Source organism: Cobetia sp. 4B, assembly GCF_018831605.1.
In the GTDB taxonomy this organism is placed as follows: domain Bacteria; phylum Pseudomonadota; class Gammaproteobacteria; order Pseudomonadales; family Halomonadaceae; genus Cobetia; species Cobetia amphilecti.
The window spans coordinates 1,835,825-1,951,167 of the sequence record NZ_CP059843.1 but is presented as its reverse complement, the minus strand read 5'-3'; the positions used below and the strand labels follow the sequence as shown (position 1 = coordinate 1,951,167).

Annotated in this window: 96 protein-coding genes and 1 pseudogene (2 of these 97 running past the window's edge); 42 read left to right on the top strand and 55 right to left on the bottom strand. The window is 61.7% G+C overall.

What is annotated here, in order from left to right:
• Positions 1–208, bottom strand: the 5' portion of a protein-coding gene (locus H2O77_RS08320) for an NADH:flavin oxidoreductase (protein ID WP_215824358.1). The gene continues 1,889 nt to the left of window position 1, outside the view; 208 of the gene's 2,097 nt are visible here — the first part of the coding sequence; the start codon lies at positions 206–208; the stop codon falls past the left edge of the window.
• Positions 209–437: 229 nt separating this feature from the next.
• Between H2O77_RS08320 and H2O77_RS08315 the strand changes: the two genes are divergently transcribed.
• On the top strand, positions 438–1,082 hold the full coding sequence (locus tag H2O77_RS08315) for a TetR/AcrR family transcriptional regulator (protein WP_215824357.1): 645 nt from the start codon (positions 438–440) through the stop codon (positions 1,080–1,082).
• A gap of 136 nt (positions 1,083–1,218) precedes the next feature.
• On the opposite strand, the gene H2O77_RS08310 is transcribed toward H2O77_RS08315, so the two are convergent.
• From H2O77_RS08310 to uraH, 4 genes are all read right to left on the bottom strand, one after another.
• On the bottom strand, positions 1,219–3,336 hold the full coding sequence (locus H2O77_RS08310; RefSeq protein ID WP_215824356.1) for a Cache 3/Cache 2 fusion domain-containing protein: 2,118 nt from the start codon (positions 3,334–3,336) through the stop codon (positions 1,219–1,221).
• Positions 3,337–3,687: 351 nt separating this feature from the next.
• A complete protein-coding gene (locus H2O77_RS08305; RefSeq protein WP_240548796.1) occupies positions 3,688–5,802 on the bottom strand; it encodes a methyl-accepting chemotaxis protein in 2,115 nt (704 codons plus the stop codon).
• A 187-nt stretch (positions 5,803–5,989) separates the two neighbouring features.
• Positions 5,990–7,237 carry a urate hydroxylase PuuD gene (locus H2O77_RS08300; protein ID WP_215824354.1) on the bottom strand — a complete coding sequence of 416 codons (1,248 nt, stop codon included), beginning with the start codon at positions 7,235–7,237 and terminating at the stop codon, positions 5,990–5,992.
• Positions 7,238–7,246: 9 nt separating this feature from the next.
• The gene (gene uraH, locus H2O77_RS08295) at positions 7,247–7,600 is read right to left on the bottom strand and encodes a hydroxyisourate hydrolase (protein WP_215824353.1); all 354 of its coding nucleotides are present in this window, start codon (positions 7,598–7,600) and stop codon (positions 7,247–7,249) included.
• Between the two features lie 396 nt (positions 7,601–7,996).
• On the opposite strand from uraH, the gene uraD reads away from it, so the two are divergent.
• Positions 7,997–8,530 (top strand): 2-oxo-4-hydroxy-4-carboxy-5-ureidoimidazoline decarboxylase, encoded by a 534-nt coding sequence (uraD, locus tag H2O77_RS08290; RefSeq protein ID WP_215824352.1) that lies wholly within the window; start codon positions 7,997–7,999, stop codon positions 8,528–8,530.
• 64 nt (positions 8,531–8,594) lie between these two features.
• Here the strand turns inward: uraD and H2O77_RS08285 are convergent, their stop codons facing one another.
• Both H2O77_RS08285 and H2O77_RS08280 read right to left on the bottom strand, forming a co-directional pair.
• Positions 8,595–9,932 carry an allantoate amidohydrolase gene (locus tag H2O77_RS08285; protein ID WP_215824351.1) on the bottom strand — a complete coding sequence of 446 codons (1,338 nt, stop codon included), beginning with the start codon at positions 9,930–9,932 and terminating at the stop codon, positions 8,595–8,597.
• Complete coding sequence (locus H2O77_RS08280) at positions 9,929–11,212, bottom strand: alanine--glyoxylate aminotransferase family protein (protein ID WP_240548761.1); 1,284 nt, start codon at positions 11,210–11,212, stop codon at positions 9,929–9,931. The genes H2O77_RS08285 and H2O77_RS08280 overlap by 4 nt, the downstream gene beginning before the upstream one ends.
• 472 nt (positions 11,213–11,684) lie before the next feature.
• On the opposite strand from H2O77_RS08280, the gene H2O77_RS08275 reads away from it, so the two are divergent.
• Positions 11,685–12,509, top strand: a complete 825-nt coding sequence (locus H2O77_RS08275; RefSeq protein ID WP_043332713.1) for an inositol monophosphatase family protein — start codon at positions 11,685–11,687, stop codon at positions 12,507–12,509.
• A 187-nt stretch (positions 12,510–12,696) separates the two neighbouring features.
• On the opposite strand, the gene H2O77_RS08270 is transcribed toward H2O77_RS08275, so the two are convergent.
• The 3 genes from H2O77_RS08270 to H2O77_RS08260 all read right to left on the bottom strand — a co-directional run bounded on the left by H2O77_RS08270 (position 12,697) and on the right by H2O77_RS08260 (position 16,314).
• Complete coding sequence (locus H2O77_RS08270) at positions 12,697–13,728, bottom strand: ParA family protein (protein WP_215824350.1); 1,032 nt, start codon at positions 13,726–13,728, stop codon at positions 12,697–12,699.
• A gap of 103 nt (positions 13,729–13,831) precedes the next feature.
• Positions 13,832–14,497 carry a 7-cyano-7-deazaguanine/7-aminomethyl-7-deazaguanine transporter gene (locus tag H2O77_RS08265; protein WP_215824349.1) on the bottom strand — a complete coding sequence of 222 codons (666 nt, stop codon included), beginning with the start codon at positions 14,495–14,497 and terminating at the stop codon, positions 13,832–13,834.
• A 365-nt stretch (positions 14,498–14,862) separates the two neighbouring features.
• Positions 14,863–16,314, bottom strand: coding sequence for a sodium:alanine symporter family protein (locus H2O77_RS08260; RefSeq protein WP_131431976.1), 1,452 nt, complete (start codon positions 16,312–16,314; stop codon positions 14,863–14,865).
• A gap of 507 nt (positions 16,315–16,821) precedes the next feature.
• Here H2O77_RS08260 and H2O77_RS08255 point away from each other — a divergent pair.
• The gene (locus H2O77_RS08255; protein ID WP_192838207.1) at positions 16,822–18,423 is read left to right on the top strand and encodes a Na+/H+ antiporter NhaC family protein; all 1,602 of its coding nucleotides are present in this window, start codon (positions 16,822–16,824) and stop codon (positions 18,421–18,423) included.
• A gap of 129 nt (positions 18,424–18,552) precedes the next feature.
• Here H2O77_RS08255 and H2O77_RS08250 read toward each other — a convergent pair whose 3' ends face one another.
• A complete protein-coding gene (locus tag H2O77_RS08250; protein WP_215824348.1) occupies positions 18,553–20,523 on the bottom strand; it encodes an acetate--CoA ligase in 1,971 nt (656 codons plus the stop codon).
• A gap of 567 nt (positions 20,524–21,090) precedes the next feature.
• Here H2O77_RS08250 and H2O77_RS08245 point away from each other — a divergent pair.
• Positions 21,091–21,405: a metalloregulator ArsR/SmtB family transcription factor gene (locus tag H2O77_RS08245; protein WP_054556050.1), complete on the top strand. Its 315-nt coding sequence runs from the start codon at positions 21,091–21,093 to the stop codon at positions 21,403–21,405.
• A gap of 167 nt (positions 21,406–21,572) precedes the next feature.
• Here the strand turns inward: H2O77_RS08245 and sohB are convergent, their stop codons facing one another.
• Positions 21,573–22,676, bottom strand: coding sequence for a protease SohB (gene sohB, locus H2O77_RS08240; protein WP_054556049.1), 1,104 nt, complete (start codon positions 22,674–22,676; stop codon positions 21,573–21,575).
• Positions 22,677–23,249: 573 nt separating this feature from the next.
• Between sohB and H2O77_RS08235 the strand changes: the two genes are divergently transcribed.
• The gene (locus H2O77_RS08235) at positions 23,250–23,567 is read left to right on the top strand and encodes an SCP2 sterol-binding domain-containing protein (protein WP_043332726.1); all 318 of its coding nucleotides are present in this window, start codon (positions 23,250–23,252) and stop codon (positions 23,565–23,567) included.
• Between the two features lie 123 nt (positions 23,568–23,690).
• Here H2O77_RS08235 and nudC read toward each other — a convergent pair whose 3' ends face one another.
• From nudC to H2O77_RS08215, 4 genes are all read right to left on the bottom strand, one after another.
• On the bottom strand, positions 23,691–24,464 hold the full coding sequence (gene nudC / locus H2O77_RS08230; RefSeq protein WP_215824347.1) for an NAD(+) diphosphatase: 774 nt from the start codon (positions 24,462–24,464) through the stop codon (positions 23,691–23,693).
• Positions 24,464–25,255 (bottom strand): DNA polymerase III subunit epsilon, encoded by a 792-nt coding sequence (gene dnaQ / locus H2O77_RS08225; protein ID WP_215824346.1) that lies wholly within the window; start codon positions 25,253–25,255, stop codon positions 24,464–24,466. Before dnaQ ends, nudC begins: the two co-directional genes overlap by 1 nt.
• A gap of 151 nt (positions 25,256–25,406) precedes the next feature.
• The gene (gene rnhA, locus H2O77_RS08220) at positions 25,407–25,841 is read right to left on the bottom strand and encodes a ribonuclease HI (RefSeq protein ID WP_054556047.1); all 435 of its coding nucleotides are present in this window, start codon (positions 25,839–25,841) and stop codon (positions 25,407–25,409) included.
• A 353-nt stretch (positions 25,842–26,194) separates the two neighbouring features.
• Positions 26,195–27,061 (bottom strand): methyltransferase domain-containing protein, encoded by an 867-nt coding sequence (locus H2O77_RS08215; RefSeq protein WP_215824344.1) that lies wholly within the window; start codon positions 27,059–27,061, stop codon positions 26,195–26,197.
• 748 nt (positions 27,062–27,809) lie between these two features.
• Here H2O77_RS08215 and gloB point away from each other — a divergent pair.
• The 10 genes from gloB to H2O77_RS08165 all read left to right on the top strand — a co-directional run bounded on the left by gloB (position 27,810) and on the right by H2O77_RS08165 (position 42,362).
• The gene (gene gloB, locus H2O77_RS08210; protein WP_215824343.1) at positions 27,810–28,598 is read left to right on the top strand and encodes a hydroxyacylglutathione hydrolase; all 789 of its coding nucleotides are present in this window, start codon (positions 27,810–27,812) and stop codon (positions 28,596–28,598) included.
• Between the two features lie 208 nt (positions 28,599–28,806).
• Complete coding sequence (locus tag H2O77_RS08205; RefSeq protein ID WP_240548760.1) at positions 28,807–30,207, top strand: LysM peptidoglycan-binding domain-containing protein; 1,401 nt, start codon at positions 28,807–28,809, stop codon at positions 30,205–30,207.
• 371 nt (positions 30,208–30,578) lie between these two features.
• The gene (locus H2O77_RS08200) at positions 30,579–32,564 is read left to right on the top strand and encodes an extracellular solute-binding protein (RefSeq protein ID WP_240548759.1); all 1,986 of its coding nucleotides are present in this window, start codon (positions 30,579–30,581) and stop codon (positions 32,562–32,564) included.
• A gap of 198 nt (positions 32,565–32,762) precedes the next feature.
• Complete coding sequence (gene yejB / locus H2O77_RS08195) at positions 32,763–33,851, top strand: microcin C ABC transporter permease YejB (RefSeq protein ID WP_215824342.1); 1,089 nt, start codon at positions 32,763–32,765, stop codon at positions 33,849–33,851.
• Position 33,852: 1 nt separating this feature from the next.
• Positions 33,853–34,977: an ABC transporter permease gene (locus tag H2O77_RS08190; RefSeq protein WP_215824341.1), complete on the top strand. Its 1,125-nt coding sequence runs from the start codon at positions 33,853–33,855 to the stop codon at positions 34,975–34,977.
• Entirely contained in the window at positions 34,974–36,611 is a 1,638-nt protein-coding gene (locus H2O77_RS08185) for a dipeptide ABC transporter ATP-binding protein (RefSeq protein ID WP_215824340.1), read from the top strand. The genes H2O77_RS08190 and H2O77_RS08185 overlap by 4 nt, the downstream gene beginning before the upstream one ends.
• A gap of 317 nt (positions 36,612–36,928) precedes the next feature.
• A complete protein-coding gene (locus H2O77_RS08180) occupies positions 36,929–38,239 on the top strand; it encodes an imelysin family protein (RefSeq protein WP_215824339.1) in 1,311 nt (436 codons plus the stop codon).
• A 202-nt stretch (positions 38,240–38,441) separates the two neighbouring features.
• Entirely contained in the window at positions 38,442–39,944 is a 1,503-nt protein-coding gene (locus H2O77_RS08175) for a di-heme oxidoredictase family protein (RefSeq protein ID WP_240548758.1), read from the top strand.
• Between the two features lie 16 nt (positions 39,945–39,960).
• On the top strand, positions 39,961–41,139 hold the full coding sequence (locus H2O77_RS08170) for an imelysin family protein (RefSeq protein WP_215824338.1): 1,179 nt from the start codon (positions 39,961–39,963) through the stop codon (positions 41,137–41,139).
• 56 nt (positions 41,140–41,195) lie between these two features.
• On the top strand, positions 41,196–42,362 hold the full coding sequence (locus H2O77_RS08165; RefSeq protein WP_215824337.1) for a DUF1513 domain-containing protein: 1,167 nt from the start codon (positions 41,196–41,198) through the stop codon (positions 42,360–42,362).
• 149 nt (positions 42,363–42,511) lie between these two features.
• Here the strand turns inward: H2O77_RS08165 and H2O77_RS08160 are convergent, their stop codons facing one another.
• The 3 genes from H2O77_RS08160 to H2O77_RS08150 all read right to left on the bottom strand — a co-directional run bounded on the left by H2O77_RS08160 (position 42,512) and on the right by H2O77_RS08150 (position 49,458).
• Positions 42,512–44,437: a TonB-dependent siderophore receptor gene (locus H2O77_RS08160; RefSeq protein ID WP_240548795.1), complete on the bottom strand. Its 1,926-nt coding sequence runs from the start codon at positions 44,435–44,437 to the stop codon at positions 42,512–42,514.
• Between the two features lie 581 nt (positions 44,438–45,018).
• Positions 45,019–46,776 carry a multidrug ABC transporter permease/ATP-binding protein gene (locus tag H2O77_RS08155; protein WP_215824335.1) on the bottom strand — a complete coding sequence of 586 codons (1,758 nt, stop codon included), beginning with the start codon at positions 46,774–46,776 and terminating at the stop codon, positions 45,019–45,021.
• 234 nt (positions 46,777–47,010) lie between these two features.
• A complete protein-coding gene (locus H2O77_RS08150) occupies positions 47,011–49,458 on the bottom strand; it encodes a DNA polymerase II (RefSeq protein ID WP_240548757.1) in 2,448 nt (815 codons plus the stop codon).
• 216 nt (positions 49,459–49,674) lie between these two features.
• Between H2O77_RS08150 and H2O77_RS08145 the strand changes: the two genes are divergently transcribed.
• The 3 genes from H2O77_RS08145 to H2O77_RS08135 all read left to right on the top strand — a co-directional run bounded on the left by H2O77_RS08145 (position 49,675) and on the right by H2O77_RS08135 (position 53,722).
• Complete coding sequence (locus H2O77_RS08145; protein ID WP_215824334.1) at positions 49,675–51,066, top strand: sensor domain-containing diguanylate cyclase; 1,392 nt, start codon at positions 49,675–49,677, stop codon at positions 51,064–51,066.
• A 209-nt stretch (positions 51,067–51,275) separates the two neighbouring features.
• Positions 51,276–52,367 (top strand): GlxA family transcriptional regulator, encoded by a 1,092-nt coding sequence (locus tag H2O77_RS08140; RefSeq protein ID WP_240548756.1) that lies wholly within the window; start codon positions 51,276–51,278, stop codon positions 52,365–52,367.
• Between the two features lie 128 nt (positions 52,368–52,495).
• Positions 52,496–53,722, top strand: a complete 1,227-nt coding sequence (locus H2O77_RS08135; RefSeq protein ID WP_043332742.1) for a TauD/TfdA family dioxygenase — start codon at positions 52,496–52,498, stop codon at positions 53,720–53,722.
• A gap of 87 nt (positions 53,723–53,809) precedes the next feature.
• Here the strand turns inward: H2O77_RS08135 and H2O77_RS08130 are convergent, their stop codons facing one another.
• The 7 genes from H2O77_RS08130 to H2O77_RS08100 form a co-directional block, all read right to left on the bottom strand.
• A complete protein-coding gene (locus H2O77_RS08130) occupies positions 53,810–54,538 on the bottom strand; it encodes a hypothetical protein (RefSeq protein ID WP_043332745.1) in 729 nt (242 codons plus the stop codon).
• Between the two features lie 115 nt (positions 54,539–54,653).
• Positions 54,654–55,502: a cytochrome c gene (locus H2O77_RS08125; protein ID WP_052384429.1), complete on the bottom strand. Its 849-nt coding sequence runs from the start codon at positions 55,500–55,502 to the stop codon at positions 54,654–54,656.
• Between the two features lie 121 nt (positions 55,503–55,623).
• Positions 55,624–56,034, bottom strand: a complete 411-nt coding sequence (locus tag H2O77_RS08120) for a hypothetical protein (RefSeq protein WP_153635667.1) — start codon at positions 56,032–56,034, stop codon at positions 55,624–55,626.
• A gap of 208 nt (positions 56,035–56,242) precedes the next feature.
• Complete coding sequence (locus tag H2O77_RS08115; RefSeq protein WP_084589316.1) at positions 56,243–57,025, bottom strand: copper resistance protein B; 783 nt, start codon at positions 57,023–57,025, stop codon at positions 56,243–56,245.
• Positions 57,026–57,034: 9 nt separating this feature from the next.
• Complete coding sequence (locus H2O77_RS08110; RefSeq protein WP_043332748.1) at positions 57,035–59,011, bottom strand: copper resistance system multicopper oxidase; 1,977 nt, start codon at positions 59,009–59,011, stop codon at positions 57,035–57,037.
• 84 nt (positions 59,012–59,095) lie between these two features.
• Positions 59,096–60,430, bottom strand: a complete 1,335-nt coding sequence (locus H2O77_RS08105) for an ATP-binding protein (RefSeq protein WP_043332750.1) — start codon at positions 60,428–60,430, stop codon at positions 59,096–59,098.
• The gene (locus H2O77_RS08100; protein ID WP_043332752.1) at positions 60,408–61,082 is read right to left on the bottom strand and encodes a response regulator transcription factor; all 675 of its coding nucleotides are present in this window, start codon (positions 61,080–61,082) and stop codon (positions 60,408–60,410) included. The genes H2O77_RS08105 and H2O77_RS08100 overlap by 23 nt, the downstream gene beginning before the upstream one ends.
• 307 nt (positions 61,083–61,389) lie before the next feature.
• On the opposite strand from H2O77_RS08100, the gene H2O77_RS08095 reads away from it, so the two are divergent.
• Both H2O77_RS08095 and H2O77_RS08090 read left to right on the top strand, forming a co-directional pair.
• A complete protein-coding gene (locus H2O77_RS08095; protein ID WP_052384430.1) occupies positions 61,390–62,196 on the top strand; it encodes a sulfite exporter TauE/SafE family protein in 807 nt (268 codons plus the stop codon).
• A 290-nt stretch (positions 62,197–62,486) separates the two neighbouring features.
• On the top strand, positions 62,487–62,642 hold the full coding sequence (locus H2O77_RS08090) for a hypothetical protein (protein WP_156961872.1): 156 nt from the start codon (positions 62,487–62,489) through the stop codon (positions 62,640–62,642).
• A 59-nt stretch (positions 62,643–62,701) separates the two neighbouring features.
• On the opposite strand, the gene H2O77_RS08085 is transcribed toward H2O77_RS08090, so the two are convergent.
• The 3 genes from H2O77_RS08085 to H2O77_RS08075 all read right to left on the bottom strand — a co-directional run bounded on the left by H2O77_RS08085 (position 62,702) and on the right by H2O77_RS08075 (position 65,610).
• Positions 62,702–63,439 carry a hypothetical protein gene (locus H2O77_RS08085; protein WP_156961873.1) on the bottom strand — a complete coding sequence of 246 codons (738 nt, stop codon included), beginning with the start codon at positions 63,437–63,439 and terminating at the stop codon, positions 62,702–62,704.
• A 100-nt stretch (positions 63,440–63,539) separates the two neighbouring features.
• A complete protein-coding gene (locus H2O77_RS08080) occupies positions 63,540–63,854 on the bottom strand; it encodes a hypothetical protein (protein ID WP_052384431.1) in 315 nt (104 codons plus the stop codon).
• Positions 63,855–64,143: 289 nt separating this feature from the next.
• The gene (locus tag H2O77_RS08075) at positions 64,144–65,610 is read right to left on the bottom strand and encodes an aldehyde dehydrogenase family protein (RefSeq protein WP_215824333.1); all 1,467 of its coding nucleotides are present in this window, start codon (positions 65,608–65,610) and stop codon (positions 64,144–64,146) included.
• Between the two features lie 135 nt (positions 65,611–65,745).
• Between H2O77_RS08075 and H2O77_RS08070 the strand changes: the two genes are divergently transcribed.
• A complete protein-coding gene (locus H2O77_RS08070; protein WP_052384432.1) occupies positions 65,746–65,958 on the top strand; it encodes a DUF3820 family protein in 213 nt (70 codons plus the stop codon).
• 78 nt (positions 65,959–66,036) lie between these two features.
• Here H2O77_RS08070 and H2O77_RS08065 read toward each other — a convergent pair whose 3' ends face one another.
• From H2O77_RS08065 to H2O77_RS08050, 4 genes are all read right to left on the bottom strand, one after another.
• Entirely contained in the window at positions 66,037–67,125 is a 1,089-nt protein-coding gene (locus tag H2O77_RS08065; protein ID WP_052384433.1) for an NAD-dependent epimerase/dehydratase family protein, read from the bottom strand.
• Positions 67,126–67,186: 61 nt separating this feature from the next.
• Positions 67,187–67,570 carry a hypothetical protein gene (locus H2O77_RS08060; protein WP_043332759.1) on the bottom strand — a complete coding sequence of 128 codons (384 nt, stop codon included), beginning with the start codon at positions 67,568–67,570 and terminating at the stop codon, positions 67,187–67,189.
• Between the two features lie 83 nt (positions 67,571–67,653).
• Entirely contained in the window at positions 67,654–69,285 is a 1,632-nt protein-coding gene (locus H2O77_RS08055; protein WP_215824332.1) for a BCCT family transporter, read from the bottom strand.
• 279 nt (positions 69,286–69,564) lie between these two features.
• Positions 69,565–70,821 (bottom strand): Xaa-Pro peptidase family protein, encoded by a 1,257-nt coding sequence (locus H2O77_RS08050; protein WP_043332761.1) that lies wholly within the window; start codon positions 70,819–70,821, stop codon positions 69,565–69,567.
• Positions 70,822–71,022: 201 nt separating this feature from the next.
• Here H2O77_RS08050 and H2O77_RS08045 point away from each other — a divergent pair, with 201 nt between their 5' ends.
• The 5 genes and pseudogenes from H2O77_RS08045 (at position 71,023) to H2O77_RS08025 (ending at position 75,087) form a co-directional block, all read left to right on the top strand.
• Positions 71,023–71,937 carry a LysR substrate-binding domain-containing protein gene (locus tag H2O77_RS08045; RefSeq protein WP_043332762.1) on the top strand — a complete coding sequence of 305 codons (915 nt, stop codon included), beginning with the start codon at positions 71,023–71,025 and terminating at the stop codon, positions 71,935–71,937.
• A 159-nt stretch (positions 71,938–72,096) separates the two neighbouring features.
• The gene (locus H2O77_RS08040) at positions 72,097–72,501 is read left to right on the top strand and encodes a helix-turn-helix transcriptional regulator (RefSeq protein WP_052384434.1); all 405 of its coding nucleotides are present in this window, start codon (positions 72,097–72,099) and stop codon (positions 72,499–72,501) included.
• Positions 72,494–72,926 (top strand): annotated as a pseudogene (gene arsC, locus H2O77_RS08035) (arsenate reductase (glutaredoxin)). The gene H2O77_RS08040 and the pseudogene arsC overlap by 8 nt, the downstream one beginning before the upstream one ends.
• A 51-nt stretch (positions 72,927–72,977) precedes the next feature.
• Entirely contained in the window at positions 72,978–73,712 is a 735-nt protein-coding gene (gene arsH / locus H2O77_RS08030; RefSeq protein WP_043332880.1) for an arsenical resistance protein ArsH, read from the top strand.
• Between the two features lie 61 nt (positions 73,713–73,773).
• Positions 73,774–75,087 (top strand): arsenic transporter, encoded by a 1,314-nt coding sequence (locus H2O77_RS08025; protein ID WP_043332764.1) that lies wholly within the window; start codon positions 73,774–73,776, stop codon positions 75,085–75,087.
• A 155-nt stretch (positions 75,088–75,242) separates the two neighbouring features.
• On the opposite strand, the gene H2O77_RS08020 is transcribed toward H2O77_RS08025, so the two are convergent.
• Positions 75,243–76,175, bottom strand: coding sequence for a LysR substrate-binding domain-containing protein (locus tag H2O77_RS08020; RefSeq protein ID WP_043332766.1), 933 nt, complete (start codon positions 76,173–76,175; stop codon positions 75,243–75,245).
• 335 nt (positions 76,176–76,510) lie between these two features.
• On the opposite strand from H2O77_RS08020, the gene H2O77_RS18060 reads away from it, so the two are divergent.
• The 3 genes from H2O77_RS18060 (at position 76,511) to H2O77_RS08010 (ending at position 79,027) form a co-directional block, all read left to right on the top strand.
• Positions 76,511–77,191 carry a hypothetical protein gene (locus H2O77_RS18060; RefSeq protein WP_276315234.1) on the top strand — a complete coding sequence of 227 codons (681 nt, stop codon included), beginning with the start codon at positions 76,511–76,513 and terminating at the stop codon, positions 77,189–77,191.
• Positions 77,191–77,994, top strand: coding sequence for a hypothetical protein (locus H2O77_RS18055; protein WP_276315233.1), 804 nt, complete (start codon positions 77,191–77,193; stop codon positions 77,992–77,994). The genes H2O77_RS18060 and H2O77_RS18055 overlap by 1 nt, the downstream gene beginning before the upstream one ends.
• 163 nt (positions 77,995–78,157) lie before the next feature.
• The gene (locus H2O77_RS08010; RefSeq protein ID WP_215824331.1) at positions 78,158–79,027 is read left to right on the top strand and encodes a DUF1989 domain-containing protein; all 870 of its coding nucleotides are present in this window, start codon (positions 78,158–78,160) and stop codon (positions 79,025–79,027) included.
• 106 nt (positions 79,028–79,133) lie between these two features.
• On the opposite strand, the gene H2O77_RS08005 is transcribed toward H2O77_RS08010, so the two are convergent.
• The 3 genes from H2O77_RS08005 to H2O77_RS07995 all read right to left on the bottom strand — a co-directional run bounded on the left by H2O77_RS08005 (position 79,134) and on the right by H2O77_RS07995 (position 83,642).
• On the bottom strand, positions 79,134–79,835 hold the full coding sequence (locus tag H2O77_RS08005; RefSeq protein WP_215824330.1) for an HD domain-containing phosphohydrolase: 702 nt from the start codon (positions 79,833–79,835) through the stop codon (positions 79,134–79,136).
• A 380-nt stretch (positions 79,836–80,215) separates the two neighbouring features.
• Entirely contained in the window at positions 80,216–81,109 is an 894-nt protein-coding gene (locus H2O77_RS08000; RefSeq protein ID WP_215824329.1) for a LysR family transcriptional regulator, read from the bottom strand.
• Positions 81,110–81,491: 382 nt separating this feature from the next.
• Positions 81,492–83,642 (bottom strand): TonB-dependent siderophore receptor, encoded by a 2,151-nt coding sequence (locus tag H2O77_RS07995; RefSeq protein WP_240548754.1) that lies wholly within the window; start codon positions 83,640–83,642, stop codon positions 81,492–81,494.
• A 384-nt stretch (positions 83,643–84,026) separates the two neighbouring features.
• On the opposite strand from H2O77_RS07995, the gene H2O77_RS07990 reads away from it, so the two are divergent.
• Positions 84,027–84,548 carry a TetR/AcrR family transcriptional regulator gene (locus tag H2O77_RS07990; RefSeq protein WP_215824328.1) on the top strand — a complete coding sequence of 174 codons (522 nt, stop codon included), beginning with the start codon at positions 84,027–84,029 and terminating at the stop codon, positions 84,546–84,548.
• On the top strand, positions 84,545–85,609 hold the full coding sequence (locus tag H2O77_RS07985) for an alcohol dehydrogenase family protein (protein WP_215824327.1): 1,065 nt from the start codon (positions 84,545–84,547) through the stop codon (positions 85,607–85,609). The genes H2O77_RS07990 and H2O77_RS07985 overlap by 4 nt, the downstream gene beginning before the upstream one ends.
• Before the next feature lie 146 nt (positions 85,610–85,755).
• On the opposite strand, the gene yghU is transcribed toward H2O77_RS07985, so the two are convergent.
• Complete coding sequence (yghU, locus tag H2O77_RS07980; protein WP_131431944.1) at positions 85,756–86,619, bottom strand: glutathione-dependent disulfide-bond oxidoreductase; 864 nt, start codon at positions 86,617–86,619, stop codon at positions 85,756–85,758.
• A gap of 384 nt (positions 86,620–87,003) precedes the next feature.
• Here yghU and H2O77_RS07975 point away from each other — a divergent pair, with 384 nt between their 5' ends.
• The 3 genes from H2O77_RS07975 to H2O77_RS07965 all read left to right on the top strand — a co-directional run bounded on the left by H2O77_RS07975 (position 87,004) and on the right by H2O77_RS07965 (position 89,186).
• Positions 87,004–87,573: a manganese efflux pump MntP family protein gene (locus tag H2O77_RS07975; protein WP_215824326.1), complete on the top strand. Its 570-nt coding sequence runs from the start codon at positions 87,004–87,006 to the stop codon at positions 87,571–87,573.
• A gap of 264 nt (positions 87,574–87,837) precedes the next feature.
• Positions 87,838–88,377: a redoxin domain-containing protein gene (locus H2O77_RS07970; protein WP_213114137.1), complete on the top strand. Its 540-nt coding sequence runs from the start codon at positions 87,838–87,840 to the stop codon at positions 88,375–88,377.
• A 293-nt stretch (positions 88,378–88,670) separates the two neighbouring features.
• On the top strand, positions 88,671–89,186 hold the full coding sequence (locus H2O77_RS07965) for a DUF3455 domain-containing protein (RefSeq protein WP_043332782.1): 516 nt from the start codon (positions 88,671–88,673) through the stop codon (positions 89,184–89,186).
• A gap of 308 nt (positions 89,187–89,494) precedes the next feature.
• On the opposite strand, the gene H2O77_RS07960 is transcribed toward H2O77_RS07965, so the two are convergent.
• The gene (locus H2O77_RS07960; protein WP_215824325.1) at positions 89,495–90,529 is read right to left on the bottom strand and encodes a hypothetical protein; all 1,035 of its coding nucleotides are present in this window, start codon (positions 90,527–90,529) and stop codon (positions 89,495–89,497) included.
• Positions 90,530–90,625: 96 nt separating this feature from the next.
• Entirely contained in the window at positions 90,626–91,234 is a 609-nt protein-coding gene (locus H2O77_RS07955) for an XRE family transcriptional regulator (protein ID WP_240548753.1), read from the bottom strand.
• A gap of 111 nt (positions 91,235–91,345) precedes the next feature.
• On the opposite strand from H2O77_RS07955, the gene rhtA reads away from it, so the two are divergent.
• Both rhtA and H2O77_RS07945 read left to right on the top strand, forming a co-directional pair.
• Entirely contained in the window at positions 91,346–92,239 is an 894-nt protein-coding gene (rhtA, locus tag H2O77_RS07950; protein ID WP_054556012.1) for a threonine/homoserine exporter RhtA, read from the top strand.
• A gap of 181 nt (positions 92,240–92,420) precedes the next feature.
• A complete protein-coding gene (locus H2O77_RS07945; protein ID WP_240548752.1) occupies positions 92,421–92,960 on the top strand; it encodes a TspO/MBR family protein in 540 nt (179 codons plus the stop codon).
• Between the two features lie 217 nt (positions 92,961–93,177).
• Here H2O77_RS07945 and H2O77_RS07940 read toward each other — a convergent pair whose 3' ends face one another.
• The 4 genes from H2O77_RS07940 to H2O77_RS07925 are packed head-to-tail and all read right to left on the bottom strand — an operon-like array spanning position 93,178 to position 98,151.
• The gene (locus tag H2O77_RS07940) at positions 93,178–94,695 is read right to left on the bottom strand and encodes an ATP-binding cassette domain-containing protein (protein WP_240548751.1); all 1,518 of its coding nucleotides are present in this window, start codon (positions 94,693–94,695) and stop codon (positions 93,178–93,180) included.
• A complete protein-coding gene (locus tag H2O77_RS07935; RefSeq protein ID WP_197738734.1) occupies positions 94,692–95,609 on the bottom strand; it encodes an ABC transporter permease subunit in 918 nt (305 codons plus the stop codon). Before H2O77_RS07935 ends, H2O77_RS07940 begins: the two co-directional genes overlap by 4 nt.
• Positions 95,606–96,532: an ABC transporter permease gene (locus H2O77_RS07930; protein ID WP_043332786.1), complete on the bottom strand. Its 927-nt coding sequence runs from the start codon at positions 96,530–96,532 to the stop codon at positions 95,606–95,608. Before H2O77_RS07930 ends, H2O77_RS07935 begins: the two co-directional genes overlap by 4 nt.
• Positions 96,529–98,151: an ABC transporter substrate-binding protein gene (locus tag H2O77_RS07925; protein WP_064503250.1), complete on the bottom strand. Its 1,623-nt coding sequence runs from the start codon at positions 98,149–98,151 to the stop codon at positions 96,529–96,531. Before H2O77_RS07925 ends, H2O77_RS07930 begins: the two co-directional genes overlap by 4 nt.
• 350 nt (positions 98,152–98,501) lie before the next feature.
• Here H2O77_RS07925 and H2O77_RS07920 point away from each other — a divergent pair, with 350 nt between their 5' ends.
• Complete coding sequence (locus H2O77_RS07920; RefSeq protein WP_052384438.1) at positions 98,502–99,200, top strand: GNAT family N-acetyltransferase; 699 nt, start codon at positions 98,502–98,504, stop codon at positions 99,198–99,200.
• 127 nt (positions 99,201–99,327) lie between these two features.
• Here H2O77_RS07920 and H2O77_RS07915 read toward each other — a convergent pair whose 3' ends face one another.
• The gene (locus tag H2O77_RS07915) at positions 99,328–100,170 is read right to left on the bottom strand and encodes an alpha/beta hydrolase (protein ID WP_225996418.1); all 843 of its coding nucleotides are present in this window, start codon (positions 100,168–100,170) and stop codon (positions 99,328–99,330) included.
• A 177-nt stretch (positions 100,171–100,347) separates the two neighbouring features.
• Between H2O77_RS07915 and H2O77_RS07910 the strand changes: the two genes are divergently transcribed.
• On the top strand, positions 100,348–100,653 hold the full coding sequence (locus H2O77_RS07910) for a hypothetical protein (RefSeq protein ID WP_043332791.1): 306 nt from the start codon (positions 100,348–100,350) through the stop codon (positions 100,651–100,653).
• 165 nt (positions 100,654–100,818) lie between these two features.
• Here the strand turns inward: H2O77_RS07910 and H2O77_RS07905 are convergent, their stop codons facing one another.
• Together H2O77_RS07905 and H2O77_RS07900 are read right to left on the bottom strand one after the other, a co-directional pair.
• A complete protein-coding gene (locus tag H2O77_RS07905; protein WP_052384439.1) occupies positions 100,819–102,729 on the bottom strand; it encodes a bifunctional 2',3'-cyclic-nucleotide 2'-phosphodiesterase/3'-nucleotidase in 1,911 nt (636 codons plus the stop codon).
• Positions 102,730–102,920: 191 nt separating this feature from the next.
• Positions 102,921–104,153, bottom strand: a complete 1,233-nt coding sequence (locus H2O77_RS07900; protein WP_215824324.1) for an MFS transporter — start codon at positions 104,151–104,153, stop codon at positions 102,921–102,923.
• Between the two features lie 156 nt (positions 104,154–104,309).
• Between H2O77_RS07900 and H2O77_RS07895 the strand changes: the two genes are divergently transcribed.
• A complete protein-coding gene (locus tag H2O77_RS07895; RefSeq protein ID WP_215824323.1) occupies positions 104,310–105,188 on the top strand; it encodes a helix-turn-helix transcriptional regulator in 879 nt (292 codons plus the stop codon).
• Positions 105,189–105,197: 9 nt separating this feature from the next.
• On the opposite strand, the gene H2O77_RS07890 is transcribed toward H2O77_RS07895, so the two are convergent.
• From H2O77_RS07890 to H2O77_RS07860, 7 genes are all read right to left on the bottom strand, one after another.
• Entirely contained in the window at positions 105,198–105,917 is a 720-nt protein-coding gene (locus H2O77_RS07890) for an amino acid racemase (RefSeq protein WP_052384440.1), read from the bottom strand.
• A 172-nt stretch (positions 105,918–106,089) separates the two neighbouring features.
• Positions 106,090–107,370, bottom strand: a complete 1,281-nt coding sequence (locus H2O77_RS07885; RefSeq protein ID WP_043332797.1) for a TRAP transporter large permease — start codon at positions 107,368–107,370, stop codon at positions 106,090–106,092.
• A 4-nt stretch (positions 107,371–107,374) separates the two neighbouring features.
• A complete protein-coding gene (locus H2O77_RS07880; protein WP_043332799.1) occupies positions 107,375–107,932 on the bottom strand; it encodes a TRAP transporter small permease in 558 nt (185 codons plus the stop codon).
• A gap of 135 nt (positions 107,933–108,067) precedes the next feature.
• Positions 108,068–109,006 carry a TRAP transporter substrate-binding protein gene (locus tag H2O77_RS07875; protein ID WP_215824322.1) on the bottom strand — a complete coding sequence of 313 codons (939 nt, stop codon included), beginning with the start codon at positions 109,004–109,006 and terminating at the stop codon, positions 108,068–108,070.
• A gap of 168 nt (positions 109,007–109,174) precedes the next feature.
• Complete coding sequence (locus H2O77_RS07870) at positions 109,175–110,383, bottom strand: aminotransferase class I/II-fold pyridoxal phosphate-dependent enzyme (protein ID WP_043332802.1); 1,209 nt, start codon at positions 110,381–110,383, stop codon at positions 109,175–109,177.
• Positions 110,384–110,392: 9 nt separating this feature from the next.
• Positions 110,393–111,709: a histidinol dehydrogenase gene (gene hisD / locus H2O77_RS07865; RefSeq protein ID WP_064503251.1), complete on the bottom strand. Its 1,317-nt coding sequence runs from the start codon at positions 111,707–111,709 to the stop codon at positions 110,393–110,395.
• A 128-nt stretch (positions 111,710–111,837) separates the two neighbouring features.
• Entirely contained in the window at positions 111,838–112,851 is a 1,014-nt protein-coding gene (locus tag H2O77_RS07860; protein ID WP_043332804.1) for a D-cysteine desulfhydrase, read from the bottom strand.
• A gap of 407 nt (positions 112,852–113,258) precedes the next feature.
• On the opposite strand from H2O77_RS07860, the gene H2O77_RS07855 reads away from it, so the two are divergent.
• Positions 113,259–114,164 (top strand): LysR family transcriptional regulator, encoded by a 906-nt coding sequence (locus tag H2O77_RS07855; RefSeq protein WP_043332806.1) that lies wholly within the window; start codon positions 113,259–113,261, stop codon positions 114,162–114,164.
• 108 nt (positions 114,165–114,272) lie between these two features.
• Positions 114,273–114,491: a TIGR02450 family Trp-rich protein gene (locus H2O77_RS07850; RefSeq protein WP_043332808.1), complete on the top strand. Its 219-nt coding sequence runs from the start codon at positions 114,273–114,275 to the stop codon at positions 114,489–114,491.
• 168 nt (positions 114,492–114,659) lie between these two features.
• On the opposite strand, the gene H2O77_RS07845 is transcribed toward H2O77_RS07850, so the two are convergent.
• A protein-coding gene (locus tag H2O77_RS07845) for a pyridoxal phosphate-dependent aminotransferase (protein WP_215824321.1) crosses the window boundary here: on the bottom strand, positions 114,660–115,343 show its 3' portion. 501 nt of this gene lie beyond the right edge of the window; the window shows 684 of its 1,185 coding nt (coding positions 502–1,185); the start codon falls outside the window, past its right edge; it ends in the stop codon at positions 114,660–114,662.

The window sequence follows — 115,343 nt, the reverse complement described above, 5'->3', positions numbered from 1 at the left end:
CCGGCGGGCTGTCCTTCGCCACCGAGGCAGAGCCCGCCGTCATGGTCAGCGCGATGCCGGCACGCGCGCGCTCCTCGTGATAGGCGCGGTAACGCGCCTTGGGCATGCCATCTTCCGGATAGGCAGGCTCGTGGGAGGTCATCATCAAGCGATTCTTGAGGGTCAGATGCTTGAGCGTGAACGGCGTGAGCAGCGGGTCCTGAGCCATGTGGCCTCCTGATGAGCAGACAGCGAGAACAGGGGTGTCTTTATTGAGTACACCTGTGTACATACGCTGACTATAGTCCTAGGCTTCAGACCATGCGTCGCCGGACACGCCGTTCTCGCCCGCCTGACGCAGCCAGACTCGTCGCTGTCGCAAACAGCATGCTCATGCTGTCATCGCGCGATCGACCTCACATGAGCCCCACCAACCCCCGCCTTTCAGGAGACCGTCCATGCCAGAGTCCCCAAGCGTCCCCCCGGCAAGTGACGGCGCCCAGGCTGCCGGGCGCGGCAAGGCCGAGGACTGGCTGGAAGCCGCCTATCAGCAGCTGTTGCTGGGCGGCGTGGATTCGGTGCGCGTCCTGACACTGGCCAAGACGCTGGGCCTGTCACGCACCAGCTTCTACTGGAGCTTCAGGGACCGCGACGCCCTGCTCACCGCGCTACTCGCGCGCTGGGATGCACACAATACCGCCGGCCTGATCGGTCGCTGCGAGCAATACGCCGCCACGGTGGTGGAAGCCATGCTCAATGTCTTCGACTGCTGGCTGGATGCGTCACTGTTCGATTCACGCTTCGAGCTGGCGATCCGCAACTGGGCCTCTCAGAACGCGGAGGTCGCCGCTGCCGTCGCCCGCGCCGATCAGGCACGCATTCAAGCGCTGACCAGCATGCTGATGCGCTACGGCCAGCCCGAGCAACTCGCCAACGTGCGGGCACGCACCACCTACCTGACCCAGATCGGCTATCTGTCGATGCGCACTCAGGAAAGCGTCAGCGAGCGCATCAGCCGCGTCGCCGAGTATGTCGAGGTCTTCGTCGGCGAGCGCTGCGAGCCTCAGGAGCTGGAACGCTTCGCGGCGCGACACCCGGCCTGAAAGGACAAAGCCCTTACCGACGGCAGTCGGCAAGGGCTTGGCAGAAACATCAACGGCTAGCTGTCACATTCAATGGCGCTCGATCAAGCTCTTGGCGCAGGGGCTAGCTCAGGGTTCAGCTTGGAGCAGAGCGCGCTCAGAAGGCTTCCCACTCCTCCTCTTCACGACGCTGGGAGCCGCGCGAGGCGGTTGCCGGCGGCGTGAAGGCAGACTGCTCGCCATCCCCCATCGGCTGAGTGTTCATGTGCGACATGGACTGATGCGACACGGATTGGCGCGACATTGACGATGTTGCCATGTCTTGAGCGCCTGCCACCTTGAAGCCTGCCATCAGCTGCTCCAGTGCCTGGGCCTGGGCGCTCATGCTGCGCGCCGCGCCACTGACCTGATTGACCAGGGTGGTGTTCTGCTGCGTCATCGCATCCAGCTCGCTCACCGCCGTATTCACCTGGCCGACGCCGGCACTCTGTTCTCTCGCCCCGGCACTGATCTCGGCGATCATGTCGTTGACACGCTCGACACTGGAGAGAATCTCGGCCATCGCCTGACTGGCATCCTTCACCTGCGCCACGCCCTGCTGCGTGTGCGAGATCGATTCGTCGATCAGGCCGCGAATCTCGCGGGATGCATCACTTGAGCGCGTCGCCAGGGTGCGCACTTCCTGCGCGACCACCGCAAAGCCACGCCCGTGCTCACCGGCCCGCGCCGCTTCCACCGAGGCGTTCAGCGCCAGAATATTGGTCTGGAAGGCGATGCCGTCGATCAGACTGATGATCTCGCTGATGCGCTCGGCGGAACGGTTGATGTCTTCCATGCTCGCCTGCGCCTTGCGCATGTCGTCATTGCCGCGGCGCGCCTGCTCGGAGGTCGAATTGACCAGCTGACTGGCCTGCTGGGCGGAATCGGCACTGTGCTGCACGGTAGTGGTGATCTCCTCCATCGAGGCCGAGGTTTCCTGCAGACTGGAAGCGGACTGCTCGGTGCGTGCCGAAAGCTCCTCGTTGCCCTGGGCAATCTCGCCGGCGGCCTGATTGACGGCGCCCGTGGTGCCCCGCACCTGACCGACCACTCGACTCAGGTCCTCGCCGACGCTGTTCATGGCCGCGGTCAGCTTGCCGATCTCATCCTGACGCTGACTGGTGATGCGCTGGGACAGATCGCCCCGCGCCAATGCCTGAGCCAGTGACACCAGCGCATCCAGCGGACGACTGATCAAGCGACGCTCCAACCAGTACAACAGGCCCGCCACCGCCAATGCCAACAGCAACGACAGGCCGAGCACCAGGTTGCGCAGATGGATGATATCGGCGGTGATGGCCTGCTTGTCGACCGTGGTCGCCACCACCCAGTCCCACGCCGGGTATTGTTCGAAGCGCGTGACCTTGGTGCCCGTCTCTCCGGGCAGGCGATATTCCATCTGGCCCTGGGGCTGGTCGAGCAACTTCGCGAAGATCTGACGCCCCTGGTCATCACGGACATCAAGCAATGAAGTCCCCTGCCACTGGTCGCCAGCCAGTACCCGGCCAGGGCTCGCGGCGGCAGTGCTTGCCAGCAGACTGAAATCTCCCTCATGCCATTTCACGTTGGTGATCGTGGTGTAGAGCTCCTGGATCTGAGCGCCGATATCCACCCCGATGAAGGAGGCACCCACGATGTTTCCCGCCTCGTCCTCGATGGGCTGATAACGCGTCATGTAATGCTTGTCTGCCAGGTTCAGCAAGCCGCTGTAGGACTGACCATTGCGCAGCGCAGCCAGTACCTTGCCCTCCAGTGCGAAGCCGAGCATGCGTGAACCATCGGTATTCTGCAACGAGGTGGAAATGCCGATGAAGTCATCGCCATCGCGCACGAACAGACTGACAGGGGCGCCGGTCCTCTGGGTGAAATTGTCCAGATACAGTGGCTGGCTGTTCTGCATGATGCCGGCATTGCGCAGCACCGGTACCAGACGCTCACCAGCTTTCAGTCTGCGACTGTCATCGAGACTGAAACTGTCGGGAATCGTGGCCAGGAATGCGCTCAGCATGCGTGTGACACTCGCCTGCATCGAGGTATCGAACAAGGTGAGCATCTGGGTGACCTGACGCTGTTGCTGCTTGAGGGCAATCTCCATGTCTCCTTCAACCTGGCGTGCGCTGGCGCTCGAGAACACCAGTCCCAGCGTCAGAAACGCTGCCATCATGAGGATCAGGATCAATAGCGCCAACTTGCTGCCGACGCTGGCATGCGCCAGACGCTGTCTGAGTGAAGTCATACCGCGGGTACCCGGTGTGGTGGAAGTTCACCGACTATCGACCAACGTTGACTTAACTGAAGGGCCAGAAAAAAGAATTCATCATTTTTCAGAAGACAGCAAAAAACACCACCAATTGTCATCAAGATGACACTTTCATATGGTGCGGATATCAGTGGCGGGCGTTGGCCACATGAGCGTTGATCACATGAACGTGGATCACATGAGCCCTGGCCACGAAAAAGCCCTCACCGACGGCAGTCGGCAAGGGCTTGGCGGAAACATCAACGGCTAGCTGTCACATTCAATGGCGCTCGATCAAGCTCTTGGCGCAGGATCGAGCTCAGGGGTCAGCTTGGAGCAGAGCGCGGCTCAGAAGGCTTCCCACTCCTCCTCTTCACGACGCTGGGAGCCGCGCGAGGCGGTTGCCGGCGGCGTGAAGGCAGACTGCTCGCCATCCGCCATCGGCTGACTGTTCATAGGCGACATGGACTGGTGCGACATGGACTGATGCGACATGGCGTGTGTGGTCATGGTCTGTCCACCCGCCACCATGAAGCCTGCCATCAGCTGCTCCAGTGCCTGAGCCTGTGCGCTCATGCTGCGCGCCGCGCCACTGACCTGATTGACCAGGGTGGTGTTCTGCTGCGTCATCGCATCCAGCTCGCTCACCGCGGTATTCACCTGGCCCACGCCGGCACTCTGCTCACGCGCGCCGGCACTGATCTCGGCGATCATGTCGTTGACGCGCTCGACACTGGAAAGAATCTCGGCCATCGCCTGACTGGCGTCCTTCACCTGCGCCACGCCCTGCTGCGTGTGCGAGATCGATTCGTCGATCAGGCCGCGAATCTCGCGGGATGCATCGCTTGAGCGCGTCGCCAGGGTGCGCACTTCCTGCGCGACCACCGCAAAGCCACGCCCATGCTCACCGGCCCGCGCCGCTTCCACCGAGGCATTCAGCGCCAGGATGTTGGTCTGGAAGGCGATGCCATCGATCAGACTGATGATCTCGCTGATACGCTCGGCGGAGCGGTTGATGTCTTCCATGCTCGCCTGCGCCTTGCGCATGTCATCATTGCCGCGGCGCGCCTGCTCGGAGGTCGAATTGACCAGCTGGCTGGCCTGCTGGGCGGAATCGGCACTGTGCTGCACGGTGGTGGTGATCTCCTCCATCGAGGCCGAGGTTTCCTGCAGGCTGGAGGCGGACTGCTCGGTGCGTGCCGAAAGCTCCTCGTTGCCCTGGGCAATCTCGCCGGCGGCCTGATTGACGGCGCCCGTGGTGCCCCGCACCTGACCGACCACTCGGCTCAGGTCCTCGCCGACGCTGTTCATGGCCGCGGTCAGCTTGCCGATCTCATCCTGACGCTGACTGGTGATGCGCTGGGACAGATCGCCCCGCGCCAATGCCTGAGCCAGTGACACCAGCGCATCCAGCGGACGACTGATCAGGCGACGCTCGAGGAAGTAGAGAATGCCGGCCACGGCCAGCGCCAACAGCAGTGCCAGCCCGAAGACCTGATTGCGGACCTGCGTGATGCCCGCCGTCACTTCCTGCTTGTCGATCGTGGTCGCCACGACCCAGTCCCAGGCGGGATAGTGCTGGAAGCTGGTGATACGGTCACTGTCTTCACCCGCCAGGCGGTAATCGATCTGACCGCTGTCGGCGGCGAAGAGCGGCGCGAAGGCCGGCTCGCCCTGCGCATTCTTGAAGTCCATCAGCGAGCGGCCCTGCCACTGCCCCGTCGTCAGCACCTTGCCCTGCTGGCCCGGCGCCGTGCTCGCCACCAGACTGAAGTCCTTCTCATGCAACTGGATATTGGTGATGGTGGCATACAGCTCATCGATCTGCTCGCCGACATCCACCCCAATGAACGAGGCACCGATGAGGTTGTCATTGAAGTCGGTGATCGGACGATAGCGCGTCATGTAGTGACGGCCCGCCAGATAGAGCATGCCGGTATAGGGCTGGCCGGCATTCAGCGCGTCCTTGACCCCACCACTCAGCGTCAGCCCGAGCAGGCTTGAGCCATCTTCGGTCTTGAGGGTGGTGGCAATGCGCACGAAATCCTCACCATCGCGCACGAAGAAGCTGACCGGCGCACCGGTGCGATTGGCGAAATCGGCCAGATAACCGGATTGATTGTTGAGCATGAAGCCGGCATTGAGCAGCGCCGGCGCATCGCGCTCGCCGATCGGCAGACGTCGGTCCTCGATCAGCGTGAAGTTGTCAGGAATGGTCGCCAGGAAGGCATTGAGCATGCGCGTCACGCTGGACTGCATGGTGGTGTCGAACAGCTCGATGGTGTTGGTGATCTGTTGCTGCTGCTGAGTGAGAGCGCGTTCGGTGCCCTCTTCTACCTGCACCTTGCTGGCCGTCGAGAACACCAGGCCCAGCGCCGTGAAGGCCGCCATCATCAACAGCAATACCAGCAAGGCGAGCTTGCTGCCGACACTGGCGCGGGCCAGACGCTTTTTTATTGTCATCACTACGCGATACCCCGATCGATCCATGAGAGAAGTATCACGTCTATCGGCCACCGGACTCAGAACTGTAGCGTTGCTGCTGACGAGTGGGTGCTGACGAGTTCTTGCGAGTTGATTCTGACCAGCGGCGACTTGGAGCGCCGCTGGTCAGTACGCCCCCATTCATGACTCTCTCGGCCATTGCCCCTCAGCGTGTCGCCTGCCACCAGTCATCCAGCAGCTGACGTTCGGCATCGGTCATCTGGGTCATGTTGGCCAGCGGCATGCTCTTGTCGACCACCGTGCGCTGATGGATACGCATGGCCTGACGCTGGATGTCATCCCAGCCATTGAAGGCCACGCCTGCTGCCGGAGCCGTCAAACCGATCAAGTTCGGCGTATCACTGTGACAGCCGGCGCAGCGTTGCTCGACGATATGGCTGACCTTGTCTCGCAAGGCCTGATTCTCCCCCGGGGCCTCATTGTCAGCGGCGCTGCTGGCCGCGACAGATGCTGAAGGCGCGCTTGTCTCGACAGTCGCGGGCGCCGTCTGTGAGCGCGGCGCGCAGAGCAGGATCACGCCGATCAGCGCCAACACTGCCCCCGCGGGCACCCACAGGCGCTTGACTCCCTTGTGGTGATCCACCGTGGCGATCCGGATCAGACCGCCCGTCACCAACAACAGCAGGATGACGCCGAGACGATAGTCATTGGCATACAGCAGCGGATAGTGGTTGCTGATCATCATCAGCACCGCAGGCAGCGTGATGAAGGTGTTGTGCACCGAGCGCTGCTTTGCGCGCTGGCCGTGGATCGGGTCCGGCGTTTCCCCACGCTGCGCAGCGGCCAGCAGGGCCTTCTGACCCGGGATGATCACATTGAAGACGTTGCCCGCCATGATGCTGCCCATCAGCGCGCCCATCAGCAGGAAGGCGGCACGCCCCGAGAACAGTTCGGTCGCGACCCACGCCGCCAGCGTCAGCCACACACCGACCGCGACGAACAGCGCCCCGGCATGGCGCTTGAAGGGGCTGCGACAAAGCGCCTCGTAGCCCAGCCAGCCGCCGACGAGCACGCCCAGAGCGCTGCACACGGCCAGGGTGCCGCTCATCTCGAACACGCGCGGGTCGATCAGGTAGGCGTGCGGCTGCAGCAGGTAGATCAGCGTGAACAGCCCCATCCCGGAAAGCCAGGTGACATAGGCCTCCCACTTGAACCAGTGGATCTCGCTGGGCAGCGTTTCACTGACCCCATCGTGGCGAAACAGATGATAGAGACCGCCACCATGCACCGCCCACAGCTCGCCGCCGGGGCGGCCATCTACCGCATGAGTGGCAGGCTTTCGCCGATTGTCGAGCCAGATGAAGAAGAACGATGCGCCGATCCAGGCGATCCCCGCCATGACATGCAGCCAGCGGGTCAGCAGCATCGCCCAATCGAGAAGATATGCGCTCATGCCGGCTCCTTAGCTGCCGCGGTAGACACTGTAGGCCCACGGAGTGACCAGCAGCGGAATGTGATAATGGCCACTGGCCTCGAGGGTGAACTCGACCGGCACGCGGCCGAGCATGCCCTTGCCCACCGCGCGGCTGGCAAAGTAATCCCCGACCTGAAACATCAGACGATAGACGCCGGAGAGATCAGCGGAAGCGTCGGTTTCCTCTAGCAGCGGCGCATCGAGACGCCCATCGGCATTGGTCGTGACCTGCGCGATCTCGTGAAAGTGACCCTGTGCATCCTGGCGCTCCAGGGTGATATGCACACCGCTGGCAGCGATGCCTTCGGCCTGATTGAGCACATGCGTCGTCAGTCTGGGCATGGCGATTTCCTGTTCTTGTGTGGATGTGGCGGGTACGGCTGGGCCCTGTAAGACGAGGGCCTGTACAAATGAAGCTGTGCGAAAGACGGCCGTGTTTCGTATTTCTGGCCTGTCCTGCTCTGGCCTGCCGTCAGCGGTTGGTGGTATTGCACCCGATGAGTGCATTGCTGCATTCTGACCGATCGGTCAAGGTGCAGGCCGTATCGCCCCATGACAGGCGCCGCTCGTCGCCGTCAGGCAAGCCGGTGGCGATACAGCCTTGTCGTCAACCGCTGGCATGACGATGCAGCGTGTGACACAGCGTTGGTCAGACGCGTTGCCAGCGACGGCATGCGCCTTGCAAGCTGATGATTCCGTGAGCTTTTCAAACCTATCCCCCTCTCTGGAGCAAGGCGCATGCCAATCGAGACCCCGATGCACTATCTGGTGATGCTGGACACGCTCAACGCCCTGCCACCCGAGGCGCTGGCACGACGCTTGAGTGGTCTCTATGAGCACTCGGACTGGGTGGTGGAACGCGCCGCGGCAGAGCGTCCGTTCGCGAGCATGGAAGTCCTGCTGACGGCGTGTGCCAATGCGGTACGCCAGGCCAGTGATGTCGAGCGCCACCAATTGATTCTGGCCCATCCTGAGCTGGCTGCCGGCAAGCTGGAGACCCTGACGCCCGCCTCGCAGGGCGAGCAGCGTGGCGCAGGGCTCGATCAGCTCGATGACGCCACCCGTGAGCGCTTCCTGACGGCCAATGCCGACTACCAGGCGCGCCACGGCATTCCGTTCATCATCTGCGTCAAGGGCCACAGCGCCAGCAGCATTCTCGAGGAACTGGAGCGCCGCCTGCCGCAATCCACCGAGGCGGAATACCAGGAGGCTTTGGCCCAGATAAATGCGATCGCCGCAGTGCGCCTGCCGGGGCTGCTCGAGGCCAGTTAGACACGAGCGCCTCGGCGGCCGCCAATGGGTGCTGTCTTACGCGTTCTGTCTTACGCGTGCTGTCCTACACGTACCTGACGGCCACGGCCTCGATACTGGCGATCAGTGCCGCCAGGGCCTTGGCGACATCGTCTTCGGTCACCGCCTCCAGCGGGTGGTGGCTGATACCGCGCTCACAGCGCAGGAACAGCATGCCCACCGGACACAGATGACTGACCGCCATGGCGTCATGCCCGGCACCACTCGGCAGCCGGAATGGCGCCTGACCGGTAGCCGCGATACCGGCATCGACGGCCTGCATCAATCCCTCGTCACAGGCCACGGCATCGGCCGCATGCGTCTGCTCGCAGTGGAAGGTGAGGCCCCGTCGCGCCGCGATTCGATGTGCCTCGTTCAAGAGTTCATCCAGCGCACGATCCCGCTGCGCATCGTCCAGCGCGCGGATATCCAGACTCAGTGCCGCCCCCCCGGGGATGACATTCACCGCCCCAGGACGCAGCTCGCAACAACCCACGGTCGCGACCAGCGAGTGGTCCGCCATGTCAGCGCGCTTGCCCGCCTGGACATCACGCGCCAGCGATTCCACCGCCAGTGTCCACTCCGCCGCCGCACACAGCGCATCCTGACGCAGCGCCATCGGCGTGGTGCCGGCATGTCCCGCCTGGCCGACGAAGTTGACCGCGAAGCGTCGCGCGCCGGCGATGCCCGTCACGGTGCCCAGCGCCAGATTCTCGGCTTCCAGCACCGGGCCCTGTTCGATGTGTACTTCCAGATAACCCAGCGGCGGATTCGCCTGCAGGCTGGCCCTGGCGGCCGTCTGCCCGGAAAGCCCGAAGCGTTCGAGCGCGTCGCCAAGCGGGATGCCGTCCTCATCCTCTACCCGCTCCCAGTCCGACTGCCAGCGTCCGGCGATGGCATGGCTGCCGAGCAGGGTCGCACCGAAGCGGGTGCCCTCTTCATCACCGAAACCGACCACTTCCAGCGCGAAGGGCAAGCTCTGCTCGCCGGCATCGGCGCGCTGCCTGAAATGTGTCAAGGCGGCCACCCCGAGCAGGACACCAAGAATGCCGTCATAACGGCCAGCGTCCGGCACACTGTCCAGATGCGAGCCGATCACCAGTCGCGGCACGCCGGCTTCGCTGTCAGCAGCAGCGGTGAGAGCGGGTGGACACCAGCGGCCCCAGAGATTGCCGGCGCCATCCTGCCAGCTGCGCAGACCGGCAGCCTTGAGCCAGCCAGCCGTGGTGGCATTGGCGGCAGCGTGTTCCGGCGTCAGATAGCGGCGGTCGATCCCGCTATCGCTGCGTGAGATCGCCGCCAGGGTGTCGCAGGCGGCCAGCACATCGGCGGCCGTTTCCAGCGGCGCGATGGCGCCCGGGGGTATGGATTCGGCATCACTCATGACTGGCCTCCCGTGCTGGGATTGGCACGGCCATTGGCCGCCTGACCCTGATGCTCCTGATAGAAGTCCAGCGCGGCGCCGACGCCACCGCCGGCCACAGTCTTGACGCCACCCCGGCGCAGGGTCTGCTCCAGCGCCGCCAACGTGGTCAGCACGGTATCGCGACGCGCGTTGTAGCCCATCACGCCGAGACGCCAGACCTTGCCATGCAGCGGGCCGAAGCTGGTGCCGATCTCGATGCCGAAGTCCTCCAGCATGCTGCGGCGCAGGCCATCGCCATCCAGGCCGTCGGGAATCATCACCGCACTGACGTTGTTCATGCGGTGGGCCTGGTCGCCGAACAGCGCGAGCCTCAGCCCCTTCAAGCCCTCGACCATCGCCTGGCCATGCAACGCATGGCGCGCGATGGCGTTGTCCATGCCCTCATTGACCAGCAGGCGCGCACACTCACGTGCGCCATACAGCATGCTGGTGGCTTCGGTGTGGTGATTGAGGCGCAGCTCTCCCCAGTAATCGAGCACCATGGAGAGATCGAAATAGTTGGAGCGGATGCGCGCGCCCGGCTCCGCCAGACGATCACTGCCGCTGCTGATGCCCGCCTCGACATGCCGCCGGGCATGCACCACCTCCACCGCACGCGGCGACAGCGTCAACGGCGAGCTACCTGACGGCCCCGCCAGACACTTCTGCAAGCCTGCGGTGACGGCGTCCAGCCCCCACTCATCGGTCTTGAGCGGATTGCCCGCCAGCGAGGCCGTGGCATCGCTGTAGAACAGCACGCCTTCGCGGCGACAGATGGCGCCGATGTCTTCCAGCGGCTGGCACATGGTGGTCGAGGTATCGCCCTGCACCAGCGCCAGCACACTGGGCTTGACCTCGCGAATGGCGGCTTCGATCTGCTCCGGGCGGAACACCTGGCCCCACTCGCATTCCAGCGTATGCACCTCGGCACCGCAGCGCTCGGCGATCTCGCGCAGCAGATGACCGAAGCGGCCGAAGATCGGCACCAGCACACGATCCCCCGGCTGGATCAGCGAGACCAGCACCGCCTCGATACCGGCGCGCGAGGTACCATCGATCAACAGGGTGGCATCATTGGTGGTCTCGAAGACGCCGCGATAGAGCTGCATCGTCTCGTTCATGTAGTGCGTCATTGCCGGGTCGTACTGGCCGATCAAGGAAGCGGAAAGCGCTCGCAATACACGCGGGTCCGCATTGATCGGACCGGGGCCCATCAGCAGGCGCTGGGGAGGATGAATCTGGTCAAAGGTCGGGCTCACGGTCGCTCCTCGTGCAGCAGGGCATGGAATGCGGGAAGACTCGCCAACTCGCCGAGCCTCATGCCCAGACTACTGCAACAAGTGCGCCAGAATTTCAGAAATGAAACAAATGTTGAATTGCTGATGTGTTCGACGGGAGCCACCACCCTGCCATGGCGTGGGCATCGAGTGGCAAAAGGCCCTCTGATAACCGAGTGACAGAAAGCCAGCCCGGTAAAAGACGGCACGGCTTGCAAGATAACGCTATAACTCTGGTAACCACACTGACCGGTGTCGCTTTGACAGTGCATGCCTTGCCTGCCAGGCACCATGACGGGGCATGAATGAGCTGAATCGACGCTTTCATTACCTGTTTCATGCGCCGGCGCTCACTGCCCGAGGCTGAACTCGCCACATGAGTCTGTTATACAAGGAGGCATCGGATGAGTGAGGGTTGCCTCATCCGACCTGATCATCGCTGCCGGAGAGCCACATGACGCTGGAACAACGCCTGGAACGAGCAACGGAACTGGCCAGACAGGCTGGTGAACGCATGGTGCAAGCGCGCGAGGAACAAGGTTTCGCGCACCATTACAAGAAAGGCGATGAGCTGGTCACCGACATCGACGTGGCGATCGATACCTTCCTGGCGGAAGCGCTCGAAGCCGAATTTCCCGAGGATGCGCGCCTTACCGAAGAGCTGTCACCTGAGCGGGATGTGATCGGTACCAAGGGCGGCCTGTGGGTGATCGACCCCATCGACGGTACCGTCAATTTTGCCCATGGCCTGCGCCATGTCGCCGTGTCCATCGCCTGGTGCGAGCGCGGCAAGATCCAGATGGGGGTCGTGCATGCGCCCTTCCTCGGCGAGACCTTCACCGCCATCCGCGGCAAGGGGGCCTGGCTCAACGGCGAGAGCATCTCGGTCAGCGAGACCGATGAGATGAGCCGCGCGCTGGTCGCGACCGGCTTCCCCTACAACCGTGACAGCCGTCCGCCGCTGCTCAAGCGCCTTTCGGCCATGCTGCTGGTCTGTCAGGATGTACGCCGCAACGGCAGTGCCGCGCTGGATCTCTGTGATGTGGCGTGCGGACGTCTGGATGCCTATTACGAAAGCGTTTCCCCCTGGGACTTTGCCGCGGGCCTTCTGATCGCGCGTGAAGCCGGCGCACGCACGGGGCACCTGTATCGCTGCCCGGACGGCATTCCCGATGAGCTTTATGGCGAGAATATCGTGGTGGCCTCACCTGCCTTGCATGCCCCGCTCAAGCGCCTGCTGGAAGAAGCCGATGCCAGTTCAGGGCTGCCGGGGCTGTAGTGAAGAACTCAGATACAGGACTGTAGTGACGCGGCTGTAATGGCATGACTTTCATGCCGTGGTTGTCATGTCTGAGCAGCCCTGAGACTCCAGTGACAGAATTGCCATGGACAGAGCTGCCACTCAAATACGCAAGAGCCCCGCCAATTGGCGGGGCTCTGTATTTCTGGCTGGCTGACACTCGGCATCAATCGCCCAGGTTGCCGCCCTTCTTCTTGCCCTTGGCGGCCGACTTGCTGGTCGCCTTGCTGCTGTCTTTACTGGCAACTTTGCTGGCAGAATCCTTGCTCGCCGGCTTCTTGTCAGTGCTGGGTACTTTCTTGCTTGAAGCTTCCTTGCTGGCGGGCTTGGCCGCGGACTTGCTGGCCGCCTCCCCTTTGGCGCTGGCCTTGCCGGTGGCAGCACCTTGAGGCGCGGTGGCGGTTGATTCAGCCTCAGAAGTCTTGGCGGCGGCTGGCGCTGGCGCCACCGTCGGCTCCTTGAGCAGGCTCAGGCGTTGGCCGATTTCCTGCCACAGGCTGCGATAGCTGACCGCCGGTGAGCTGTTGCGCGAGAAAGTCCCGATGGGCTTGCGCTCGATCCCCATGCGCTCGACCACGCTGGAATACGGGATAAAGCCACTGAGCTGCAGCGGATAATCCTGCTTGAGCGATTCCATCACATCCTTGTGCAATGTCTTGCGGCGATCCACCAGAGTGAAGAACGGCCAGACGGGCACATCGAGATCGATCTCGGCCAGATAGGCGTTCAATTGCTCCAGGGTACGCAGCGACAGAACCGTGGGAATGATCGGCACCAGCAGGGTATCGGCAGAGGCGAAGACCTGCTCGGAAAGACTGGAAATGCTCGGCGGACAATCGAGGATGACGAGGTCGTAGTCATCGCGCACCGGCTTGAGGACCTTGCGCAGTCGGGTGCGCTTCTCTTCCTCGAGAATGTGGTCGAGATTGCGGTAGGAGAATTCCGCCGGCAGGACATCCAGGTTCTGATAATCCGTGGAACGGATCACGCGGGACATGTCCTGCTTGCCGCTGATCAGTTTCTCGACCCCGCCCTTCAGCTTGGGCTTGGTACGCACGTAGAAGGTCGCAGCGGCCTGCGGATCAAGATCCCACAGCAACACACGCAGGCCACTGTTGGCGGCACAATGCGCCAGATTGATGGCAGAAGCAGTCTTGCCCACGCCCCCTTTGATGCTGTACACCGCAGCGATTTTCATGGCTCCCTCCCGTCATTCCAGTTTGTGCAACGTTAGCACAATCCGGCGCTATATCCCTGACTGACAACGGCGAAACGGGAGAAAATGATATGACAGTTTTATGTCACACAGGCTCTCGCTCATCGACCAGGCCGCGCTTGAGCAACTGATTCGTGAGGCGATTGAGCAACAATCCGTACATCGGCAGGAACAGCAATATCGAGATGGCCAGCTTGATCGCGTAATCCACCCAGGCGATCTCGATCCAGTGAGCCGCCATGAAAGCATCGGGCCCATTGCGGAACGCCACCGAGAAGAAGGCAAAGGTGTCAGCGAGATTGCCGAACAATGTCGATGCCAACGGCGCGATCCACCAGTGGGCATTGCGACGCAGACGATCGAACACCTGAATGTCGAGCAACTGACCGATCACGTAGGCAATGAAGCTTGCCAGCGCGATACGGGCCACGAACAGGTTGAAGTCAGCCAGTGCCTCTACCCCGGCAAAGCTGCCCGCCTGAAACATCACCGACACCATGTAGCTGACCAACAGCGCCGGCAGCATGACCAGCGCAATGATGCGCCGCGCCTGATACTTGCCGAACAGACGCACGGTCAGATCCGTTGCCAGGAAGATGAACGGGAAACTGAAGGCGCCCCAGGTGGTATGGAAGCCGAACAGGGTCATCGGCAACTGCACCAGGTAATTGCTGGCGGTGATGATGAGGATGTGAAACAGGGCCAGGGCGACGAGTGCGCGCTGCGTCTGGGCAGACGAGAGGAGTAGCATTGCAGGTCCTTTTTGGATCAAAGCCGTCGTCCAGGGGTGAGGGAACCCTGTCACGAGCGTGTTGAGGTTTGTGTCGTCGATGCTGACATCAGCTGCCATGGCCTGACATCGGCCTTGACGCCTTGTCGCAGCGATTGAGCGTTGCAGGCATGCGTCAGCCGACATGCTTCACTGACAACCGCCGCAAGGCTTGCACGTTGCCAGAACGCAAAATGGCCGCGCATCGTATCACGATGCGCGGCCCTTGACAGGTGCCTGCGGGGAAAATCTGGCCAGATGGTCAGGCCGTCAGTCTCCCCCGGCGCCCCTTATGTTGCAAAGACAGCGATGCAATGAAATCCATGCAATGAAAGCGAGTGTCAGAGTCACTTCTTCCAGATGCTGGCATCGACCTTGCCCTTGAGCTCCGGGAACTGCTCCGGATCAAAGGTCGGCTCCTTGCCGGCCTTATGCTGACGGTCGTAATCCTTGAAGATACGGAAGGCCAACGGCGACAGCAGCAGGATGGCGATCAGGTTGATCAAGGCCATCGCGCCCATCGACAGATCAGCGAAGTTCCAGATGTTCTTCAGGCTGGCGACAGCACCGAGCATGACCATGCCGAGCACGGCGAAGCGATAGACCATGATGACGGCCTTGGCGTTCTTCTTGCCGGCGATGTACTCGATGTTGGACTCGCCATAGGAGTAGTTCGCCACCAGCGAGGTGAAGGCGAACAGCAGAATGGCGATGGCCACGAAGCCGCCACCCCAGCTACCGACCTGTGAGGACAGCGCTGCCTGGGTGATCTGGATGCCGTCATTGCCGCCATCGTTGCCCAGGGTGCCGCTCATGATGATGATGGCCGCGGTCGCGGTGCAGATGACCAGGGTGTCGATGAACACGCCCAGCATCTGAACGAAGCCCTGGGACGCCGGGTGCTTGGTGGTCGCCATCGCGGCGGCGTTCGGGGCGGAACCCATACCCGCTTCGTTGGAGAACAGACCCCGCTTGATGCCGTTCATCATCGCCTGGGCGATGGTGTAACCCAGCGCGCCACCTGCGGCCTGTTCAAGGCCGAAGGCACTGCGGAAGATGGTGCCCAGCGCCGCCGGCAGCTCGGTGATGTTGATGGCCACGACGAAGATGGCCAGCAGCAGATAGAGAAGCGCCATGAGCGGCACGATCAGCTCAGCGGTACGCGTGATGCGCTTCATGCCGCCGAAGATGATCGGCACCATGACCACGACCAGCACCATGCCCATGATCCAGGGCGGCACGCTGAAGGCCTGCTCCATGGCCAGTGCGATGGAGTTGGACTGCACTGAGTTGAAGGCCAGACCGAAGGCGATGATCAGACACACGGAGAACAGGATCGCCATCCAGCGCTGACCGAGGCCCTTCTCGATGTAATAGGCCGGGCCACCACGGAAGGTGTTGTCATCGTGGGAGACCTTGTAGGCCTGCGCCAGGGTGGACTCGATGAAGCTGGTGGACATGCCGACCAGCGCCGTCATCCACATCCAGAAGATGGCGCCCGGGCCACCCAGGGAAATCGCCACGGCAACACCGGCAAGGTTACCGGTACCGACGCGCGCCGCCAGAGAGGTCGCCAGTGCCTGGAAGGAAGAGATGCCGCCTTCGCTGCCCTGACGAGACGTGGCCAGCAGCTTCCACATATGTCCGAAATAACGGAACTGGATACCCTTGGTCATGACCGTGAAGAAGAGACCCGCTCCGATGAGCAGGTAAATCAATACACTGCCCCACAGCAGGCCATTGCCTGCATCGATCAACGCCAGAATCGGCGCTGGAATGATGGACGTTGTTTCCGACATGTCGGTCTCGCTTTGGCGGGTTTTTGGTCTTGTCGACGCTGCCAGGGCAACGGAAAGCCCATGGCTTTCCTGCGACTGACAGCGAGCAACCACTACGATCGGGCTGCTCGACATGCTTTGGTGAGCGCCATTCTTCATATCCCACGGGGATAAGCAAGAAGAGCCCACTGTAAAGCGGACTTCTACGCCCGAATTCTAGGGGGAAAATAGCGCAACGGCGGTGTTTTTCACTGCCACCTAGACTTTAGATGAACACGGTAATGTTTCACGTCTTGTTTGGCTCGGGCATAATGCGCCCCCTTCCGGAAGTCGCCGCCTGCCAGTGGCGGCCCAGGACTTGTCGGGCGCAGGCTCGCGACTCATCGATTGCCGTTGCGCAACGGCGATCCCGCGAGTGTGCGCTGCGATCAGGCGGTGCAACTCCCTGACACCCACGCACCATAACCGCCATAACGGCACCCGGTAGCGCGCTTTGTCCCGGCGCCTGCCTTTGATTACAGGTGATACATGGAACTGACCAGCTACGCGGCGTCCCCGCTTTCGCTGCTCGCCCCGATCATAGCCATCGGTCTCGCAATACTGACACGTCGTGTCATGCTCTCCCTCGGGCTGGGTATCGTGTCAGGCGCCCTGCTGCTGAATGATTTCTCGCCGCTCGTCACGCTGCACTATCTCTGGCAGCAGCTGGTTGCCGTCTTCATCGAGATGCCGGACAGCGGTCAGCTTGCCGAGGCCAGCCTCAACAGCTGGAATGTCTATATCCTGCTGTTCCTGCTGGCACTGGGTGCCATGGTCGGCGTGATCACGCTGGCAGGTGGCACCCGTGCCTTTGGCAACTGGGCGCGGGCGCGAGTCACTACCCGCCGTGGCTCGCAGCTGATGACCGTGCTGCTGGGGGTATTCATCTTCATCGATGATTATTTCAATAGCCTGGCCGTGGGCAACATCTGTCGTCCGCTGACCGATCGTCAGGGGCTGTCGCGCGCGCGCCTGGCCTATCTGATCGACTCCACCGCCGCGCCCGTCTGCGTGCTGACGCCGATCTCGAGCTGGGGTGCCTACATCATCAGCCTGATCGCCGGTATCCTGGCGACCCACCACATCACGGATGTCAGCCCGTTCGGTGCCTTCCTTGAGCTCTCCGCCCTCAATTACTACGCGATTGCGGCGCTGGTACTGGTGATCGCCTCGGCGTGGTTCGACATCAACTTCGGTGCCATGCGCCGTCATGCCATCGCGGCGCGCGACGGTGAGCTTTTCGATGCCAAGCGCGGCAATCCGCCGGGCAACACCCACGTGGAAGAGTCCGAGCGTGGCCGCCCCATGGACCTGCTGATCCCGATCATCGTGCTGGTCATCGCGACCTTCTTCATGATCGTGCAGACCGGCGCCAGCGCACTGGCCGCCGAGGGTGAGGCCTTCGGCCTGATTCGCGCCTTCGAGCTGACGGATGTCGCCAAGTCGCTGATCATCGGCGGCGCCATCGGCCTGCTGGCCGCGGTAGTGATGCTGCTGCGTCATCGCATGGGCGCTGGTCGCAGCCTGAGTGCCATCGCCCAGGGCGCCAGCTCCATGCTGCCGGCCGTCTACATCCTCGTCTTCGCCTGGTTGCTGACCGGCATCATCGGCTCTCTGGGGACCGGACAGTACCTGGCCACGCTGGTCGAGGGCGTCGTGTCTCCGACCTGGCTGCCGATGCTGCTGTTCGTGCTCTCCGGCCTGATGGCCTTTGCCACCGGCACCAGCTGGGGCACCTTCGGCATCATGCTGCCCATCGCCGGTGACATGGCGGCCGCCACCGAGCTCGCCATGATGTTGCCGATGATGGGCGCGGTGCTGGCCGGCTCCGTGTTCGGGGATCACTGCTCGCCGATTTCCGACACCACCATCCTGTCCTCGACGGGTGCCAGCTGCCATCACATCGATCACGTGATGACCCAGCTGCCCTACGCCCTGCTGGGTGCCGCGATCTCGCTGATCGCCTACCTGGTGATGGGCCTGACCGACAGCACCCTGTTCGGCTGGTTGAGCCTGGCGGGTCTGCTGGTCATCAGCATTGCCTGGCTTGCACGCCGCGAGATGGCCAATCCGGTCGTGGCACGCACCTGATGCAATAAATGCTGCCTTGCTGAAAAAAAGCCCCCGCCATGTCTCATGGCGGGGGCTTTTTCATTATTGGAGCAGCGCGAGCCGCGTCATGCATCCGCGATATCACTGCATCGGTTCATGCTCTTCGGTTCATGCGCTACGTGCCTCACTCGCCTGACCGACGCCGGCCTCGCTCAGCGCCTCACGCACATCTTCCAGGCTTGAGGGGTCATCTATCGTCGAGGGCACCTGGTATTGCTCACCGGCGGCGATCTGACGGATCATCTTGCGCAGTATCTTGCCGGAGCGCGTCTTGGGTAGTCGCTCGACGATTAGCACCTCCTTGAGCGAGGCAAAGGCCCCGATTTCCTGGCGTATCCGCTGGGCAAGCTCGGCGCACAGGCTGGCTTCATCCCCTTGCCAGCCATCCTTGAGAATTACCAGCCCCAACGGCATCTCGCCCTTGAGCGAATCCTCGATGCCGATCACCGCGCATTCCGCGATCGCGGCGTGTGCACCGAGCACCTGCTCCATCTCACCCGTCGACAGGCGATGCCCCGCCACGTTGATGACATCATCAATGCGTCCCATCACGAACAGATAGCCCTGCTCATCGAAGTAGCCGCCATCACCGGACAGGTAATAGCCGGGGTAGGCAGCAAGATAGGCAGAATGGAAACGTCCGGGGTCCTGATAGAGTCCGGTCAGGCAGCCCGGCGGCAGCGGTTGGCGCAACACGACATTGCCCTGCTCTCCCGTGGGTACCTCATCCCCCATGCCATCGAGAATCTGTACATTGAAGCCCGGCAACGGCCAGGTGGCGCTACCGGCACGCGCCTCGACCGGTGCCTTCACCTCGCGGCTGCCTTCGGTGAACATGTCGAGGCCCAGCAGGTTGCCGGCGATGGGCCAGCCGGTTTCGGTCTGCCACCAGTGATCGACGACCGGCACCGGCAGGAGATCGGCGAGCCAGTGATAGGTCGGCGGGTCCAGTCGCTCTCCGGCCAGGAACAGACTGCGCAGGCTGGAAAGGTCGTAATTGGCCATATGACTGGCTTCCGGGTCTTCCTTCTTCATGGCGCGAAACGCCGTCGGCGCAGTGAAGAAGCAGTTGATGCGGTATTCCTCGATCAAGCGCCAGAAGGCTCCGGCATCCGGGGTCTTGACCGGCTTGCCCTCATACATGACGGTGCTGGCCCCCATCAGCAGCGGGCCATAGACGATATAGGAGTGGCCGACGACCCAGCCGATGTCCGAGGCCGCCATGAAGGTATCCCCGGGGCGGGTCGCATAGAGAAGCTCCATTGAATAATGCAGCGCCACGGCGTAACCGGCGTGATCACGCACCACTCCCTTGGGCTTGCCGGTGGTGCCGGAGGTATAGAGGACATAGAGAGGTTCGCTGCCCAGCATGCTGACCGCTTCGGTGGCCTGGGCGCTGGCCAGACATTCATGCCAATCATGATCACGCGGCCCGAGTGTCGCCCGCTGCTGTTCACGCTGCAGGATCAGACAGGCTTGCGGGGTATGCTCGGCAAGCTCGATGGCTTCATCCAGCCAGGGCTTGTAGGGAATGATGCGATCGACTTCCACCCCGCAGGACGCCGCCATGATCACCTTGGGCGCGGCGTCATCGATGCGTACCGCCAGCTCCTTGGGGGAAAAGCCGCCGAAGACCACTGAATGCACCGCCCCGAGGCGTGCACAGGCCAGCATCGCCATCATGGCCTCGGCGACCATCGGCATGTAGAGCACGACACGGTCGCCCTTCTCCACCCCGAGATTGCGCAATGCCCCCGCCAGCAGGGCCACCTCATCACGCAGCTCACGAAACGTGTACTGCCGCTTGCTCTGCGTGACCGGCGAATCCCAGTACAACGCGACCTGATCCGCGCGCCCATTGGCGACGTGATGATCCAGCGCGGCATGGCAGATGTTCATCTCGCCATCGATGAACCAGCGCGCATGCTGTTGCTCATCCCAGGCCAGAATGGTCTGCGGCGGGCGAAACCAGGCGATGCGTTGCGCCTGCTCAGCCCAGAAGTCTTCTGGCGTCTCGTTGGCTCTCGCCGTCAGAGCTAGATAACGCTCACGTGCACAGGAGTGATTGGCGTCGGGCATGGCGTACCTCGTGATCCACGAATGGCTTTGTGGGCATCTCTTGCCTGTCCTGACGCAAGGCCTTGTCTCCGGGGCCCGTTGACCGGACCTCTTTTCATGTCGTCATTGATGTCGCTCGCCAACGGCGATGCGACAGACGACGATGGAGGAAGGACAGGCAGGACAGAGATGCCTGAACCGATAGTTACGTTGAAACCTTAGGCCAAAAATCGCCCTTCAAACCTGCTCGGCTCACCGTTTTCAGCGTCTGATGGTCTTATACTCAATCCTTGGTCGCAGACGAGCTGACAGCGTGAAAGGCGTCATTCACGCAATAAAACATACGCTTGAACGCGGTCTCACAGCAGATGCGACAAAAAGTCAAAGCCTGAGAACGACAAAGTCGATGATTTATCGTTTAAGATTGTCTTGGACGTAGCACGCGGAGTTATTGATCATTCACTAAAACAAGGTTAGGTCATAACAACATGCCAATGGCCCATTGCGTCCCTCGGGATGCACCAAGATAGACCGACCGGGAGAGACCGCATGAACGCAACACTTTCTACAGCTGCAAGGAATAACCCCATGCCAGTGTCCAGCGATGCCATCACCCTGCACCAGGCCGGTGACCGCGTCATCGAAGAAGCCACTGCCCTGCTCAAGGCGATGGGCAACGAGAATCGTCTGCGCATCCTGTGCCTGCTCAGCGACAGCGAAATGTCGGTGAGCGAGCTCAACTCGCGCCTGGAACTGTCGCAGTCCGCGTTGTCGCAGCATCTGGCGATTCTGCGTCGTGAAGGCATGGTGCGGACGCGCCGCGCCTCGCAGACCATCTACTATTCGCTGCAAGGCCCCAACGCCGCAGGTGTCATTCGTGCCCTGCAGGATCTCTATAACTGAAAAAGGGCGCCAGCCGGTGACTGACGCCCTTTGAGGGGAATGTCGCTGAGTCACGCTGATCGTGACCCGCTAGACATCTGTATCACTCGCCGACTCCAACAAGATCGGGCAGGCCACGGAATGGCCTTCCAAGCCTCTTCTCTTCGCCCGCGACGGCAATCTGTCGCTTATTGCTGATGCCAGCGCGACTCCGCATTGCGCTCCAGCACGCGGTCCAGCACACGATCCAGACTCGATGTCACGCCCTTGCCGAAACGGTCCATCACGCGGCGCGGCTTCTCGAGACTCACCTCGAAGATCTTGACCTCTTCCTTCAGATAGCGTGCCAGCAACGCCTGACTGGTACCGACCTCGTCGATCAGACCGATATCGATGGCTTCACTGCCATACCAGATATCACCCTGGGACACTGCCTCGACGTCCAATTGCGGACGACGGCTGCCGACATGCTGTTTGAACAGCTCATGGGTGCGCGCCAGGTCGGACAGGAACTTCTCACGCCCTTCTTCACTGTTCTCGCCGAGCATGGTCAAGGTGCGCTTGTAACGCCCCGCCGTCAGAATCTCGACATCCACATCATGCTTCTTGAGCAGACGGTGCACATTGGGCACCTGAGCCACGACACCGATCGAGCCGATGACCGCAAAGGGTGCTGCCACCACGTGGTCCGCTGCACAGGCCATCATGTAGCCGCCACTGGCCGCGACCTTGTCGACCGTGATCGTCAGGCGCGCGCCACTGGCACGCAGACGGTCCAGCTGTGCCGCGGCCAGGCCATAGGCATGCACCAGGCCACCACCGGACTCCAGTCGCAGCACGACCTCATCCTGCTCACCCAGCACGCCTTCCAGCGCCGTGATCTGCTCCGCCAGGCTTTCCACACCGCTGGCCTTGATGTCGCCGACGAAGTCGAGCACGAAGACCCGACGCCCACGCGTACTGGCCGGCGCATCGTCCTTGTCCGCATTGCCGCCCTTGTTGGCTTTCGCCTTGGCCTTGAGCGATTTCTTGAGCGCCTTGGCTTCCTGCTTGTGCTTCTTGGCCCGCGCCTTTTCCTTGGCGGCGTACTCGGCCTCTTCAAGGCCGGCGTGGCTCAATTCGCGTTGATAGCCCTTGATGCGCTCATGCCAGGGGCGAATCTTCAGCTTGGCCTGGCGCTCTCCCGCTTCCCCCTGTCGTGCACGTGCAATGATGAGCACGATGGCCGCGATCGCGACCACCACGGTGATCGCCTGGGCCAGAAAGAGGCCGTACTGTGAAATCCATTGCATGCACTTGCTCCTGAAACATTGAAGAAGGTGTCTGATCTCTCGCCAGCACGTGAGCGACGAACGCTCGCTCTCGAGTGCATGGCTGTCAGGCAGAAGGTCAAGGCATCTGCCACACGACCAGGACCTCATAACGAAATCACCGGCTAAAGGGCCGGTGCGGGATGGTACTCGATATGGGGGCAAGCTTGCCCACCTGCAAGGCTGGCAGGCACCTGGGCAGATTTCACACTGCTCGTATTGTCATGGGACTGGCGAGCCGCCTGTACGGGTTCTCCAGGTGGCCTGGACGCGATCTGTACGTTATCCCTGTATGTTACTTCTGCACATTATCTCTGCACGCTATCTCTAAAGGGTTCAGAGCTGAGCGCTGAAGCGCGGAACACGCCAGATCGATCACACGTCTTGATTGGAACGCTCGTTTGAAATAGTCTGATGTCAGTCTTGAAGGTCAGCAGCGTGATCACTTCATGGTGAGCAAGGTGATGAACGACACCTTCCCCCTTGCCATGTACGTCATCTTTCCCCGTGATCATTGGCCTTTCTCCACCGCTAGCACTGACAAGGAATATCACCATGGCCGACGCCAACGCCGTCATCGATATGCTCAAGAGCCGTTTCAACCCCGAAGCCGCCAAGGGCATGGATGAGGTCTTTCAATTCAACATCACCGACAGCGATGACTACTACATGGTCGTCAAGGACGGCACTCTGGACGTCGGCGAAGGTGAGCACGATGATCCGTCCGTGACCCTGAGCACCGACAGCGACACCCTCAAGGGCGTGATGAAGGGCGAAGTCGACGGCATGCAGGCCTTCATGACAGGCCGCCTGAAAGCCACCGGCAACATCATGCTGGCCACCAAGCTGACGTCTCTGTTCCCGAACAAGTAAGCGTCTGCTTGAGCAGGTGCATCGCTGCGAACAAGCACGATGGTAAGGTTCGCTTGATGCACCAGCCAAAGAAAACGCCCCGGCCAATGGTCGGGGCGTTTTCTTTGGGGAGAGCCTGCAATATCAGCGGCCCGTCGCGACCGAGCGCAGGAAGTTGTCGATCAAGGCATGCGAGATCGAGAACTTCGGTGGCAGCCCCGGCAAGTCTTCCGGCGTGAACCACTGGGCATCCTCGATCTCGACACCATCGATGGTGATGTCGCCACCGGCATATTCCGCGTAGTAGCCCAGCATGAACGAGTGCGGGAACGGCCACGACTGACTCTGGAAATAGCTGACTCGCCCGACCTCGACACCGACTTCCTCGTGCACCTCACGCCGCACGGCTTCCTCGGCACTTTCACCGGCTTCGATGAAGCCCGCCAGGGTCGAATACATGCCCGGCCCGAAGCGCGGACTGCGCGCCAGCAACATCTCGCGGCCCCGGGTGATCAGCGTGATGATGCACGGCGAGATACGCGGATAGCTGCGATGCTGACAGCCGGTGCAGTGCATGGCGAATTCATGATCCAGACGCTTCATGCGCTTGCCACAACGGCCACAGAATCGATGGTCGCGCAGCCACTTGAGCACCTGCAAGGCACTGGAAAGCAGCGGAAACTGATCACGTGGCAGCGTATGCAGCCACTGACGCGCGGCGGGCCAATCGGCACTGCCATTCTCACCGAACACCGCAATCGGCGCGCCCTGCCATTCCCCGAGGGCCACGGCACCGCTGGGCCAGTCCGCGATGGGCTGGATGATGCCGCCCTCCGGCGCAGGCGCCACGCCATCACGCCCCACGCGAATCAGATAACCATGGCGCTGGGTCACACGCGAGAGATCACGAATCAACATCAGGCGTCGTCTCCGCGGTTGCCTCGGCTGTCCAGACTGGCACTATCAAGACTGCCCAGTGCATCGATCGAGAGGCGATCGAACAGGCACTCATCCGCCTTGCCGCGAATCTCTTCACACCAGGCCGAGTGACGCTCAAGTTCCAGCGCGGAAAGCCCGGGCGTGGCCAGGCGTGGGCGATCGGCACGCAGGCGACGAACCCCGACGATACCGCCCTCCTCGCCATCGCCTTCCTCTATCACGTCCAGGCCCAGCGCCGTCTGGCCACCGGTCATCGCCAGATAGACGTCGCCGAGAATCTCGGCATCCAGCAAGGCGCCGTGCAGCACGCGATGCCCGTTGTCGATATCGTAGCGCTTGCACAGCGCATCCAGGTTGTTGCGCTGTCCGGGGTGCTTCTCTCGGGCCAGCTTCAGGGTATCGAGAATGGCGCAGTGATCGGCGACCGGGCCCAGCGGGTTGGCGCGCCCGGGGTTGATCAGCCCGAATTCGTGATCGATGAAGCCCACATCGAAGGGCGCATTGTGGATGACCAGCTGGGCACCCTTGATGAAGTCCCAGAAGGCATCGGCAATCTCGGCGAAGACCGGCTCGTTGGCGACTCGCTCATCGGTGATGCCGTGTACCCCGATCGCCTCTGCATCGATCAAGCGCTCAGGATTGACGTACTGATGGTAGGTGCGTCCGGTCAGGCGGCGGTTGATCATCTCCACCGCGCCGATCTCGATCAGGCGATGGCCTTCCTTCGGATCGATACCTGTCGTTTCGGTATCGAGAATAATCTGACGCATCTCAGACCTCTTGGTAAACAGTGACAGCTCCCTGACCGGCATCCGCCTCAAGCTTCGGGCCGCGCATCAGGGTGCCTCAATATCGGATCCTGCATGTCCGTGCTCAAACACGGCTGGCCACCACGCTCGGTGTACCTGCCAGCCGAGGCACTCAGCGGCGGCGCTGCATCTCGTCGATGGCCTCGTTGGCCAGCGCATCGGCGCGCTCGTTACCCTCATCGCCGCTATGACCCTTGACCCAGCGCCACTCGATATCATGACGCTCACTCTGGGCCAGCAGTGCCTTCCACAGATCTTCATTCTTGACCGGCTGCTTGGCTGCCGTCTTCCAACCGCGCTTGACCCAGCCATGCACCCACTTGGTGATGCCGTTCTTGACGTATTCGGAGTCGGTCCACAGCACCACCTGACAGCGCTTGGTAAGCGCCGTGAGCGCCTCGACCGCCGCCATCATCTCCATCCGATTGTTGGTCGTCTGGGCCTCGCTGCCATTGAGTTCCTTGCGATGCTTGCCACTGACCAGAATCGCGCCCCAGCCACCCGGGCCCGGGTTGCCACGACAGGCACCATCGGTGTGGATGACCACGCGAGTCGGCGTAGCCTTGGATTCGGACGTCGCAGCGGCGGAGGGATTCTGGGGTTCGGACGTGGATGCACTCTGGCTCACAAACGGCACTCTCGACAAAGGAAACGAAGACGGGCAAGTGCGACGGCGCTGGCTGTCACGACAGGGGCAAGCCTGGCCCGCAGAGGCGGGGCTTGGAAACCGCCCCCTGACAATCACTCTCCGGCAACCCTCCCGCGGCAACAGCAGGCCTCGCCACAATGAGCGTCATTCTACCCACTCGCATGCAGCATGGCCAAAGTCCCTGTGTTTTTTTACAGCTTCCGCCAGACTGAAGCCTTGAAGAAAAGGGAGCCCTGCAGCGAGCCGCCGAGCTAGCCGCGCTCGGACAGATCTCTGCGCGACTCACGCTTCACATGCCCCTCCCGGGAATGCACCCGCGTGGCCTGGCCGATGGAGACACCGGGGATGGCGACTCGCGGTCGCTTGGCATTCAAGGGTTGCACGTACCCGACATTGCGCCGCGCCCGTATCAACATCAGGCTGCCCAGCGGCAGGTTGTAGCGGCGCCCCATGCGTTCAAGCCAACCGTGTCGCAGGCGTAACCCCGGCAGATGGAAGCCGGCATAGTCGATACGCTCGATCTCGAAATCCACGAAGGCCAGCCAATCGCGCAGGGCCGCCGGCGTTCGCCAGCTTCCCTCCCAGGGAGTGATGTGGCGACGCCGCGGGTCCAGACGCAGCAGCCCCTCGCCAGATAACGGCTGCCAGGCGACGATGACCAGACAGCCACTGGAGCGCAGCACACGGGCCGCCTCACGCAGCAGTCGGTGCGGCTCCGGCGCGACCTCCAGTAGATGGTGGAGCATCACCAGATCCATGCTCTCGTCCGGCAAAGCCAGCTGCGTCAGCGGGCAGATCAAGGTGGAAGGCGACTCGGCAAGCGCCGCCTCGGGACTCCAATGGATGGCATGGCGGATGGCGGAGAGTGACAGGAGGTCATTGCCGCCCGGGCCCAGGTTCAGGCTGTGAAAACCGAAGCAGCGCTCGAACAGCGGCGCCAGCATCTCGCGCTCCGCCGTCAGGATGTCCTGCCCATCCGGGCCCTCGAAAAAGGCACGCATGGCGCGCACATGGGCACTCAATTGGCGCGCATGCTGGCGCTGGCGCTCCTCGGCGGTCAAGGACGCGCTGGCCTTGTCCGCGCCGGAGTCATTCACACCAAAGGGGCCTTTCCACATCTTGCATCTCCCGGGCTTCAGGCGGGGAGACACTCCCCACGGCATAGACAGGCTTTGACACTTGTCTACATTCTCACACCATAAGAGGTTTGACACTTACCTGCTGGCTCGTCAGGCTTGTTATCCGGAAAATTCAGATTCCCGCCACGAATCAACCCACTGGGCATCATCGTGCTGGCTATTGGCCTTGCGATTGATGGCGCTCATGGACTTTGGCACCGGCGGCCAGTCGTGACTTTTCCTGCTGGACTCTTCTTGTTGGGCTCTGCGTCAGCCACTCGGTGCCTGATCGCACACGGCGAGTCTGACCGGGAACGAAATGCCGACAAGCGAGTCTTGAACAGGACTGCGGGGACCGAGCGTCTCGACACGCCCGGCCCGACACTCAGGATAGAGTGAAGCAAGGTGTTGCCCAACATCCTGCGAATGACCCATAAATATGCGTTGTCGATGATAGAGCATATGGATTGCCCCTCCCGCCCACATACGCGGCCAGGGGAGCGGCCAGGAGCACGACCGTCCTGAGCCGTCTCCGAGCATGACTTTATGCTGCTTTCGACAACTAACTCTCAGTAAGGAGTCGATGGAACCGCCTGCCCATCAGCATTGCAGGCGACGATGACATGCCATGTTCATCTGCTTCAGCCTGGCCGATTCCTCGGCGAGGACGTATGAAGCCACTTTTCGCGTCACTGGCCTGTCATTGCCTCGATCGACGACTGCAAGACATCAAGAGCACCTGACCACCATGATGAGCGTAACGCCCATAGCGGCCTTTCAGGACAACTACATCTGGTTGATACAGAGCGACGACAACCCCCGCGTGGCGGTCGTCGACCCCGGTGATGCACGCCCGGTGATGGAGACCCTGGAGTCCAGAGGCCTGACCCTCGACACCATCCTCATCACCCATCACCACCAGGATCACACCGGCGGCCTGCCGGAGCTGATCGAACGCTATCAACCTCGCGTGGTTGGCCCGCACAATCCGGCCATCCACGGCATCGACGAGCGTGTCGGCGATGGCGACAGCTTCCGCCTGCAGGGCCGCCTCTTCGAGGTGATGGAAGTGCCGGGCCATACGCTGGATCACATCGCCTTCGTCAGCTCCGGCATGCCGGGACTGCTGTTCTGCGGCGACACCCTGTTCAGTGGCGGTTGCGGTCGCCTGTTTGAGGGCACGCCGGAGCAGATGCATCACTCCTTGTCGCGCCTGGCCGCTCTGCCGGAAGAGACGCTCGTCTTCCCGGCACACGAGTACACGCTGGCCAACCTGGCCTTCGCCAGTGCCGCCGAGCCGAACAACCCGGCGCGAAACACCCTCAACGCAGAATGTGAACAGCTGCGTTCACTGGGCCGCCCCACGCTGCCCACCCTCATCGGCCGAGAAAAGCAGATCAATCCGTTCCTGCGCAGTGATGAGGTCGCGCTGCAACGCCACCTCGAGCAGGAAGGGCGCCTCTCGGCACCCTCGGGTCAGGAAGATTCCCCACTGGCGGCCTTCACGGCACTGCGTCAGTGGAAGGACAACTTCTAGCCCTGCTGCCCGCGTGCCATTGCCCCCGTTCCGACGCCACCCAGGTGAGCGGTTGGAGCACGGCGTGAATGGCATTTCGCGTGACAGCGGGTCGAGAACATTCCTGATCTCGACCAGCCCCCGCAGTCACTGATTCGTGCCGGCATGACCGGCCAGCCGAGCCGCTGCTGACCCATCCAGCCGCGGCTCGCCAGAGAGTATTTCGTCAATGCATCAGCAAGACCTCCGTACCGACGGCCAGATGGCCGCCGACACGCCGTGTCGTGTCACTCCGACCCCCTTCCGTCCGGCTCGACTGCGTCACCTGATTCGCCTCGCCTCTCTGGGTGCCACCCTGTGCCTGATGCCGCTGACCGCCAGCGCCAATTCAGCGATGGTGTCCGGAGTCACGCCCACCAGTGAATATCAGCGCGCCCCGCTGAACTTCATGGAGGCCGTCGACGCCATTCCCGCGCACTACGACGACGTCTGGGAGCGCCTGCGCGCAGGCTATCAGCTGCAGCAGGACACCGGTCGTCCACGTGTGCGCAAATGGATCAGCTGGTATCAGGAGCACCCCCACCACGTGGAGCGTATCGCGGAACAGGCCCGCCCCTGGATTCGCTACGTGACACTGCGCACCGAAGCACGCGGCCTGCCGGCAGAGCTGGCACTGCTGCCCTTCATCGAGAGCGCCTACGATCCGGATGCCGCGCATCCGGGCGGTGCGACCGGCATGTGGCAGTTCATGCCGCGCACCGGTGACGCCATGGGGCTGACACGCAACCGCTGGTATGACGGTCGCAAGGACGTGTTGCTGTCCACGGACGCCGCGCTGGATTACCTGGAAACCCAGGGCGAGCGCTGGTATGACGGCGATTGGGAGCTGGCGCTGGCCGCCTACAATGCCGGTGCCGGCACCGTGAACCGTGCACGCCGCCGCGCCGGTGGCGATGAGGATTACTGGAACATCAAGCTGCCCAACGAGACCATGGAATACGTGCCGAAGCTTCTGGCACTGGCCGCGGTGATTCGCGACCCTGAGGAATATGGGCTCTCGTTGCCGAAGATTGACGACAGGCCGGAAATCGCGGCCGTCGAGACGGGCGGACAACTGGACCTGTCCACCGCCGCCAAGCTGGCCGGCATCAGTGAAGACGAGCTGCGCGCCCTGAACCCGGCCTACAAGCGCTGGGCCACCACGCCGGGTGACAGCTCACTGGTGATTCCCGCCACCGCCCGCGACACCTTCCTCAGCCAGCTGGCCACGCTGCCTGAAAAAGCGCGCCAGAGCTGGGCCAGCTATCGCGTCAAGCGCGGCGACACCCTGTCCGTCATCGCGCGCCGCAATGGCCTGACGCTCTCCGAGCTGAAGCAGAAGAACCGCCTCTCGGGCAACACCATCCGCATCGGCCAGGCACTGATGGTGCCTGACCGCGGCGCCTCGGTGGCCACCCAGCTGGCCTCGGCCAACGGCGAGAAGAAGGTGCGCGTGAAGAGTGGCGATTCCCTGTCATTGATCGCCGCACGTCACAATGTCAGCACTCGCCAGCTCGCGCGCTGGAACAAGCTGTCATCTGCGGACTACCTGCGCCCCGGTCAGATGCTGACCCTTTACAGCGCCAACTGAGTCAGTCGATTCACGCGTCGTTGCACGACGCTTGATAGGTGATTCCTCAACGCCCCTGCCATCTTCGATGGTGGGGGCGTTTGCGATTCAAACGCCGCAGCATGGCCGCTGACAGGGAACTTCGTTACTCTTGGCGGGGTCGATGCAAGGAGACCGGCCGCAGCCCGGCGCATGGCGTGCACCTGCTGCACCGCTTCTGCAGTTCTCCATCAGCTCATCGCAGCTCACGGTCGACAGCTTTGCAGTCAGCCGCTGAGGCCACCCAAGCCAGCGGAGTTGATGGCGAGTCAGGCGCAAACCAGCCGCTGCCCAGATGCCGGTCATTTCATCACGGCCGCGAGGCCCGGGTCATTCAGTCAAGGAAGTCTTCGATGCAGCGTGTTTCTTCACTCACCCACCGTCGCTGGGCCGCGCTACGTGCGCTATGCCTGGGGGCGCTGATGGTGAGCGGCTCGTTCACTGCCACGGCCAACGCGGCTGAGCCCAATGCAGCCGGGCCCAATGCGAATAGCGAGCAATCTGCCGATTCACGCCCCAGCGCCGACATGGCGTCGGCCACGCAGGCAACCAGTATCCCCACCTCGAATATGCAGACACCGCTGGACGTCCCGACCGTGCATGGCCTGGCCATCTACGGCGAGCCCGCCCACAAACCCGGTTTCACGCACTTTCCTTACGTCAATCCAGAGGCGCCGGTCGGCGGGCGCATGACGCGCGCCGCCATCGGCAGCTTCGACTCCACCAATCCCTTCATCCTCAAGGGCAATTCGGTGGCGGGACTCAATTACTTCGGCGGACTGATCTACGACACCCTGATGATCCCCTCCGCCGATGAACCCTTCACCGAATATGGATTGCTGGCCAGCGGCGTCCGCCTGGCCGAGGACCGCAGCGCCATCGAATTCGATATCGATCATCGGGCGCGCTTTCACGATGGCGTGGCGGTGACTGCCGAAGATGTCGTCTTCACCTATCGCCTACTCAAGGATGAAGGCCTGCCGTTCTTCAAGAGCTATTACCACGATGTCACCGGCGTCAGCGTGATCGATGCCGACACCGTGCGCTTCGAGATGGCGCCAGGCGCGGCGCGCGAATTGCCGCTGATCATCGGCCAGCTGCCGGTGTTGCCGGAGCACTACTGGAAGAGCCGCGACTTCACGCGCGCCACCCTGGAACTCCCGCTGGGTTCTGGACCCTATCGCATGGCGTCTCTGGACGCCGGCCGCCAGGTTCGCTATGAGCGTGTCGACGATTACTGGGGCAAGGACCTGCCGGTCAACAAGGGCCGTCACAACATCCAGACGCTGGTCTACGACTACTACCGGGACCAGACCGTCTCGCTGGAAGCCTTCAAGGCCGGCAGCATCGATCTGCACGTCGAAAGCAGCGCCAAGAACTGGGCGACCGCCTACGACACTCCCGCGCTGCACGAGGGCCGCCTGAAGAAGCTGGAAGTCCCGGACAGCAACCCGGCGGGCATGCAGGGCTTCGTGCTCAACGAGCGCCGCGAGCGCTTCCAGGACCCGAGAGTCCGTGAGGCACTGGCGCTGGTCTTCGACTTCGACTGGATCAACCGCAACCTCTTCTACGGCGCCTACCAGCAGACCCACAGCTATTTCGAGAATTCGGACATGGCCGCGGATGGCATGCCCACCGGCAAGGAACTCGCGCTGCTTGAGCCCTTCAAGGATGAGCTGCCCAGCGCGGTCTTCGACAAGCCCCTGCCGATCGATGAGCCACAGGAATTGCGCCCTCGCCTGCGCAAGGCGTTGGGACTGCTGCGCGAAGCGGGCTATGAAGTGGTCAAGGGCCAGCTGGTCAGCCGCAGCAGCGGCAAGCCGCTGACGCTCGAGGTGCTCAACTACGACACCCAGTTCGAGCGCATCATCCAGCCGTGGATTCGCAATCTGGCGCGCATCGGCATCAAGGCACGGATTCGCACCGTCGACGTCAATCAGTACATCAACCGCCGTCGCAGCTTCGACTTCGACGTGGTGGTGGGCAGTTATCCGCAGTCCAACAGCCCCGGCAGCGAGCAGCGTGAATACTGGACCAGCGACTATGCCGACGTGGCTGGCTCACGCAATCTGATCGGGCTGAAAAGCCCGGTGGTGGACGCGCTCACCGATGCCCTGATTCAGGCGCAGACCCGCGAAGACCTGCTCAGCGCGACACGGGCACTCGACCGCGTACTGCGTTGGGGCTTCCATGTCGTGCCCCAGTGGCACCTGGCGGCGACGCGCATCGCGCTCTGGAACAAGTTCGGCTATCCGCAGCCCTTCCCGGAATACCAGCTGAGCCTGGACAGCTGGTGGATCGAGCCCGACAAGGATGCATCACTCGAACCGGGAGAATGAACCAGGTGAATGAGCCGGGTGAACATGCCTGCTCAGCAAGCCTGGTCAACAAGCCTGAAGAACACGCTCGGCGCATATGCCAGGCATAGACGCCTGGCGGGACTGACGCCTTGCTGATGCGTCCACGACACCAATAACCGATGTCCCTTGCACCGCACATCAGATGCCGGCGATGAGGGGCACGCAGGGAGATTGCCATTGGGTGCCTATATTCTGCGCCGGATTCTGTTGATGATTCCGACGCTGCTCGGAATCCTGTTGCTGAATTTTCTGATCGTTCAGGCCGCCCCCGGTGGCCCGATCGAACAACTGATGTCACGTCTGGACGGCATGAGTGCCGGTGCCAGCACCCGTCTCAACAGTGGCGGCGGTGATGGAGTCACCAGCGGTGGCGGGGGCTCCTCGACCTATCGCGGCGCATCAGGAGTCGACCCGGCCTTGATCGAGGAGCTGGAGCAGCAGTTCGGCTTCGACAAGCCGGTCTGGGAACGCTTCACCGACATGGTCATCGACTACGCGCAGTTCGATTTCGGCGACAGCTTCTTCCGTGATCGGCCGGTGATCGACCTGATGCTGGAGCGCCTGCCGGTCTCCATCTCGCTGGGGCTATGGACCACGCTGCTGGTCTATCTGGTCTCGATCCCGCTGGGTATCCGCAAGGCGCTGGTGCATGGCTCGCGCTTCGATATCTGGACCTCCGGCGTCGTCATCGTCGGCTACGCCATTCCGGGCTTCCTGTTCGCGATCCTGTTGATCGTGGTATTCGCCGGCGGCAGCTATCTGGACTGGTTCCCGCTCAGGGGGCTGACCTCGCCGGACTTCGATGAGCTGTCCACTGCCGGCAAGATTCTGGATTACTTCCATCACATCGCCCTGCCCGTGCTGGCCTCCGCCATCGGCAGCTTCGCGACCCTGACGATGCTGACCAAGAACAGCTTCCTGGACGAGATCCACAAGCAATACGTCCTGACGGCACGCGCCAAGGGAGCCAGCGAGAACCGCATCCTCTACGGGCATGTCTTCCGCAACGCCATGCTGATAATCATCGCCGGACTACCCGCGGCACTGGTCGGCATCTTCTTCACCGGCTCGCTGCTGATCGAGGTGATCTTCTCCCTCGACGGGCTGGGACTGCTCGGCTTCGAGGCTGTCCTGCAGCGCGATTACCCGCTGATCTTCGGCACCCTGTATCTCTATACCCTGATCGGTCTGATCCTGAAGCTGGTCTCTGATCTGATGTATGTGTGGATCGACCCGCGCATCGACTTCGCGACACGGGAGGCCTGACATGCGCCAAGAGACAACGCTTCACGAGACACCCGCTCACGACGTGAGCGACGAAAGCCAGCAAGCGCAGCAACGCCCGCGTGCCTCACGCCTGTCGCCCATCACCCGGCGACGCATGGCGGCCTTTCGTGACAACCGTCGCGCCTGGTGGTCGCTGCTGATCTTCGGCGTGCTGTTCGTGCTCTCGCTGGGGGCCGAGCTGATCGCCAATGACCGTCCGCTGCTGGTCGAGTATCAGGGCGAGACCTACCTGCCGATGCTGCACGAGTATCCGGAGACCACCTTCGGCGGCTTCCTGCCCACCGCCACCGACTATCGCGACCCCTATGTGATCGAGGCCATCGAGGCGCAGGGCTTCATGCTCAACACCTTGATTCCCTACTCCTACGACACCCTGGATCTGAATCTGGGCTCTCCGGCGCCGTCGGCTCCCAATGGCCGTCATTGGCTGGGCACCGATGATCAGGGCCGTGACGTGCTGGCGCGCGTCATCTATGGCTTCCGGCTGTCGGTGATCTTCGCGCTGGTACTGACGGCGGGCTCGCTGGTGCTGGGGGTGGTGATCGGTGGCGTGCAGGGCTACTTCGGCGGCAAGGTCGACCTGATCGGCCAGCGTCTCATCGAGGTGTGGTCCGGCCTGCCGGTGCTGTTCCTGCTGATCATTCTCGCCAGCATCGTCGAGCCGAACCTGTGGTGGCTGACCGGCATCATGTTGCTGTTCTCGTGGCTGGGCATCGTCGATATCGTGCGCGCCGAATTCCTGCGCGCGCGCAATCTGGAATACGTGCGCGCCGCCCGGGCCATGGGCCTGCCCTCGCGGCTGATCATGTGGCGTCATGTGCTGCCCAACGCGATGGTCGCCACCCTGACCTTCATCCCTTTCCTGTTCACCGGCGCCATCACCACCCTGACCGCGCTGGATTTCCTCGGCTTCGGCCTGCCGGCCGGCTCCCCCTCGCTAGGCGAGCTGGTCGCCCAGGGCAAGAACAACCTGCAGGCACCGTGGCTGGGCATGACCGCCTTCCTGAGCCTCGGCATCATGCTGACGCTGTTGGTCTTCATCGGCGAAGGGCTGCGCGATGCCTTCGACCCACGTCATATCAGTGCCCGGGAGCAGAACGCATGAGCCATTCCTCTTCACCTGCGAACAACACCGGCGCCGCTGCCAGCGTGCTGAGACTCGACGACCTCTGCATCCGCTTCGGCCAGACACCCGTCGTCAGGCATCTCTCCCTTGAGGTCCGACGGGGGGAATGTCTGGCCATCGTCGGCGAGTCCGGGTCGGGCAAGTCCGTCAGCCTGTTGGCGAGTCTCGGCCTGCTGCCGGGGCATGCCCATGTCACCGGGCAGCGCGAATTCACGCGGCCGGACGGCAAGACGCTGGATCTCGCCGCCCTGACGCCACGCCAGTGGCAGCGGGTGCGCGGCGGCCAGATCGGTTTCGTGTTCCAGGAGCCGATGACCTCGCTCAACCCGCTGACGCGTGTCGGGGAACAGATCAGTGAAAGCCTGCGCCTCCAGCAGGGACTGCGCGGCAATGCCGCCCGCCAGCGCGTGCTGGAACTGCTCTGCCAGGTGCAGCTGCCGCGTCCGGAGGAATTGATCGACGCCTGGCCGCACCAGCTCTCCGGCGGGCAACGCCAGCGCGTGATGATCGCCATGGCGATGGCCAATCAGCCACCGCTGTTGATCGCCGATGAGCCGACCACGGCGCTGGATGTCACCGTGCAGCAGGAGGTACTCCAGCTGCTGGATCGCCTGCGCCGCGACCAGGGCATGGCGATGGTCCTGATCAGCCATGACCTTAATCTGGTGCGCCGTCACGCCGACCGCGTGATCGTGATGCGCGACGGGGAATGCATCGAGCAAGGGCGCGTCGACGAGGTATTCGATGCGCCGCAGGCCGATTACACCCGCGAGCTGCTGGCCGCCGAACCCGAAGGCCTCGCCAGCGACTTGAGTGCCGAGGACGCCGCGACACCGGTTCTCGCCGCGCGCAAGCTGGAGGTGCGCTTCGCGCGCAGCAAGAAGCTCTTTCAGAAGCGCCCCGCTGACTTCGTCGCCATTCATCCGCTGGATCTGACACTGGCGCGCGGCGAGACGCTCGGCGTGGTCGGGGAATCGGGGTCCGGCAAGACGACACTCGCCCTGGCGCTCTTGAAGCTGCAAGCCGCCAAGGGCGAGATCCACCTCGAGAACGAACGCATCGATACGCTGGATCGCAACACGCTGCGCCTGCGTCGCCGCCAGATGCAGATCGTCTTCCAGGACCCCTATGGCTCGCTGTCGCCACGCATGCCGGTGGCGGACATCATCAGTGAAGGTCTGCGCTTTCATCATCCAACGCTCAGCGAGGACGAGGTTCGCCTGCGTGTGGCGCAGGTGCTGGAGGAAGTCGAACTGCCCTCGGCGTGTGCCGATCGTTATCCCCATGAGTTCTCCGGCGGCCAACGTCAGCGGATTGCCCTGGCACGCGCCCTGATCCTCGAGCCCAGACTGCTGGTGCTCGATGAGCCCACCTCGGCACTGGACCGCAGCGTGCAGAAACAGCTGATTGCCCTGCTGCGTGAACTCCAGACACGCCGAGGCCTGAGCTATCTGTTCATCAGTCATGACCTGGCAGTGGTTCGCGCGCTGTCCCATCGGGTGATGGTGTTGCGTGAAGGACGCCTGGTGGAGACAGGCACGACGGCAGAAGTGCTCGGCAATCCCCGCGAGGACTATACGCGCGCCCTGATACAGGCCGCGGGTCTGGCCTGACACGCTCTGCCATGGCCTGACCAGAGCCAATTGGCCTGGCTGACCTGGCCTGTCCTGCTCTGCCATAGCATGCCGATCGCCCTGTTCGGGCAGCCACAGATGATGAGCAGGGCGTTGGCGCATTGCAGTCAGTGCATCCCTGCGTTGCAGGACGCACGTTTTGTCGATTGCAAATAATAAAGGTTCTCAATATGATCCAGTGAGATGCGGGCCGACCATCGAGAGATCGTGTAATGACTTCCCGCCCTCTCTCGAGCGGCCCCACGCACTGCCGTTCTGCGCGCACTGCATAACAACAGACCGATCAAGGGATCCACATGACTGCCTCTTTCCGTTTTGCCTCACGCAAGCCGCTGGCAGCTGCTATCGCATTGTCAGCCTCCATGTTCACCGGTGCCGCTCTGGCAGAGCATCATGGCGACGCGCATGACAAGGCGCTGACGGCCGACGCTGTCGTCGCCCAGTACGCCAACGTCGCACATGCCACCTACAGCGATGCCCTGGCCAGTGCCAATGCCCTGCGCGCCGCCAATGCCGCGCTGATCGAGTCGCCGTCCGAAGAGACGCTGGCCGCGGCACGTGCCGCCTGGAAGCAGGCGCGCGTGGCGTATCAGCAGAGTGAAGTGTTCCGCTTCGGCAATGCCATCGTCGATGACTGGGAAGGTCAGCTCAACGCCTGGCCGCTGGATGAAGGGCTGATCGATTACGTCGAAGGCGACGGCTATCAGGCCGAACTGGGTAACCCGGGTGCCAGCGCCAACATCATCGCCAGCGACAGCGTGCAGATCGGTGCCGACAAGATCGACACCACCGAGATCACGCCGGAGCTGCTGGCGTCCCTCAACGAGCTGGGCGGTTTCGAGGCCAACGTGGCCAGCGGCTACCATGCCATCGAATTCCTGCTCTGGGGTCAGGACATGCACGGCTTTGAGGCCGGTGCCGGCGAGCGCCCGGCGACCGACTTCGCCAAGGGCGATGCCTGTACCGCCGACAACTGTGACCGTCGTGGCGCCTACCTGCTGGCCGCCAACGACCTGCTGATCAGTGACCTGGAATACATGGTCGGCCAGTGGGCGCAGGGCGAGAAGGACAACTACCGTGCGGAACTGACCTCGCTGCCGGCCGGTGAAGGCCTCGAGAAGATGCTGTTCGGCATGGGCTCCCTGTCACTGGGTGAGCTAGCCGGTGAGCGCATGAAGGTCGCGCTGGAAGCCAACTCCTATGAAGACGAGCATGACTGCTTCTCCGACAACACCCACTACTCGCACTTCTACAATGCCAAGGGCATCCAGAACGTCTACGAAGGCAAGTACGTGACCCTGGACGGCCGCACCTTCGAAGGCCCGTCACTGCATGCACTCGTCGCCCAGAATGACCCGGAACTGGCCGAGAAGATGCACGAGGCACTGGACACCACCATGGGCCAGCTGCAGGTGATGGTCGACACGGCAGAAGCCGACGGCGGCATGAAGTTTGACCAGATGATCGCCCCGGGCAATGCCGAAGGCGCCGAGATAATCAATGCCAGCATTCAGGATCTGGTCGCCCAGACCCGTCTGATCGAAGAAATTGCCGGCACCGTCGGTATCGATGGCCTGGAAGCCGACACGGCAGATCACGAATTCTGATCAACTGCTCCACATTGCCAAGCGTGAGTTGGCTGAAGACCCCAAGCTGCCTCGCGTCGCGCTGATATCCTCGCCCGAACCTCTCTCACGACAGGTTCGGGCGTTGATGGTTCTTGCGCCAGCTTTTCATGCGCGTCTGCCGATAGAGTCCTGAGAGGCGACTCTTCGAGCAGCCTGACCGCGCAAGCCGAGAAAACCCTGTATGCCAATATTGCACCACGACATGATGCTGCGTCCCTCCCTGACTCGCTCCCTGCCAATTGCCATCGCCCTGGCGTGTCTGCCTGCTCAGTCGGCATCGGCCGATCATCCCAAGCCCACGGCAGATTCCGCGATGACAGTGATGAGCTATCTGTCTTCCCTGCCATTGCAGGACACCGACAGAAGCGGTGGCGACGGCAGCGTGCCCAAGCACGATACCAATGCCTATTCGCTGCCGGCCAAGAACCTGAGCTTCGATCAGCGCCTGTCCTTCAGTGTCGGCAACAGCTTTTTCAAGAGCCCCTGGGTGATCGCGCCCGCCAGCACCACCGCGCGCGATGGCCTCGGCCCGCTGTTCAACACCAACGCCTGCCAGAACTGCCACGTCAAGGATGGTCGCGGCAGCCTGCCGGCCAAGGGCGATCCCTCGGTGGGCCTTTTCCTGCGCCTGGGTCTGCCGGACAGCCACGAGGACAGCTGGAGCGATGAAGAGCGTGAATTCCGGCGTATCGCCGGGGTGATGCCGCATCCTGTCTATGGCACCCAGCTGCAGAATGCCGCCGTGCCCGGCATCGAGCGCGAAGGCCGCATGCAGGTGGATTACGAGGACGTGACGGTGACTCTGGCGGACGGGGAAGTCATCGCGTTGCGCAAGCCGCGCTATTCCATCGCCGAACCCGGCTTCGGTGACCCGGGCGCCATCGCGCTCTCCCCACGTCTCGCCCCCGGCATGGTGGGGCTGGGGCTGCTCGAGGCGGTCAGCGACGAGACCTTGCTCGAGTGGGCCGACCCGCAGGATGCGGATGGCGACGGCATCAGCGGGCGCGCCAATACTGTCTGGTCACTCGCCGAGCAACGCGAGGTCATGGGGCGTTTCGGCTGGAAGGCCGGCCAGCCTAATGTGCGACAGCAGAGCGCCAAGGCCTTCGCCGGCGACATGGGGCTGACCTCCAATCTGGTCGGCTCCACCGACTGCACCCCGCTCCAGAAGTGCGAGGCATTGCCCGATGGGGGAGAGATCGAGGTCGACGACAACGTGATGGACAACGTGGCCTTCTACTCGCGCAATCTGGCCGTGCCCACCCGGCGTGATATCGATGACCCGACGGTGCGTCAAGGCGAGCGACTGTTCCGCGAGCTTGAATGCGCCAGCTGCCACCGACCTCGCCTGACCACCCAGTCCGGCGGCGTGGCGGAACAACTGGCCGAGCAGACGATCTGGCCCTACAGCGACATGCTGCTGCATGACATGGGCGAAGGACTGGCAGATGATCGCCGCGAATTCGAGGCCAGCGGCCAGGAATGGCGCACGCCGCCTTTGTGGGGCATCGGCCTGGCCCAGACGGTCAACCCTGCCACGGGCTTCTTGCATGATGGCCGTGCACGCACCCTGCTCGAGGCCGTGCTCTGGCATGGCGGCGAAGCCCAGCCAAGCCGCGATGCCGTCGTGGCCCTGCCGACTGACCAGCGTGAAGCCCTGTTGCGCTTCCTCGAGACTCTCTGACAAGGAATACCCGTTCATGCCCCGCGACACCTTCACTCCAGCTGCAACCCCGATGAAACCTGCCCTGCGCAAGACCTCGCCCCTGGCCCTGATGGCCTGTGGCATGACACTTATGGGCGCCGCGCTGTTCTCGACAAACACACTGGCGGCGACGGGCTCCTCTGCTGACAACACAGACGCCGCCACCACTGACACCAACAGCGCAAAGGCCGTCAGCCAGTTTGCCGCTGACACGCTGAGCGAGGCGCACCAGCAACTTGCCAGCCGCCTGCAACAGCTCGCGCAGCATACTCAGGCGTTCTGCTCTGCCGAAGGTGACGTCACCCTCGATACCCTCAAGCAGGACTGGCGCAGCGCCATGCTGGGGCTGAATCAGGTCAACTGGGTGGAAATGGGCCCGATCCTGCAGAACTCGCGTCAGTGGCAGCTGTATTTCTGGCCGGACAAGAAGGATTTGGTCGCGCGCAAGACCCGCGCCCTGCTCGCCGGTGATGCCCCGATCACGGTCGAGAGTCTGGCGGAGCAATCCATCGTCATGCAGGGGCTGGGCAGCGTGGAGTATCAGCTGTTCGATGCCCGCTATGCCGACTCACCCCTGACGGCCGACTCACGTCGCTGCGAGTTGATGACGGCCAACACCGCCTACGCCGCCAATACCGGCAAGACGCTGCGTGATGAGTGGCAGCAGTTCGCGCCGCAACTGGCCGAAGGCACTGGCGCCTTCAGCGATTCACGTGACGCCGTGCTGTCTCTGGTTCGCGCGCTGACCGTGCAGTTGGAAGCCATCAAGGACCGCAAACTGCGTCGGCCGATCGGCCTCGACAACGGCGGCACGGCCAACCCCTATGCGGCTGAGTCCTGGCGCGGCGGCATGGGGCTTGCCAACATCGCGGCGACTCTCGCGATGATGGAACGCCTCTGGCTCGGCAATGACGAGGCCGCTGGCATTCAAGGCTACCTGAATGGCCAGCTCGACCCGCGCATGGTGGCTTCCACCACAAGCGATTTCGTCGATGCGCGCCAGGCCTTCGCCGCCCTGCCGGATGACCTCGCCGGCATACTGCGCGATGACCCGCGCAATGGCGAGCTGCAGCAGGCCATGATCCATGTCGAGACCCTGCAGGCCGGCTTTGCCGACACGCTCAACCCGGCACTGGGCCTGTCACTGGGCTTCAACAGCACCGATGGAGACTGAGGAATTGAGAGCGGCGAATGACAACTGACAAGGGGCCAAGCGAGATGCCTCACGCCATGACAGACACACACGCAGCCGACGCCCGTCAGCGACGTCGGCTGCTCAAGGCGTTGGCCTGCACGCCACTGATGGGATTGCCCGGCGGCATGGCCGTGGCGGGCGGCAACAATGCCGCCAGTGCCCAGGGGCGCGAGCCACTCGGGGTGGCCATCTCGGCATGTGATGATGACACGGGGCAGCACTTTGCCAGCTGCACCAGTTATCAGGGAGTGGAGCGCTGGCGCCAGTCGATACGCCAGCGCGCCCACGGTGCCACCCGACATCCTCACAAGCCGTGGGCGCTGATCTTCTCACGGCGTCCGGGGACGGAAATCAATGTCTTCGACCTCGATAGCGGTGAGCGGATCGCACGCATCGAGGCCGCACCGGACCGCCACTTCTATGGGCATGGCGTATTCAGCCCGGATGGCGGTCTGCTCTACACCACCGAGAATGCCATCGCGCCCGGAGAAGGTCGCATCGGCATCTACGACGTGAATCGCGACTTCGCGCGGATCGGCGAGTTCGCCAGTGGCGGGATCGGCCCGCATGAAATTCGCCTGCATCCGGATGGTCAGCAGCTGATCATCGCCAATGGCGGGATTCTGACGCGGCCCGACACCGGTCGGGTCAAGCTCAACCTGGACAGCATGCAGTCGAATCTGACCTTGCTCGACCGTGTCTCGGGTGAGGTACGATGGCAAGGCGAGCCCTCCCATCACCAGCTGTCATTGCGCCACCTGGACGTCAGCCGTGAGGGCACCATCGTCGCGGGCTATCAGTACCAGGGCCCCGCGGCGGACCACCGCCCGCTGGTGGTGATGAAGCATCCCAGCAGTGACCGCTTGCAGGAACTGCCGTTGCCGCGGGAATACGTCCCACAATTCAAGCAGTACATCGCCAGCATCGCCGTCTCCCCCGATGGGCGACTGGCCGTGGCGACCGCCCCGCGCGGCAATCTGATCACGCTCTGGAATCTCGCGACGGGAGAGCTGGACACGACTCTGGACTTCGCCGACTGCGCAGGCGTTCTGGCGGTGCCGGCCACGCAGCAGACGCCGGCAGGCTTCGTGGTCAGCAATGGTCGTGGCGAGTGGCTGCTGATCGATGAGGAGGGGCTGCCGGCGCTTGGCCCGGTGCGGCTGGCGAATACCCACTGGGACAATCACCTGGCGCTGATGTAGCAAGCGGTAACCATGCCCCAAACGCGCATGTCTCAAGATGACAATGCCTCAGGAACGACAAGGCCTCGCAGGTAGCTGCCTGCGAGGCCTTGTCGTTGATAGATTGCCATGCTCTCACGAGCATCAGCACTCAAAAGCAGCCAGCTGCCTCAGAAGTGATAGGTCAGACTCCCGATGATGCTGCGAGACTCTCCGTAATAGCACCAATAACTGCAACTGGCGACATACTCCTTGTCGGTGAGATTGCTGACATTGACCTGAGCACTCAACTCGCGAGTGAAGTCATAGCCAACCATCGCATCGAACAGCAGATAGTCGGACACGGTGGCATCGCCATCCACTGATTCGCCGACATAACGGGCACCCGCCCCCAGACGCAGCCCCTCCAGGGCACCACGCTCGAAGGCGTAATCCAGCCAGCTGGAGGCCTGATGGCGCGGTATCAGCGGGGCACGCACATCGTTTTCCAAGCGTGCATCGGTATAAGTATACGCTGAAGTCAGTTTGAGATGGTCCGTCAGATAACCGACCATCTCCAGCTCGAAGCCACGCGACTGGCGTTCCCCTTCCTGAACCTGAAAACCTCCGGTGGTGACAAGAGTATTGTCCTCAGTGAGTTCAAAGACGGCAGCCGTAAGATACCCATCCCAGCCCGCAGGCTGGTACTTGGCGCCCAGCTCCCACTGACGACCTTCGCGAGGCTCATAGAGCGAACCGCGATCATCGGTCGCGCTGATCGGCTCGAAGGATTCGGTATAGCTCAGATAAGGGTTGAGGCCGAAGTCACTCAGGTACATCACCCCGCCCGACCAGCTGATCTCGTCATCATCGGAGCGCTCACGAGACCCCGTCGTCTGATTGACGTTCTCGGTCTCGGCCTGGTCGTAGCGCACCCCCGCCAGCAGTACCCACTTGTCGTCGATGCGCAGCTGATCCTGCACGTAGAGACCGATCTGCTCCTTGTCGATATCGCGCCGCGTGATCTGTTCATCGCTCAATGCGGTGTAATTGCCGTATTGCGGATCAAACAGATCGATCGGGTCGCCGAAGGCATAGTCATCCGCTTCCTTGCCCGACAGGCTCAGATTCTGATAATCCACGCCCAGCAGCAAGGTGTTCTCGGTACGCTCGCCATACCATTTGCCGATGGCCCGGTTGTCGACGGTATAGCTGTCGATGGTGCCCTCGCGGTACAGAAGCCCCCGCTGACCTTCGCGCGCCGAGGACTGATAGAGGATGTAGCTGCTGATCAGGTCGAGATCCAGCTGGCTATAGCGGAAATCCTGCTCCAGCGCCCAGGTGTCGTTCACTTGATGGCGCAACTCATAGCCCAGGGATGTCTGGGTACGCTCATCCTTGTCATACCCCGGTTCACTGTAATTGGTCTGCGGGTCCACCTTGCCGAACGGCGTATCATCATTGGTGCCATAGGCCAGCTTGAAAGCGTTGGTAGGTACGCCATCATCCTTCTGGAGGCTGGCGAGTAGCGTCAGCTGGGTCGCATCCGAAATGTCCCAGGTCAGGCTCGGTGCGAAGTAGTAGCGCTCGTTCTCAGTATGATCCAGATCCCCATCACGTTCGCGATACAGCCCTACCAGACGATAGCGCACATCCCCATACTCGCTCAGATAACCACTAGTATCGAGCCCCGTCTGGCGAAGACCGCGATTGCCGATCTGCAGCTGCAGTTCCGTCTGGGGCTCATCGGTCGGACGCTTGCTGATGGCATTGATCAGACCGCCAGGAGGCGCCTCCCCATAGAGGATGGAGGAAGGCCCCTTGAACAGATCGACCCGCTCCAGGCCCCAGGTCTCCGGCAACCACTGATAGAACCCTTCACGGTAGATGCGCAGGCCATCCTGATAGGTGGATTGATCAAAGCCACGCACCTTGAACCAGTCGGTATTGTTATCGGATCCATAATGGCCAGACAGGACGCCGGCACGGTAGCGGAAGGTTTCATCGAGCTGCTGGACGTTACGCGTGTCGAGCTCTTCGCGATTGACCGTCGAGACCGGACGTGGCGTCTCCACCAGCGGCGCATCGACTTTCAGTGCCGTTCCGACCACGACCATGGTGTCATCGGTCTCGGCGGCCAGCACGATGGCGGACTGTGACAGGAGCCATGCCGCGATGCAGAGCCGTATGGTGTGAGACAGTGGGGCTTGTGACAGAACGGCATATGAATAAGGTGCAGGTGCCGGCCGGGCAGCTGCCTGTCGAGATGATAGGTATCTTGGCATGTCGTGTTCCCTTGCAACGATCGTTGTGTGGTCAATCTCCCCTTCCGTCTCGTGGCGTCTCTCACTGGCACGCTCATATCCAATGCGGAATGGAATCAGGATGATTCGTATTCAAAAAATGTAATTTGCGGTGACACACCGTTCTGCATGCACCTGCATGCAATCCCGAGAATGGCGCGTCTTACCGACTGCAACACCCCGAAGGGCGATTCACTCTGCAGCCGGACATCATCCCTGACGCATCACATGAGACCGTCTCCTGGGCTCACGCCCTGGCGTTGCGACTTCTGGCGTCTGCTACCTGCATCGCGTCTTCCATCTTCGTCCACGTTCTTCTGCCCAGCGCTCAGACGATGCCCAGCCCGTGGGACGTCTTGCAGGGCATCGGCAGGTATGCGCTTTCGTCTTCTCGGTCACGCTTCATCCAGGCGCGCCACAGCGTCCCGACTGATACGATCACGCTGGGCGCCCGACAACTCCTGCAACTTGCCGGCGCGCATCTCGAACAATCTATCCGCTTGCCCGAAATAATGATCATCGTGACTGATGGCGAAGACCGTCTTGCCCATCTCGCGCAGACGCGGCAGCAGATCACGATAGAAGATGCGGCGGAATTGCGGGTCCTGATCTGCCGCCCATTCATCCAACAACACGATGTCGCGACGCTCTGCCACTGCCATCAACAGCGCAAGTCGCTTGCGCTGCCCTTGAGACAGCTCGGTATTGATCACACGGTTTTCCTCAAGCACCAGCTTCTCGCGCATCTGCAGGTAGTCGACCCACTGCGCGATCAATGCCGGGTCTGCCGGCCCACCGGTCGGACCCAGCAGGCGATCGAACTGATGGAAATCAGTGAAGACCGCCGAGAACTGCTGACGCCAGGCTTCCCGCTCGTCTTCGCCTATCGGGTGCCCGTCCCGCAAGAGCGTGCCTGAGCTTGGCCGATAGAGGCCGGTCAGAAGCTTGGCCAGGGTCGACTTGCCACTGCCATTGCCACCGATCAGGAAGACCAGCTCTCCGCGCCTGAGGGTAAGATCCAGCGGACCGACGCAGAAGGCCTGCATGTCATTGTGCGCAATGTCCTGTCCAGTGTTCTCGCGGCCGGCGTAGCGAAAGCAGACACCCTGTAGACTCAGGGTCTGCCAGTCAGACTCGGCCGAAGTGCCTGCGGCTGAATCATGTCCTCGCGGCTCGGGATGCCGAGGAGACGCGAAATCGGCGTTGACCGGTGCCAATGCCAACTTGCGCAGCTTGGCAAAGGCCACATCAGCCCCCAGCAAGGTGGGCAATGCCCCCACGGCCTGGATCAAGGGCGTGCGCAGAAACAGCAGAGTCAGGGAAAAGGTCGCGGCGACTTCACCACTGGCCCATCCCAGACCATTGGCCAGATAGAAGACAATACCGATGGCGCCCAGCATCATGATGTTGGAGAAGTTGACGGCGCTCAGGTGGTAGGTGTCCGCGCGCACGACATGATGGCGATACTCACAGGCATTGACACTGTAGCTGGTGTCGAAATAGTCACGCGCACGTGGACGATTGAGCGCCAGCTCCTTGCGCCCGTCGATGACAGCCTCATAGTCGGCATAAAGGCGACTCTCCGCTTCACGCACCTCGGCCAGGTGGCGATAGACTCGCGTGACCATCCAGCTGCCCCCCATAATGGTCAAGGTCACCCAGATGGCGGTGATCAACATCATGCCGAGAGACAACCAGCCAAGATAGAACACGGCTCCCAGGGTCAGCACGATGCCTTGTACCAGTTCTGGCAGGCGCACGAACGCCAGGGTGATGTTGCGGATGTCACTCGAAAGACTCGCCAGCAGGTTGGCGCTGCCGAGCTGCTCGAGCCGCTCGATATCAGTATCGAGGATCTGCTTGACCAAACGCCCGCGCAGTCCATGCACGAAATGATGCCCCAGCGTCGTCAATGCCAACTGTGCACCCAGCGTGATCGCAAGCAACAGCAGAATCAGCCCAAGAAACTCCGGAAGCACCCCGACATGGGCCGCAAGCCCCTCGTCCAGGGGGACGGTGGCTGAATGCGCGATGAGTCGCTGGTTGATATAGGCAATGACACCGATGCCTAGCCCTGCACTGACAAGGCTCAGAAAGATCACACCAAGAAAGGACCAGCGATATTGGGCAAGAACCACTTTCAGTAACGTCACACCTGCTCCCGGACATCATGGCAATCAGACCGCCACCAAAAGGCGGCGACGCAGGTCATGTGACTGCGCCGAAAGAGGATCTTACGGCGCGCATACTTTAATGCAAGAAATAATGAGAAATATTATCACTACGGAATAACGACTATAGATGCCGTCGCGCGCCCCCCCCCTCTTCTTGCACCACTCCCCGATAGGAGCACCCCCGCTCATGGGCCACTCATGTGGCCGCAAGTCTCACCACAGCTTCATCTGACGATCCAGCAGGCGATCGAAATCATCGTCGACGAACGGCAGGATGCCATCGGCGACGGGCTTGAGCTGACGACTCAGGTAGTGCTCGACATCAATGGGCGAGCGCAGGTACTCGACGGGTTCCGGGCCGGAGGTGGTCATCACATAGCGAATCCAGCCGCCGCGCTGATAGCGTAACGGCAGGCCCCGCCGGCGGTTCTCGTCATCCGCCAGACGCGCCGCACGGACATGGGGCGGCACGTTGCGCTGATAATCGTCGAGCTTGCGCCGCAGTCGCTTGCGGTAGATCAAGGCCTCGACATCCGTGGTGTCCGCCGCGCCATAGGCATGGCGTTGCAGGTAATCCTGCACGTAGCCTTTCAGATACTCCTGATAGGGGCTGCCTTCGAAGATGCGGCGATAAAGTCCCTGCTGGAAGGTCTTGGCCAGCGGCGTCCAGTCGGAGCGCACCGACTCCAGTCCCTTGAACACCAGCTCCGTCTGGCCGCTGCTGCCTGTCTGTTGCAGCCCGGCGTAGCGTTTCTTGCTGCCCTCTTCGGCCCCGCGAATGGTCGGCATCACGAAGCGCTGATAGTGGGTCTCGAACTGCAACTCCAACGCGCTGTCGAGATCGAGACTGTCCTTGAGATGCCGTCGCCACCAGTCGGTGACATGCGCCGCCAGCTCACGGCCGATCCGGCTCGCCTCGGCTTCGTCATGCGCAGCGCCCAGCCACACGAAGGTGGAGTCGGTATCGCCATAGATGACGCGGTAGCCCTGCGCCTCGATCAATTCCACCGTCTGCTGGATGATCTGATGGCCACGCCGCGTGATCGAGGACGCCAGCCGGGGATCGAAGAAACGACAGCCGCGTGACCCCAGCACGCCGTAGAAGGCATTCATGATGATCTTGAGCGCCTGGGTCAGCGGGGCATCCCCCGCCGCGCGGGCGGCGTCACGCGCTTGCCAGATCTCGGCGACGATGCCTGGCAGACAATGTCGATCACGCGAGAACCGCGCGCCGAGAAAACCGGGCACACCGGCCTCAGGGGCATCATCCGAGCCGTTCTCCGACCCACGCAGCCCTTCGATCAGGCCCAGCGGGTCGATCAGGAAAGTGCGGATGATGGAGGGATACAGACTCTTGAAATCCAGCACCAGCACCGAGTCATAAAGCCCGGGCTGGGAATCCATCACGAAGCCACCGGGGCTGTCCTCCCCCACCACGTCTCCCAGATTGGGCGCGACCTTGCCCAGCCGGTGCAATCTCGGCAGATACAGGTGCGTGAAGGCCGCCACCGAACCACCGCTGCGATCCGCCTCGAGCCCCGTGGCAGCGGCCCGCGCGAGCAGAAACTCCATCAGTCGCGTCTTCGCGAAGATGCGCGTGACCAGCTCGCAATCCTTGAGGTTGTAGCGCGCCAAGGAAGGCTTGTCCTCGGCGAACATGCGCAGAATCTCGTCCAGCCGGCCGTAGGGATCATCGATGGCCTTGCCTTCCTGCAACAGCTCACGCGAGACATTCTCGAGACTGAACGACTCGAAATGCCAGAAGGCCGACTTGAGCGCCTCGATGCCATCCACCACCCAGCGCCCGGCGGTCTCGGCAAAGAAGTGCTCGGCCTGGCGAGAATGAGAGCGCCACTGCATCACGCTGGCGTCACGTCCCAGTCGCAGTGGCAGGCCTTCGGCCTCTGACAGCCGCACCAGCATGCGCAGATCGAACTGGATGACATTCCAGCCGATGATGACATCCGGATCATGCCTTGCGACCCAGTCCAGCAGGCATTGCAGCAACTCACGCCGGCTATCGCGGTACTCCAGCGAGAAATCGCGGCTGACGTTCTCCTCGCCATTGGGGGGGCCCAGCATGTAGACCTGACGCTGTCCGCAGCCCTCGAGGGCGATGGAATACAGATTGCCCCGCGCATCGGTCTCGATATCCAGCGATGCCCAGCGCAGCGGTGGCCGATAGCCCTCAAGCGGTGTCAGGCGCGCATTCTTCACGCTGCCATCAGGCTGGCGATCGCCGCGTGCCGTGACGCCTGCCGTGATGAAACGCTCCATCAGGTAGCGGTCCGTCGGACGCACATCCGCTTCATAGACATCGACGCCAATCGCCTTCAAACGGCGCGTCAGCTGGCCCAGGGTGCGATATTCACGACAGTAGAGCCCCACCACCGGGCGATGATGGAAGTCTTCCAGTGTCAGCGGACGCAGCTCGGCGCCGGCCTCAAAGCTCACCAGTGTCTGAGCCAGTACCTGCTGTTCGACGGGCAGGAAAGCGACGACTTCCTGGGGTGCACATTCGACACGTACGGCGCCTTCGTCGGTGCGAATCCAGAAGCTGATCACCACCCCCTCGGGCGTGTCCCGCCAATGACGGGTCAGCACGAAGCCATGAAGTTCAACAGGAGCGTGGCGGGACTCTTCGGATGCGGCCTCTGGCACTGCATTACCTTTACGTTGAATATACGAATGCCGGGCAGGATGAGAGCAAGACGCGTCTGCATCCTCATACGATAATATGAATTCTGTATCGTACAACATCCGGCGTGAAGCCTGAGCTTGACGACGGAAATACCGTGCCTTCCCGGCGACAGGATGGATGTCTGCGGCAAGGAATGCCTCTCCCGAGATAGCGGCACCCCACAAGGAGCCTGCGTCATGCAACGCTTTGAGATGATTCAAACCCTGCTGGGCCAGATGCTGGGCCAGATCGACGACATCATCTTGCTTGCAGATGATCAGCGCCATATCACCTACCTGAATGACAGCGCGGTGAAGGCATTCGGCTACCCGCGTGAAGCGTTGATCGGCAAGCAGACACGTATGCTGTATGCCTCCAGCGATGAGTTCGAGCGCCAGGGGCAGAGGCGCTTTCGTGTCGATGCCCAGCCCGCCAAGGAAGGCCGGGTCATCCGCTACCGTCGCCAGGATGGCACCTACTTCTATGGTGAGACGCTCGGCGGCCCCATCAAGGACCCCACCAGCGACAACATCTTCATGTTCGGGCTGATCCGCGATGTCTCACGCCGTGTGACGGCGGAACATACTCTCCACAGCCTGCATGCCATCACCTCATCACGTGAACTCAACTTCAATGAGCGCATCGACGAGCTGCTGAAACTGGGCTGCGCCCATTTCGGCCTGCCGATCGGTATCTTCAGCCGCATCCAGGGCGGCGAATACGTCGTCCAGCGCGCCTGTCACCCGGAAGACCTGCTGGAACCGGGACTGAGCTTCTCGCTCAGCGATACCTATTGCGATCACGTCTACAAGGCCGACTGCGTCCAAGCCTTCCATCATGTGGCCAGCAGTGAGATCCGCAACCATCCCTGCTATGCCAACTTCAATCTGGAAGCCTACATCGGGGCACCGGTGATCGTGGATGGTGAACGCTACGGCACCTTCAACTTCTCAAGCCCTGACCCGGTGCCGTCCTTCACCGCTCAGGACATCGAGCTGGTACGTCTCATCGCCTTGTGGGCCGGCCACGAAGTCGCGCGTGCCAATGACATCAATGCCCTGAAGGAAGCGCATCAGGCGCTCGAGAAGATCGCGATCACCGACCCGCTGACCGGCCTCTACAATCGCCGTCATGCCCAGCAGGTACTGGATGACAGCATCGCGGCACTGGCCACCGCCGAGGTTGACCACCCCCTGTGCGTGGCACTGCTGGATTTCGACCATTTCAAGAAGATCAACGACAATCATGGCCATGACGCCGGTGATCTTGCCTTGCAACACTTGAGCGTGCTCGCCGAGGAGATTCTGCTGCCCGGCGACACCCTCGCCAGATGGGGTGGCGAGGAATTCCTGGCGATTCTGCCTGACTCGCTGCTCAGTGACTCGGCCACGCGCATCAACCTGCTGCGACAACGCATGAAGGACAGTGTCGTGGAATACGCTGGCCAACGTCTGCCCCTGTCACTGAGCATAGGTCTGACCTGCCTGGAACCCGATGACAGCGCCACCCGCGAGCAGTTGATCGCACGCGCCGATGAAGCCATGTACGCGGCCAAGGAAGAAGGACGCAACTGCCTCAGGATGCTGTAACGCAATGATGCGTGAATTGCTCCGTCCTGCCTGTCCTGATCAGGAGCGCCAAGCAGGACGGAGCCCTCTCACCAAAGCCCGCTCACCAAGCCCTCTCGCCGAAGCCCTCGCGTCACGCCATCCCCCCTCTCGCACTCAGGTAGCGAACACGCTAAGGTCAGGCCCATCCCCTTCTGCCGAGCCACCCGACGTCGTCGTTGCCTATCCTCATGCCTTCACACGATTCCAGCGCTACGCCGCCCGATGCGTCCTATGCCTTCGGCCTTCCGGAAGACGGCGTGTTGTCTGACCAGCCCACCAGCATTGCGCCCTTGACCGCCACCCTTGCCTCACCTGCCCCCGCTGACCGTCATCAACTCGGCATCTTCCTGCTGCCGGGCTTCGCGATGGTAGCGCTGTTCTCGATGATCGAGCCGCTGCGCATCGCCAATCGACTGCGCGGAACACGCCTGTATCAGTGGACACTCGCAAGCCAGGATGGCGCGCCGGTCAAGGCCTCCAACGGCATGGTGCTGCCGGTGGATACCGCACGTGATGAGCTCGCCGCAGTGGACACGCTGGTGGTGTGCACCAGCTTTGCCCCGGAAGCCTATCTGGAAGACCGCACCTTGCACTGGCTGCAGGAGCGCTCCCAAAGCGGCTGCCAGCTCGGCGGCGTGGATACCGGCTGCTTCGTGCTGGCGCGTGCCGGCCTGCTCACCGGCAAGACGGTGACGCTGCACTGGGAAAGCCTGCCGGAATTCAGCCAGCGCTTCGATGAGGTGGATGCCGTGGAGTCACTGTATGAAATCAGTGACGATGGCTTCTTCTGCGCCGGCGGCAGCGCCCCGCTGGACATGAGCCTGGAGCTGATTCGCCGCCAGCATGGCCAGACGCTCTATCAGGCAGTACGCGAACAGCTGATTCTCGATCAGGGTCGCCTGCCGGCCAGCCGCCAGCGCGGCCTCAGTCAGCAGACGGCCGATCTGGCTGACCCGCTGCTCAGGCGTGCGATCACGCGCATGGAGAACACCCTGGAGGCCCCGCTCAGCATCGAGGCACTCGCCGAGGAGCTCGGCCTCTCATGGCGCCAGCTGGAGCGCCGCTTCCAGCAAGGGCTCGGCTGCACGCCTCGCGCCTATCATGGGGAGCGTCGCCTGCTGCACGCACGCAGCCTGCTTCACGATACCCGCCATGGCGTCACCGATATCGCCCTGGCCTGCGGTTTCACCTCGCATTCGAGTTTCACCCGCGCCTTTCGCCGTCGCTTCGGCATCACCCCGACCCAGGCACGCCGCCAGCCACCGCGCCCCTTGGGATGATCCACACCCGTTATCCGCATCGCGATGTCGAATTGGGCACAGTCTGTGTCGAATTGGGCACAGTAGCGAGCGCCGTGGGCTGCCATTCTGTCGGGGAATCGCTCACCTGACAGAAGGAAGGACTCTCCATGGCGCTCCCGATCACACCCGATTACGACAGCTGGCCAATTGACGAGACTCTCGTGAAGGTCGTTCACGAAGCACGCTTTCTGAGCGTGACCTGGAGCGATGGCCGCGTCAGCCGTTTTCATAGTGTCTGGTTGCGCGAGAACGCCGCGGACGATACCACCGTCAATCCGGCGACGCGCGAACGCATTCTGGACCTCTCCCAGATTCCCGCCTGGCCGGAAATCGCCGAGGCCAGCATCGATGAGGACGGCGCACTCAGCGTGCTGTTCGCGCCCGAAGACCGCCGCCTGCGCTTCCACCCGGGCTTCCTGCGCGCCAATGACTATGACAACCAGGACGCGCTGCCGCCGGAACTAACGCCGCTGACTCTCTGGCACGGTGAGCAGTTGGAACAGCCGCCGACCATCGATGCCGCTCGCCTGGCCGAGGCCGATCATGGCAGCGCGCAGGAGGCGGAAATTCTGTATCCGACCCTGCACGAACTGCTCGGCAAGGGCCTGGTGCGCCTGCGCAACCTGCCGGCAGAAGAAGGCGCCATCGAAAAGGTCGCCGAGCGTATCGGATCAATCCGCTCGACCAACTTCGGCCACCTCTTCAATGTCCGCGCGATCCAGAACCCGGACTCCAACGCCTATACCTCCATCGCCTTGCCGCCGCATGTGGACCTGCCGACCCGGGAATATCAGCCGGGCCTGCAGTGTCTCTACTGTCTCGAGAACAGCGTGGAAGGCGGCATGGCGGTGATGATGGACGGCTTCGCCATCGCGGCGGCGCTGAAGGAAGAACACCCCGAGGCCTACGAGACACTCACCACGGTGCACTGGCGCTACGCCAATACCTCGCGCAATACCGATCATGTCTGGTACTCGCCGATGATCGTACTGGGCCAGTCGGGAGAGCTGCTGGAAGTCCGGATCGCCGACTTCCTGCGCGGCCCGATGATGGCGCCGTTCGAGCAGACCGAGACCGCCTATGAAGCACTGATGACGCTGCAGCGCATGTTGCGTGAGCCGCGCTTCGCCATGCGTTTCACCTATGCCCCCGGCGACATGGTCATCTTCGACAATCGCCGCCTGCTGCACGCCCGCGATGCCTTCGAAGGCGACAGCGGCAGCCGCTGGTTGCAGGGCTGCTACCTGGAGCGGGACGAGGTGCGCTCGCGCTATCGCATGCTCAAGCGTGCCGAACGCGCCGAGCGAGTCGAGGAAGCCATCCAGGCGGTGTGATTCGGCACGGCGTGCCTCTGCTCGCGCATTGGCTCACACATCAGCTCACGCCGATGGCCTACATGGGAATGAGAACGTGCGGGGAAGTCAGGGCGTGCGTGGCGTGATGACGAGCGTGAAGCCGGGGTCCTGAGGGATCAGGGGCGGCAGACAACGCACCTCATGACCTGGCAACTGGCGGGAAAGACATCGGGTCAGCGTCGCAGGTTCAAAGGCGCTGATCCATGTCGGCCTATCAGGTTTCTCGCCCCGCCAGTGGACGGCATGCATGCCCCATTCCGGCTCCAGCGCGTGGCGTGACAGGGTCTGCCAGGCCAGTTGATGACGACCACTGCCCGACACGATACGCGTGGATAACGGCAGACGTTCGACATCAAAGGCATCGATCACGATTCGCAGGCGTGGATGACAGAGAATCGCCTCGACGAGTCTCGTGAGTTGCTCACCCTGCTGCCAGTTGGCACTGATGCGACAGCTGATCGCCACGCAGGATGCCGACGTCTCTGCCAGCACATCGAGAATGTCGCCGTGCACCACCTCGTCAAGCTGAGGCCAGTGGCGGCGTGCTTCCTCCACCATGTACTGCGAATACTCCACGAACCGCACGTCATGATGACGTGACTGTATCGCGGCGACCTCGGCAAAGCCTGCCATCAGTACTGGCTGCCCCTGATCATCGGGCAACAGGCGCGCTAGGCGCCGGGCAATGCGCTCAAGTGGATAGCCCTCACGATAGATGGCGTTCCAGTCGACGCTGCCTGAATAGAGATTCTCATCGCGTGAGACTGCCAAGGTGTCACCTGCAAGCGTGGGCATGAAAGGGTCGCCCTCGTAACAGAGGCAGATACGGGGATTGCATGCCTGTCAGGCTCGCCATGTTGTTTGCGGCTGGCCGTGTACGTCATTTTCAATGACGTACACGGCCCTGGTCTCAATGTTGATGCTCTGCATCATGTGATGAGTGAGGATGATCCTCAGCCCGGTCACTGTCCTTCGGCTCATGACTCTCTTTCTGCTTATGGCTACCCTTCAGCTCATGGTCACCCTCCGGCTCATGGCTGGCCTTCCGCTCATGGCTGTCTTGTAAATCAGCAGGTCCATCAGCTTCCTTGGCGTGGTGTGGTTGGCGGGTGTCATCGTCATGATGCGATGACGATGATTGTGCAGTCTCCCCTCCGCCATGTTGATGACCATCACTTGCAGCCACAAGAGTCGTATAACGCGCAGCACTCATGCCCGGTAGCTCTTGCATGAAAGCGACCATCTGCCAGATATATTCATCCTGCATGCTCTTGCCCCATGCCGGCATTCCGCTGGCTTTTATCCCATGCTTGATGACCCAGAAGCGCTCTTCAGGCTCACCATGCATATCCGAAGACACAAAATTCGGTGGACTGGGGTAAAGCCCCTTGCTGAGCTCTGTCTCTTGCATGCCTGGCGCGAGATGGCAGGAGGCACACATCGATGCATAATTGCCGGCCCCCGCCACTTTCATGGCTTCATCATCGAGGGGTGGCGCGGCGATATCACTCGCGTGGCTCTCGATCGAACGTTCACGCGCCGTTTCAAGAATTCCATAGACCCATGACCCATGCGGATCATCTGCCGCGACACTGACGACGCCGGAGTAAATGACTCCGGCCCCTGCTGCCAGCAGCACCATGAATGCCAGACACATGCCCAACAATAATTTCTTCATGTCGCCCCCCTTTAGACGGCAAGAATAGTCAATGACAAGGCTGTCAACCAAAGCGAAAAAAGGCCGACGAATGCCGGCCATCAACACGATCCAGAGTGACGCCTTATTTACAACACAACACAAAACCAATGAATAATTTTCAAATATCGCTCAGCAATTTACATCAAACCTATCATTGATCATCTTTCGCCATAATCATCTCTTATTCAAAAGCAACATTTAGAGAATAGCTACGCCCATTTTCGTCAGCCGAACCACTTATTGAATTGCCTGCGACCTCCAATTGGTAATAGCCTTCTTGGACATCCTGCTCCAGTGAAAAATGCCCATTATCATCAGAGGCTGTCGCGACGACATTTCCTTGTGGGTCTCGTAGCACAGCAGTCATCAGGTTGTTCTTACTCGAATCAGCTGCAAAATGTCGACTGCTGATCTTTAGAACTGCATCATGTTCAACGGCTATTTGGAAACGCAATGGCTTTCCAGCCACAAGTCCATATGTTTCTGAAACTCCAGCCGAAAGAGTCGGAAGACGGCTATGCTCATCATTGGCCTGCGTCACAGCGGTAAAAAAAGTCATGGTAGCAGCAAGTAACAGCGTTGATGTTTTCATGAAAATCATCTCTTTATGGGTTCACTTATCATCATGGCAACACAACCTGAAAACATCCTGAAAATGGAATAGATTATCATCACATTGTACAAAACCATAAGACATAGTCTCCCAATCAAAAGGCCATTCTGCATATTCATGTAAAACATGATCACGCAACTACACCACCGCTATTCAATTGAAAAATGTCACTGCCATCCTGACTCCTCTAGAACATCATGCGCACACCGACCACGACAGCCGTATCCTCCACATCCTCACCTTCTTCACGCTGCATATCGGCGGTTTCGCCATACTCTCTCTGCCAGTACATGCCGACGTAAGGCGCTACCCGCCGAGTTATCTCATAGCGTGCACGCAAGCCGATTCGTACTGAGTTGAGGCCCGTCCCAATCCCCTGCTGCCTGGACTCATTGGCAGCGAACACCATTTCACTACGTGGCTGTAGATACCAGCGCTGGGTCAGGCGCACATCATGTTCAAGCTCCAGGCTGGCAGTCACGATACCTTCCTCTCGGTACTGCACTGCGGCATCCGTCTCGATCCGGTAGGGGGCGGTCCCCTGAAAGCCGAAGACCCCATATACGCCTTCATCATGATCATCGTTGAACACACCACCCTGATAGCCAGCTCCAACCTGGAACTCCCAGAAATCGGCAACCAGGCGACTGTAGAGAAGCTCAAGGGATTCAAACTCGGCTTCTTCACCATCGCCTTGGACATTCTCCCCTTCTGACTTGAGATAGACGCGGTGGGTATCTCCGCCATACCAGGCCTGAAAATCCCACACCAGGGAGTCCTCTCCCTTGTCCGGAAGGCTATATTCCAGGCGATCGAAAACTGCGCTCCACTGGAGATGTTCGGCCATGGGCGATGGCCATGACGCCGGGGCATCATATCCATCCTGGGCAAATGCCTGGGAGGCACCAGCACTGGAGAATAGACATACCGTCACGCAGGCAAGACGAAATGAATGCTGACTGATTGACATGATGACTCCTCAGGAAACCTTTACGACACGGAACATACCTGCATCCATGTGGTACAGAAGATGACAATGGAAAGCCCAGCTACCTTCTGCATCGGCAGTGATCAACGCTGAGACGCGCTCACCGGGTTTGACATTCAAGGTGTGCTTGCGAGGGATCAGGTCACCGTGGCCATTCTCGAGCTCCATCCACATCCCATGTAAATGAATGGGATGCTCCATCATGGTGTCATTGATCAAGATGAGACGGAGGCGCTCATCTTTATGAAAATGAATAGGGCCATTGACTTCACTGAACTTCTTGCCATCGAAGGACCACATATAACGTTCCATATTGCCGGTCAGATGCAACTCCATCTCGCGCATGGGCCCACGTCTGTCCGGCCATGGTGAATAGGCCTTGAGATCCTGATAGACCAGTACACGACGCAGCGACTGGTCCAGACCGATTCCTGCCTGGTCATAACGAGCCCCTTGCTGAGCAGCACCCGCCATCAGCATGCCGCCCTGGGCTGCATCGGCTTGCAGGCCAGTCATCTTCGAATGGTCCATACCTGCCATCTGCGAATGGTCCATGCCCGCCATCTGCGAATGGTCCATACCTGCCATCTTCGAATGGTCCATGCCTGCCATCTTCGAATGGTCCATGCCTGCCATCTTCGAATGGTCCATGCCCGCCATCTGCGAATGGTCCATGCCTGCCATCTTCGAATGGTCCATACCTGCCATCTTCGAATGGTCCATGCCTGCCATCTTCGAATGGTCCATGCCCGCCATCTGCGAATGATCCATGCCCGCCATCTGCGAATGATCCATGCCTGCCATCTGCGAGTGCTCCATTCCAGCATGAGCGCCCATGGCCTCCATCCCGCGATCAGCGATCTGCCGTCGTTCAGGTACGGGCGCCTCCATCCCGGGGCGGGGGGCCAACGTGGCTCGCGCGTAGCCACTGCGGTCCATGGCTTCGGCGAAGATGGTGTACGCCTTGTCATCTTCCGGTGTCACCAGCACATCGTAGGCTTCCGCCACGGCAATACGGAACTCATCCACATCTACCGGTTGCACTGGCTGACCATCTGCCGCTACCACGGTCATCTTCAAGCCGGGAATACGTAAATCGAAGTAGCTCATTGCCGAGCCATTGACGACACGCAGACGCACTGTTTCCCCACGCTTAAATAGCGCGCTCCAGTTTTCTTCTGGTGAATGACCATTGAGAAGATACGTATAGGTACTGCCGGTGACATCGGCGATATCCCGTGAGCTCATGCGCATTTCTGCCCACATGCTGCGCGACTCGATCGTGTCCACCCAACCACCCCGTCGTACATCCGCAAAGAAATCAGCGACAGTACGCTCCTGGTAGTTGTAGTAGCCTTCCATGGTCTTGAGGTTGCGAAATACGGACTTGGGGTCTTCGAATGTCCAGTCAGTCAGCAGCAGGACATGCTCACGATCATAGGTGAAGGCTTCGGGGGTTGCGGAGTCGATGATCAATGGACCTGCGTGGCCTTCCTGCTCCTGGAGGCCTGAATGACTGTGATACCAGTAGGTACCGCTCTGAGTGACAGGAAACCGGTAGGTAAAGGTTTCGCCCGGTGCTATCCCTGCGAAGCTGATACCCGGCACGCCGTCCATTTCCGGGGGAAGTATGATGCCATGCCAGTGAATGGAGGTTGGCTCATCGAGCAGGTTTGTCACCTTGATGACAGCATCCTGCCCCTCCTTCAAGCGCACCATGGGCCCGGGACTACTGCCATTGATGCTGATGGGACGAGCGAATTGCCCGGCAATGTCGATGTCTTCACGTCGAATGACAAGAGAGATCTCGGGCCCATGCTCAACCCCTTGGGAGTAACCTGATGTGCGCCCCCAGGGGGTGGCCCAGGCGGGTGCCACGCCTGACACCATTGCGCCCAGCCCCAGGGCAGAACCTCCCTTGAGCAACTGACGACGTGATACAGAAAATTCAGACGGTTTTGGTGCCATGGCCGTTGCTGCTCCCGGGTCATGAATGAAGAGTCATGACATGGATGAAGCCACGGCAAGCTGAAACGAACCTGAATGGAGTGCCTATTTGCGTGTGGGCAGATGCACCTCGGCTCTCAATCCCCCTGCGGCTCCTGTTGAGTAGCTCACGCAACCAGCGTAATGCTTGACGAGATGGGCAAGAATGGAGAGCCCCAACCCATAACCCGGGTGAGTTTCGTCCTGACGCCACCCACGCTCGCCAAGATGGGCCAACTGTGCCTGCGGCACCCCCGGACCATCATCCTCGACGCAGAGCACGATCTGGTCACTCTCTATCGTCAATCGGCATTGCACCTGATTGACAGACCACTTGCCCGCATTATCCAGCAATATGCCGAGCATTTCGGTGAAATCCTGTGTCTCGACATTCACCCAGCTATCCGCATGATCATTAGATACGCCCAGACACTCCAGCAAGAAGGTACGCTGCGGATAGATCCCCTGGAACATCTCGATCAAGCGCTGGGCCTCTTCAACCGGGCGTGTTGTCTGACCGGCGCGTGGGCCAGCAATGCGGGCTCGCCTGAGTTCTGTCTCCAGCTGGGAATGAATCGTCTCTACACGTTGCAGCATCTTGCCACGACGTACCTCATTGATCGGTCGCTTGCCACGCAGCACCTGTGTCAGTGCCGCCAGAGGTGTCTTGAGCGCATGGGACAGATTCGCCACAGACTCTCGTGAACGGGTCAACCGACGATCAAACTCATCCAGCAAGGTGTTGAGCTGTGATACCAGCGCATCAAGCTCGGAAGGGGCCTCAAGCACAATCCGCTTTCGATACCCGGACTGAAGTTCACTCAATTGATGGCGCAGGACACTCAACGGCTTGAGCCCCCGCCTTACCGCCAGCAGATTGAGTGATATCAGAATCCCCCACAACAGGATGGCGCTGGCGGCGATCCACCAATGAACTCGGGTCAAGCCCTGCTCCACTGGCGAGAAATTCTCGGCAATCAACAATTGCACCGCGTCCCCGCGGATATCGAAGACGTGCCGATAGACCAACAGTGGCTGTTGCTGAAACTGATGCATGAATAACGCATCCCCCTTGCCCTCAAGCAAAGGGAGCATCTGCGTCGGCAAGGCAGGCAACGAGGTACTGACCTTCTCCCCGACTCGCAACACATAGAAATGATGAAAGCTCAGAGATTCCTCACGGGCCGCTGCCATGAGCTGGGCAACAGGCCGCTCATCCTTCTTGAGCAAGGTGACGATATGCGATGCCTCATCCTTGAGACGCTCCCCAAGAAAGTCCTTCGCCAGCTCGTGGAGAAAGAAGCCATGCAGATACCAGGCAAACAACACCACCGCGAGGGATGCACCTCCCAGGCGGGTCAGCAGGCGAAAACGAAGGCTACGACGATCGATGTGAAACAAGCAGATACCCCTGTCCGCGGCGGGTCTGTATCAAGTCCTTGCCCAGGCGGCGGCGAAGGCGAGCGATATAGACTTCTACCAGATTGGGCGCCGCGGCGTCCTGCTCCAGGGCATATAGCTGATCCAGCAACTGTGTCTTGGAGTGCACTCTGTCTGGATGATGCATGAGGTACCGTAACAGGCGAAATTCGGTGGCCGTCAAGCTCGCCCACTGTTCTCCATCACAGCACACACGCTGCGCCTCTTCATCCAGCTGAATTCCGCTCACCTGAAGATACCCATGACTTGCCCCTTGACGACGCCGAAGCAGCGCATGAAGACGTGCCAGCAACTCTGCTTCATGAAATGGCTTGGTCAGGTAATCATCTGCCCCGCTGCGCAAACCGACGACCTTGTCTTCCCAAGTGTCACGGGCCGTGAGAATCAGTATCGGAATATCCACCTGACCTTGACGCCAGCGCTTGAGCAAATCCAACCCGGAGCCATCCGGTAGCCCCAGATCCAGAATGGCCAGCGCGTACTGCTCGGTTGCCATGAAGGCTTGCGCTTCATTCAAATTCGAGGAGACATCCAGTCGATAGCCATGGTCCTCAAGCAGCTCGGCCAGGCTTTCCGCCAGCAGGTCATCATCTTCAAGCAACAACAGCTTCATGCCAGCTTTCTCCTGATCCACAAAACACCCACTGAACACCGCGGCATATGGCTAAACCAACATGCCATGGTAAGCCTCACCATCCTATGGGGGAAAGCTGATCTCTAGCTGAAAAGACAGCAACATGCAATTTCACCAACACGCGAAGCCGCTCGAATCTCCCAGGCGCTATCCAGCCACGCACGCTTGGCTGGATAGCGCCTCTTGGTCACGGTAGCCTTGCACGCCTGTCAGGCAGGACATGCATCATGTCGGCTGCCTGAGCCCCTATTCTCTCTCTATTGGCTAATTGCACAGGATGCCCGCAATGCTCGCAAGTCCCGCCGATATTCCCTACCTCGCAAGCCTGCTTGATGGCCTCGCGCAGTATTTCCCGCTCTCGCTGCCTATCGTCTGCGCGTTGTTGTTGCTTGCCCTGCTGACGTCAGCCATGTCCGCTGCTGTCGGGGTCGGCGGTGGCACCCTGCTGATCATGTTCATGGCGCAGTTGATGCCTGCCGCTGCCTTGATCCCGGTGCATGGCATGGTGCAGCTGGGCTCCAACGGCGGGCGCATGGCGATGACGTGGCGCCATATCGACATGCGCCGTCTGTTGGCCTTTCTGCCCGGTGTGGCGCTGGGTGCGCTGGTCGCGGCCTGGGTGTTGATCCGCTTGCCTGAAGGGGTGCTGGAGCTTTCCATCGCGCTGTTCGTGCTGTTCACCTGCTGGGGGCCGGCACTGCCCAAGCGAGCTTTGAGCCGCACGGGGACCTTGATCGCCGGCGCCATCACGACTTTTCTTTCGAGTCTGATCGGGGCTAGCGGCCCACTGGTCGCGAGCTTCATCAAGCAAGGCGGCGGCGAGCGTCACACCAAGGTGGCGACCTTCGCGGCCTGCATGGTCGCGCAACACCTGACCAAGGCGTTCATCTTCGGCATGGCTGGCTTCGTCTTCCAGGAGTGGTTGCCCCTGATCGTGCTGATGATCGGTGCGGGCCTGATCGGTACCCGGCTCGGACTGCGCTTTCTGGATCGCGTCTCCAACCGGCATTTCGATGGCCTGTTCAAATGGGCGCTGTCGTTGCTGGCGCTAAGGCTTGCCTGGCTGGGGAGTGTCTCTCTGATCAGTCATTGATCCGCCGCCAGGCAGGGTTTGGGGGTGCGACATTATTGCGGGAAACACGTCAGTGCTGGCTGAGGTAACGTGCCCCTTATGCAAGTGCATGCCGATGGCCAGAGAGTGTGAGTGTGGGTGTGAGTGCGCATGGCCAGCGCACCCACCCACTTCAGCCCCCCAATCCTCATATCTCTATGGGCAGAGCTTCTCTGTCACGGTCGCCTTGCGTGCCTGTCAGGCGGCACATGCGTTATGTCGGCTGACTGAGCCCCATTCCCACCATTGGCAATCTGCACAGGATACCCTTGATGCCCGTCAGACCCGACGAGATGTCTTTCCTCGCCGGCCTGCTCGATGACCCCGCCCAGTATTTCCCGCCCTCGCTGGCGCTGAATGTTAATGTGACAAACACCGGCCGCATCAAGCGCAATCTGAAAATCTACAAGCCCCAAAATACCGGATAGGTCGTCTAGACACGCGGTGGTAACCAAAAGACTCTGAAGACGTGGAAAAGAAACGGTTGTTATCCAATGGGACACGCCGAGAAATTCCTGGCAAAGACATATTCAGTCGCTTTGGCTATTGAGCAATTATTAAGCTCGGAAACCTTTTCTTTAGATATTTTATGGTCTTCAACTCCAGCAGCAAATGCAATATTTGGGGCTATGGGCATAAATGTAAGGTCGTCGTAGCCATCAGCGACTAAAAATTCGCCATCGGTAGCTTCAAGTAGGCCCCATTTCAATCTGCTATATACTTCCCAAGAACGATCTAGTTCCATTTGTAGTTGTAATGATGTACTGAAGCGGGATGAAACTACTCCATTTTCGCGATTGAACATACACCATTTACTTTCTAGGATTTCTTCCTGCTCTTTTGCTAGACCGGGTCCGACAATACCGTTCAGCACAATGTCTTGGTTTGGGGTGGTGTGATATGCAAAACGTAAGCGCCACAATAAAAAATATCGTGAAATCGACTCGTGACACCTTGAAGAATAGTCCCTGATATTATCTATTTGATTATGAAATTCTTTTTCAATGGCTGCCATGTAACCTTTTTCAGCTCTTTCATCCCATGTTCTTTTTGTGCAGAAAATTTTTGCTCGCTTATGCCGCTCGACTACTTCTTCACTGGCGATAAATTTAACCTGAACCTTTTCTGCTTCATTGTATAATTTGCTGATGGCATGGGCCGTATGAAAATGCTGCTCAACAGTTAGTTGCTGAGGATTGCCTTTAAGTGTTGGTTCATACGGCACGAGCTTTGCTCCTAGTCATAATGCCAGCCATAAGCGGCCGAAAAACCGCTAGTTTCTTGAGGCCCAGCCGCCCGCAGGACGGCGATGCTTGATGGCCTTGTTATAAGCCTTGGAAGAGCTGCTTTTTAGCATAGTTTGCGACAGCGCCTTTCTGCATCTCTTCCCAAGTTGAATATGAAGTGCTTTTACTAATGAAAGCATCCCATTCACCATCAGGTATAGCGGTGAAGTCTTCAGCTGATTCGACCTTATATCCGCTATCATCAACCAGCTCTTCAAAACTTGAATACGAAGAGCATTTGGACATGAATTCTGAGTCGAGAAGATCTACCAGCTTCACTTCACTATGGCCGGACAGCTTCTCCATATTGCCTTTCAGCTTATCCAGTCCGCTTGTATCAATTTTAAAAGACATCTCTACACCTCCTGCAACTGATGACAAATATTAGACAGTCGGCTCGTTTCATTGACTTAAACGCGCCTGATGCCTTTATAGGAATATCAGCTGTGGGTCGTCAGCTGACGGAACGTCTCCATCAGCGTAATCTAAATTCCAGCATCCAACCATCAGCGGGCGCTCAGCTGGCCTTGTTGCCTGCTCCACCCATCATGACGCGTCAGCATTACCTACCATCAAAAGCGCCCCGCTCAGGCATCAGGCTGAGCGGGGCGCTGCTTGTCATGCGTCAACTACAGACCAGAGATCAGAACGGATATTGGCGGGGCTCGACCTGCAGGCTGACCCACTGGTCGGTGGTGAATTCCTCAAGCACCCAGTCGCCATTGAAGCGCCCAAGGCCGGAGTTCTTCTCGCCACCGAAGGGGGCGCGAGGATCATCGTTCACCGGCATGTCATTGACGTGCACCATACCAGCCTCGACCTGGCGCGCGAAGCGCTCGCCGCGTGCGATATCCGCGGTGAAGACGGATGCCGAGAGGCCATATTCGGTGCCATTGGCAAGCTCCAGCGCGTGCGCTTCGTCACGGGCTTTCTGGATGCCTACCAGCGGACCGAAGATCTCGTTGCGCGCCAGGCTCATGTCATTGGTGACCTCGGTGAACACATGCGGCGGCACCAGCTGCCCCTGCGTCTCGCCCTCAAGCATCACCCTGGCGCCCTCGCCCTTGGCCGTCTCGATCATCTCGAGCAGACCATCACGCTGCTTGGCATTGATGATCGGCCCGATGACGGTATCGTCCTCTGCGGGATCGCCGACCTTGAGTGAGCGGGCACGCGCCACGAAGCGATCGACAAAGGCGTCATGGACCGACTCATCGACGATGATGCGGTTGATGGCCATGCAGATCTGCCCCTGATGGAGGAACTTGCCGACCAGAGCGGCGTCCACCGCCTGTTCGATATCCGCATCATCGAGCACCACGAAGGGACTGTTACCGCCCAGTTCCAGGGCAACGTGCTTGAGATGATCACCACCGACGGCGCGCTTGCCGATGCCCTTGCCCACCTGGGTGGAACCGGTGAAGGAGATCAGGCGCGGCACCTCGTGATCCACGAAGGCATCGCCGATCTCGCTGCCGGAACCGACTACCACGCTCAGGACGCCAACAGGCAGGCCCGCCTCCTCGAACAATCTGGCCAGCAGCAGGCCACCCGTCAGCGGCGTGTCACTCGCCGGCTTGATGACGACGCTGTTGCCGAGCGCCAATGCTGGCGCCAGGGAACGCTGGGTCAGATGCAGCGGGAAATTCCACGGGCTGATGATACCGATGACACCCAGCGGCTTGCGGAAGACACGGCTCTCCTTGCCCGGCACCTGAGCCTCCATCGCCATCCCGGCCACGCGGTTGGCCATCGCGGCAGATTCCAGCGTGATCGCGCGAGCCGCGGCCAGCTCCGCCTGAGCCTTGATGCGGGTACTGCCGGGCTCACGGATCAACCAGCCGAGCAGCTCCTCGCGTCGCTCGTCCATCAGCTCCACCGCCTTGTGCATCACACCCGCGCGCTCGCTTGCCGGCGTCTGGGCCCAATCAGGCTGAACATCGCGCGCCTTGCGATAGCTGGCGTCGAGATCCTCGGCGTTGGCCATGGAAATAGAGAGCAGCGAGCTCTGATCGAAGGGGTCCAACACCTCAAGCGTCTTGCCGGCTCGTCCGGCACGCCATTCACCGGCGAGAGGTAGCTGCTCCAGGTTCTGGTAATCGCGAGGCATGAGTCTCTCCGTGCTATGGGGTTACAGGAGACATGGCGATAGTGTGGCAAAACCCAACCACCGCAACTCAGCTATGCCAGAATGGCACCGCCAACTGAGAGCATCCCCCTACCGAAACCGAATGAGAGTCAAAGGATGAGCCCTGAAGACCTGCAGAAACTGACGACCCGCCAGATGCCCTATGGCAAGTATGCCGGACGCCTGATTGCCGACCTGCCCGGGGATTATCTGGGCTGGTTTGCGCGCAAGGGGTTTCCGCAGGGCGAAATCGGTCGTCTGCTCGCGCTGATGCACGAGATTGATCACAACGGGTTGAATGCGCTGCTGGAGCCGCTGCGGCGGCGCTGAGGGACTGAGGCGCTGAGGTCGTGAGATACAGAAGAGCTGCACAAGCCGCAGCGTCGCTGACATACCAGCGAGTGTGAATCACGACAGGCGGCCGCTGGCCTCCAGTTGATCGAACATGTCGTGCAGCGTCGTCTCGAGGGGCCGGTAGATCAGGCCCAGCTGCTCGCGGCTGCGGGTATTGTCGAAGACGAAGGGATGGCCCACGTTGCGCGCGACGACCTTGCGGGTCACGGCCTTGTTGGCCAGCGGACCCGCCAGCCACATCAGCCATTTGGGCAGCTGGCGAACGGGAATCGCGTACTGCGGGCCGGCGTGACGGCGCAAGGTCCGCCCCAGTTCAATGAAGCTTGAGGAGTGCCCGGCGACCAGATGACGCCCATTGACCGTGGGCAGAAATCCCGCCGCCAGATGCGCCTCGGCCACATCCCGCACATCCACCACGCCCATGCCGTAATCCGGCGCGCCTATCCTGAGCGTGCCATCGCATAGTTGCGTCATCAGGCTGAAGGATTCGCCGCGCGTGTCATCGCTGATCGCGGGGCCGAGCACCAGCGAGGGGTTGATCACCACCAGCCGCCAGCGCGACTGCTGCTCGGCGATCTGCCAGGCGGTCTGTTCCGCCAGCGTCTTGGAATGGGAATAGGCCTGATGCTCAAGTGATGCCGTTGTGTTCCAGACACTCTCGTCGAAACAGCCGCGCGGCGTATCCAGCGCATCGGCATTGTCGCTGTAGATGGCGGCACAGCTGCTGGTCAACACCACACGTTCGACACTGGCGTGACGATTGGCCTCTTCCAGCACATTGCGCGTGCCCTCCACTGCCGGACGCACCAGATCGCGCTCAGGGTCCAGGACACTGACCACGAAGGGCGAGGCGGTATGAAAGACCACCCCACAGCCTGCCATCGCCTGAGCGTAGGAACCCGGTTTGAGCAGATCGCTGGCAAAGACACGTAGCTCGCCCGGCAAGCGCTCGCCCAGCGCCATGAGAGCCGCCAGACGTTCGCTATTGCCGGGATCGCGCACGGCGGCATGCACCGTCAGGCCCTCTTCCAGCAAGCGACGAATCAGCTGCCCCGCCACATAGCCGGTCGCGCCGGTCACCAGTACCGGGCGCGATCGCTCCAGCCCTGCCAACAAGGCTTGCGTAGACGCATTGAGCGGCATGGACGGACTCCCGGAATACAGTAATTGGCGATCTGACGGCACAGTGTGCGCGGCAATGGCGTCAGGCAGACAGCTTGACGAACCAGGTCCACAGGCCGCCCAGAATCAGCGACTCGGCGGCGAAGCGGAACAGATGGCGCATCTCGATGCCATCCAGCATCAGCCCCATCAGACGGGCCGTCATGATGCCAGCGATACCTGCCACCGCGAGCGTCACCAGCACCGGCAACACACCCAGGCCGATCGGCGGATACATCAACAGATACCCCACCGCGATGACCCAGCCCCAACGAATGCGCCGCGAGATCGCCGCGCCGGTCTCCTTCGGTACGGTCTGCGGGGTGTCGTTCGGCCCCTTGAAGCGGTTGACCAGCTCCGGCACTGCCGCCAGCAGTACCCCTGCTGTCAGCACGAAGCCGCCCAGAATCTGCAATACCATCATCATCGTGCCATCTTCCCTTGTCCGGTAATCAATGGCGCACATGCTACCAATACTGCCGGGCAAATGCCTGATTTACGCCGCCGGCATCAGTTTGGCGCAGCCTCGTTCACGGCTGGCAGGTCGCGCGGCTCACGCCATAACGACATGAATGTGGCAATGCACATCAGAATCATCAGCAGCGAAAACGGCAGAGAAGCGATGAGCATTGCCTTCTGAATCGCCGCCAGGCCACCCGCCAGAAGCAATGAGCCCACCACCAGTGTCAACAGAGCGCCCCAGATGATGCGGTGACGGCGCTCGTTGGTTTCCTCTCCCCCGGCCATGATGGCGTTGAGCACCAGCACGCCCGAGTCCGCACTGGTCACCAGATACGTGATGATCAGGATCAAGGTGCCGCCGACGATGACATGGATCAAGGCGCCGGTATCCAGATAATCCAGCGTCACGAACAACACGGTGGCGATATGGTCGCGCACGGTTGCCAGAATCGTGCCTTGCGCCAATCCGCTGGTTTCCATGTGCAGACTGCTGCCACCCATGTAGCAGATCCATACGAAGCACATGAGACTGGGAGCCACGACCGCCCCCAACACGAATTCACGAATCGTGCGGCCACGTGAAATACGCGCAAGGAAGAGCCCGACGAATGGCGCGAAGGCAATGAACCAGGCACGCTGCAGAATGGTCCAGTCGACCTGCCACTGGCCTAACGCACTCGTCACCGGCCAGGTCTGGAAGCTGCGTTCCGGCAGGGTTCTCAGATAATCCCAGGTCGCGGAAACCAGCAGTTCACTGGCAAATAGACGACTGCCGAACCAGATGAAGACGGCCAGCAGGGCAAAGGACAGCAGCATGTTGAACTGGCTGAGCCAGTTGACGCCGCGCTTCACTCCGGTCACGGCGGACAGTGTCGACAGTCCCATTATCACGACAAGTGTCAGGATCAATGGCCAGGGGCGTGGAATACCGGCGGAGTCCAGCAGCTCAGTCCCCGGCATCACGAAATCCAGCCCTGCCACCAGCTGACTGACACCGGCGCCCATGGTGGTGGCCACGCCCAGAGTGGTCGCGACCACGGCGATGATATCCACGGCGTGACCCAGGGGGCCATCCAGCAGCCGCTTGCCAAAGATGGGCATCAAGGTACTGCGAATGGTCAACGGCAAGCCACGACGATAGGCGAAATACCCCAGTGCCAGTGCCACAGAGGCATAGATTGCCCAGGCATGCAGCCCCCAGTGCAGGAAGGTATAGCTGACGGCACTTTCAATGGCCTGCTCGGACCCCGCCTGCACCTTGCCTGCCGCGATATCCGGATTGAAATTGAAGTGCGAGACAGGTTCCCCGATGGAGTAGAACAGCAGCCCGATGCCCATCCCGGCGCCGAACATCATCGAAAACCAGGCAAAACGCGAAAATTCAGGCACTTCATCATCACGTCCCAGTCGCTTGCGCCCCAACGGCGACACACACAGCACCGTGCAGAACACCAGATAGAAGGCGACGGCATATACGTAATAGAGATTGAAGTGCTCAAGCATGGTCTGATTGATCGTGGTCAACAGCGCTACGGCCCGATCAGGGAGGGCCACGGCAAATACCACGAGAAGAGTGATGATCAGTTTGCTGATCAGTGTCACCGGAATGTTGAGTCCTCGGTACAACCCCGTTTTCTGGCAAGTGATAGTGATACTGCTGTCATTCACATCGGACGACATGTCTTTACCTCACGTCAGTAGGCGTGCAGCCAGCCGTCCCTCACGCGCCATAGGCACTGGTACATGAAGGAAGCAGACAATGGCGGCACGATCATTTATTGGAATTATGGTGATCTGTGTCTCTACATCTGTGTCACTACGAAACGCGTCAGGAGGTTGCGATCAGGCAGCTGCCCGACCGAACACCCCGGAGTATGAAAACAACGTCATTGCGGACGGCAGACTGCGGGCCAAGGAGTGTCATGGCGCTGCTTGATCAGCAGCGCCATCCTGAAATCATCAGTTCAACAAGGCTTCCTCGAACGGGAACTTGCTCAGGATCTCGAGGCCGTCTTCGCGCATCACGCACTGCTCCTCGAGCTTGACGCCTTCCCCGGCTTCGGGGTCGCCGATATAGCTCTCGACGCAGAGCACCATGCCCGGCTCGATCACGCCGTCGTAGCCTGAGACGGCAAAGTCGGCATGGTGATACAGGTAGGGATATTCGCCGGTCATGCCACAGCCATGGGCAGAGAGGTAATAGCGATTGGCATGGAAACGCTCGGGGATGTTCCAAGCCTTCTCGGAATATTCACGGAAGCTCATGCCGGGACGCAGGATGTCGAGATTGTGCTGTACCTGCTCATGGGCGGTGCGATACAGCAGCTTCTGGGTCTCGGTCGGCTTGTCAGGGCCGACGTGGAAGGTGCGCGAGAAGTCGGAGTAATAGCCGTGGCAGCCGACGACGTCAGTATCCAGTGCCACCAGCTCGTTGGCGGCCAGTCGCTTGGTCGCGGTTTCCTGGAACCAGGGATAGGTGCGCGGGCCTGAGTTGAGCAGGCGAGTCTCACAGTAGTCGCCATTGTCAGCGATGATGGACTGATGCAGCACCGACCACAGCTCGTTCTCGGTGATGCCGGGGCGAATCGCTTCACGCAGACGTCCTACGCCGCGCTCGGTAGCACGCAGCGAGGCTACGACACACTTGAGCTCTTCGTCAGACTTGATGGCACGTGCACGTTCAAGCGGTGCCTGGGCATCGACGACGCGCGCGCCCAGACGATCAAAGGCGATGGCGGTCCCGGCATTCATGCGCTCCATGCCGATCACCGCTTTCAGACCGCACAGCTCGGTAATGGTCGCCAGCATCTCGCGCGCCCATTGCTGTTCACGCTCAGCGATATCGTGACCTGCCGCAACGAAACTGGCAGTCATGGCCGGGCGCACTTCGTCGATGGTTTCCAGGCCATCGGCGAGATGCTCACAGCCCGTGAATTCGAACAGCACACTGCGATGCTGGGTCAGCAGCAGGTAACGCGCCGGAGTATTGCGAGCGCTGAAGACCTGCATGTTGCGTGCGCCGCTGGCGTAGCGGATGTTGACCGGGTCCGAAATGATCAAGGCATCAACGCCCTGGGTGCTCATCTCTTCGCGCAGGCGATTCTGTCGATAACGACGCACGGCCACCAGGTCGATGCCTTCACTTTCAGGGGCATTGTCCTGAAGCTCCAGCGGGTGAAGGTCACTACGGTCGGCATGCCAATCAAGTTCATTCATGTTTGCTACCCAGTCAGGTCACGGAGTGTCATGCTGATAGCCCGTGGTCATCTACGGAATACCCTATGCATCACGATGACATCAGTGTGAACCTGATGATTCTAGCTGTGTATAGCCTCAATCCTGATCAACCTTGATAACCTGAAGTCATCAAGCATTGACCTATCAGCCAACGTTACCCTCCTCGTCTCGGAGCCCTGCATGAAGAGCTTTCGTCATCGCCTCCCGCCTCTCAACAGCCTGCTGACCTTCGAGGCAGCCGCGCGTCACGCCAACTTCACGCGTGCCGCCAGCGAATTGCATATCACCCAGGCTGCCGTCAGCCGTCAGATCGCCATCCTTGAGCATCACATCGATACCAAGCTGTTTCATCGCCATGGCAGACGCGTCTCTCTGACCGCAGCAGGACAGCAGTTGAGCCAGCGCCTGGCGACCAGTTTCGACTTCATGATCGACGCACTGGAGAGCGTCAGCCGCCCTTCTCCCAATGCCCGCCTGACACTGGCCGCCAACAGCGCCATCTCACACCTATGGCTGGGGCCGATGTTGAATCGACTTCGCGCCACCCAGCCGACGCTTGCCAGCGGCCTGCGCCTGATCACTGCAGATCATCATCGCGACATCCTCACCGAGGATGTGGATCTCGCCATCTGCTATGACATGGCGCCGCATCCGGATTGGCAGTTGACCCCTCTGTTCACCGAGACGCTCTATCCGGTGGCGTCACCCGACTTCATCGCCGAGTTGCCACAAGGTGCCCGCGACTGTCGGGAGCTACCTCTGCTGGCGGCTCTGCCACTGCTCGACTACGAGCGCCTCGAACCCAACTGGATCAACTGGCCACGCTGGTTCAGCGGCATGGGCAAGCCGGGGTTGGCACTCAATGTGCAACGTCAATTCACCAGCTACCACCTGGTGCTGGATGCCGCATTGGCTGGGCAAGGCGTCGCGCTGGGCAGTCATCAGCAAGTCAGTGCATTGGTGGCACGGGGACAGCTTGTGCGGCTGGGGACGTTGGAGTATTCCTCCGGTTGTGATTACTGGCTCGCGGCGCGTCTCGAGAGCCAGAACCCGCGCCAGGCAGCGTTGGCCAGCTGGCTGCATGAGCAGGTCTGAGATGGCCAGCACGAATACTGATGGCTGTCAGCCCAAGACGGAGGGCTGAAGATCGACCGCTGAAGATCGAGAGCAGAGAGCAGACTTCCCATCCGCGGCACGCTGATCTATCATCGCACCACCGTCATTTCGACAAGTCTCGACATATGGACATATCAAATGAATGACTCCGACAGCCTGCCCGACCCGCAGGCCACGCTGGACACCTTCGCAGCGCTGTCCCAGGCCACGCGTCTGGACACGTTTCGCCTGCTGGTCCGTCATGAGCCACAAGGCCTGCCCGCCGGCGAGATCGCACGCCGTCTCGAGGTGCCGCACAACACGCTCTCGACCCATCTGGGCGTATTGAGCCGCGCGGGGCTGATCCACTCCCAGCGCGAAGGCCGCTCGCTGATCTACCGCGCCAACCTCGAGCACATGCTCGCCACCGTGCAGTTTCTGGTACGTGACTGCTGCGCGGGCTCCTCGGTGGTCTGCGACCCACTGCTGGCCTCGCTCACCGTGCCCGACTGCAGCGCCTCTTCCACCCCCTGTGCTTCTCAGGAGCCTCGCAACGATGACTGATTCCGTCCGTTCTTCCGGCAAGATCACGATGTATCACAACCCGGCCTGCGGTACGTCACGCAATGTGCTGGCCATGCTCAAGGCCTCCGGCGAGGCACCGGAGGTGATCGAGTATCTGGTCGCCCCGCCGACGCGCGAGACGCTGGAATCCCTGATTGCCGCCATGGGGGGGCGGCCCGCGCCCGCTGCTGCGCCGCAAGGGCACGCCCTATGACGAGCTCAATCTGGATGACCCGGCCTTGAGCGATGCGGCGTTGATCGACGCCATGATGGCCCACCCGATCCTGATCAATCGCCCCATCGTGGTCACGCCGCAGGCCACGCGTCTGTGCCGCCCGTCGGAGGCGGTACTGGAGCTGCTGGACAATCCGGTCGCGCAATACACCAAGGAAGACGGCGATGTCGTCCACGCCCCCAGGACCTGAATCATGAACGCACACACTCCCGACACGTCTCACCTGCCGACAGGCGACACCATGACAGACGAGATGAAAGCGGCACTGGCCGAGCTGCCCAATATCGATGCCGAACACTGGCGACCGCTGGAGATCAATCGCCTGGTCGGGCCGGATGCCCCGCGTCACGCGCCGCGCATTCTGGTGCTGTACGGCTCCCTGCGTGAGCGTTCTTTCTCACGCTTCGCCGCCGAGGAAGCGGCGCGCCTGCTGCGTGCCTTCGGTGCCGAGGTGCGCCTTTACTCGCCAGCCGGCCTGCCATTGCCGGATGACTGCGAGGCCGATCATCCCAAGGTGCAGGAGCTGCGCGAGCTGGCCCAGTGGTCCGAGGGCATGCTGTGGGCGAGCCCGGAGCGCCACGGCGCGATGACCTCGATCATGAAGGCACAGATCGACTGGATTCCCCTGTCACTGGGCGGCGTGCGCCCCACCCAGGGCAAGACGCTGGCCATCCTGCAGGTCAGTGGTGGTAGCCAGAGCTTCAACAGCGTCAACCAGATGCGCATTCTGGGCCGCTGGATGCGCATGCTGACCATCCCCAACCAGTCATCCGTGCCCAAGGCCTTCAATGAATTCGACGAGCATGGCCGCATGCGCCTGTCGCCGCTGTATCTGCGCATCGTCGATGTCTGTGAAGAGCTGATGAAGTTCACCTGGATGAACCGCGACCGCAGCGCCTATCTGACCGAGCGCTACTCGGAGCGTGTCGAGAGCGCCGAAGAGGTCTCCCGTCGCGTCAACCAGAGCACGATCTGACGCAATCCGCGGTCGCACACGCGGCTTCTCACTTACTCTTCACCCTCGACAAGGAGACGTCATGCTTGCCTTGGCAATCTTCGCCATCACGCTGGCACTGGTGATCTGGCAGCCACGTGGGCTGGGCATCGGCACCAGCGCCCTCGGCGGCGCCGTGGTCGCGCTGGCCTGCGGCGTGGTCAATCTGCCGGATGTGCTGGTCGTCTGGGATATCGTCTGGGACGCCACCTTCACCTTTGTGGCGCTGATCATCATCTCGCTGATCCTCGATGAGGCGGGCTTCTTCAGCTGGGCCGCACTGCATGTCGCGCGCTGGGGCGGCGGCAACGGACGCAAGCTGTTTCCGCTCATCGTGCTGCTGGGCGCGGTGATCGCGGCCTTCTTCGCCAATGATGGCGCGGCCCTGCTGCTGACGCCGATCGTGATCGCGATTCTGGTGCGCCTGGAGTTCTCGGCGGCGGCCTCGCTGGCCTTCATCATCGCCACCGGCTTCGTGGCCGACTCCACCAGCCTGCCGCTGGTGATCTCGAATCTGGTCAACATCGTCAGTGCCAACTACTTCGACATCTCCTTCACGCATTACGCCGCCGTGATGGTGCCGGTCGATCTGATCGCGCTGGCCGCCACGCTGATCATGCTGTGGCTGATGTTCCGCAAGGAGCTGCCCTCGCACTACGCGCTGGAGAAGCTCGAGGCACCGTCGAGCGCCATCAAGGACCGCCAGGTATTCCGCGCGGCCTTCCCGCTGCTGGGGGTGCTGCTGGTGTCCTACTTCGTGACCGCGCCGCTGGGCATTCCGCTCGCCGTCGTCACCGGCAGCGCCGCGCTGATTCTGCTGGCCATCGCCGGCCGCTGGCTGGGCAGCGGTGATGCCGTGATCGAACTCGGCCCGGTGCTGCGCGGTGCGCCGTGGCAGATCGTGCTGTTCTCGGTGGGCATGTATCTGGTGGTCTACGGGCTGGGCAATGCCGGCCTGACCGATCACGCCAGCGACATCCTCGCCTGGCTTGCAAGCCAGGGCGAGCTGGTCGCCACTCTCGGCACCGGCGTGCTGGCCGCCGTCACCGCCTCGGTGATGAACAACATGCCGGCCACGCTGATCGGCGCGCTGGCCATAGACCACCTCACCGCGCAGCAGGTCAATGATGCGACGCGTGAGCTGATGGTCTACGCCAACGTGATCGGCAATGACCTGGGGCCCAAGTTCACCCCGATCGGCAGTCTCGCCACACTGCTGTGGCTGCATGTGCTCGATCAGAAAGGCCATCACATCAGCTGGGGGCAGTACATGAAGGTCGGCCTGGTGCTGACGCCGCCGGTGCTGATCGCCACCCTGCTCGGCCTGTGGGCCTGGCTGGGCGTACTCAACGGCTGACGGCCCGCCATCTCCTGGCCAAGGGCCATGGCTCAGGTCATGTCTCAGGTCATGGCCCATGCCGTAACATGAGCGCTTGCACAAGAAAGCCCCGCCGAATCCCGGCGGGGCTTTTGCGTTGCGTGCGTCATTGCCCGAGATAGAGATGTCCGCCGTCAGGGCTGGCGGCGGCTGACGATGACCCCGCTGTCGGCCGCTTCTCCCTCGGCGGCGATTTGCGCGCGCATCCAGTCGCAGAATTGCTGCACATGTCTGGCGGGCTGCGGGTGATGGAACAGCCAATAGGCACGCTGGCGATTGGCGGCCATCTCGAACAGGCATTCCAGGGTGCCGTCCTCAAGCTCCTTGCGGATCAGGCGTGGCGGACACAGCGCGACCCCCTGCCCCGCGACCACCGCAGCACTCAGCAGACTGAAATCCTGATAGAGATCGCCCTTGTCGAGCTGGGAGGGATACAGCCCGCAATTGTTGAACCAGTCATGCCAGGGCTGGCGCGACTGATCGTGAATCAGCTCCAGCTTCAACAGATCCGCCGGCTGGGACGGGCGGCGGTGATGCTCCAGATACAGCGGACTGGCCACCGGCTGGGTGGCCCCCGAAAACAAGCGGAACGCCTGTGATGCCTTGTCCGGGAGTTCGTCCTGCCAGGTGATCATCACATCGACCTCCGGCAGCAGCCCCCGCGCACTGATGCCGGCATATTGAAGGCTGACCGCGATATCGGGGCATTGCTCGCGAAAGCTGTTGAGCCGCGGGATCAGCCAGCGCACCGCCACCGAGGGAAGACAGCTGACGCGCAGCTGACGCCGCTGATGCACGCCTTGTGGGTCGACCTCGAATTCGGCCACCGACTGCTCGATTCTGGCAAAGCCGGCCTGCAGGCCATCGGCCAGTCGGCGTCCGGCGTGTGACAGCACCACGCCGCGTCCAGCCCGCTCCAGCAGACTGACCTCCAGCGTGGCCTCCAGGCGGCGGATCTGGTGACTCACCGCCGACTGGGTGATGTTGAGCTCATCCGCAGCCGCGGTGATGCTCCCCAGGCGTGACACGACCTCGAAGGCATTGAGCGATGACAGACTGGGTCGCATGGGATGTCCTTGATGACTGGCCTGGCCGGGTGCCAGAAACCGGGTGCCAGAAACTGGGTGCCGAGTTCCTGTGCCAAGCGCTGTGCTGTACTGAGCGCTTGCGAGAGCGCCCTGATGGAAGAAAGGCGTCAATCAGCATGTGACGGCAACCCATGACATGAAGTCATAGGTTAAACGAAAAATGGTCATTTTTCTGCAATCCACCTCATGGCTAAGGTGAAGGTGTCAGTGATATTGCCAGCTCCCCGCTGCTTGTTCCGCGCAAGCCTGCTGGAACACGACACCACTGGTGAACAATAACAAGACGCCTCGGCGTCACCATGAGGTCTCCTAGGATGAACTTACCTGTCCTGCTGTCGTTCGGGCTCTATCTGCTGCTGATGCTGGGCATCGGCATCTACTTCTATCGCATCACCCACAATCTGTCGGATTACATACTCGGGGGACGCGGCTTGCCGCCAAGCGTCGCGGCCTTGAGTGCCGGCGCCTCCGATCTCAGCGGCTGGGCCCTGATGGGCCTGCCCGGCGCCATCTTCAGTGGTGGCCTCTCGCAAGCCTGGATCGCGGTCTGGACCCTGGTCGGCGTCTACCTGAACTGGACCCTGGTCGCCGAGCGACTGCGCGTGTTCACCGAAGCGGCCGGCAATGCGCTGACGGTGCCGGACTATCTGGAAGCGCGTTTCGAAGACCGCTCACGCGTGCTACGCACCCTGTCTTCCGTGGTCATGCTGGTGTTCTTCACCTTCTATGTCTCGGCGGGTCTAGTCGGTGGTGCCGTGCTGTTCGAAGGGCTCTTCGATATCGATTACCGCGTCGCACTGTGGTTGGGCGCGCTGGTCATCGTCGGCTATACCTTCCTCGGTGGCTTCCTCGCCGCCTCATGGACCGACCTCATCCAGGGCCTGATGATGGCCGTCTCGCTGTGTGCCGTGGCTGCCATGACGGCAGTGGCGCTGTTCGGCGATGGCGCAGCCGCCCCGGCAGCGGCGCAGGATGTCGCCCCATCGGTGGCCTGATGGAAGGCGTGACCTTCCTGGGCATGCTGTCGCTGGCCGGCTGGGCGATCGGCTACTGTGGCCAGCCACACGTCGTGGTGCGTTTCATGGCCGTGCGCAAGCGTGAAGATATCAAGGTGTCGCGGCGTATCGCCCTGCTGTGGTCCGCCATCACCATGGCGGCTGCGGTATCAGTAGGCGTACTGGGTTACTACTGGTTCGGCGGTGAGCTGGGTGGTGGTCTCACGGACAGCGAGCGTGTCTTCATCTCCCTGAGCCAGATCATGCTCAACCCCTGGGTGGCAGGCTTCATTCTGGCCGGCGTCCTGGCCGCGATCATGAGCACCGTCGATTCCCAGCTGCTGGTCTGCTCCAGCGCCATCGCCGAAGACATCTACCGTGGCCTGATTCGCCCCCAGGCAACGCAGAAGGAGCTGGTCTGGCTGAGCCGTGCCAGCGTGATCGGCATCGCACTGCTGGCCACCGTGATGGGCAGCGAGCGTGACAGCAGCATCCTGGGCCTGGTGTCCTACGCCTGGGGTGGCTTCGGCGCCGCCTTCGGTCCCGTCATCCTGCTGTCACTGTTCTGGCGTGGCATGACCCCCAATGGCGCCATCGCCGGCTTGCTGGTCGGTGCCCTCACCGTCGCGATCTGGAAGCCGCTGAGCGGCGGCCCGCTGGAGATATTCGACATGTTCGAGGTCGTACCCGGCTTCCTGTTCGCCCTGATCGCCGTCGTCCTCGTCAGCCGCATGAACGCAGAACCTGCCGCCAGCGCCTGCTTCGACCGTCTGATGAAGCACTGGCGCCGCGAACAGGCATGACCCCGCGCAGGGGGACCGAGAACCTCCCCCTGCGCCCTGCAGATACCGCCACTGCCGGCCATCACACTTGCCGGCAGTGCACGAAAGCCCCCAGCCGGGCAGCGAATTCCAGGCAGTCCGGCCTGGTCATCAGATCCAATTTCGACTCACGAGGAGTCCTGTCATGAGTGATGTACCTGCCGCCTATCAAGCCAGCAAGGGTTCGATTCTGGACGTCGATCGCGACTTCTACGACAGCCTCACCGAAGGCGAGGCCGAGCGCACCCTGGTCGCGACCCATACCGTGCCGCTGCGCGATGGCCTGGCGTGGGAAGTGCCGGCGGGCCACGTGCTGCGCATCAAGATCACCGAGGGTTCACAGGTCGGCGATTTCAACATGTGGAACCTGCACAACCCGCGTGAGCGCATGTGGGCGTCTCGCACCCGCCAGCTGCAGCGCGCGCATGTCAGCACCTATGATCGCCTGTGGTCCACACTGCCCTACCTGCGCCCGATGGCAACCATCATCGATGACACCCTCGCCGACTATGGCGTCGATGCAGAAGGCGGTCGCGTGCATGACCTGCTGGGCACGCGCTGCGACCCCTACGTCAATCGCCTGCTGACCGGCGAGGACTTCGATCACCACTGCCACTCCAATCTGGTGCGCGCGGTGGAGCCCTGGGGCCTGACCGAATTCGATATCCACGATGTGCTCAACATCTTCCAGTGCACCGGCCTCAACAATGAAGACAAGTACTTCATGAAGGCCTGTCCGGCACGCAAGGGCGATTACCTGGAGTTCTTCGCCGAGACGGACCTGCTGTGCGCGATGTCCTGCTGCCCGGGTGGCGATCTGTCAGTGGACCTGTGGGGCCCTGATGCGCGTGACCCGCTCGAGACCTGCAACCCGCTCGGTGTCGAGATCTACCAACTGGAAGGCGACGTGCTCGCAGGCTGGGAGTCGCCCAAGGTCGCGGCATACGCCGGCAATCACGGCCGCCAGCACCCCACCACCGATTGGGCCGCCATCAAGCGTGAGCGCTGCTGCTGATGCGGCTTTTGACACGCTGATCGCCTTTAGCGGGTACTGATGTGACAAAGCCCCTGCCGAGACTCTCGACAGGGGGCTTTGCCTTTCATGTACGGACATCGCCGCCTTATCCCCGGCTTGTCTGCTCATACAAACGCCGATGCTCGGCATGCAGCGATGTCCACAGCGGCGCCATGCGGGCGATCAGATAAGGATCATACTGCTTGCCGGATTCTTCGCTGAACAACCCGACCAGACGCTTCAACGACCAACCCGGCTTGTAGGCGCGCGGCGAAGCCAGGGCATCGAAGACATCCATCATCGCGGCTACCTGACAATGCAGTGGCAAGGCACCCCCGGTGGACCCGGCAGGATACCCTTGGCCATTCCAGCCCTCGTGGTGGGTGATCGCCACCAGGCTAGCCAGCGCTCTCAGGGGGCCGCGCAGCGTAAACAGCAGGCGCCCGCCGTGACTGGCATGATCGCGCATCGTGATACGCTCCTCATCACTGAGCCCACGCGGCGCATTCAGAAGCTCCGTCGAGATGCCGACCTTGCCGATATCATGCAGCAAGGCCGCGCTATGCAGGTCATGCAGTGGCACCTTGCGCTGACCGGACGGCAACAGCCTTGCGTAGAGAAATACCGTCAGCCCCGCCACCCGCCAGGAATGCGCCAGGGTATCGCCATGATGACGATGAAGGAGGCGCGCCAGGGCCAGAACTCCGGGTTCGAGCGTCTTCGCCCCAAGGGGCGGCTTGAAGAGGTAATCCGGCAAGGGGGCATCACCGGCGGGCGCGAATCGCGTCGCGCACAGGGCATTTTTCATGGGGGCTCCCTGTTCAATCTGCCTATCAAGGGTCGTGAGTCATCAGGGGGCTCATGATCGATGCACCAGATAGGGTCGCATCAGCCCGGAATGACGAACGCCTATTTCTCGTTCGTTTTTTAGATTTGTGTTTCACATCCGTCTCGCAAGCTCGTGCCTTCATATCCGCTTCGAAGACCAGCTCTTCCAAGACCCTGCACTTGCTAAAAAGGACTTGCTAAAAAGGACTTGATAGACAGCACTTGATAGAAAGCACGTGATAAAAGGTACCTGGTGAATATTAGGCGATAATAATGACGTGTCTCAATGTTTCCTTCATCAAATCTTTACCTTATTCGTATTGCAGCATGACGCATACCGCGCTCAGAGACGCGCGCATATCATCTCGCGAACCATTCCAGCAGATGCTCGATCAAGCGCACCGTGCGCAGCGGGCGATGGCGCTCACGATGATAGATCAATGACAACGGTACATCCGCCGGCTGCCAGTCACTCAGCAACTCCTGCAGCTCCCCTCGCGCGATGGCTGATTCACAGTAGAGCCTGGGCACGCGAATGATGCCATTGCCGGCGATGGCACCACTGACCAGCACGTGCCCGTTGCGGCACTCAAGCTGAGCCCCGACATCCACCTGCAATTCGCGAGACTCTGCCCCGCGTGCGGTGAAGGACCAGCGCGAGACCGAGCCGACCAGGCAGCGGTGATCCACCAGCTCGCCGGGCGTATTCGGCGCGCCATGGCGGGCGAGATAGTCGGGGCTGGCCACCACCACGTAGGGCAATGTCATCAGCGGACGCGCGATGAAGTCAGCATCCTCGAGGGAGCCCATGCGCAGGGCGATATCGAAATCATCACGAATCAGGTTCACGCGATGACTGCTGAAATCCAGCTCCACCTGCACTTGCGGCCATGTCTGCATGAAGGCGTGCACGGCGGGTGCCAGCAGCCGCTCGCCGATCGGCCCGCCGACGCTGTTGATGCGCAGCCGTCCGCGCATGGCATTGCGCTCCTCACGTACCAGCGTGACGATCTGGGTGATGTCGCCCAACGCACTGCGACACTGGGCATGCAGCAGATGACCGCTCTCGGTGAGTCGCAACGAGCGTGTCGAACGCTGCATCAGCGACACGCCCAGTGCCTGTTCAAGCGCAGTCACCTGTTTGGAGACCTGCGACCGCGACACGCCCAACTGCTCGGCGGCGCGGGTGAAGCTGCCATGATCCGCCGTCATGACGAAGGCACGAATATCGGCCAGAGGAAGCGACTCGAGCATGGGGCTCTCCAGGCAGGTGTGATGTCGAGAGGGAACACAGAGGCAGGCACGCCAAGACACTCAGTCACAGAGCATCATGCCAGCAGTCTACCAGCCGCATCGACGGCTTCAGCGGCAGCGCAGGCTTTCATCACAAGGCCTCCCCGACGATAGATGGCGCGTGAAGATCCTTGGCATTAGATAACGCATACAAAAAGGGGCGCTGATGTGCGCCCCTTTTTATTTCTAGATCATCAGTTCACCCGACTTCCGTAACTGGCTTATATCGTCTGTCTTGCCTGTCTAGATGTCGTGACTGTCTATATGCCGTGACTGTCTATATGTCGTGACTATCCTGGCATCTAGCCGCCCCTGGCGAGTCAGCTTGCCAGAGGGAGCCGGATTACCAGCCGACGCTGGCCGACAGGGTGATTTCCATCGGGTCACCCACCAGCACGCGGGTATCGCCGCCGCTGCCGTAGTAGTAACCCGTATCGAACAGGTTCTTCGCATTCAGCTTGAATTCGGTGTCCGGGCCGAAGAAGTCATGACGCCAGCCGACGAAGGCATCTGCCACGGTGTAGGCATCCATCGAGAAGCTGTTGTCATCATCGCCTTCACGCTCGCCGACATAGCGCACGCCACCGCCGACACGCCACTCGCCGTAGGACGGATCGATCGCCAGATCATGTGCCAGATAGAGGCTGGCCGCGTTGAGCGCCGCATTCGGCAGACGATTGCCCTCGGTGCCTTCGGTATCTTCCAGCACTTCGGTATCGGTGTAGGCATAGCTGAACAGCAAGGAAGTGCGATCCGTCAGGGCCCCTTCGAGGCTGAATTCCAGGCCTTGCGAGCCGGCTTCACCGATGGTGCGAGTCACACCATTGTCAGTGACTGCGACGTTTTCCTTGCGGATCTGGTAGAGCGCCACGGAGGTCGCCAGACGCGGATTCCACTGACGCTTGTAGCCGATCTCGTAGCCCTTGCCGAGCTCGGGGTCGAGGCTCTCGCCGCTGTCACTGTCGCTGCCGTTCGGCACGAAGGATTCGCTGTAGCTGATGTAGGCGGAGCTGGCATCGTCGATGCGATAGAGCAGGTTCGCGGAGGGCAGGAACAGGTCGTCGCTGTAATCGGGGTCAGACACGAAGTCCTCGCCCTGCCCGCTCTGCTGATCAAACCAGGTGTAGCGCCCGCCAAGGCCCAGAATCCACTTGTCGGTCAGATACCAGCGGTCGCTGACATAGACTCCGATGGCCTGGGTCTCGTCGAGACGATTGCTGCGCGAGGTATTGATGTCGTCGGAGGTCACCTGGGCCAGCTGGCCGTGGTTCACGTCGGTGACGGTGGAGACCGTGACGGAATCGCCGAAATAGCGCTCATCCAGATAGTCGCGAGTGGTCTCGTAATCGGCGCCGATGACCAGCTGGTGACGCTGCCCCGCGATCTCGACATCGCCCATGGCGTCCAGCGCCGTGTAGTGCTCGCTGCGATCATAGCCCTGGTTCTCTTCGGCGCGCACGGTCACATCGCCGCTGTCGCTGACGTCGGTGACATTGGCGCGTGCATCGCTGTACTGGCGACGCGTCCAGCCGTAGGTCAGCTTCATGTCCCAGTTGTCGGTGACTTCCTGCTTCCACCAGGCATTGACGGACTCGTCATGGCCATAGACGCGGTTCCAGGATTCATCGAAACGCGTGCCACGCGTGACGTTGGCGGCGCTGCCATTATAGAAGACGGTGCCACGATCGATATCCAGCTCGTAGTCCTGGTACTCGTAGCTGATCTGGGCACTACTGTGCTCGCCTTCCCAACGCAGTGACGGGGCGATGGTGGTGCGACGGTCATTGCCGTACTCGCGCCAGGAGTCTTCATCTTCATGCGACAGGATGAAGCGATAGGCCAGGCCGGTATCCTCGATGGGGCCGGTGGTGTCCAGGGTGGTATTGCCACCGCCGAAGGAGCTGACCTCGCCACTGATCTCGGTATGCGTCTCGTACTGCGGACGCTTGGTGACCATGTTGATCACGCCGCCGGGGTTCTGCTGGCCCTGAAAGAGCGATGACGGCCCCTTGAGCACCTCGACGCGGTCCACGGTCGCCGTGGTGTAGGTACGGCGCGGCTGACGGATGCCGTCGATCAGCATCGAACCATCGCTGTTGCTGCCGAAGCCTCGCTTGACGAAGCCGTCTTCGGTGCCCCCCAGGGTGTTGCCCAGCTGGATACCCGCGACCGGCTGCAGCGCCTCTTCCAGATCATCCAGATTGAAATCATGCATGACCTGCTGGGTCACGACATTGATGGTGCGCGCCTGCTCGAGGAAGTCCACCGATTGCTTGTTGGCCAGGCTCGAGGCCTCGGCGCGGTAGCTGCCCGGCGCCACTTCGCCTTCACGCTCTCCGGTCACCACGATCACCGAATTCGCGACTGGCGACTCGTTTGAGGTGGCACCCTCTGCCGCCAGCGAAGTGCCCGGCAATGCCATCAGGGTGAAGATCAGGCAGGAGAAATGTCCCTTGTTCGTGCTTGCAGCGCTATCCCGAGAATGATTTGGCACCTGAAAACCCTTTGTACGCGATGCGACAGCGTCCTGCTGAACCACACCTTTCCTCTGCTCGATGAGCAGAAAGTGGCCATGACTGACGCCCCCCCGCGCCAGTAAAAGAGTCGCGAATGCTAATCTTTATCAAATGCTACCGCAACGAAAGTGCGTGATTTTTCCGCGGAATGACCTGAGCTTTGCCTTATTTGACGCTCAGAAAACCTCTATTTGCGTAATTCTACTGACATCGAACCGTCACACGCGCAATGCGCGACGTCAGACCATGGGCGCAATGACACAAGGCTTGGGAAACGCCGCATTGACACAGGGAGAATGAGCGCTCTACCCTGCACAGGTAGAACGAACACTCTCCTTCGTTGATTCGACCATGGCACCGACATGATCCAGCACGATATCGCCGCCCGCCTGGAGACGCTCTTCAGCCAGCGCGGCTTCGCAGAACCGAGTGTTGCCGAGCTCAAGGCAGCGTCAGACGTGAGTCTGCGCACCCTCTATCGCCACTTCCCCTCCAAGGAGAGCATGGTGATCGGTGCGCTTCAGCATCGCCACGAGCGCTACATGGCCTTCCTCGAAGAGGGAGTGCCCGAGGATGGCGCTGCGGCGCTCAGCCACCTCTACCAGCGGCTGGGACACTGGATGGCGTTCGAGGCGCCCAATGGCTGCATGTCGGTCAATGCCCTGGCGGCCTTTCCCGACAACCCACAGGTGCGCGAAGCGGTCGATCGCCACAAGCACGAGACTCTCGAGTGGCTCGGCCAACACAGCCGCCGCCCAGACCTCGCCACCGAGCTGTTCCTGATCCATGAAGGCGCCTCCTCCGCCTGGCTGGTGCTGGGCGAGAAGGCCATCGAGGCCGCACTTTCCACCACACTGACCCTGTTGGGAGCACCCCACCGATGAGCTCACTTGCCACAAGCAAAGACAGCATGCACGGCGTCTACCTGACCGGCCATGGCGGCCCGGAAGTGCTGGAAGTGCGTGACGACATTCCTCGCCCGACACCCGGCCCGCGTGACGTGCTGGTGCGGGTCGGCGCGGCTGGCGTCAACAATACCGACCTCAACACGCGGCTGGCCTGGTACTCCAAGGGCGATGGCGAGGCCGAGGATGCCAGCTGGTCCGGGCAGCCGATCCACTTCCCGCGCATCCAGGGGGCCGATATCTGTGGCGAGATCGTCGCGGTCGGCTCTGATGTCAGCCAGGCGCGCCTCGGCGAGCGTGTGCTGATCGAGCCCTGCCTGAGGGAGCACGTCGGCCAGGCGCTGGAGTCCGCCTGGTATATCGGCGCCGAATGCGATGGCGGCTTTGCCGAATATACCCGGGTCGCGGCGCGCCATGCCCTGCGCGTCGAGAGCTCACTCAGCGATGTGGAACTCGCCTCCTTCCCCTGCTCCTACTCCACCGCCGAGAACATGCTGACCCGCGCACGGCTTGCCAAGGGCGAGCGCGTGTTGATCACCGGCGCCTCCGGTGGGGTCGGCTCCGCGGCCGTCCAGCTCGCCAAGGCCCGTGGTGCCCATGTGATCGCCGTGACCAGCGCGGCCAAGGCCGATGCCCTGCGCGATCTCGGAGCCGATGACATCGTGCTGCGCGATCAGCCACTCGACGAGGCGCTCAACGGCCAGAGTGTCGAGGTGGTCATCGATCTGGTGGGCGGCCCGCAATGGCCGCAACTGCTGGATATCCTGGGCTACAAGGGGCGCTACGCCGTCGCGGGTGCCATCGGTGGCGAGATGGTGGAACTCGACCTGCGCACGCTGTATCTGAAGGACTTGAGCTTCTTCGGCTGCACGGTGCTGGAACCGGAGGTCTTCCCCAATCTCGTGCGCCATATCGAGCAAGGCAACATCAAGCCGCTGGTCGCTGAGACCTTCGCGCTAGCCGAGATAGCCACCGCCCAGGAGGTCTTCCAGCAGAAAGGTCACGTGGGCAAGGTCGTGCTCAAGGTCCGTCAGGACTGAAAGCGCCCTGCCCGCGTGACTGGCCAGAATGCAAAAGGGCTACCCGATGGGTAGCCCTTCCTCTGACTGAACGCTCATTGCTCGACGGGCATTGCTTGACGGTCACTGCCTGACAACAAGACAGCCAGACAATCGCGTCGCGATAATCAGTCGCTACGCTTGTCTTCGGTGTTGGTCTCGAAGTCGCTCGCCGAGTGGCGTTCGATCAGCTGCTCCTGCGGCTCTCCCCAGAAACGATTGACCATGCGACCCCGCTTGACCGCCGGGCGTTCGGCAATCGACCTGGCCCAGCGCTGCACGTGCGTGTAGTCCTGCACGGAGAGGAACTCGGCGGCGTCATAGAGCTTGCCTTCGACAAGTGCGCCATACCAGGCATAGATGGCGATATCCGCGATGCTGTATTCGTCACCGGCGATGTAGGCGTTGTCGGCCAGCTGACGATCCAGCACGTCCAGTTGACGCTTGGTCTCCATCGCGAAGCGGTTGATCGGGTACTCGAGCTTCTCCGGGGCGTAAGCATAGAAGTGGCCAAAACCACCGCCCAGGTACGGCGCAGAGCCCATCTGCCAGAACAGCCAGTTCATGACTTCGACACGCTTGGCGGGGTCCTTGGGGATCAAGGCGCCGAACTTCTCGGCCAGATGCAGCAGGATGGAGCCGGATTCGAACACGCGAATCGGCGTCTCGCCGCTTCTATCCATCAGCGCGGGGATCTTGGAATTGGGGTTGATCGCGACGAAATCACTGCCGAACTGATCGCCCTCGCCGATACGGATCGGCCAGGCATCGTATTCGGCGCCGCTATGCCCGAGCGCCAGCAGCTCCTCGAACATGATGGTGGCCTTCACGCCGTTGGGTGTCGCCATGGAGTAAAGCTGGAAGGGATGCTCACCGACCGGCAGCTCCTTGTCATGCGTCGGGCCCGCGATCGGCCGATTGGTACTGGCGAACTTGCCGCCACTCTCGCTTTCCCATGTCCAGACCTTGGGTGGCTGATAACTGTCGCTCATACCCTTGACTCCTTGGCATCCTGTTGAAGCTTCAAGACTGAAGTTTCAAGACTTCGGTGACGTCAGACACGTCGGCGTGGTGCCGCTCTGACTCGGTAGACAAGTTATGACGGTCAGGCGCTCGTGACACAAGGGGATGAAATGACAAGATTTTGTTGCTAGTATGCCACCAGTTTTTGGGGAGTAGCCCGCTCTCGTCACCCAACGAGAGTCTCGGATGTCAACATAGTCGGCAGGCATTGCCGTGGCACCGAGGACCCACCTATCCGATCATGCCCGTGATCAGTCAGGACGAGGTTCGGCGAGACCAATGACAGTCAGACGCTTCCGGCCGGTGGTGTCTTTCTGTTATTGACTCGCAACCGGCCTGGAACATCCTGACTCATGCCTCTGCTACCGACATTTCTGCTCGCCTTTTCCATGTCCTGCGACGCCTTTGCTGCCGCCCTGTGCAAGGGAGCCGCCATACGTCGTCCCTCTCTGAAAGACGCCCTGCGCATCGGCCTCATCTTCGGGGTCATCGAAGCCATCACGCCAGTGATCGGCTGGCTGATCGGCCGCTCACTGGCCGTCTATGTCGAACAGTGGGACCACTGGATCGCCTTCGCCCTGCTGCTGCTGCTCGGTTTGCACATGATTCATGAGGGGCTTTCCAAGGACGAGGAAGACGAGGACTGCACCACGCCACAGTCGTTACCTCGTCTGATGCTGACCGGCCTTTCTACCAGTATCGATGCCATGGCCGTGGGTGCCGGGCTTGCCTTTGCGGGCGTGAACATCGTCACCACTGCGCTGGCGATCGGTACCGCCACCTTCGTGATGGCTAGCGCCGGCGTGATGCTGGGCGGTGTGCTGGGCAAGATGGTCGGCAAGCGCGCGGAAATCATCGGTGGCCTGGTGCTGATCGGCATCGGCACGACCATCCTGCTGGATCACACCGGCTACCTGGGTTGATCCTCTGCTGAAAAGCGCCCCGAACGGCCCCGTGGCGGCCCCGTGGCGGCCCCTGGCGATGAACGCACCCTCGCGTTGCGCCAGGGGCCCCCTTGAAACCCCTGACAATGGCGTCATTCAAGGGGGACACATGGCGCCTCCTGTCGCTGGTCATTCAAGCCGCTTGATTTCTCAGATAGTGATATCCCGACACGTGATATCCGCCGCCTGATCAGCAGTGACATGAAAGCCAACGCCGTGATCTTCCAAAGGGAGCCAGATTGCATGTATACACGCAAGCTTCATCCAGGCAGTGAATTCCCGGCCATCCAGGTCAAACGCAGCGACGGTGAGGCACTGAACCTCGGCAAGCCCCAGGGCGAGCATGACTGGCAGCTGGTCGTGGTCTATCGCGGTAAGCATTGCCCGATCTGCACCAAGTTTCTCAACAAGCTTGAGAGCTATCGCGAGCGCTTCAGCGCCCAGGGCGTCGACCTGGTCGCCGTGTCTGCCGATGATGAGCAGCAGCTCACGCAGCATCGCGAGTCGCTGGAGGTCAACTTCCCGCTCGCGTATGGGCTGACCCTCGAACAGATGCAATTGCTGGGGCTGTTCATCTCGACGCCGCGCAGCGAAAAGGAAACCGATCACGACTTCCCGGAGCCTGCCTTCTTCATCGTCAATGGTGAAGGCAAGATCCAGATTCAGGAAATCGCCAACGCGCCCTTCGTGCGGCCTGATCTGGATACCCTCATCGGTGGCATCGAGTTCATCCGCAAGCCGGATAATGACTACCCGATTCGCGGCACCCGCGATTACGACTAAATCCCCCAGGGTTCATGTCGCCACACAGACGCCCCGCAGCCTTCATGCTGCGGGGCGTCTGTGTATCTGGTCCTGTTGCTTGCTACCTGTCCTTCACCCTGCGCTCTTTGTGCTTATGGCCTCTTTGCATGACGCCGCTGATAGGCGCTGAAAACAAGCCCTGTATAACCACGAAAAAAAATGTGATCCCGTGACATCCAGACGAGAAAGGCCAGCGTTATGAACAGTGCAAGGGAGACAACGACACACCTGCAACCGCTAGCTGAACCTTACATGTCTACGGAGTCGTCAAGATGAAAACAATCGCCTGTATCTCTGGTATTTTCGCAGCCCTCGCATTGAGCCCGCTGGCTCAGGCCATGGACGTTCCCGAAAGCGTCACGGTGCCAAAAGGCAATGAAGTCGCCATGGAAACCGTCGGTGTCGGCAAGATCAAATGGGCCTGCGAAGCCAAGGACGATGGCACCATGGGCTGGGTCTTCAAGGGTCCGGATGCTGCTCTGAATGATGCCGATGGCAAGCAGGTCGGCAAATACTATGGTCCGCCCGCCACCTGGGAATCCATGGATGGCTCCAAGATCACCGGCACACAGCTGGCGGTAGAGCCCAACGGCAAGGGCAATATTCCGCTGCAGCTGGTCGAGGCCAACCCGGCCGAAGGTGAAGGGCACATGCAGGGCGTCACCTATGTTCAGCGCCTCAATACCCAGGGCGGTGCCGCACCTGACATGGCCTGCGATGAAGCCCACAAGGACAAGGTCGAAATCGTGATGTACCAGGCCGATTATCTGTTCTACAAGGCCATGTAATCTCAAGCCTTGAATAGAATGGATTCACCACTCGATGTCGTGTAACAAAGCGCATTGACACAGGGAAGGTGAGATCATGAAAAGCCCCGACATGCACAGGCATGTCGGGGCTTTGTCGTCATCAATCCCTGCGGGGAAATAATGATTCAGCGTGGAGCTCAATCAGCAACGCGCAGGCGATAACAGAAGTGCTAACAGAGAAGATCAGGGAGGCCATCACGAAGACAGTCAGCCCCCCCATTTCGGTGCAAAAGCCGTGAGTTTGTTTCCCCGGCCTTTGAACCGATCTCTAATCCGATAAGCTGCCGTCAGACCAGCGCCAGCATCGTATAGGGCGCTTCACAGGAGTGACGCTCATCGCGTTCATCCACGCTGCCCAGCTCATGATTGCGATCATTGTCATAGACCACGAACAGCCGTTCGCGATCCAGTACCGCAAGCCCTTCCGCCTTGTGCTCGAACTCCAGCACGCGACCATCCTCATGCGTCACCAGCGTCGGGGGCTTGCCTGCATGGAAGTCCGAAAGCGACAGCACCCACAGATAGCCCCCGATCACCTCTTCACTGCCCTCGGTCTCGAAGCTGGTCACCAGGTAGAGACGTGCGTGATAGGGATCATATTCCAGGCTCGAAAGACCACACTCGTGATTCACGCCCTCATACTCGGCGGGGTCAAAGGCATAGACGTCGTGAAGGTCCTCGATGAACTCGATATTGTCGCTGTCGGTCATGGCATAGCGCGCCCCGATGACGCGTCGCACGTACGCGAAGTCATCATGCGAGTTGCCTTGTTCGCGCACCCCGAACAGGATCAGCCCATCGCCCTTGTCACTCGGGACGACCGCCAGACCTTCGATCTTGTAGTACGGCTGGCCAATGGCCGCTTCCAGCTTCTGACGGAATTCCAGTGAGCCCTCGACCCCGTCACGCGGGTCCGGGTCGACCACCTGCACCTTGTCCGGCTCGCCCAGCGGCCAGATCAACAGGTGGTTGTAGGCATTCAGGGCATGGCTCTCGCTGTCGATGCGATCAAACCCGGTGGTCGCCAACATGTGACGGCCATCGGTGGTCAACGCGAAGTCTTCATATTTGACCGCCTGACGGATAAGCGGCGTGGTCAGATACTCAAGCTGACTGTCATCGGGCCCTTGCGAATCCAGAGGCAAGGAGAAGACCGCCGAGCGTCCCTCGCCCGGAATCGGCTTGTCACTCGCCATCAACAGACGCTCGCCGTCATAGGCCACGGCGGAAATCTCGGCGTTCACCAGCTTGCCCTCCTCATCCTTCAAGCCGGCCGGAAAACAATGGATCGTGCCCTGTTGCGTGATACGTACCTTCGCCATGCATGGCTCCTTGAAATGAAACGTCATGACAGTGGGACAGGCCATGCAGGATTGAGTTCGTGCTAACCACTTGAAGACCTTGAACCACAATCACCATCAGTGCAGCACATTGCGAATAAAGCGCAGCATCCCGGTGCCCGTGTTGTGGTAGCGGTAGGCCTGATCACTGGGATAGACATGGAAATCCCCAGCGTGAATGACGATTTCCTCACGTTCCAGCGTGAGGGTCAGCTCGCCTTGCGTGACCACCAGCATCTCGTGCCAGCCGGCATCATCGGGCGCGGAGTCATAGTGCTCGCCGGGGGCAAGAGTCCAGTCCCATAACTCGACTTCCTGGGTCGCCGGTTTGCTGGCCAGCAGCACCGCGCGGCTTTCGGGCGCCTGCCCGACCCACGCCACCTCATTGATGCGTGCCGAGTCTTCGCTTTCCGGGGGCTGCACCAGCGCGTAGAAAAGTACCCCAAGCGCCTCGGCGAGCTTGTCGAGCGTGCCCAGGCTGACATTGACGTCGCCCTTCTCGATATTCACCAGCATGCGGCGGCTGATCTCGGCCTGATCCGCGAGTGCCTGCTGGCTCAGCTCGGCGGCCAGACGCAGACGGCGAACATTGGCCGCGACATGGACCAGAACATCGGGTCGATCTTTACTGTTGTGCAATATAGTGCGCATCCGTACAATCCCGCTGACGATGAGGGAAGCCGGCATCCCACTGGCCTCAAGCTCCCTTCCCTTGCTACCTCAATGTCCCTGAATCATGCCGCATGTGTTCTTGACTGACCATGCCCGTCATCCACTGGATCGCTCAAGGAGCCCCCCATGTCCGTTGCCGTCGCCGCCTCCTCTTCTCGTCTGTGGCCCGTCGCCATGCTGCTGGTCGCCATGTGCTCGATCCAGAGCGGTGCTTCGCTGGCCACTTCCCTGTTCCCGATGATCGGCGCGGCGGGCGCGACGGCGATTCGTTTGATCATCGCCTCGATTCTGCTGCTGGCCATTCTGCGCCCGTGGCGCAAGCCGGTGACGCGCAAGGCCTGGAAGTCCATCACCATCTACGGCGTGGCGCTGGGCGTGATGAACCTGCTGTTCTACCAGGCCCTCAAGACGGTACCGCTGGGCATCGCCGTGGCACTGGAATTCACCGGCCCGCTGGCCGTGGCGCTGCTGAGCTCGCGCCGCTGGATCGATCTTGGCTGGGTGGCGCTGGCGATCACCGGGCTGGTACTGCTGTTGTTGCTGGGTGAGGACACCGCCGCGCCGATCGACCCCGTCGGTGCCGCCTTCGCCCTCGGCGCTGGTCTCTGCTGGGCGCTGTATATCCTGTTTGGCCAGAAGGCCGGCGCAGGCAATGGCACCCAGAGCGCGGCGCTGGGCATCACGATCGCGGCGGTGGTGGTCGCGCCCGTCGGCCTGATGGAGGCCGGCAGCGCCATGTTTTCGGTCGATATCCTGCCGTTGGCACTGGCCGTCGCGGTGCTCTCGACCGCGCTGCCCTACACCCTCGAGATGGTGGCCTTGCCGCGCCTGCCGACTCACACCTTCGGCACCCTGATGAGTCTGGAACCCGCCATCGGGGCGCTCTCCGGCCTGTTGTTCCTCGGTCAGACGCTGGGCATCTTCCAGTGGCTCGCCATCGGTCTGGTCATCGCCGCCTCGGTGGGTACGACGCTGACCGGTCGCAGCAAGGAAGTCTTCGATGGGCCGGTGCCGGATTGAGGATGTCCCCGCCGTCCGCAGCTGAGCCGTTCAGATGTTCCGTTCAGCTGAACCGGGCAGACGTACCTCTCAGCTGAACCGTTCAGGTGCCCCTTTCAGGAAGAACGGGACGGTGAATCAGGACGCAGCGTGGGATATCGTGTCTTTCTCTATCACGCTTTTCGAGACAGGAGACCGCCAGATGACATCGCCACGTTCCGCGTCTTCCTCACCCTCCGCTGCGCGCTCTACCGCCCAGATGGTGGTGTGGTTCGGGCTGAGCTTCCTCACTGCCGCCATCGGCGCGCTGGCCTCGGTTGATGCGAAGACCTTCTATGCAAGCCTCACCCAACCGGCCTGGGCCCCGCCGGCGGGTGCCTTCGGGCCGGTGTGGACGGCGCTGTTCGTGATGATGGCGCTCGCCGCCTGGCGTGTCGCGCGCGATGGCTTGCATGCCAGCAATGGCTTCCGTTGGCGCCATCGTCTGGCGCTCGGGCTGTTCGTGGTGCAGCTGGTCGTCAACGGCCTGTGGAGCTGGCTGTTCTTCGCCTGGCATCTCGGTCAGGCGGCGTTCATCGACGTGCTGGTGCTGTGGACGCTGATCGCCGTCACCCTGATCGCCTTCTGGCGTATCAGTCGCCTGGCCGGGCTGTTGATGCTGCCCTATCTGGCGTGGGTGACGCTGGCCAGTGCGCTGACCTGGTCCGTCTGGCAAGCCAATCCGGCCCTGCTGGGCGGGTGAGCCGGCAACGATCGACCTGACGGCAGATGAGCGGCCAGCACTCGGCCCCCGACGCCAGAACATCCCTCGCGGACACCAAACGCCAACGCCCGGCCGAGACTCCTGCAGAGTCTCGGCCGGGCGTTGGCGTATCAAGCGTCGTCTTGCTGGTGCGATTCTTGCTGTTGCGATGATGCCTTGCGGTCCACTGGTGCCGCGGTGCGGGCCTGGTAAGCGATCAGATCGCCTGACGCGCCTTCAAGCGACCTTCCTCTACTACCAGTACGCGATCCGCGACCTTGCGCAGCAGCGCCGCATCATGACTGACCAGCACCAGCGCCGTGCCCTGCTCGCGCACCATCTTCACCATGCAGGCGATCACCTCCTGCTGAACCAGCGGATCAAGGCGTGAGGTTGGCTCATCGGCGAACACGAAGCGCGGCTTGATCAGCATCAGACGCAACAGCGCGAAACGCTGCAATTCGCCACCCGAGACCTGCCCCGGCAGACGCGAGAGCAATTCCGGCGCCAGGCTCAGTTGCTCCATCAGCTGCGGCAGCTGGCTGTCGTCGAGACGATGGCGTGCGCTGAGATCCTTCAACAGGCGCCCCAGTGTCCGGCGTGGCGGGAAGGTCGCCACGGGGTCCTGATAGAGCTTCTGATACTCCTGGCGTTCGGCATGCTGGACCACGCGTCCTGAATGCGGTGGCAACAGGCCGAGCAGCGCATCGCCCAGCGATGACTTGCCACAGCCTGAAGCGCCCTGGACGCCGATGATCTCACCGCCCTTCACGCTGAGTTCCACGTCACGCAGCAGCGCGGTGCCCCCGCGCGCGATGGTCAGATTCTCGGCGCGGATGATGGTCTCGCCTGCCACCTTGCCATCACGGCTTGCACTGTCGGCTGCCGGCTTGAAGGCGGCCTCCGGCCAGGCCTGCGGCGCGGCATTCACCAGGCGTCGGGTATAGGCATGTGTCGGCGCGGCCAGCACGTCACGCGTCGCGCCCTGCTCGATCACCTGCCCCCTGCGTACCACCATCAGCCGGCCACCGATCTGGTGCGCCAGCGCCATGTCATGGGTGATGACCATCAAACCAGCACGCGGTGTCTCGGCCAATGACTTGAGCAGCAGCTCGCCGATCTCGCTGACGCGGGCGGCGTCCAGCCCCTTGGTCGGCTCGTCGGCGATCAACAGCGGTGCGCCGCCGGCGCGGGCGGCCGCAAAGGCCACACGTTGCGCCATGCCACCGGACAGCTTGCCCGGCAGCTGCTCGCTGGCCGCGGCGACACCCAACTGCTCCAGATCACTGCGCGCGGCCGCGTGGGAGGCCTGTGCCGAACGCCCCGCGACCAGTCGATATGCCTCACCGACCTGACGAATCACCTTCATCAACGGGTCCAGCGCCAGCCAGGGCTCCTGGGGCAATACCGCCAGGCGGCGACCCCAGAGCGGGCGACGATTCTCTGGCGTATGCAGAGGATATGGCTCGCCGTCGAGCCACAGGCTGCCGGAGGCCACAAGCTCCGGGGGCAGCGTGCCCAGCAGTGCCTGAGCCAGCAGACTCTTGCCGGACCCCGTCTCACCGATCACCACCAGCGGCTCTCCCGCCTTGAGCGCAAGCGAGACAGGCTCCAGCAGCGCCGTCTGCGCACCCTGGACCCGCACGCTCACATCCTCGGCACTTAGCACCACATCATCCGCCGTTGCCCCATCCCGCGTGTGAGAGGCTGGCGTGGTCATTGTCGCGACATTCATGGGCGCGCTCCTTCGAGGGTGTCCGCGGCGGTTGACGTTCTGGCCTTGCTGCCGGACATCAGCAACAGCCCCAGCAACAGCAGGAAGGTAACCAGCACCGGCGTCAGCAGCGCGAATGGCGCTTCACGCCAGTACGGCAACAGCTCGACCATCATGGTGCCCAGCTCCGGCGTGGGCTCCGGAATGCCGACATGCACGAAGCCCAGCGCGGCAATCGCCATCAGGGCGTTGGCCATGCCGAAGGCCATCGCCGTCATCATCACGGGTGCCATTTCCGGCCACAGGTGATGACGAAACCGGTACCAGGCCCCGAAGCCCAGCAGACGGCTGGCCTCCACACCGGGACTCGCCAGCACGCTGCGACCGGTGGCGCGAGCCAGGCGGAAGAATTCCACCCACAGCACCAGCGACAGACCCAACCACAATGCCAGCGGCGTCGACGGCAGGATGACGCTGACCATCAGCACCAGCAGCAGCCCCGGCAATGCCAGCAGGCTGTCTGCCACCAGGCTCAACAGGCGCTCGGCCCAACCACCGCGTCCCGCGGCCAGCAGGCCCAGCGAAATGCCCGAAAAAGCCGCCAGAATCACCGCCCCCGCGGCAATGGAAAGCGACAGCCCGAGCGCCGCCACCAGGCGGTGATAAAGGGAGCGCCCAAGGTGGTCATAGCCCAGCGGGGCGCTGGTGATCACCTCGCCGGCGTCAGAGACACCGACGGCATCCGCGCCCTGCAGTGCACGATAGAGATGCTGCTCCAGCGGGTCTCCCGGTATCACCAGATTGCCCAGCAAGGCCAGCAGCACCAGACTGGCGACCATCGCGGCCCCGATCACCCGGCGCAACGGCCAGTCAAGACGTGGACGACGCACGGCTTCCACGCGCTGCGGCGCAAGCCCTTCCACCACCTGATTCATTTCACACCCCGTGGGTCCAGTTGGCGACCCAGCAGATCGACCAGCAGATTGATCAAGACAAAGCCGACGCCCAGCACCAGGGCGGTGCCCTGCACCATCGGCACATCGCGCGAGAAGATGGCGTGCACCAGCGCATGGCCGATGCCCGGCCAGCCGAAGATGCTCTCGATCACCACCACACCCTCCACCAGGGTCACGAACTGCAGTCCCAGATAGGTCACCAGCGGCAAGGCCACATGGCGCAGGCCGTGACGCCAGAAGGTCTGGGCGTTGCTGAGGCCCTTCCAGCGCGCGAAATCATGAAAGGCCGTCTGGGTGACGGCGGCCATGGCATCACGTGCCAGGCGTGCCGATACCGCTGCCAGCCCGAGCGCCAGCGTCATCGCCGGCAGAATGAAGTGCTGCGGCTCACCGTGACCGGCGGCCGGCAGCAGGCCCATCTCCACCGAGATCAGCAGGATCAGCACCAGCGCCAGCAGGAACTGCGGCGTGGCACGCAGCAGACTGCAGACGGCCAGCAGGCTACGGTCCAGCCAGCCACCGGCACGCAGACCGGCCAGCAGCCCCAGCGGCGGGCCGATCAGCAGCGAGATGCCCAGCGCCGCGCCGGCGAGCGACAGGGAGTTGCCCAGCTGATGACGAATCTCCACCCACACCGATTCACCGGAAATCAGCGAGGTGCCAAACTCCAGGCGCAGGATATCGCCCAGCCAGTAAAGGAAGTGCAAGCCGCCCTGTGCCTCGAGGCCCAGTTCGGCGCGTACCGAGGCCGCAGCGGCCGCATCCAGCGCATCATAGCCATAGCGGCCGGCCGCGATACGCCAGGCGGCATCGCCGGGCAGACTCTGCATCATCAGATAGCTGGCGCCGCCGACCATCAGCACCACCATCAATAGCTGCAACAGACGTGAAGGGAGATTCATTGTGCCCACCGCAATTCTGAAAGGCCGAAACTACGCTCCCAGGGATCTACCTGAGCGCTTTGCAGTCGATTGGAGATCGCCAGGTTCTGGTAGTACCAGGCGATGGGGATCACGGGCAGCGCCCGCTGGATCACGCCGCTGGCCTGGGCGCGCGGGTCCTGCCCTGCCGGCGTGGGCCCATAGCCCTCGCGTGCCATGCGCTCAAGCTCGGCGGTGAAGTCCGCATCGAACCAGCCCATCGCGCCCCAGTCGCCACCAGGGGCCTCGGGGGTTCCCGCGTAATCGCTCAGCACGTTGCCGATGGGGTCCGGCACCATGGCCAGATTGCGCGCGAACAGCGCCATGTCGAGGCTGCCGTCATGATGGCCGGCCGGAATCGCCGAGAAGTTGGTGATATCCAGACGCGTCTGGATGCCGATGGCGTGGAACTGGCGCTCCAGCACCGTGGCGACCAGCGGCAGCTCCGGACGGTCCGAGAAGGTGATCAGGCTGATCGCGAGGCGCTGGCCATCCTTGTGGCGGATACCCTCCTCGCCGACGGTCCAACCTGCGGCGTCCAGCAGTGCACGCGCCTCGGCGACGTCCTGATGCAGCTCGGGCAGTGCGGGGTCATGCCAGCCTTCCACCATCGGCGGGAACAGCTGGCTGGCGCCACGCGGATAGCGCAGCACGACCTGAGCGATGGCGGTGCGATCGATCGCCAGACTCAATGCACGCCGTACAGCGGGGTCCTGAAAGGCCGGATGATTGGCGTTGACCTTCAACAGCATCGTGCGCGGCGTCGCGGCCGCTGCCAGAGTCACACGCGGCGACTGGGAGAGACGCTGGCGACTGGCGGGGTCCAGCCCATAGGTGAAGTCGGCATCTCCGCTCTCGGCGATCAATGCCCTGCCCTCGGCGCGGCTCACCGCCTGATAGCGCGCCTGGCGCACCTCGGGCTGCGGGCCCCAGTAGTCCTCGAAGGCGGTGACTTCCAGGCTCAAGGGCGGCGTCATGCGCAGCATGCGATAGGGGCCGGTGCCGATGACCTGCTGGGCGGTGCCCGTCTCATCGAAGGCTGCCGGCGCGAGTATCTGCTGGCGATAATCGGCCAGATAGGCGGGCAATGCGGCGAAGGGCTCGCTGAGGGCAATCACCAGCGTCTGGGCATCTTCGGCGACGATCCGCTCGACCGGCACCGACTTCAACAGACCCGGCTTGGCACTTGCGATCTCGAGCACCTGACGCGCCACCTCGGCATCCAGCTGGCTGCCATCATGGAACTGTACGCCGGAGCGGAGCGTGAAGCGCCACTCCAGGCCGTCATCCGAGACCTCCCAATCGGTCGCCAATCCCGGCTGCAGCTCTCCCGTGGCATCCACCTCGACCAGTGTCTCGACGATCTGCATGCGCTGGAAAAGAATGCCGCTGAGCAGCGGGTCCGCCCCCTTAATGTCGAAGGGCGCGACAATCTCCAGACGTCGTGTGTCAGCCGCCGACGCTTGCGCCGCTGAGGCATCTTGCGCATGGCTGGGCTGCACCACGGCCAGGCTCAGCGCGACGCTGGCGACGGCCAGCTGCCTGCGATCGTGAAGGAAGGTTCGGTATTGCCACCGAAGCCTTGAGAGCAATTTGACCATCGATATCGCGAGTCCCGAGCAAGAGCATGGATGCCGACGCGCAACCGCCGCCGCCGAACAAAAACGCAATGTTATAGTGTAACTATTACGTTTTGGCAACTCTCGACTCACCTTCTACGACTGGGCAAAGCTGGACGGGCACTTGAGGGGCACTTGAGGGGCACTTGAGGGGCGCTTGAAAGGTGCAGGACAAGCACTGGACAGGCATTCACTTGTCAGCGGCAACCCAACATCCGATGATAGATGGCAAACTACATTAGTATGCGCTAACCGACTGGTCCGCTATTCTGGACGAATGGTCATCAGTCCGCGCATCTGTGCCCCTACCCTCAACAATAAGCGACAGGATCATGGATGATCTCAGCATTACCCCTATCAGCGATTCGGCTTGCAGCAGCTATCTGAGCGCCGCGGCTCGGCGACTGTGCTGCGGCAACATGCTCGCGACCTACAAACGGCATGGCATGAGCTGGAACGAGGAGTTGTTCAGCGAGCGCTGGCAGGACAACGAGAACTACGCGATACGTATCAATGGCGAATGGGTCGGCTTCATCAGCCTCAAGGCCCTGCCGGACATCCTGTATCTGCGCGACCTGCAACTGGTGCCACATTGGCAAGGCCGTGGCGTCGGCTCCGCCTGCCTGAACTGGTTGATCCAGCTGGCAACGCAACAGGAGTACGGCCAGTCGCTGATGAAAGACCGCGCCTCCGAGCTCTCCCCGGGCGCTCAGCCCTGCCCGCGCGCGCTGCGCCTGAGAGTCTTCTCCGACAGCCCGGCATTGGCGCTCTACCAGCGCCACGGCTTCACCCTGGTCAATGAGCAGTGCACCCCGACGCGCAGTGGCAGCATCATGGCACTGGAAAGACCCCTCGCCTTCCAGACAGCGCCGACGCTTGCCCCGCGGAGTGATCACGCGCCCCTGCCCCCGGTAGGCAATGCCTCTCTCGACACGATCATCGATGACCTTACCGAGGAAGAGGCCTTGACGATCACCGCCAAGCGCAAGCGACAGTCCCCTCCGGCCGCGCGGAACATCGCGCATCATTAGGCGATTTCCCGTGCGCGATTTCCGCCAGATACGACAATGCCCGGTCATAGGACCGGGCATTATCGTTCAGGACTCATTCACCATCAGGGGTGAGATTTTACTGCGCTTATGGCTGATGGGCTCCTCCTCAGCGGGCGAGGAAGTCCAGGATATAGCGCACGGTATCCTGCGGCTTTTCATCCGTCACCCAGTGACCGGCATCCTTCACCCAGATCAGCTCGGCACCCGGAATGGCATCTGCCAGCATCGGGGCGTAATCCGGCTTCTGGAAGTTGTCCTTGTCGCCCCACAGCACCAGAGTCTTGATCTCGATATTCTTGAGCTCACCGGCGATGGCCTGGGTGTATTCCTTGTTGAGACGACGCATGTTGCGGAAGAAAGCCGCCTTGCCTTGCTCGCTGTTCCACTGGGACACATAGCGCTCGACCATCTCTTCGGTCGCGACGGCCGGATCATGCACACCACTGGGCATGAAGCCGCGCATGGTGCTGATGAATTCCTCGACGCTGGTCGCTTCCTCGACGCCCGGCTCCAGCAGCTGCTTGAACTCCGGAATCGGCCAGGAATCGAAGCATACGCTGTCGATCAGTACTTGACGGCGAACACGCTCGGGATGATTGACGGCCATCAGCTGACCGATACCTCCGCCGATATCATGCGAGACGACATCCGCACTCGCCACACCCAGTGAATCCATCAGCTTGATGAAGATGCGTGTCTGGGCATTGATGGAAACGTCAGCATCCACCGGCATGTCCGACTCGCCATAGTTGAGCATGTCCGGGGCGATGACACGATAATGCCTGGCCAATTCCGGCATCACATCACGCCACATCAGCTTGTTGGTCGGAATACCGTGAATCAACAACAGCGGCTGACCTTCACCCATTTCCTTGTAGGCAATGCGGTGACCTTCGATCATCGCATAACGGGTTTCCAGGGCTTCCATTGTCACGTTGTCGTGGCTCATTGCTGACCTCTTCGCTTGATGAATACTCAATCACGGCCTGGCGAAACAGTGCTATATCGCGGTGATGCCGTGAACTTGGGACCACCTTACGGATTCCTGAGCGATCACTCAAGCACGATTTTGATTGATTGCTCAAAATACGCTTTAATGGCCCCATCAAATTCAAGGGAAACGCCCATGGCCCGTGTCATCAACCGCAGTCTGCTCGATCTTCGTCGCCTGACCATCAACCTGGTGACCTACCCCGAAGGCCACAGCGTGATGCGCCACAACGACCCGATGGGCAGCGGCAGCTACTACAAGCTCAATATCGTGCTCAAGAAGCCCCGCCGGGGCGGTGTCTTCGAGACCGATGGCAGCCTCTTTCGCCTCGCGGACCGCGTGGTGCTGTTTCGCCCCGACCTTCACGAACACAGCGTCAGCCGCATCGAGCGCGGCAAACGCGTGCTGCTGAGCATCGCCTTGCACGCACCTTGGCGCTGACCCGCAATGGGACTGCGCAAAAGAACCTGAGGCAAAAGCGAATAATGAAACAGATAGCGGGTAGCGCCAAGTGACAAAAAAACGCCAGTCAGCAATTGCTGACTGGCGTTTTTTCCCACCTGAATCCAGGCCAGGAACGACGTGCTCGACAATGTGCTGCCTTGGCTATTCCATCCGGTCCAGCCCGACGCGATAACGGGCAAAGCCCATCTCGTCCTGATCCACCAACGTCATCGGGTAGACCGCCTGGGCATCAATGAACTGCTGCGCATCCTCGCCGGGGGCGGTGGTGAAGCGAATGTCCAGCGGGGTATCGGTGTCGATCGCGGCCAGCCGCCAGTTGTGATCCGCCGCGGGGTCCACCGCGCCCTGCTGCTGCGTCTGGCGCGAGATGTACTGGGCCAGAATGCTGCGATTTTCATCCGGTGACGCGAAAGCGATATGCGACTCTCCGGTGCCGGGGAAGTCCTCGCCGTAGGCGCGATAGTTGTTGGTCGCGAGCAGGAAGACCTCGTCGTCCTTGACCGGCTCGCCCTGGTAGGCGAGTCCCTGGATACGGTGGGCATCGGCGTCGATCAGCGCGCAATTGCCGTCGTAACGCGCCGGCTGCGTGACATCCACCCGGTACTCGACGCCATCGATCACGTCGAAGTTGTAGCTGCGGAAACCTTCCCAGTTGATCAAGGGCTGGGGCGTGGCGAGATCCGGATCAATGCGATGGAACTGGCCGGCGCTGCACTCGAGCCATTCCCGCACTTCCCTGCCGGTGACCTTGAGCGCCACCAGCGTATTCGGATAGAGATAGAGATCGGCGGCATTGCGGAAGCTCAGCTCGCCCGCCTCCATCTCGGTGAACTGGGTCGGATCATTGTGACGGCCGCCGACCTTGAACGGCGCGGCTGCCGAGAGAATCGGCAAGCCTTCCAGGTCCGGGTCGCCTTCGACGAAGCGTTTGACGTAATCGGCCTGGGCGCGATTGACGATCTGGATCGTCGGGTCGTCCTGCACCAGCGCCAGATAGCTCTTCATCGCCGCACTGGCGCGTCCGATGCTGCGATTGACGTACTCGCGCGTGGCGTCGTGCTCATGATCGACCAGCGCCGCCAGTTCGGCATCTTCCGCCACTTGCGCCTCGCCCCCTACCTGAATCGGGCGGGCTTCTGTCTGGCCGCTCACTACCCGCCACTGGCCCGAGGCATTGCTCAGTTCGAGATCCATCACGCCCACATGGCTGCCCCAGTGCCCCGGCATCATCGCCGGCACGCCATTGAGGGTGCCCCTGGCGATATCGGCCCCCGGTACCTCGGCGAATTCCTCGCTGGGGAAGACGGCATGGGCATGCCCGAAGGCGATGCCATCGATGCCCTCGACCTGCGAGAGGTAATACACCGAATTCTCGGCCATCACCCGGTAGGGGTCGGTCGAGATGCCGGAGTGCGGGATGGCGATCACCACATCCGCGCCCGCCCGGCGCATCTCGGGCACCCAGCGCCTGGCGCTCTCGGTGATGCCCTCGGCCGTCAGGCGGCCCTGGAGGTGCTTGCGGTCCCAGGTCATCACCTGCGGCGGTGCGAAGCCGATATAGCCGATCTTCAATGTCTGAGCGTTGCCCTCACTGTCGGTGAAGGCATGGGCGGTGATCTGGTAGGGCGTGAAGTACGGCTCGCCTGTCGTGGCGTCCAGCAGGTTGGCGTTCACATAGGGGAACTGCGCGCCGGACAGCGCCCGTTCGAGATACTCGAGCCCGTAATTGAATTCATGATTGCCGATATTGCCGACATCGTAATCCAGCTGATTCATGACCTTGTAGGCCGGGAAGACATCACCCTCCTCGAGACCTTCTGCCGCCATGTAATCGCCCATCGGGCTGCCCTGGATGAGGTCGCCATTGTCCAGCAGCACGCTGTTGGCTACCTCGGCACGCGCCTGCTTGATCAGACCTGCCGCGCGTACCAGGCCGATGCGCACGCTGGGCCGGTCCTTGTAATAGTCGTAATCCATCACGTTGGCGTGGATGTCGGTGGTCTCGATCACGCGCAGTGACAGCGTCGCGGCATTGGCTGGCTGAACGATCATGAAGATACCTCCGAGACTGGCCAGGCCAAGGATGGCTGCCCGCAAAGGCGGCTTGCGCCGACGTCCGGGGTGCTGCGCAACAGCTGGCGAGTCAGACGCCCGTTGATCTTCGCTAGCCGATGAAGCATTCGCCATCTCTCACTTCCTTGTCATGGGGGGATGTGCCAGTGCCCCTTGGGGGCAGCGCTCCATTATTCAGATGCCGACGCCTCAGGCAACTGGCGGTCTCTGCCCGCCAGCCAGCCGACACCTGCCATCAGCACACTGAGGACGGCGCAGACCATCAGTGCCAGCTGCCAATTGCCCTGCATATCGTAGAGCGCGCCGATCAGCGGCGGCCCCATGGCCGCGAGCAGATAGCCCAGCGTCTGCGCCATGCTCGACAGTGAAGCCGACTGCATGGCATCACGCGCCCGCAGCCCCATGAATGACAAGGCGAGAATGAAGCTGGCCCCGGAGCCCGCGCCCAGCAACAGCACCCACACCAGTGCCCACTTTGGCATCAGCCATAGCCCGATGAATCCCGCCAGCGACATGCAGGGCGTCGCGAAGGCGATCAGGCGTTGATCCTTCAGGCGCGGCATCAGGGGCACCAGAATCAATCCCGGCAAGGCCGAAGCCAGCTGGAGTAGACCATGCAACGAGCCCGCCTTCTCGGCTGAGAAGCCATTGTCCGCCAGCATGCTCGGCAGCCAGCTGTTGACGGTATAGAACAGCAGCGAATTGATGCCCATGAAGAGCGTCACCTGCCAGGCCAGTGGCGAATGCCACACGGCTGCCTGACGCACCGGCCGCGCGGCACCCTTCTCGGCTTCCTTCGCCGCCGCCGGCAGGGAGCGACGTGACAACTGCGGCCACCACACCCCCATCGTCACCAATGGCAAAACGACCACTATGAGCATCGCGTACTGCCAGCCAGCGCTGCTGCCCTGTGCCAAAGGCACCATCAGCGCCGAGGCGATGGCGGCCATGATGCCCATGGTCAGCACATAGCAGGAGGTCAGCAGCGCGACATGCTGCGCAAAGCTGCGTTTGACCAGACTGGGCAGCAGCACATTGCCCACGGCAATGCCCGCCCCGATCAGGCCGATACCCAGATAGAGGGCCAGCATGCTGCCCTGCACCCGCAGCACGATGCCCGCGGCGATCGTCACCAAGGCGAGGAAGAGACTGCGTTCAAGCCCGAGACCTCTGGCGAGGCGCGGCACCCAGGGCGAGACGACGACGAAGGCCAGCAGCGGCAGAATCATCAACAGGCCAGCCGCCGTGGCATTGAAGCCCAGCGCCGCCTGCAGGCGCTCCAGCAGTGGCGCGATACTGGTGAAGGGCGCACGCAGGTTCATGGCGATCAACAGGATACCGGCGATCAATACGGCCGGATGGCTCAGTCGCCGGACAGGAGACGAGTGGCAGAGTTCAGTCATGAGGCGCTCGCAGCGATCGTGAAACGGGGTAATGGCGGGACGACACCCAAGAGATGAGTCCGCACACAGAGTGAGGCTAGCTTAATCCCCTCGCCCACTGCAGAATTGAGCCATCATGACATCAGATCACTGAAATCAGACAATCTGCGAGCCGCCATGTCAGTGACCACACCCGTTCTACCGCCATCGCCCGGGGTCAGCACCCGCGGCCCCGATCAGGTGCCCTTCTCCAGCAGCGTCTGCGAGCACGACCCGGACATCTACGAGATTCCGGCCAGCGCCCTGCATGTCGAGACCGGCCAGCAGGTGATGGAGGTGCCGATCCACCAGCATCGCAAGGGACAGCTGGTGATCGCCCTGCATGGCGTGGTGACCAGTCGCGTACCGGAAGGTCTGTGGATGGTGCCGCCGCACAGCGGGGTCTGGATTCCCGGCAACCTGCCCCACAGCAATCATCTGACCCGTGGCGGCCGCGTCTGCCACCTGTTCATCGAGCCCGGTGCGCTCGAGATGCCAAGCCACAGCTGCACGCTGTCGATCTCGCCCCTGCTGCGTGAGCTGGTGCTGCGTCTGGCGGAGCTACCCCAGCCATATCCTGAACAGGGGCCGACAGCGCGGCTGGTCGGCGTGCTGCTGGAAGAGCTGGCCTGCATGCCAAGCGAACGTCTGCACCTGCCCTTGCCCGAAGACCCGCGGCTGACACGCATCAGCGATGCCCTGATCAAGACCCCGGACGACCGACGCACCCTGGCCGAGTGGGCGAGCGAACTGGCGATGAGCGAACGCACCCTCGCCCGGCTTATCCGGCGTGACACCGGCCTGAGCTTCAGCCGCTGGCGTCAGCAACTGCACCTGGTGGTGGCGATTCGCCTGCTGGCCGAAGGCATGAGCGTGCAGCGCGTCTCGGAAGACGTCGGCTATCAGTCCGTCAACGCCTTCATCAGCATGTTCAAGAAGCTGCTCGGCACTACACCCGCCCGCTACCTGCAGGAACGCGAGCAACGCCGCTCTGGCAGTGGCATGGGCGGCGCGTGACGGCGACGCTTACTGAGTGGCCGCCTGTGCCACGCTGACGGCCAGCGCTTCGACGGAATCCACGATCGGCAGCCGGTCATCGAGCAGATGGCTGATAATGGAGAGCTCGGTGCAGGCCAGCACCAGCACATCGGCTTCCTGCGCCACCAGGTCAGCGGCGGCCTGACGGAAGGCTCCCCCGACGGCGTCATCACTCACCTGGCCTTTCTTGACGCTGCGGATCACCTCCAGCATCGCGTCCTCATCCTGGGGATAGGCCAGCGACAGACCACGCGACTCGATGAAGCCTTCGTAAAGGCCAATCTTGCGCAGCGCCGGGGAACACAGCATGCCGACACGTGCGCCCGGCCACTGCGCCGCCACCCAGTCCAGGGTGCGCTCGACGATATGCCACACCGGAATCGAGACGGCGTCCTGCGCATCCTGCCAGTAGTAGTGGGCCGTGTTGCAGGGCATGACCAGAAAATCACACCCGGACTGCTCCAGTCGCTGGGCCATTTCCGCGATGGCAGGCCCCGGAGAGACATCGCCCCCTTCCAGCAGAGCCTTGATGCGCGACGGCACCTTGGGATTGTTGTCGACCACCATGTGTACATGATCGATGTCGTCCTCGGCCGGTGTGGCCTGGATCACCTGCTGCATGAAGGCCACCGTGGCATCCGGCCCCATGCCGCCCAACACGCCCACGACGATATGTTCTGCGCCCGAGGCGTCATGCGAGCTTCTCATTGGTCGTTCTCCGACAAAACTCTCACTGAAGATCAAGGCTCGAGAGGATGGCGACGTGGCCGGCATCCTCTCGAGAAACTGTTTCATGAGGCACTGTTCACGAAGGGTTGTGTTTACGAGCCACTGTGTTGACGAAAACAGTGATGACGAGCCACTGCCCTCCGCTGGGCCGCTAGAAGCCCATCATGTCCGGCAGCCACATTGTCAACTGCGGCACGAAGGCCAGCAGCAAGGCGATCAGCACCATGGTGCCGACCAGCGGCAGCGCCCGCACCGAGATTTTCTCGATGGACACGTTGGCGATGCTGGAGCTGATGAACATGTTCTCGCCCAGTGGCGGGGTCGAGAAGCCGATCCCGAGACTCACCACCAGCACGATCCCGAAGTGCACCGGGTCGACGCCCAGCTCCACCATGACCGGCAGCAACACCGGCGTGACGATCATGATGGTGGCCAGAATCTCGATGAACATGCCGACGATCAGCAGGAAGGCGATCACCAGCACCCACACCAGCCACAGGCTGTCGGTGATGTTGAGGATGCCCTGGGCGATCATGGCCGGAATGTGATGCTCCACCAGGATGCGACCGAAGGCGGTAGCGGTGAACATGATGATCAGCACGCGACCGGTCAGCCAAGTCGTGTTCTGGAAGGCTTCATTCAAGCCCAGCAGCGAGGACTCCTTGTGAATGAAGACACCGACGAACAGCGCATAGAAGATCGAGACGACGGCGGCTTCGGTCGGTGTGAAAAGACCGCTGTAGATGCCGCCGAGGATGACCACCGGTGCCATCAGTGACCAGAAGCCCTCCTTGAGTACCTTGAAGACACGCGCCTTGTCGTACGGCTCGCCCTGGGCCTGATAGCCGTTGCGCTTGGCGGTGATGTAGTTGGCGATCATCAGGGCCGCCCCCAGCATGATGCCCGGGATGACACCCGCCATGAACAGCGCCGAGATCGACTCGTTGGCGGTCACCCCGTAGATGACCAACGGCATGCTGGGCGGAATCACGACGCCCAGTCCGCCAGCGGTGGCGGTAATCGCCGCCGGATAGCTGCGGCCGTAGCCACGTTCGATCATCGCCGGAATCACCAGCATGCCCACGGCCGCCGTGGTCGCCGGCCCCGAGCCGGAGATGGCGCCGAAGAACATGCAGGCCATCACCGCTGCCGCCCCCAGGCCACCTGCGGCCGGGCCCGCCAGCTCTTCGGCGATACGAATCAGACGCCGCGCGATGCCGGCGTCGCCCATCAGGGCGCCCGCCAGAATGAAGGATGGCAGTGCCATCAGCGGGAAGGAGTTGATCGCCGAGAACGCCAGCTCCACCAGCGAGGTGATGTCATCACCACTGACGACATAGACCGCCATGGACGCCACCCCAAGGGCAACGACGATGGGTGAGCCCAGAAACAGCAGTGCACCGAACAGAGAGAACAGAATAGTCGCGGCCATGGCATCAGCCTCCCATCTTGGCGGTGCGGGTGTCATCGGCGGCATCCGGGGCCGCTTCCGTGATGCGCTTCACTTCCTCGTCGTCCACGTTGCCGGGCTCGATGCCTCTGACCAGCTTGAGGAACTGCACCTGCAATACGCGAAAGGCCATCAAGGTGAAGGCCACGGGGAAGATGTAATAGACATAGGCGAGCGACCAGCCGAGCGCTGGGGACTCATAGGGAAACTCGGTGAGAAGCCCGATCAGATCCAGGCTCTTGTAGGCGATGATCAGGCTGAAGAGCGCCCAGATAAGGTCGACAAACAGCAGGATGGCGTTGGCCACCTTGCGCGGCAGCAGATTGATATGGGTCTGCAGCCGATTGTGGGCACTCAGGTGAGCCGCGTGTGCAGCCCCCAGGAAGACGAACCAGACGAAGGCGTAGCGTGCCAGCTCTTCCATCCATGCCATGCCGATACCGAACACGACACGCAATACCACTTGGGAAAACAGCAGGAGTACGAAGACCGCGAGTAGAAAGCGGCAGGCGTAATCCTCGAGATTGTTCAATCTGGCCAACATGCGAGCCTCCTTCACGATGAACTGTGAGAGGGATACCAGCACTGTCTGGTATCCCTGCTCGATAGCATTGAACGCAGCGGGGGTCGCTCAGGCGTCATTCACGCTGACGCCGCGAGCGACCCCGCCCACTCGGGCTCAGTGGCCCAATGCTTTCTGCAATTCGTCGAAGGATTCCTTGCCGCCGATCTCTTCATAGAACTGCGGCCAGACTTCTTCCTTGGCAATGCTGATCCACTTGTCCTCGTCGGTCAGCTGGGCGGACTGCACCCCTTCCGCTTCCATGGCAGCACGCGCCTGAGAGGCCTCGGTCAGCTGGAATTGAAGCGCATAGAGCTGGGCTTCCAGGCCGGCGCGATCGATGATCTCGCGCTCCTCATCAGAGAGCTTGTTGTAGGTGCGCACCCCCATGACGATCGGCTGCAGGGAGTACTGATAGTGGACCTCGGTCAGATACTTCTGCACTTCCTGGAACTTCATCGTGTAGTTGACGATGTCCGGGTTGTCCTGGCCATCGATCACGCCCTGCTGCAGACCGGTGAAGACTTCCGGCCACGACATGCTGATCGGGCTGGCGCCCCAGGCCTGATAGGTGGCGAGCATGATCTTGTTCTGCGGCACACGGATCTTCATGCCTTCAAGGTCGTCCAGCGACGTCACCGGACGCTTGGAGTTGGTCAGATAACGGAAGTTGGAATACAGCCAGCTGACGATGTGGACGCCGGCCTGTTTCTCGGCGATCTGGTTCCATTCATCCGCCAGCGGGCCGGTGGTGGCCTTGACGGCATCCGCATGGCTACGCAGTGCATAGGGCATGGTGAGCGCGCCAAGGCGCGGCGCGTAGGGCGTCAGGTTGCCGACGCCGATCAGCGCGAAGTCCAGCTTGCCGATGCGCGTGTCCTGGATCATGCCGGTCTCGGAGCCCAGCTGACCGCCCGGGAACAACTCCACCTGCATCTCGCCATCGGAAAGGTCCTCGACCAGTTCCTCGAAGCGCTGTGCAAGCGCGCCCTGATCCGAATCCATCGGATCGCCCATGCCGACCTTGAAGGTCTTTGCCTGAGCGGTCGCTGACATCGCCAACATCACTGCGGTTGCCAAGAGAGCTTTATTGAACATTGTTATTACTCCACTGGTTGCGGGTCCGCATGGCCTGTCACCAGGACATGCGGATTGAAGATCATGTGGCTTTCAAAGCGTTATCGTTATGGGTTCACCCCTGTCACGTGCTGCCGCCGGGCATAGTCACGCGACGGTCGAGACAGGTCGTGCACTGTGCAGAGCGTCCTGGATCAAGTCCGCGATGACCTCGCAGTCCTGCACGTCAAAGGTCAGCGGGAGACGCAGATCACACAGCGTCGCCAGCACCCGGTCGGCATTGGGCACTGCACGATGGCTGCCCAGATAGGCCCAGCTGTCGTAGCGGCTGGTGTAATCCTCCGGCAGCGGCTTGCCGTACCATTTCACCGGTAGCCCACGCGCTTCACAGCCTGCGATGAAGGCGGCGATCTGCTCGTGGGAGCACTGCGCCAGCGTGAACTGGATGGAGCTTCCGACGTAGCCTTCCAGCGGGCCACGCAGGATGGGCGTGACGCCCTCCATGGCCGCGAGCCGGTCCTGCATGCGGGCATAGAGGGCATTCCAGCGCTCACGACGCTCTGCCAGCTCCCCCAGTTGCGGACGCAGGATGGCAGCACGCAGATTGTCCATGCGACCACTCATGTTGGGGGTCTGCAGGCGCGTCTCGGCGAAGCTCTCCGCGGCCGGTGCCGCCAGGTGGCGGTCGTACAGCATGTAGGAGCCCGACAGGATGATGGCGCGTCGCATCACCTCATCATCGGCGGTCGCCAGCAGGCCACCTTCACCGGAATTGACGTGCTTGTAGGTCTGGGTGCTGTAGCAGCCGACCTTGCCGAAGGTGCCGCTGGGCTTGCCGTCGTAGCTCGCACCCATGGTATGCGCGCAATCCTCGATCACCGTGATGCCGCGGCTGTCGCAGGCCTGCATGATCGCGTGCATGTCGCCGATATGGCCGCGCATGTGCGAGAGCATGAAGAAGCGGGCCCCGCTCTGATCTGCCGCACGCGCCAGATCCTCCGGATCGACCGTGGTGTCCTCGAGGATGTCCACCAGCACCGGCTCGCCACCGGCGGCGACGATGCTGCCGGGCACCGGGGACAGGGTGAAGGCGTTGCACAGCACCTTGTCACCGGCCTCGAGTCCGCAGGCGCGCAGCGCCAGTTGCAGGGCATAGCCGCCGGAGGCACAGGCCAGCGCATGGGGAATGCCCAGACTCGCCGCGAATTCCTGCTCCAGCAGCGCCGTTTCGCCCTGCTCGCCTTCCGCCAGGTTGTAGCGATGCAGGCGACCACTGCGCATCACGGCGACGGCAGCCTCGATGGCGGTGTCGGAGATGGCTTCCTGTTGGGTGAATGACTTGGCAAAACGACGCATGTGGCCTCCTCAATACCGCTTCTGGGCATAGACGGGGAAATCCCAATCCTGCTCGGGGAAGTATTTGGTGAGGCGCCAGTCACAGGCACGCGCATGGCCTTCCATCCCTTCGGTGCGCGAGATGCGCGAACCGATGGCACTGAACTTGAGATTGGCTTCAACACTGAGCTGTTGGGTGGTCAGTACCTTCATGAACTTGTGGACATTCAGACCGCCGGAGTAGCGACCGGCGCGCTTGGTCGGCAGGATGTGGTTGGTGCCGGAACACTTGTCACCGTGGGTGACGGTGCTGCCTTCGCCGAGGAACAGAGAGCCGTAGTTGCTGAGATTCTGCTTCCACCACTCCAGGTCCTCACACAGCACCTGCAGGTGTTCGCAGGCGTACTGATCACTGATCTGGACCACTTCTTCGCGGGTGTCGCACAGGATGACTTCGCCGTAGTCGCGCCAGGCGGCGTGGATGACCTCGGCGTTGGGCATGTCGTTGCCGACCAGCGGCACCAGCTCGATGACGCGGCGCGCGACCTCTTCACTGGTGGTGAACAGCCAGACCGGCGAGTTCGGGCCGTGCTCCGCCTGGGAGACGAGATCCACCGCGATGGTCATCGGGTCTGCCGTGTGATCGGCGATCACCGCCGATTCGGTGGGGCCGGCGAAGACGTCGATGCCGACCTGCCCGAACAGCAGGCGCTTGGCTTCGGCCACGAAGGCGTTGCCCGGGCCGACGAGGATGTCGGCTTCGCGCCCGCCGAACAGGCCGAAGGCCATGCTGGCGACCGCGTGAACGCCGCCCATCTCCAGGATGCGGTCGGCACCGGCCACATGCATGGCGTAGGCCACCGCCGGATTGATGCTGTCACCGCGCGGTGGCGAACAGGCCGTGATGTACTTGACGCCGGCGGCCTTGGCCGTGGCGACGCTCATCAGCGCCGAGGCGGCATGCGCGTAGCGTCCGCCCGGCACGTAGCAACCCGCGGCATCGATGGGCAGCACGCGCTGCCCCAGCACGACACCCGGCTCGGTCTCTATCTCGAAGGACGTCAGGCTGTCGCGCTGCGCTTCGGCGAAACGACGGATCTGGCGATGGGCGAAATCGATATCGTCCTTGACGCTCTGCGGCACGCTTTCGATCAGCGTGGCCAGCTTTTCCTCGCTGAGGACGAAATCGCCGCTCCAGTTGTCGAACTTCTCGGCATACATCCGCACGGCGTCTTCACCACGCGAGCGAATGTCCTGCAGCATGTCCTGGACGATGGCCGTGGTGCGCTGATCTTCCTCTGCCACGCCGTCGGCTGCTTCAGCCAGCTTGAGGTGTCTGATTGTCATTGTGATTCCCCGAAAACTGCTGTGATCATCACGCTCCCTTGCCAGCTGGGCCGGGGAGCGTGTCGTTACGGGATGCGTCAGTCACGCCGCTGTCGTCAGGCGGGACGCATCACTGGCCGCAAACGCTATCAGGCCTGGTAATCCGCGAAGTTGAAGGCATCCGGGTAGCCGAACAGGGCCACGGCACCGCCGGTGTGCAGGAAAACCACGTTCTCGCCTTCCTTGAAGTGCCCCTTGCGTACCAGGTCGATCAGACCGGCCATGCCCTTGCCGGAGTAGACCGGGTCCAGCAGGATGCCTTCCTGCTGAGCCAGCAGCGTGACGGCCTCGATCATGCTTTCGGTCGGAATGCCGTAGCCGTCACCGACGTAATCGCAGTTGGCGACGACATCTTCACGCTTGACCACGTCAGACAGGCCCAGCTTGGCTTCGGTCTTCTGTGCCAGCGCGAAGACATTGCCTTCCTGCTTGTCCTTCGGGGCCCGCACGCCGATGCCGAGTACCGGAATGCCGGAGTTGCAGGCGGTCAGGCCCGTCACCAGACCCGCCTGGGTCCCGGCGCTGCCGGTGGCGTGCACGAGGTGATCGATCTTGAGGCCCATGTCGTTGGCCTGGGACAGCAGTTCGAGGGCGGCATTCACGTAACCCAGCGCGCCGATCTCGTTGGAACCACCCCCCGGGATGATGTAGGGCTTCTTGCCCTTGCCGATCAGCTTGTCGGCCAGCGCTTCCATCTCGGCGGCCATGTCGGCACCGCCTTCACGCTTGGCGACCGTCGCGCCATGCAACTGGTCGAGGAAGACGTTGCCGTTGTAGTTGTAGCTGCGGTCGTCACTGCCGGTACGGTCTTCCAGCAGGATGTGGCACTCAAGACCCAGCTTGCAGGCAGCGGCAGCGGTCTGACGCGCGTGGTTGGACTGGGTAGCGCCCTGGGTGATGATGGTGTCGGCGCCCTGCTCCAGCGCGTCTGCCATCAGGAATTCCAGCTTGCGAGTCTTGTTGCCACCGGTGGAAAGCCCGGTGCAGTCATCACGTTTGATCCAGAGACGCGGCCCACCCAACAGCTTGCTCAGGTTGTCCATCGGCTCCAGCGGAGTCGAGAGGTGACCAAGGCGAACACGGGGAAAACGGGACAGATGCATACGAGCCTCCAGGCGAGTCATTGTTGTCATAGGGGGTTACTCTCATAACGACGTTCGTCGAATGTGTGACATCACTCCGGCACGCCGCCGAGCGGTCTTCTCAACAGTAAGCCGCGATTCTCGCCAGTCCCAATGCCATGTTTCTCAAAGTTTGTTACTTTTCTGCATGACCAGCTCTTTGCTCTTGTCCGACTCAGGCATCCAGAAGATCGTCATGCCCGCGACGCCGACCGGCAGTCATATCCATTGCCTGTGGCCTGTGGCCCCTGGCCCTTCGGCGCTGCCCTACCATTGACGAACCATGGATGGTTCATGCTCCGGGGGTGTGCTTGCGGTCTTCACCCCAACAAGCACTCGGTGCATGATGGCCGACCTCCAACAACAACCGACATCTCCTCAGGCGACGCATGAAGATCGAATGGATCGAAGACTTTCTCGCATTGATCGAGGCCGGAACCTTCTCGCTGGCAGCCGAGAGACGCAACGTGACGCAACCCGCCTTCTCGCGCCGGATACGGCAGCTGGAAGAGTGGCTGGGCGTCGAGCTGGTCTATCGTCAGTCGCAGCGCATGATCCTCACCGAGCACGCGCTGGAATATGAGCAGGAAATGCGGGAATGGCTGGCGCGGCTCTACACGTTGCGCAGCCGCCTGCGCAGCGAGGCCCGCCAGGGGCCGAAGGCAATCATCACCACCCAGCACACCCTCACCGTCAGCTATCTGCCGCGGTTGCTGCGCTATTTCCGGCACAACTCCCCCGAAGCCGGACTGCAGGTGAAATCACTGGATCGCAGCGAATGCCTGCAACTGTTCGAGCATGATCAGGCAGACCTGCTGCTGTGCTCAGAACTGCAGGGCGCGCCGATCTTCGATGACAACGGCGACACCCAGCGCATCTCGCTGGGGCTGGAGCGGCTGCTGCCGGTGTGTGCTCCGGACGCCCAGGGGCGCCCCCTGCACCTGCCGCGCAGTGACCAGCGCCTGCCCTTGATCGCCTATGATCCGGAGAGTTTTCTGGGCCAGATTCTGGCCTCGCCCTACCTGATGGACCTGCAGCGCGCCCAGGACATCGACATCATCTGCGAGACGTCCTTTACGCTGGGCATTCGTGAACTGGTGATGGCCGGATTGGGAGTCGGTTGGCTGCCCCACGGCCTGATCGAGGATGACCTGGAGAGCGGCAGACTGGTCTCGCTATTGGATGATCTGGGCGGCCCGACCCTCGAGGTGGCCTGCTATTGTCGCCGTGGCAAGCACAGCGCGGCGACCGAGTCGCTGTGGCAACTGCTCAACGAGAGCCCACCTTCGGTGTAAGCCCACCTGGCGCTCACCTGTCTGCTGGGCTCTGACTTGACCAGCACTGACTTGACTGGCACTGACTCGAGCAGCACGCAGCTGCCAACCGTTTCTTGAGGAACCAGCATGAATCGCATCAACCCCGACAAGCTGTTGCAGAGCAAATGGACCGCCGTGTCGCCCCGGGAGCGTGAGCGCCATTTCATCGTCACACGCTTGATTCGTGATGAGCAGGACGAACATGTGGTCGAGGTCGTGTTGCAGGCGGTGCTGACACGCAGGGATTACACCCTCGCCTGGCGCGAGCTCAAGGCAGATGATGTCTGGCAGATGGGCTGGAAATGACGGGCTGGAAATGATGACCTGACTTGAGCATCGCTGAACGCAGAAACGCCGCCCTCGGGCGGCGTTTCTGCGTCTATGCAACAGAGGGTGAGACGGATTGAAGCCTGATCTTGACTGGCCTTGCCTTGCCTGGCCTTGAGACTGACCGAAAGTCACTGAGAAAAGATCTCAGGCCACGACCTCGGCTTCCAGCTGGTCACACAGCAGCGCCATGCGCTGCACCGCTTCCAGCAGGCTGTCGTCCGGCACGGTCAGGGCGACACGTACCAGCGGCGTACCGCAATCACCGAAGACGCTGCCGGGCATCACCGCCACCTGCTGCTGTTCCAGCAGCCGCCAGGCGAATTGCTCACCGTTCAGGCCGGTGCGTGAGACATCGACCATCAGGAACATGCCGCCCTGGGGCAGGCTGGAGGACAGCTGCGGGATGGCCGCCAGCGCCTCGTGGACCAGACGCGCGCGGCGCCCGAGAGAGTCGCGCAGACGCTCGGTGGTATCGAAATCCCCGCGCAGCGCGGCCTCGGTCATGTCGGCGATGAAGGGCTGGTTGCCGAACAGCATGGTTTCCGAGACAGGCAACAGCCGACGGCAGAATTCCGCCGAGCCGATGGCCCAGCCACTGCGAAAACCGGTGGCAGCGTGACTCTTGGAGATCGAGGACACCACCACGGTGCGCTCACGCAGTGCCTCGATTTCCAGCGGAGAGACGAATTCGCCCGTGAAGATCAGCGCTTCATAGACCTCATCGCAGACGATCCACAGATCATGCTCGCGACATAGCGCGCCGATATGCTCGAGGGTCGTCCGGTCCATCACCGCACCAGTGGGGTTGTGCGGGGTATTGAGCAGCAA

Excerpts from the sequence above, each read along its gene's own strand:
- H2O77_RS08275 (WP_043332713.1), top strand. The coding sequence starts at position 11,685 with ATGACGCTGGAACAACGCCTGGAACGAGCAACGGAACTGGCCAGACAG.
- H2O77_RS08090 (WP_156961872.1), top strand. The coding sequence starts at position 62,487 with ATGCCCGTCAGACCCGACGAGATGTCTTTCCTCGCCGGCCTGCTCGAT.
- H2O77_RS07920 (WP_052384438.1), top strand. The coding sequence starts at position 98,502 with ATGGATGATCTCAGCATTACCCCTATCAGCGATTCGGCTTGCAGCAGC.
- H2O77_RS07935 (WP_197738734.1), bottom strand. The coding sequence starts at position 95,609 with ATGAATCAGGTGGTGGAAGGGCTTGCGCCGCAGCGCGTGGAAGCCGTG.
- H2O77_RS08110 (WP_043332748.1), bottom strand. The coding sequence starts at position 59,011 with ATGGCACCAAAACCGTCTGAATTTTCTGTATCACGTCGTCAGTTGCTC.
- H2O77_RS18060 (WP_276315234.1), top strand. The coding sequence starts at position 76,511 with ATGAACTTACCTGTCCTGCTGTCGTTCGGGCTCTATCTGCTGCTGATG.
- H2O77_RS08170 (WP_215824338.1), top strand. The coding sequence starts at position 39,961 with ATGCCCCGCGACACCTTCACTCCAGCTGCAACCCCGATGAAACCTGCC.
- nudC (WP_215824347.1), bottom strand. The coding sequence starts at position 24,464 with ATGTTGATTCGTGATCTCTCGCGTGTGACCCAGCGCCATGGTTATCTG.
- H2O77_RS08050 (WP_043332761.1), bottom strand. The coding sequence starts at position 70,821 with ATGAATGAACTTGATTGGCATGCCGACCGTAGTGACCTTCACCCGCTG.
- H2O77_RS08135 (WP_043332742.1), top strand. The coding sequence starts at position 52,496 with ATGGCGCTCCCGATCACACCCGATTACGACAGCTGGCCAATTGACGAG.
- H2O77_RS08165 (WP_215824337.1), top strand. The coding sequence starts at position 41,196 with ATGACAGACACACACGCAGCCGACGCCCGTCAGCGACGTCGGCTGCTC.
- H2O77_RS08045 (WP_043332762.1), top strand. The coding sequence starts at position 71,023 with ATGAAGAGCTTTCGTCATCGCCTCCCGCCTCTCAACAGCCTGCTGACC.
- H2O77_RS08100 (WP_043332752.1), bottom strand. The coding sequence starts at position 61,082 with ATGAAGCTGTTGTTGCTTGAAGATGATGACCTGCTGGCGGAAAGCCTG.
- H2O77_RS07965 (WP_043332782.1), top strand. The coding sequence starts at position 88,671 with ATGAAAACAATCGCCTGTATCTCTGGTATTTTCGCAGCCCTCGCATTG.
- hisD (WP_064503251.1), bottom strand. The coding sequence starts at position 111,709 with ATGACAATCAGACACCTCAAGCTGGCTGAAGCAGCCGACGGCGTGGCA.
- H2O77_RS08065 (WP_052384433.1), bottom strand. The coding sequence starts at position 67,125 with ATGCCGCTCAATGCGTCTACGCAAGCCTTGTTGGCAGGGCTGGAGCGA.
- H2O77_RS08245 (WP_054556050.1), top strand. The coding sequence starts at position 21,091 with ATGCCAGTGTCCAGCGATGCCATCACCCTGCACCAGGCCGGTGACCGC.
- H2O77_RS08305 (WP_240548796.1), bottom strand. The coding sequence starts at position 5,802 with ATGACAATAAAAAAGCGTCTGGCCCGCGCCAGTGTCGGCAGCAAGCTC.
- H2O77_RS07960 (WP_215824325.1), bottom strand. The coding sequence starts at position 90,529 with ATGGCGAAGGTACGTATCACGCAACAGGGCACGATCCATTGTTTTCCG.
- H2O77_RS08300 (WP_215824354.1), bottom strand. The coding sequence starts at position 7,237 with ATGAGCGCATATCTTCTCGATTGGGCGATGCTGCTGACCCGCTGGCTG.
- arsH (WP_043332880.1), top strand. The coding sequence starts at position 72,978 with ATGACAGACGAGATGAAAGCGGCACTGGCCGAGCTGCCCAATATCGAT.
- H2O77_RS08120 (WP_153635667.1), bottom strand. The coding sequence starts at position 56,034 with ATGAAAACATCAACGCTGTTACTTGCTGCTACCATGACTTTTTTTACC.
- H2O77_RS08075 (WP_215824333.1), bottom strand. The coding sequence starts at position 65,610 with ATGCCTCGCGATTACCAGAACCTGGAGCAGCTACCTCTCGCCGGTGAA.
- H2O77_RS08265 (WP_215824349.1), bottom strand. The coding sequence starts at position 14,497 with ATGCTACTCCTCTCGTCTGCCCAGACGCAGCGCGCACTCGTCGCCCTG.
- H2O77_RS08080 (WP_052384431.1), bottom strand. The coding sequence starts at position 63,854 with ATGTCTTTTAAAATTGATACAAGCGGACTGGATAAGCTGAAAGGCAAT.
- yghU (WP_131431944.1), bottom strand. The coding sequence starts at position 86,619 with ATGAGCGACAGTTATCAGCCACCCAAGGTCTGGACATGGGAAAGCGAG.
- H2O77_RS08115 (WP_084589316.1), bottom strand. The coding sequence starts at position 57,025 with ATGTCAATCAGTCAGCATTCATTTCGTCTTGCCTGCGTGACGGTATGT.
- H2O77_RS07940 (WP_240548751.1), bottom strand. The coding sequence starts at position 94,695 with ATGAATGTCGCGACAATGACCACGCCAGCCTCTCACACGCGGGATGGG.
- H2O77_RS07985 (WP_215824327.1), top strand. The coding sequence starts at position 84,545 with ATGAGCTCACTTGCCACAAGCAAAGACAGCATGCACGGCGTCTACCTG.
- uraH (WP_215824353.1), bottom strand. The coding sequence starts at position 7,600 with ATGCCCAGACTGACGACGCATGTGCTCAATCAGGCCGAAGGCATCGCT.
- H2O77_RS08140 (WP_240548756.1), top strand. The coding sequence starts at position 51,276 with ATGCCTTCACACGATTCCAGCGCTACGCCGCCCGATGCGTCCTATGCC.
- H2O77_RS08215 (WP_215824344.1), bottom strand. The coding sequence starts at position 27,061 with ATGTGGAAAGGCCCCTTTGGTGTGAATGACTCCGGCGCGGACAAGGCC.
- H2O77_RS07860 (WP_043332804.1), bottom strand. The coding sequence starts at position 112,851 with ATGCATCTGTCCCGTTTTCCCCGTGTTCGCCTTGGTCACCTCTCGACT.
- H2O77_RS08260 (WP_131431976.1), bottom strand. The coding sequence starts at position 16,314 with ATGTCGGAAACAACGTCCATCATTCCAGCGCCGATTCTGGCGTTGATC.
- H2O77_RS07890 (WP_052384440.1), bottom strand. The coding sequence starts at position 105,917 with ATGAGAAGCTCGCATGACGCCTCGGGCGCAGAACATATCGTCGTGGGC.
- H2O77_RS08055 (WP_215824332.1), bottom strand. The coding sequence starts at position 69,285 with ATGTCGTCCGATGTGAATGACAGCAGTATCACTATCACTTGCCAGAAA.
- H2O77_RS08130 (WP_043332745.1), bottom strand. The coding sequence starts at position 54,538 with ATGCCCACGCTTGCAGGTGACACCTTGGCAGTCTCACGCGATGAGAAT.
- dnaQ (WP_215824346.1), bottom strand. The coding sequence starts at position 25,255 with ATGCGTCAGATTATTCTCGATACCGAAACGACAGGTATCGATCCGAAG.
- H2O77_RS08200 (WP_240548759.1), top strand. The coding sequence starts at position 30,579 with ATGCAGCGTGTTTCTTCACTCACCCACCGTCGCTGGGCCGCGCTACGT.
- H2O77_RS07885 (WP_043332797.1), bottom strand. The coding sequence starts at position 107,370 with ATGGCCGCGACTATTCTGTTCTCTCTGTTCGGTGCACTGCTGTTTCTG.
- H2O77_RS07870 (WP_043332802.1), bottom strand. The coding sequence starts at position 110,383 with ATGCGTCGTTTTGCCAAGTCATTCACCCAACAGGAAGCCATCTCCGAC.
- H2O77_RS08235 (WP_043332726.1), top strand. The coding sequence starts at position 23,250 with ATGGCCGACGCCAACGCCGTCATCGATATGCTCAAGAGCCGTTTCAAC.
- H2O77_RS07975 (WP_215824326.1), top strand. The coding sequence starts at position 87,004 with ATGCCTCTGCTACCGACATTTCTGCTCGCCTTTTCCATGTCCTGCGAC.
- sohB (WP_054556049.1), bottom strand. The coding sequence starts at position 22,676 with ATGCAATGGATTTCACAGTACGGCCTCTTTCTGGCCCAGGCGATCACC.
- H2O77_RS08315 (WP_215824357.1), top strand. The coding sequence starts at position 438 with ATGCCAGAGTCCCCAAGCGTCCCCCCGGCAAGTGACGGCGCCCAGGCT.
- H2O77_RS08285 (WP_215824351.1), bottom strand. The coding sequence starts at position 9,932 with ATGAGTGATGCCGAATCCATACCCCCGGGCGCCATCGCGCCGCTGGAA.
- H2O77_RS08205 (WP_240548760.1), top strand. The coding sequence starts at position 28,807 with ATGCATCAGCAAGACCTCCGTACCGACGGCCAGATGGCCGCCGACACG.
- H2O77_RS08000 (WP_215824329.1), bottom strand. The coding sequence starts at position 81,109 with ATGCTCGAGTCGCTTCCTCTGGCCGATATTCGTGCCTTCGTCATGACG.
- H2O77_RS07915 (WP_225996418.1), bottom strand. The coding sequence starts at position 100,170 with ATGAGCCACGACAACGTGACAATGGAAGCCCTGGAAACCCGTTATGCG.
- H2O77_RS08025 (WP_043332764.1), top strand. The coding sequence starts at position 73,774 with ATGCTTGCCTTGGCAATCTTCGCCATCACGCTGGCACTGGTGATCTGG.
- H2O77_RS08125 (WP_052384429.1), bottom strand. The coding sequence starts at position 55,502 with ATGGCCGGCATTCGTCGGCCTTTTTTCGCTTTGGTTGACAGCCTTGTC.
- H2O77_RS07880 (WP_043332799.1), bottom strand. The coding sequence starts at position 107,932 with ATGTTGGCCAGATTGAACAATCTCGAGGATTACGCCTGCCGCTTTCTA.
- H2O77_RS07855 (WP_043332806.1), top strand. The coding sequence starts at position 113,259 with ATGAAGATCGAATGGATCGAAGACTTTCTCGCATTGATCGAGGCCGGA.
- H2O77_RS07895 (WP_215824323.1), top strand. The coding sequence starts at position 104,310 with ATGTCAGTGACCACACCCGTTCTACCGCCATCGCCCGGGGTCAGCACC.
- H2O77_RS08070 (WP_052384432.1), top strand. The coding sequence starts at position 65,746 with ATGAGCCCTGAAGACCTGCAGAAACTGACGACCCGCCAGATGCCCTAT.
- H2O77_RS08005 (WP_215824330.1), bottom strand. The coding sequence starts at position 79,835 with ATGAAAAATGCCCTGTGCGCGACGCGATTCGCGCCCGCCGGTGATGCC.
- H2O77_RS07945 (WP_240548752.1), top strand. The coding sequence starts at position 92,421 with ATGACATCGCCACGTTCCGCGTCTTCCTCACCCTCCGCTGCGCGCTCT.
- H2O77_RS08190 (WP_215824341.1), top strand. The coding sequence starts at position 33,853 with ATGCGCCAAGAGACAACGCTTCACGAGACACCCGCTCACGACGTGAGC.
- H2O77_RS08160 (WP_240548795.1), bottom strand. The coding sequence starts at position 44,437 with ATGGTCGTGGTCGGAACGGCACTGAAAGTCGATGCGCCGCTGGTGGAG.
- H2O77_RS07970 (WP_213114137.1), top strand. The coding sequence starts at position 87,838 with ATGTATACACGCAAGCTTCATCCAGGCAGTGAATTCCCGGCCATCCAG.
- H2O77_RS08250 (WP_215824348.1), bottom strand. The coding sequence starts at position 20,523 with ATGCCCGACGCCAATCACTCCTGTGCACGTGAGCGTTATCTAGCTCTG.
- H2O77_RS08095 (WP_052384430.1), top strand. The coding sequence starts at position 61,390 with ATGCTCGCAAGTCCCGCCGATATTCCCTACCTCGCAAGCCTGCTTGAT.
- H2O77_RS07930 (WP_043332786.1), bottom strand. The coding sequence starts at position 96,532 with ATGAATCTCCCTTCACGTCTGTTGCAGCTATTGATGGTGGTGCTGATG.
- H2O77_RS08060 (WP_043332759.1), bottom strand. The coding sequence starts at position 67,570 with ATGATGATGGTATTGCAGATTCTGGGCGGCTTCGTGCTGACAGCAGGG.
- H2O77_RS07875 (WP_215824322.1), bottom strand. The coding sequence starts at position 109,006 with ATGTCAGCGACCGCTCAGGCAAAGACCTTCAAGGTCGGCATGGGCGAT.
- H2O77_RS08270 (WP_215824350.1), bottom strand. The coding sequence starts at position 13,728 with ATGAAAATCGCTGCGGTGTACAGCATCAAAGGGGGCGTGGGCAAGACT.
- H2O77_RS08020 (WP_043332766.1), bottom strand. The coding sequence starts at position 76,175 with ATGCGACCCAGTCTGTCATCGCTCAATGCCTTCGAGGTCGTGTCACGC.
- rhtA (WP_054556012.1), top strand. The coding sequence starts at position 91,346 with ATGTCCGTTGCCGTCGCCGCCTCCTCTTCTCGTCTGTGGCCCGTCGCC.
- H2O77_RS07900 (WP_215824324.1), bottom strand. The coding sequence starts at position 104,153 with ATGACTGAACTCTGCCACTCGTCTCCTGTCCGGCGACTGAGCCATCCG.
- H2O77_RS08145 (WP_215824334.1), top strand. The coding sequence starts at position 49,675 with ATGCAACGCTTTGAGATGATTCAAACCCTGCTGGGCCAGATGCTGGGC.
- H2O77_RS08040 (WP_052384434.1), top strand. The coding sequence starts at position 72,097 with ATGAATGACTCCGACAGCCTGCCCGACCCGCAGGCCACGCTGGACACC.
- H2O77_RS07990 (WP_215824328.1), top strand. The coding sequence starts at position 84,027 with ATGATCCAGCACGATATCGCCGCCCGCCTGGAGACGCTCTTCAGCCAG.
- H2O77_RS07955 (WP_240548753.1), bottom strand. The coding sequence starts at position 91,234 with ATGCCGGCTTCCCTCATCGTCAGCGGGATTGTACGGATGCGCACTATA.
- H2O77_RS08255 (WP_192838207.1), top strand. The coding sequence starts at position 16,822 with ATGGAACTGACCAGCTACGCGGCGTCCCCGCTTTCGCTGCTCGCCCCG.
- H2O77_RS07910 (WP_043332791.1), top strand. The coding sequence starts at position 100,348 with ATGGCCCGTGTCATCAACCGCAGTCTGCTCGATCTTCGTCGCCTGACC.
- H2O77_RS18055 (WP_276315233.1), top strand. The coding sequence starts at position 77,191 with ATGGAAGGCGTGACCTTCCTGGGCATGCTGTCGCTGGCCGGCTGGGCG.
- gloB (WP_215824343.1), top strand. The coding sequence starts at position 27,810 with ATGATGAGCGTAACGCCCATAGCGGCCTTTCAGGACAACTACATCTGG.
- H2O77_RS08310 (WP_215824356.1), bottom strand. The coding sequence starts at position 3,336 with ATGACTTCACTCAGACAGCGTCTGGCGCATGCCAGCGTCGGCAGCAAG.
- uraD (WP_215824352.1), top strand. The coding sequence starts at position 7,997 with ATGCCAATCGAGACCCCGATGCACTATCTGGTGATGCTGGACACGCTC.
- H2O77_RS08010 (WP_215824331.1), top strand. The coding sequence starts at position 78,158 with ATGAGTGATGTACCTGCCGCCTATCAAGCCAGCAAGGGTTCGATTCTG.
- H2O77_RS07850 (WP_043332808.1), top strand. The coding sequence starts at position 114,273 with ATGAATCGCATCAACCCCGACAAGCTGTTGCAGAGCAAATGGACCGCC.
- H2O77_RS08185 (WP_215824340.1), top strand. The coding sequence starts at position 34,974 with ATGAGCCATTCCTCTTCACCTGCGAACAACACCGGCGCCGCTGCCAGC.
- H2O77_RS08180 (WP_215824339.1), top strand. The coding sequence starts at position 36,929 with ATGACTGCCTCTTTCCGTTTTGCCTCACGCAAGCCGCTGGCAGCTGCT.
- H2O77_RS08175 (WP_240548758.1), top strand. The coding sequence starts at position 38,442 with ATGCCAATATTGCACCACGACATGATGCTGCGTCCCTCCCTGACTCGC.
- H2O77_RS07905 (WP_052384439.1), bottom strand. The coding sequence starts at position 102,729 with ATGATCGTTCAGCCAGCCAATGCCGCGACGCTGTCACTGCGCGTGATC.
- H2O77_RS07925 (WP_064503250.1), bottom strand. The coding sequence starts at position 98,151 with ATGGTCAAATTGCTCTCAAGGCTTCGGTGGCAATACCGAACCTTCCTT.